Raw genomic sequence first — 112,762 nt, 5'->3', positions numbered from 1 at the left:
ACCGGCGGGCACCAGATCCTTCTTGACCATGTTGCGGTAAACATCGACCGCCTTGCGCATTTCCGGCGTATCGAGCGTCGCCGTCTTGCTGTCTGGCGACAGGATGTCGGCGCCGGAGCCCCAGACAAGCGGGGTGAACGTGAAGATCATGCAGCCGCCGCAACCGCCGCCCGAAAAATAGAACCCGTAGATATCGTCACCCAGAGCGCGGATCTTCTCCGCATTGGCGGTGATTTCATCCCAGCTGGTGGGCGCCTTTTCCGGATCGAGGCCGGCTTTCTTGTAGAGATCTTTGTTCCAGGCGAAAACCGAGGTCTCGACCGAGAGCGGCAGGCCGTAGATGCGGCCGTTATAGGTGCCGAGCTTGACGTGCGATGGTGAAAGCGAATTGAAATAGGGCAGGGATTTCGCCCAATCCGTCAGGTCTTCCAGTTGGCCGGCCGCCGCAAAGGCGGGATTGTAGATGAGGTCCATCGAAAGCGCATCCGGGGCCTGCCCGCCCGCGATCGCAGTCGCGTATTTCTGCACCAGTTCGGAGAACGGCACTTCGGTCATCGAGACCTGGTTCTCGTGGCTTGAATTGTAGGATTCGACCGCCTTCTTGAACGCATCGCCGATGCCGGTGCGAACCCACATTTCGACTTTTTCGGCAGCCGATGCACCGGATACCAGGCACAGCGTAGCGATGCTGGTTGCTGCCAGTAGACGCTTGATCATGACACTCCTCCCAATATGGCGCTTCTCCTCGCGCCGTTTGCTTCAAGCCCCGGGCTTGTCACCCCCGCACGACTGCCGGACGACCAGTCGGCATGGCAATTTCCTCACTCCCGGTTCGACGGGCCGTCCTTCCGCTAGCGCAAGCATGGTCAACCCCGCCTGCCGCCCGAGTTCTTTCAATTCCATGTCCACCGTCGTCAGCGGCGGCCGCGTCTGGGCCGCAACAATCTCCCAATTGTCGAACCCGATGACGGAAACATCCTGCGGTACCTTGATGCCACGCTCTCGCAGCGCATCGACGGCGCCACGGGCGATCTGGTCGTTGCCGCAGAAGAGCGCATCCGGTTTTTCGCCCGGCCTCTGCCAGATTTCTTCGATCGCGTCATGGCCCCAGCTTTCGGACCAGATGCCGTACATCACGGGCTCTGCGTCGCCGGCGACTTCACTGTACGCCTCGGCACGCTCCCGCACAGAGAAAAACTCCATTGGCCCGGTGACATGCAGGATGCGGCGGCGCCCGATCTTCAAAAGCCATTCCACTGCTAACCGCGCCCCTTGTGCGTCGTCCGAGCGGAAGGTTACGCTGTTCGGTGTGCCCTCGGTGAAGGCGTAGACCACCGGAACCGGCAGGTTGGAGAGATCGACCGGCAGACGCCTGTCGAGCCGCTTGCCCGTCGCGATAATGCCGTCCACCTGCTTATCGAGCATCGCCTCCACATGAATCTGCCCGAGCGCCGGATCATCCTCGATGGCACAGAGGAAGACCGAAACGCCATGATCGACGAGGGCCTCCGATACGCCGGCCATCACCGGCAGGGTGAAGCGGCCATAGGTATCGTTTGTCAGAAGCCCGATGGTGAAGCTGCGCTTGCTGAGCAGTCCTCGGGCAAGGGCATTCGGGCGAAAGCCGATCTCGCTTGCCACCCGCTTCACGCGTTCGCGTGTCTCGTCGCCCATGCGTCCGGTGTTGTTGAGCGCTTTCGACGCGGTCGAAATGCTGACGCCCGCCGCCGCCGCAACGTCATGAATCGTGATGCGCTTTTTGGATGGGATTGTATCCAGCGCTCCCTCCCTCTGTTAGGATGAGAAAACCTTTTACCAAGGCGGATGTCAAGCGAGAAAAGGTTTTCTCAGCGTTTTTGCGGATGCCCATTCCCAGGTGAATGGAACCACGTCTGGCAAACGTGGCCTAGCTCCGCGCGGGGCTTCGCCGGCATCTGAAGTACAGCCCGCAACTACTCCTGAATGAGAAAGGCAACGGCGAAGCCGCGGAGGACGTCTGCAATGGGAAGGTGGGGTCGCGGCTCGACGATCGAACCCTTGGCCAGGTTTCGCAATCGCTTGAGATCGCCGCCCTCGGGCCACACCAGATAGGTGTCCTGCCATAGGCCGGCCGTGATGGACAGCCTGTCTCTCTCCATGTGGCCGAAGACGAGGCGCGGGACCACCGTGATCGAAAGCTCGCCCTCCGTGCGCCGCATAAACGCCACTGCGTGGCGGGAGCCTGGGCCTTGAACATCCAAGGGCAGATATTCACCTCTCGTCAGCAGATCCGAGCCCTCGTTTCGATGATAGCCCAGGCAGATCCCGATCAGCGATTGCTTGCAATCTTCAAAGTCGCTGATCGTCGGCGTCCGCGGCAGCTTGGACGGTGAGGGCAGCGGTGAAAAGCTGCGGCGATTGTCCGGATCGACCAGACTGAGATTGAGACGCTCGCTGCCCTGATAAACATCCGGAATTCCCGGCCCGGTCAGTTTCACCAAGGTTTGCGAGAGGCTGTTGATCAGGCCGGCCTGAATGAAGGGCACGGCCGTTTTCTCGAAGTCGCCGAGAAAGGCTCGGTTCCGCAGATCGAGAAGATCAGCCAGAAACGTTGTGACAGCTGTTTCGTATTGCTCATCGGGTGAGTCCCAACTCGTCCGCAGCTTTGCTTCGCGCAACGCCTTGACGGCAAAGCTCACAATGCGCTCGCGCAGTGAGGGAATATCCTCGTCGCGCAGGCGCTTGATCGGCCAGGTGCCGAGCAGGCTCTGATAAAGGTATTGCTCCACGGAGGCTTCCGGCGCATCGCCGCCGGCGAGATGACGAATGCGCTCCGCATTCATGTCGTGCCAGCGTGCGACCGCGGCTGCCCAGACGTCCGGCGCCTCGCTGATGACGTAGAGCCGGGCGCGTGCATCCTCCCCGCGCTTGGTGTCATGCGTAGAGGTCGCCGACAGGCCGTGCGGCGTGTCGGTCGCGCGAGCCCGCATCATCTCATGGAATCGGTCGACGCCGCCCGGCCTCCAGCATGGAGCGGCACCCACCTCATTCGCCGCGAGATAATCGCCCCTTCGATAGAAGAAGGTATCTTCGACGGCCTTGGCCATGACCGCGCCGCTCAATTGTTGAAAGCGCGTCCGGAACTCCGACTGCCGTTGCTGATCCGCCGAACCGCTCCGCCTCAGCGCGGCAAGAATGGTGGCTATCTCGGCGCCGGCAGCGGGTGCAGCGGCCAACGCTTTCGATCCGATCTCATCGAGGATCTGGCTGTCGCGCTCGGATGCACCGCGGTCGCTGACATAGGTCCGGTAGACAGGTAGCGCTGCGACCAGCTGGCGAATGGCTTCGGCTAGGCGGTCGCTCCCCAGCGGCGGATGGTCATTGCCCCCAAGGCGAGCTGCAAGTCTGCCGAGCCGCATGACTTCAGTGTTGAAACTATGACTCAGCACCTGCAGCTTGCATTCGATGACCGCTTTTTCCGTCGCGCGTGCCTCACTCCAAAGTCCGGAAGAGGACGACTCGTCGGTCAGGAGCTCGGCCAGCGCCGATATGAACTCGTACCCCGTGGTACCGTCGATCGGCCAATCCCGCGGCAGCGCTTCGTTCGACTCCAGTATTTTCTCCACGATGACGTAGATGCGGTCGCCGGCGCGTTGCCGCAGCCGATGAAGATAGCTTTCGGGGTCAGCAAGACCATCGATGTGATCGACCCGGAGCCCATCGATCAGACCTTCCTCCACGAGATCGAAAACAAGTCGATGGGTGTCCGCGAAGACGGACGGATTTTCGACGCGGATGCCGACGAGACCGGTTATCTCGAAGAACCGGCGATAGGTGAGATGGTCTCGCGCGGTTTTCCAGCTTGTGAGCCGCCACGGTTGCATCTGATGCAGCCGATGCAGATGCTGCTCGTTGGCGGAGAGCTTTTCGAGACCTTCGTCGAGCTCCGCGGCAGCCGAGGGCGTCTCGACCACCGACGCGATCTCGGAATGAAAACGGGCGGCGTCTCCAGGTGCGGCTGCTCTGGCAATGGCAGCAATCGTTTCAAGAGCGGGATTTGCGTCCTCGAGAACTGCCGGGTAGGAAGCCGGAGTAAGCGGATACAGCGCTTCATAATATTTGAGTGCCAAGCAGTTGCGCTCGCGGTCGAAAGCGAGCCGCACATTGCCGGTCGCGACCTCTTCCTCAAAAGACTGGCCCAGGAAGGGCAGGGTGAGAGGCTGCTGCCAGTCGATATCGAAATGGCCGGCGTATTCGCTGGCGCGGCCCCATTCGATCACGCTGTGCCACCATTCGTTCTCGAGATTTGCGGCCATATGGTTCGGCACGATGTCCAGGATGACCCCAAGCCCGTTGGCTCTTAGTGCGCGGACAAGACCGCAAAATCCATCTCGACCGCCCAAAACAGGGTCGATTTCGTTGCAGTCGACGACGTCGTAGCCATGCGTAGAGCCACGCACGGCGGTGAATATAGGCGAGGCGTAAAGGTGAGATATGCCGAGCCGGACGAGATAGGGGATCAACTCCACAGCTTTTGCGAAGTCCATCCCGTTTCGAAATTGCAGCCGGTAGGTTGCGGTGGGCAGGCGCATGGCGGATCGGTTTTGAGGTTCAGTTGCCTCAACCCCATTGGACCGGGCTTTGTTCCGCAGCCACGCCGAGGGGAACAAATATCGATTGAAATCGGTTTTTTAGTCGCCACCACAGGGATAAGAAGCTTGGTCTGGAAGAGCGTCTTTGCCGAAAACCTGCCTAAGAGACGGCGCCGGGCACGCCCGCGGATTATCAAAGAAGCCCAGAATGTCTGGCGCAGCGCCCTTGCTGAGCGCGTGTCCTTCCTCATTGATGCCGCCGCCTACTATGGCTGTTTGGAGCGGACGCTCGATAGGGCGGAAGAGCAGATCTGGATCACCGGCTGGGATTTTGATCCACGCATCAAGCTGCGTCCGGACCGTCCGGACGCAGAGGCGCTAGGCACCAAGCTGGAGCGCTTGGCCGCGCAAAAGCCAAACCTGAAGATTCGCATTCTCATATGGGCGATGGGACCGATCTATTCGGGAAAATCATTACGGCTGTTTCGCAAACAGAAATGGGCTTCGCATCCGCAGATCGAACTTCGCTTTGCGAACCATCGCGCCCTTCGCGGCTCTCATCACCAAAAGCTCGTCTCGATCGACGACCGTATTGCTTTCGTCGGCGGCACCGACCTGACTGCCCGACGCTGGGACACGCCGGACCATTCGGCCGAAAATAACCTGCGCCGCGATCCGGACGGGAATCCTTATGATCCGGTGCATGATATCCAGGTGGTACTGGAGGGGGAGGCCAGCCGAGCTATAGGAGACCTCTGCCGCTCCCGCTGGAAGTCCTCGGTCGGCGAAAAAGTAGGACCGCCCCGTTCAGCGACCGTTGAATGGCCTGCGGATGTGGTAGCCGACTTGAAGAATTGCCAAATTGCGATCGCGCGCACCGAACCGGGGTTCGGCAAGAAAAGAGGGCATCAAGAGGCGCTGCGGCTTACCCTCGACGCCTTGCGGAGCGCGCGCCGCTATATCTATATCGAGAACCAGTATTTTGCCTCGCGAATGGTAAGCAAGCTGCTTTGCAAACGGCTGCAGGAGGCCGACGGGCCTGAGGTGGTGGTGATCACCACTCGCAGTTCACACGGCCTTCTGGAAAGACTCGTGATGGGGGAAAATCGTGACCGCCTCATTCGGGGGCTGAAGCAGACCGACCGTTACGGCAGGCTGCGTGTCGCCTATCCTGTCGTTCCCAAGGTGGACGGAACCGAACAGGAGGTCATCATCCATTCGAAGGTGGTCGTTATCGACGACCGGTTCCTGCGTGTCGGCTCATCGAACTTCAATCACCGGTCGGAAGGGTTCGATACGGAATGCGACGTCGCCGTGGAAGCAGCGAGCGACGAGCAGGCTGCGGCAATCGCCAAAATTCGCAACGGGCTGTTGGCAGAACATCTCGATGCCGAACCGAGCGAACTCGAGAGCACGTTGCGGAAAACAGGCTCTCTTGTCGCGGTCGTTGACACGCTGAACACGAGACAGCGCGGCTTGCGCCCGTTCGACGGTATCGACGGCAAAGGTGCAACCGCACTGGTCTGGGGGACGGGCTTTGTGGATCCGCAAAGGCCGGTTAGGCCTTTCTATCGAATACGCGCACTGCTGCGGCGCTGGAGCGGTCAGGTTTTGGCCCTGCTCGCGAGGCTTTTTGCAGCGTCCGTACGGAGAAACTCGGCGATCGAGAGCGAGACCAAGCCAAGCGGCAACGGCAGGAAGAAATAGATGGTCCGAAAGGCGATCAATGCACCGATGGTCGCCGAGCGGCCGAGGAGAAATGCAATCGTTGCTTCAAGCACGCCGATGCCGCCAGGGATATGGGTGACAATAGCAGTCAAATTGGCGCTCACATAGGCCGTTGCTGTTTCGAAGAAGCCCGAGCTTCCGAGCGCCAGTACTAGCTGATGCAGACACGCGCTGACGCAGAGGAAATTGGCCGTGCCGACAATCACTTGACCGGCTGCAATTGGCAGCGACGGCATTTCGAAAGTCCATCTGAACACCCGCAGAGAACCCCGTAGTAGACCCGCCAGGATCACATAGCCGGCCGAGGCGGCAAGACAGGCGCCGCCGAGAAATATGGCGGCCGTTTCTGAAAACCCGATAACCCGTGCGGCGCTTTCCGGTCTGATCAGAAAACAAAGGGCAGCCAATGTGACAAGGCCCAAACCGACGGTCACGCCGCAGAAGAGGATCACTTTGGCTACGTCTTCGACGCTGAGTCCCCAACGCGAATAGAACCGGTATCGGATGGCTCCACTGCTTAAGGCCGCGACGCCTATATTGTGGCCGATCGAGAGGCTGGTGAAGGAGGCGATCGCCACCTGCGGGTAGGCAAGCTTGTGCCCAACGTAACGAACGGCAAGCGTGTCGAAGAGCGTCAGGCAGAAATAGGAGAGGAAGACGAAACCGATGCCTGCCAGCAGGTGCCCAACGGGAATTTGCATGATCGAGCGGGCGATTTCATCGAACGTATAGTGGCTAAGCGTACCGTAAATCAGCCAGGCGGCGACACCAATGGCGGCAAATATAAATAGTCTGACAATGATTCTCTTTGGCATCAGCTCGTTCCTGCGCACGCCTATCGGGAACGAAAAGCAGGTCCCGCGTGTTCCCGACCAGAGACCATTCTCAAAACACGATCATGCGGCGACCGGTACGTTTCCTCACCTACAATGTTCACAGTTGCTTCGGAACCGACCGAAAGCTCGATCCTGCGCGTATCGCCGAGGTCATCATGGAATGCCGGCCCGACATTATTGCGCTGCAGGAAGTCGACGTCGGTCGCATGCGCAGCGGGGGAATGGACCAGGCGCATATGATCGCCACGCATCTGCGCATGGAGTCGCATTTTCACCCGGCCCTCCACCTCAAGGACGAGAAGTACGGAGACGCGGTGCTGACGGCTTTGCCGATGCGCCTAGTCAAGGCGGCTGTTCTGCCGTCCTTAGGAGAGCCGCGCGGTGCGCTTTGGGTCGAGGTGGACCTCGCCGCCGTCAAGCTTCAGGTTCTCGTCACGCATCTTGGCCTTCGCGGGTCCGAGCGTGTGCGTCAGGCAACGGCATTGCTGGGGCCCGGCTGGCTTGGGGGAATAGCGCAGGCGGAATCGCGCGTGATCCTGGCGGGCGACCTGAATGCGATTGCACGTTCGGCCACCTACAAACTCCTGGCCGGACATCTCAAGGATGCGCAGCTCCAATCGAATGCCAAGCCGCGGCCGACCTTTCCATCCCGATTGCCGCTCTTGCGAATCGATCACGTGTTCGTGGGCGATGGGATAGATGTGAGGGACTGCAGAGTGCACAGCAGCGCGTTGGCGCGGGTCGCTTCCGATCATCTCCCGATTCTGGTTGAGCTCGAAATCGAGCCCAATACCAAAGGGCTGCAGAAAGAGACCCAACCAAGTTATGGCATCGGTTTCCAGAACCGGTAAAAAGCTGAAACGCCCGATGTCATGCCGCGTCTGCCGTTTCTCTGTTCTTGGTTGCCTTGCACAGATCGCGGCCGATGGCGTGGGCTACATTCAGATGAGAAGTCGGGTCCTGCGTTTCCGATTCAAGGAGGAGTTCGGATGTCACGACGCGTGCGCCACAGTAGTCGAAGATTCCATGATCGATCTGGGTCTTCATGGCGCCGAAGTAGCCGTGTCGCGCGTAGGTTCGCACTCCTGCGCCTCCGATCGCGATTAGATGAACCGGAAGATGGCGCAGCTTCTTCACCAACTTCGTGTCCGGCCCTTCGTCGTAAGCCCAGCCGTTGGCGAATACGCGATCGATCCAGCCCTTGAGAAGGCCCGGCATCGACCACCAGTAGACGGGATAGACGAGCACAAGCGCATCTGCGCGATCAATCCGCGCCTGCTCCGCGGCAACATCTGCTGGGGGCGGCACCTCCCTGCGGTGGACGGCGAGATCAACCGCAGTAAATCTCGGATCGAAAGCTTCCGCCGCGAGATCTGCAATCTCGAAGGAGTTGGCAGGGTCGGACAGCAACACACCCTCGGCGACATGGGCCGCGACGCTGTGGCTGAGGGACTTGGGATCGGGATGAGCGACAACGATGAGCGTGTGCATGTCGAAACTCCTATTGATGATTGCCCACAAACGGCAAACGCTATATACTATTAGTAAGTTACTTTTGGTATATAAGCATGTCAAGCGTCATAACGAAACAAGAAGCTTCCCCAGGGAAACCGCGCCGCCGGTTATCGAGGGAGGATCGACATCGCCAGCTTCTCGACGTCGCCTGGCGGCTGATTCGAGAGGGGGGAACGGAAGCCCTGACGCTTGGACGGCTCGCCGAGCATGCGGGCGTTACGAAGCCGGTCGTTTACGACCATTTCGCCGCGCGGCCAGAGCTGCTGGCGGCGCTTTATCGGGAGTTCGATTCCCGCCAGACAGAGCTCATGGACTCAGCGCTTCAAGCGAGCGAGCCGACCTTGGAGAGCAGAGCCGCGGTGATCGCGTCGTCCTACGTCGATTGCGTGCTCCTTCAGGGCCGCGAGATCCCTGGCGTGATAGCGGCGCTGGCTGGTTCACCGGAACTCGAAAAGATAAAGCGCGAGTACGAGGTAGCGTTTATCGAGAAGTGCCGGGTCGTTCTCAGTCCGTTTGCCGGAGCTGATGCAATCGCATCGCCCGGTCTTTGGGGCATGCTCGGCGCAGCCGAAGCCCTATCCCATGCCGCGGCGACTGGGGAAATCACGGCGGCACAGGCGCAGCACGAACTCTTCCAAACGATCCTTGCGATGGTTGCTAGAAGTAAATGCGGCGGCCACTGACGCAATGGCTAACGGTGCTCGTATCGAACACGCGCGAGCATCAGCAGACGTCGACGCCGTTGTCGAAGGCGACGAAAAAACTGCGGGAACTTATGAAGCAACACATGTCATCGACCCGGTAACGCAATGAAACAGCCCGCGAAAACGGCACTCATCGTTTATGACGGAGATTGCATCTTCTGTCAGAGCTATGTCCGGTTCATGCGTTTGCGGGAGACCATAGGCCCCGTCGAACTGCTCGATGCGCGTTCGGGAGATCCGCGTGTGGCCGGATTCCAGCGACAAGGATTCGACCTCAACGAGGGAATGCTCTTTGTTTTCGACGACCGCGTCTATCATGGCGACGAGGCCGTCAACCTGCTGGCTATACTCAGTTCCTCGTCCTCGATTTTAGGCTGGCTCAACCGCGCGATCCTGTCGAACAGTACGGCCGCGCGGGTAATCTATCCCGTGCTCAAGTTCGGGCGCCGTATCACGCTGCGTCTCCGCGGCCGATCGCTTATTCCTGCCGATTTCGAATTGCCGAATTCAGGCAAGCGGTAGCGGGTTCACACCGCGGGGCCGGCGGCGGCTCTCCAGACAACTACACGATCAGCCGGTCCCAACTGCCGTAGTGCTCTTCGCTGCGCTTGCCGCGCGGTAGGCTGAGCCCGATCAGCAACAGGCCGGCGAAGACGTCGCCTGCGGTTCCAATGCTCGTTGCGCCCTGGAGCACGAACGGCGATGCGGCGATCCATGCGCCGAGCACCACGTTCAGGAAACGCACCGGGCGGGCGACTTCCGCCATGGCGGTGACGGCGACCAGGATCACCAGACAGCCGAGGACATGGTCGCTGAAGTAGAGCGGTGGCGCCGTGCCGAAGACAAGCGGCGAAAACATCAGGAATGCGCCGAGGGCGGTGCTGGCGACGAGCGTCCAGGGGAAGTTGACGCCGCCGGTAACGAACTCGCGCAGGATGGCCGAGGCGGGACGGTCGAGATCTGGTTTGGGCGTCTGGTCCTCCGACAGGGACGGGCCACCGCGCCAGAAGGTCCGCCAGAATGGCTCTCCCGCGCGTTTTGCGCCATAGAGGTATTGGCAACTCGCCAGCACCTCGTCAACCGAATAGGGCACGAGTACGACGGTGACCGCCGCCTGGACGATACACAGCGTACACAACGCGCCGATCAGTGGCGGCTGGATGATGATGAAACTGACGCTGACCAATCCCAGCGGGATGATCAGCAAACCGAAAAGCAGCACCATCCACGGCATGGTGCGCCAGCGGCGGCGATCGCCGATCGCGCCCGCCAGAATATCGAGGACGTAAGCGAACGCGCCCAATCCCGCGTCCGCTATAGGGAATCCCTTCGACACCCATGAGGTCACCACCGCCTCGCTGCCATTCTTCATCGGAGACGCGCCCGGCCCAAAAAAAGGATCCCACAAACCATCGATATGGCCGAGCTGAAAGGCGGCGAGATAGCGCGACACGAAAAGCCCGACAAAAGCCAACGCGATGATCGGTATGCGTTGGGTGAAGGTTGACGGCGAGTAGCTCCACCCCAGCGGCAAGTCGTCGTCGGCCGCCAGGGCGCGCCGGCTGATTCCCGGCGTCGGCGGAACCATGACGGCAAAGGCGACGACCAGCATGCCGATCAAGGTATCGGCCCCGTACGCGGCCGCGCTCGTCGTCCAGAAAGCGAGCGGCGCAAACAGCACCCAGACGCCCACCGCGGCCGTCAGCCACTGGGCCCAGCGCCAGCGTCGGTACATTCCCCAGAGAGCGAACACTATGATGAGAAGGCCCGAAACGATCTCGCTTACGCCCATCCACGCGTCGCGAATTGCGGGTGCAGCGATCTCGTGACCGAGTGCCGGAGGAACCGGCGCGGCGACCGGATCGAACAGGCCGTAGGCAAACGGCGAAACTATCAGCCAAAGTCCGAGAACCGCGTTGGTGAGCGGCGCCCATAGCGTGAACGACCGATGCCGCTCCAGAGCCGCGTCGACCTCCTCTTTGCTGCGTTCCAGCGGACCGCGAAGCCGCTTCTCCGCCGCTTCAAGTTCCGGTTCCGAGGCGGCAACAGCCGATGGCTCAAGCTTGTTCCTGGCGTACCAGGCGGTCGGATCGGCCTTCAACCTGCCTATCATCTCAGGCAAGGTGCCGCTCAAGCTGTGCCGCGGCTTCCAGCCGAGCAATGTCCGCGCGCGCGAAATGTCGAGCTCGTAATGATCATCAGAATTCTCGACCATCCAGGAACGGATATCGGCGTCTGCGCCCAAAACCTCGTCCTGAACCCATGTGCCGAGTTTGACGATCCCTTTCGGCAGCGAGAGCGTACGCCAGGTCTCCCCATGGACCAGTTTGCCGATATGCTCCTGCAGCTCCTGATAGGAGGCAGTCTCCTCCTCACCAATCAAAAAGGTCGTTTCGTCAGGGAGCTCCGCGCGGCGGTCCACGACCCGGACGACCGCGTCGACGAGATCGCCGAGGTGCAGATAAGGCTGGCCGTGAGTGATGTCGCCGGTAAACAGATATGCGGTCGGCAGGCGTTCGAAGATGCGGGCGATCTGCTGGGCTATGAATACCGCCCGGCAGTCCTCGTCGTAGACGCCGGCCAGGCGCAGTATCACCGTCTTGATGCCGCCCCGCCGCTCTGCGATCAGCGCTTCCGTCTCCGCCTTCGACCTGGGATAGGCCCAGGGCGGGTCGAGCGGCCAATCCTCGTTGATCTTGACGCCCTTTTCCGGGCTTGGGGCGTGCACCAGCAAAGTACTAGAGAAGACGAACTGCTCGGTTTCGAACGTCCTCAAGGCATCGAGTAGCCGACGCGTGCCCTGTACCGTCACCGCGTCGTATTTCGGATTGTCTTCCCCCGTTGTGTCGTAGTAAGCGGCGAGATGGATCACCGATGCAATGCGGTCGCCGGTACGCGCGCGGATCTTCTCCATTGTCTGGACGACGCTGTCGTCGGAGGTGAGGTCGATTTCGAGCGTATCCATGCCCTCGATCGCACTTTTCGGCTGCGCTACATCGAGACCGATGACGCGATAACGACCGAGCAGGCCGCGCGCGATCGCCTGCCCAAGAAAGCCGCTGCTGCCGGTAATGAGAACGGTCGGAAGACTTCTGGTCTGCATCGAGGCCCTTTAGGGTTGATTCCCTTCTGCAAACTCCTGCTGGCGCGACAAGGTTCCTGATTGGCGAGAACTAAACGGCGCAAAAAAAGGACCCGCGAATGGCCAATGCCGGAGCCAGAACCCCCTGTGCGCGAGAATGCTGGCGGCGCTACCCGACTTTGCGCGCCGCCTCCAATGCGAAACGAGAGGCTGTCGGACGTAGGGAGCGCCAGAAAAAACCGGAACACAGGGCTGACCACGAGGTTTGACGACTTCGTAGCGGAGGGAGGCCTATGCGCTCTGTCTATATCGTCAGCACCATCGTCATCCTCCTCGTCGTCGCGATGTTCCTCTTCGCAATGTTTGCGCTTTGGTATTGAACGACACGACCGAAGCGACCATTCAGCCTAATCAGCACTTGCCGTGCGTGCCACCTCACTGCTGAAGCGTCCAACCGTGTAGAAAGCTCCGGCAATAAGAGGTCAGCTGAGGAACCGGAACATTTGCATTCCGCTGCGGTTTTTGATGAAGACCGATCGGAGATGACGACATGACCGGAACTTGGGAGCGGCTAGCGCTGATCGGAGCCGCCATCATCATAATAGCCAGCGCAATATTCTATATTTATGTCGACCGGCTCCCCTCGGCCAATTCGACCCGGATTGAGGACACGAATGTCAATGCCGATGGCGTAAACACGATCGACGAAAATCCGCCGAGCGCCACAGGCGACAAGAAAAATCCTTCCTAAGCATACCGAAGCATCCTTTTCCAGTTACCGCGAAAGCCATGTTCGCGCTGAGGTACCGAACGGGTCCGATGTTTCCTCCGCTGCGGAACAATGTTAGCGCCTTATGAATTAATAAGCGTCGCTTATCCATCCGGAGCGGCAATCACGTTCCCCGATCTGTGACAGGCAGTGTCCGCAAACTGGCGGGCACTGCCGATTGGTAGCCATGGCAATGTCGTTAGTACGCAATGGCAGAGCCCGTCTGGCACTGGCCCTGCCACATCATCGAGAACAGCTTCGCATCGTTAAATCCCTCGAACTGGACGCGCTTTTCGAGGCCTATGCGATTGCCGCGATGACGCTTGAAAACCTGCGAAAAGAAAATCCACCTCGGGAAGATGTAATGCTCGAATACCAGGGCTTGTGCCTGGATATGCAAGCCGAGGCGGTCCAGCTACTCGAACGGCATGGGCGCGAGCGCAAATGAGATTTTCAGAACCGTCTCCGACGAAAAGGCCATTGGGGGCGCCGCCCACCACGCTGAAAAGAGGAGCCCGGGTGGCAAGCGCTCCACCACCTTCGACCCGAACGATCTTACCAATGTCGCGGTCCCACAGCGCGTGCGGCCTTTCTGACGCACAAAGATCGCTGTAGCACTTTGAAGTGCTGCCTGTTGTTACTCTTAAAGCTCCGATTTAAGGAACATGCAGTAGCCCGTTTGGGTCAGTTCCGATCGCTCTAAAGCTGCATTACTATGCGTCTACAATTGAATACCGACGTTGCGGGGGTGGTAATGCGTCGAACGCACGAACTTGACTGGGCCGCGACCTTGCGCGAGCAAAGCGATGCGGCAAATATATTCGCCCGACGGCTTTCGGCTGTTGTCGGTGCGCCCGATTTCACAGTCCAGCAGGCACAGTCTCTTTATCGGACTGCGGAGCAACTCGCTTCCGCAGTCGATCGCATGGCTTCAGAAATGAAACTTGCCGATGTCGACTGCGATTTGTTGGCGGTGAGCGAAGCGTTGCAGGACCTGTGGGCAGAACTCTGCCTCACCTCGTTCGGTGCAATGCGCGAGGCGCAAAGGCGGACGACGGTTGTACCTTCCTGACCGCGCGGGATCTTGCGGCCTTCCCGGCTTCGTTTGCCCGCCCTCCGCTTTGATGTTATATTAGCTATGTTCGATCGAGGATGCCGGCATCCCGCCGTAGATCGGTCGCCTAGCGCGCTTGGCCCAAACAAGCGCGCTTTCGCGTTTCTGGCGTATGCCCCGGCTGGAGCGGGTACCCGTCTTTTCGTCGCTCAAGTCTCGCGCACGGCCCCATCGAGGCAGCGATCAAAATCGTTCCCGGCGGCGACGGCAAGCCTCCAAGCGCTCCTTATTCCTGCGGCGCAGCCGGCACCTCAGCCCGGAAGCAAGGTCACGATCATTATTGCCGACACTATGGCGAGCGCGGCTATGACCGCGATCAGTTCGATCATCATGAAACGCTGCATATCGCGACGCATAGCGTCTTCCTCCAACGACCAACTGTTGTGAGGCAGTGCAGGAAAACGTTTCGACACGGCGAATGTTCACGCTGGCGGGCAATCTACTGCATGTTTCCTTAGACCGGAGCCGATCCAGAGACAAAAACATGCAGCAATTCTACAGCGGCTTTTGTGCGTCTGAAAAGGCGCATGGCGCTGTAGCGGCGGTTGGCGTCTGAACCGTGGCCAATGCGCGGCAACTAGCCAAGAGTGATCGTGTTGCCATTTCGCGGGCGAATGAAGAAGTGCTGGTCATATTCATAGGCGCCACCTCCGGTGAAGCTTTCAAATAGACCGGAGAACATCGTGTCCAACTTGTATCGGACGCGGGTGACAACCATCTGCACGCCCTCTTCTCGCAATTCCTTCGGTATATCCACGGACGAGGCCTGCCCCGCGGCAAGAGCCGTGGTGCCATAGGCGGCCGACCAATTGACAGTTGCCGACCCTTTCTTATCGATCTCGACGACGCATAAGACGATCGCCAGGTCGCCGGAAACATATGGTTCGAGGATCGACTTTACCCCCGCCAGGATCGTAGTGACGCTCGCATCGTTCCAGTTGCTTTGCATGGCGATGATCTCGCTGGTGGTGGAGGCGATCTGACTGATCTTCCTTCGCACGGTGAGGCCCTGTCCGAGATCAACCAGCCCGGCAAGCAACAGCAGCATGAGCGGCAACAGAAAGGCGAACTCGATCGCGGACGCTCCGTCGCGGTTCCTGCCGAAGCGTCGCAACTGTGCGGCAATAGCTGTCATCCGAGCGGATATCATGCCGCCTCCTCAAAACGGTTCGTTGCGAAACAATACGGAGGCGCCGAGCAGATAGCTGCCGTCGGCGAGCGTGTGGCTTGACAGCGAGTAAAGGCTGACGATCGGCGACCACGGAAGAAAGGCCTGAACAATGACGTAGTCGCTGCCGTGGCCGATATCGAAATTTTCGTTGATCGAGACGGTTCCGCTGCTGCCGATGGCTCTCATGGCTCCTGAGGAAGAGGCGTCGGTGAGCGTGCTGGCGGCCACCAGCAAGTTTTCCCTGCAATCAAGAAGATAGAGCAGATTCCCGCAGATCTCCGTCTTGAACTGGGCCAGTCCCATTTTGCCCTTTGCCGCCTGGCCGGTCCTGATCAGGCGCGAGGCCTTGTGGACAGAGGCATCCAGCGCTGAATCGATGAAGAACATTGCGGCAACTTCGAGAATGCCGAAGATAAGGATGAACAGCGGCAGCGCCAGGAGAGCGAATTCGATCGCGGCAACGCCGGTCCTGTCGCGCAGCAGCCGACGCAGAAGCGTCACGGTCGGGTGGCTCCTCATTGGGTGAGCCGGACCGAAGTCAGATATTGATTGAAGAGGGTGGAAAGCCCGGCTGTGATCTCGTCTTCCGAAGCGGCGGAGATGAAGAGGTCGGATGAGGAGGCGCAGTCCTGCAGCGCGATCGGGATATAGTCGTGTCTGCTAATAGAATTGCTGACGCCGGTTTGTAACGTGCCGCGCCAAGTCGAAGCCCACTTGCTGTTTTTCATGCTGTCGGCGAGGGTCGCGTTATAGCCCCAATCGAGCGGAATGGAGAGGTACTCGGTGTACAATACTGCGACTGTCGCGTCCTTGTCCTTGAGATAGCCGCACCAATCCGGGTTGAGCGGTGTAACTCGGCCCCAGTATGGCCCGAATTTGCGTCGGATGCATTTATCCTTGTAGGTTTCGGTGCACGCCCAGTCGACCCCGTCGAGGACCCAACCGCGCTCCGACTGAACGCCGTCCGTCAGCAGCAGGACGAGCTTGAGCGGATCGCTCGCAGAGGTGCCCTTGCCGGCTTGCCCTATTTGATTCCTTAGCGCTTTTAGCGCCGTGTCGAAGCGTGTCGACGCCATAGAGGTCGCGCTCGTAAGCCCGCTGCTGTCGTCGCTTAGTTTTTTTCTCGCGGTGCTGGTTGAGGTCGTTGGTGTGAGGACTTCCGAGACTGTCTCGCCAAGGGTGTAGAGGCCGACCTTGATCCGCGAATGGTTCTCATCGGCCTCGTCGATCATGTCGAGGACCTCTTCGACGGCCTCCAGAGCGACATCGGTTCGAAGCTTGACCCCCAGATTCTTGATGTAGTCGTAGTAGGTTGGTGCCAGGATAGCTTTCGCGCTGTCTCTGTCCTTGTGCACCGGATCTATCGTATCATGGCAGGCGAATTCACAGCCTATATTCCTGTCGGCGCGCAACATCTCCTGCCCTTCGCTTGTCGCCGCGAGCAGCATCGACGGCGATTTGTCGATGACGATGTAGACGTTGAGGTATGAAGTCGCCGGCCCCTCGATGGCGCTGACGACGCCGACCGGAACCGACTTGATATCCGCCAAGGTCATCAGCGTTGTCGGCACCGTTCCGCTGGCAGAGGCCCGGATCGTATGCCCGGCCTTGTCGACCTTGATTTCCGTCAGGTCGTAGCTGGAATCCAGTCGTTCAGCCTGGGCATCGAACCAATCCTTTATTTTTGCGGCAAGCTTCTCTTCGTCGTAGTCGTCTATCTGCTTGATGGCGGCGACGAGCGCGGCGTCTAGATCCGACTGCATCTTATTCTGGATATTGTAGGCGCGGGTGTAGTCGAGGCCTGCACCGACGCCGAGTATCATCGGCACGATGCAGAGCGCCACCGTGAGGGCAACATTGCCGCCGCGGTCGGCGATCATGGCTGTCACTCGCCTGGCGATCTGCCTCCGGACAAACCCGAAAATGAGACACATGATTTTGATAACCACTTCCAGTTCTCGACACTTATCTTCGCTCCGCCGCGGAGGTCTCGATCGGCTTGAAACCTTCGGAGGTCGAATTGCCGCTGACAGCTAGCCTGCCGCTGGTTAACGTTTTTCTTATTTAGCGAATAAGAGGATGAGAGCGTGCGTGTTTCGGATATTATCCGCGGGCAACGGATAGATACGATGGGATTGCAAGTCAGATTATTGTCTGATGGCCGCCCGTTTGTCCCGCATCGGGACATCGGTTCATAGGCGCTGCACGGCTCAGGGCTTTTCATCGACCGGTTTGGGGGTGCGCTCACTTCCCGAAGCGCCGCGCCGTGCGTCTTTTCAGACGCACAAAGGTCGCTGTAGCGCTTTGAATTGCTGCATGGGTTTATGCTTCAATCGCAACCAATTTAACGAACTAGGCAGTGGCCGGTCACGGCCAGTGGGACGTGCCACCGGGGCTTCACCGGTGGCACGCTCCCTGGGGCGTTTGCCCCAGGCTGCACTACACCCACGGGCGAATGATACGCGGCCTTGAGCGCACAAGACACTATATAACGAGGCGGCTCTATCCGATTTGCGCTATCATTGTGAAAATCGCGTAGCAAACTTCATGCGGGCGGCGCCGAACTCAATTTTCAGTCCTTCTTCTGGTGGTCGAACCTGCTTTGCCGCAATGAAGTTTGACTGTCTCGGATGGCGTTTCTCCGAAGGCGTTATAGTAAACTGCGGAAAATCGCCCCAGATGGGAGAACCCCCAGTTCCGTGCCACCTCTGCGATCGGCAGCGAATTGGCGCCGTCCGACAGGGCCTTGCGTACGCCGTCAAGGCGCATTTGGCGCAGGTAGGTCAAGGGCGTGGTCTCCTTGAACTGCTGAAAGGCGGTCTGCAATGAGCGTACGCTCGTGCCCGCTTCCCGGGCTATGTCGCTGACGGTCAGCGGCTGCGACATGTGAGCCACCATATATTCGATCGCTCTCTTGAGGTTGCGCGGCATGGCTGGCGAAGCCGAGCGTTTCAGGCGCGAAGTATAATTGTGAGGCACCGATTCCAGGATCATGATCACCATCGCCTCGAAAAGTCGTTCGATCGCGGCCGGGGGCACGTTATCACCATCCTCAGCCTCCAGGCAGTTCCACAGGAAAGTTGCGACTGATGCGACGCGAGCGCCAATTCCCGAATTCGTCCCGATGGTCGTAAAGAGATCGATTCTGTCGAGCACCGGAAAATCGAGCAGCTCGCTCAGATGGCTCACCATCGCGGCCTTGTCGAAGGCCACGCCGATGTGGCTGCGATCTGCATGGAGCGTCAACTTTTCAAAACGTGATATGTCGCCCACCACGCCTGTACCAGGGGTGGACAACAGTTGTGTGCGGCCAGCAGCGATCTCCATCGCACCCGAGACCGGAAGGTAGAAGGCGTAGGCGTCGGGCCGCTCGGAGAAAGCCACCTTCATTCCGGAGTGGCACTTGCCGCTCCATATGCTGAAGCGTCCTGCAGCATAATGCTTGTCCTCGACGGAGATGCGGTCACCCAACCGCAGTGGCTCGACCTTGGCGGGAGACAATGTCTTTGCGTAATGCTCGGACATTTGATCCGCGTCGGCTTCGACGATGCTGAATTTGGAGCGGCGAGTGACGTACCTCATTCATGCTCCAAGGCAAACCGCGGTGCTGGCTCTGGCGTGTTGAGCGCGAAACTGGCGGACACAATCATCGACGTCGTGCACTTCATCCTTAACGGCCCGGAGCTCTAATTATCATACAATTAATCGTACATTAGCTCCGACGTAAACAGATGTCGCTTACGAAATATCCGAAATACCGATGAATCGGCGAAATGAGCATCGTTGTTGACCGGCCGGAAGGCCCGATACAGTGTGACCGCTACTCAAAGTCGCACCATGCCAGAAGGGGATCCGACCTCGGCAACTATGCTTTGCCGAGGTCGTGCAATCAGCCGCACGGAGCTACTGCATGTCTCCTTAAATCAGAGCGATTTAAGGATAAAAACATGCAGCGATTCAAAGTGTTACAGCGAAACTTGTGCGTCTGAAAAGACGCACAGCGCTGTAGGACATCCATGCTTTCTCGCTTCAGCTGGAGCTCAGGATGTAGCGGCGATTTGAAACGAGGGCGGGACGCGCATTCATCGAATAGAGCGCAGTGAACCTCTCGATATCGGCCGCGTCCACCTCGATCGGGTCCTGCGCTACCGTCCAGTCGACGATCTCGCTGCAGGGTGGTGTGGTGAGCGACCCCTCATAGGCCCAATATTTGAGCGACGCCGGCAGCAAACCGCTCGGATCGACATCGGGGAGGGCAGTCTCCTCACCGGCCTTTTGCGGGAAAGCCGCCGCCAAGCTGGCGAACGTCGCATTGGCGGCGCCTGGCACAAGGAAAACGCCCAGTACGCCGAGCGCACCCGTTTCGGCGTGCTTATGGACGAAATGCACCTCCATCGGGAAGCTCTTGCCCTCAACGAGATGTTCGCTCGGCGCATGGAAATGGTACTGCACCAGCTCATAGGGCTTGTCGCCTCGGCGGAGCGTGCCGCCGGGCGCCGCTTTCACCTGGATCGTGTGCCCATTGTTGAGGATCGTGCCGCCACTTTTCCAGTTTAACGCCAGGTCCGGGATATCGGCCTTGATCGCGCCCCTGATGTCGAGCGGCGATTGCTGCGAACCGGACGAACAGGCACTGTTCTCATTGCTCAAAGACCCCCAGTGCTCGGGACCCGCTTCGCCTTCATAGCTCCAATGCACGCCTTCCGCTGCGTAAGCGGTCTTGACGCAAAGCGGGCAAGCAGCAAGCAAGGCCAGACGTTTGATGAAGTCACGCCTTTCCATATTCATTCCCTTTTGGATGAGACGAGCAAATAGCGCTCGCCGCGCGGCATCCTTTTGACCGGAATTTACCTGTCAATTTGCTGTCAATTTGGAGAGAAATGTTCGGTGAAGGAAAAGGCTGCGCGAATGGATACTGGCCGCACGAAATCGCAGTGCTGCAGGGAGGTTGCCATACCGTCCGTATTCGCGCCCGAAAATCGAGTGTGGTGACGTCCACGAAGCCAACGTGAGCGTACCTGCGGTAAGCTCAAAAATAAGAATCCGAAAAACGCGGTGAACGAAAGTAGGGGGTGCCGGAGCGAAAGTAGGGAGGTCGGGAACCGACGTTAAGCGCTATCGGATGACGGACACGTGCCGAGGATCACGTGGCTACTATCCAGTCATCGCGGGAGGAAAGCGTGATACGTCTATTGCTATTGGCGCCCTATGTCGGGCTGCTGTGGGTCCCTTTCTACAATTTTCAGGAACCGGAACTCTTCGGCTTTCCCTTCTTCTATTGGTATCAGCTCGCCTGGGTGCCGCTGACGTCGCTGCTGACCTATGTCGTTTATAGGAGCGTGCGTCATGACGGCTAATATCGACATGTCGGCGCTCGCCGTCTTCATCTTCTTCTTCCTGCTCGTTACTTTGATGGGCTTCTTCGCCGCCCGCTGGCGCAGGCCGGAGTCGCTCGATCACCTGGACGAGTGGGGACTTGGCGGCCGCAAGTTCGGCACCTGGATCACTTGGTTCCTGGTCGGCGGCGACTTCTACACCGCCTATACGGTCATTGCCGTACCGGCGCTCGTCTACGCGATCGGCGCTTACGGTTTCTTCGCGCTGCCTTACACGATCGTCGTCTATCCGCTGGTTTTTGCCGTCATGCCGCTCCTGTGGAAGGCAGCAAAGAGCCGGGGCTACGTGACTGCCGGCGATGTCGTCAGGGGCGCCTACGGATCGCGTGCTCTGGAGCTCGCGGTCGCCTCCACCGGCGTGATCGCGACCATGCCCTATATCGCCCTCCAGCTCATCGGCATGGAGGTGGCGATCAAGGCCCTGGGACTTACCGGCGAGATGCCGATCATTCTCGCCTTCCTCGTGCTCGCGCTCTACACCTATTCCTCCGGCCTGCGTGCGCCGGCGCTCATCGCCTTCGTCAAGGACATCATGATCTACATCGTGGTGCTTGCGGCGATCGTCATCGTCCCATCCAAGCTCGGCGGCTATGGCGCAGTGTTCGCCGCTGCGGACGCTGCCTTTCAGGCGAAAGGAAAAGGCGGGATCCTGTTCGATGCGACGCAGCTCGTTCCTATGTGACGCTTGCCCTGGGCTCGGCGCTGGCGGCCTTCATGTATCCGCACACGCTGACCGGCATCTTTGCATCGGCAGGGCCGAACACGATCCGCAAAAATGCCGTACTGCTGCCTGCCTATACGCTGCTGCTCGGTCTTCTTGCGCTTCTCGGCTACATGGGCCACGCCGCAGGTCTGGAGCTCCAAAGCAACAATGATGTCGTCCCGACGCTGCTTTGCGAACGTCTGTTGTCGACGAGCGTGTGAGCCGTTTTCTTGCGTTCAGCCCTAATCGTCGGCCGAAACCACTTCCGCTACTCGCTCCTCCGCCCGGTGAACACTAAGCCGCTCCGATAGGCCCGCGGTCAGGACCTGCATGAGATCGGGTGTCTCGCGGTCAAGTCCATAGACGAAACCCGGAAAATCCAGCGGCTTCTGCAATGCCCAGATCGCCTCGTGACGATCCGGCGGCAGGATCTCGGCTGGATCACCAACGGCAATCCAGCCTATCGGCACCGTAGCGCCCGCCTCGATGCGACTGCGCAAATGCACGGTGCCGTTGATCCGGACTTCCGCCCCTTTGCCAATGACCGCGCCGTGGAAGATCGCCGCCCCGGTGGCGACGAAAACCTCGTCACCGATCTCGGCGCCGACCACATGGCAGTTTGGCCCGATGAGGCAATGGTCGCCGATCGTGCATGGATGCCGGGAGGTGGCGCGAATAACCGCGTTTTCGAGCACGATGCAGTTGCGACCGATCCGGATCGATCCACCAGCCTCGGCGACGACGCGGGCTCCATGCATGATCCGAGCGCCCGCACCGATCGTCACGTCACCGCAGACCGTGGCATCCGGTGCGATCCACGCTTGGGGATCAATGCGGGGTTTGTGTTCACCATACGTGGTGATCATCATCTGTCTCCTTGATGGTTATCTGCCTCTGCTTCCCGCCGCTCGAGTTCGCTTGCCCGCCCGCCGATGGGGCAGACATCGGGGCCGCACAGATCATGTTCGCAAAGGCGGCAGGTCACGCGCGCAAATGCGCGAGAGGTGGTGGTCCCCGCCAGAATCCGATCGAGCGCCTGTTCGAACCGGCGGCGCTCCTCCGGCACAAGCGGCGACAGCAACGTATCGAGTGTCTCAAGCCGACGTTGCTGCAGGAGGATGGCCCGAGCGCGCCCCGCCTCCGTCAGCAAGAGTGGCGTCACGCGGCCGGTCGGTTTTCCCCGGACGACGAGCTGTTGCCGTTCTAATCCGTCAATGAGGCGCACGGCCGTGGGCTGGCTTACCCCGGCGATCTTGGCCAGCCTGCTCGCCGTCAAGCCGGGCTTGAAATGCAGCATCGAGAGCAACGCCGCAGCACTTGGGGATAGCCCTTCCAGCGCCACGTCGAGGCGGTCGGAGATGAGCGTGCCGAGAGCACCAAGCTTGTTTGCATCCAACATATGCATAGCCTATGCATTAATGATGCCGATGCAAGGGCAAAAGCGCCTATCAAGTATTTCGTCTGCGGTTTGCGACGGTGGGATATGCCTTTGTGCGTCTGAAAAAGACGCACGGCGCTGTGGTATGGGATCGCGCAAATGCCCGGCCTACTCGACCCTCTGCCCGAACTGATCGACCTTAAGAAGCCGCTGCACGGTACCGGGGCCTCGCCGCAGTTCAGGTAACGGCATGGACGATATGGCGAGGCGAACTGCGGGAGGGGCGTGGCCAGGCTTTACGGCGAAGGTGCTGCCGTGGGTGATGGCGATGCCGCTGATGGCCGCGGCAGCGGCGAATGTATCGGCGCGCCATGGTTCCGGCAGTTCCAGGCAATCGGCATGGTATTGAAAGCCATCGAGCGCCGCGGCGACGATTGACTGCCGTTCCCGCGCCTCTTCGGCATGCTCCTGCCAGGGCGTCTGTGCCGCGTCGCGGGAGGTCGCACATAAGTCCCGAGACCGATCTCGCCCGTCACCACTCCGCGCCGGGCAAGTTTGGAATAGACCCGCGCGGCCGTGGCATTGGCGATGCCACGCCGGTAGGCGAACTCGCGCTGCGGCGGTAGGCGCGCGCCAGCAGCAGGATCGCCGGTCAGAATCTCCCGGCTCACCTCATCGGCAATCTTCGGTCACCGCCAGAATTGTTCCAAGGTCAATATATTGATTGCACCAATCCACCGCATGGCCAAATTGATGCAAACTCTCGATGAAGGAGCATCTTCAATGGCCTTGGCCGGATCCAACGCAAAACTCTTGCCAACCTATGCAGACATAGAGGAGGCCGAGCGGCGTATCGCCGGGATCACTATCGTGACGCCTCTACTGGAGTCGCCCTGGCTGAACCGCGAGCTTGGCGGCCGACTGCTGGTAAAGGCGGAGAACCTGCAGGTGACGGGCTCGTTCAAGCTCCGGGGAGCGGCGAACCGGCTGAGGGCGCTGAACGGCGACGAGCGCCAGCGCGGCGTCGTTGCGAGATCCTCCGGCAATCATGGGCTGGCGATCGCCTATTGTGCGAGCCTGATGGGAATATCGGCTGTGGTCGTCGCCCCTGAAACCGCTCCAGCGGCAAAGATCGAAGGAATAAGAGCCTATGGCGCGACGGTCCTTCAGGCGCCGATCCATAAGATCGCCGAGGTGGCGGCCGAGATCACCAATCGTGAAAGACGCGTCTTCGTTGATCCCGCCGATGATCCGTGGGTTGTCGCGGGTCAGGGCACAGTCGGCCTTGAGATCGCAAAGCAGGCCGAGGCGCTGGGTGCGGGGATCGATGACCTCCTCGTCTGCTGCTCCGGCGGTGGGCTGATGGCAGGCTGTGTTCTTGCGCTTGAGCAGAAGTCGCCCTCAACCAGGATACACGGGGTGGAAGCCGCAGGCTTCGAGAAGATGGCGAACTCGCTTGCGGCGGGCCGCCGGATCAATCTTTCGCCCGGCGGGCAATCGATCTGCGACGCGATCACCGGCCCCTATATGGCCGAGATCCCCTTCGATATCCTAAAGAACAAGCTGGCCGGAACCTTCGCCGCCTCCGACGAGGAAGCGATGATGGCGATCCGCGTCGCCTTCAGCGAATTCGGTTTCGCTGTCGAACCCGGTGGGGCAGTGGCGCTCGCGGCTGTCCTCACCCGCAAGATGCCGATCGACGGAAAGACCGTCGTCGTCGCGATCACCGGGCGCAACGTCAACCTCCCTCTCGCCGCCACGGCGCTTCAGGCGGAGCATACCGGGTTTGGAAGGGGTTCGTCAGTATGACGATGTTCAGCCATGTCACCGTCGGCTGCACTGATCTCCATCGGACGATACGCTTTTTTGAGCCCCTGCTGCTGCCCCTCCGCGTCCTGTGCAGGCCTGTGACGCCCGATGGCGGACCGCCTGCCGCTTGCTGGATCACGCCCGCTCATCCCCTTCCGCGCTTTTGCGTCTACCATTCCTTCGACGGGAAGCCGATGAGCGCCGGCAACGGCACCATGGGCGCGTTTTTGGCTGCCGATCCATCGGCGGTAGATCACTCCTACGCCGAAGCGCTGGCCCACGGCGGGAAAGATGATGGGCCGCCTCGCCCAAGACCGCACTATGGGGAGGGCTATTATGGCGCCTACCTCCGTGATCCTGACGGCAACAAGATCCACATCGTGCATCGGGGCGACATGGAGGACCAGGCATGGAAATAACCGGCATTCCTTTTGGAACCACGGATTGGTCGGAAATTGAAACGACGGAGCACAAGGGCGAAACGGGCGTCGCGTATTGGCGGACGCGTCAGTTCGGCTCGCTTCGGGTTCGGGTGGTTGAGTATACTCCCGGCTACGTTGCCGACCATTGGTGCTCCAAGGGCCACATCCTTTTCTGTCTCGAAGGTGAGCTGCATACGGAATTGCTGGATGGGCGGCGTTTTGTTCTCGGTCCCGGCATGAGTTATCAGGTTGCCGACAACGCCGAGCCGCATCGCTCATTCACGCCGCTGGGCGCAAAGCTCTTCATCGTGGACTGAATGCCGCGCCGGTAATCAGTCAGCCCCGAGCGTTGCTCGAAAGAGAACGATGTTTCTTCCCGTTCACCATTCGATGGCGGGCCGTGTGATCATGAGCCAGAAAATCGCAAGAACCGCACCAAAGGCCGGAAAGCCGAAGGCAAACCACAGATGAAACAGCTGGTGGTAGCGCTTTGGCAGAGGCTGGCCGCCTTTGCTCGCCGCTTCTGCAAGCCTACCCATTTCCATCTGCATCCACACGACCGGAAGCCAGAATGCACCCGTAACCACGTACAGAAGGATTGACAGCAGGATCCATCCTTCCGTCAGGGAGTAGCCGACATTCCAAGCGAGTGCGATCCCCGTTATCGGCTGCAAAACGACGGCGGTGGCAGTGAATAGAAAGTCTGCGACGACGACGATACGGGCGACGGCAGCAATCGTCTCTGCGCGGCCGGTCCGGTGTGCCAGAAGCATGAAGAACGCGATTCCCGCTCCTGTGCCAAACAGGACTGATGCGCCGATGACATGCAGAAACTTAAGGATGAAATAGAGCATTATCGCTCCTCCAGGATCGCCAACGCGGCAAAGTGCAGTACCAGGATTGGCCAGATCTTCAGGAGCGGCCCGAGCGGTTCGTTCCACAATTCGGGGAGCAGGATCGTTCCGGCGATTGCATAGAAAAGCGATAGGACAGCGGCGCCATAGAGCCCGATGCGACTGGTTCGACGAATCGCAATTGCAACCCCGATGACAATATCTGCAAGCGCTCCGGCGACGACGCTCGGCCCGGCGAGCAATCGAGCGCCCGCGCGCTGCATTAGATCAACGCCGATGTCGTATCCGGATGTGAGTGAGATGGCGCCCGTACCGATCCAAAACAGAGATAGGACGACAAAGATAACGGGCTTGAGAAGGTAGAGGTTCGCGAACCACCGTTCCTGGACGGAAACCGGTGTTCTGGCGAGGGCTTCGGAGAGCGCTATTGGTTGTATTTGCGTTTTCTCGACCCAAGTTCGAATGTCGCCAACGGCGCCGCGTGTGATCTCCTTTTGCGCCGTGCTCCGTGTCGGCGGACGCCACCCCAGTGATCCGGCAAGATCGCCGAGCTTGTAGATAAGGCTCGCCAGGGGTGCAGGTATGCTGACGGAGCGCGCAGCGGGCCAGCCAAACCAGCGGCGGTAGGCGCTTACGACATCCTCAAAAGACAAGGCTTCTGGGCCTGCGACCTCCAAGATGAGGCGCGCAGGAGCAGTCGGACTGATGAAGATCTCGACGGTGCGCACGACGTCTTCAAGGCGCACAACCTGGAGCCGTCCGGTATTCGGCATCAGCGGCAGAAACGGCAGCGCGGCCAAACCCCTGAAAAGTGCGCTGGCTCCAAAAGCTCCCGGGCCGAGCACCACGGAGGGACGTAGAATGACCCAGTCCAGATCACGAGCCATCAGTGCCTTGTCACCTTCGAGCTTCGTCCGCGAAAACGAGGAGGGCTGCTCCTTTTCGACCCCCATTGCGGAGAAATGGATAACGCGGCGCACGCCCGCCTGTTCACAAGCTTGAAACAGTGCCGAAGGACCGCGGACGTGGACGCCGGACGTATCCTCGCCTGGCCCGTCCTGAAGCGTGCCTGCGCAATTTACGACAGCAGCGACGCCCGACAGATGGGGCAACCAGTCTTCAGGCCCGACCGCTCGCGTAAGGTCGAGTTCCACAACGTCGCCGATACTCCCAGCCCGGGACAAGCCGGGCCGGATCACGCGGATTACTTCCGTCCCACCTTCGGAAAGCTTCGCGCAGACCGCGGAGCCGATCAGGCCGGAAGCGCCTAACACGAGCACTCTCATCGTTGATCCTCTCGATCTTCGGCAGGAGTCCGGCACTTTGCCGGCATTGCTTCTGGTATCTTGTAGGCGTCTTGCAGTCGCCTGAGAACTGCGCGGTCTCCAACGACCGTCAAGCGGGGAATGTTCCTTCGCATCTTTAGGGGAATGGAAATCAGTTCAAGCCTTGCTGAGACCTTCGAGATGGTGATCTCCTGCCATTCTCGGCATCGCATCGGAATACCGCCAGAAAGTATCGAGGCGCGCGCTTCGCGGAACAAGACCGTAGCGAGATCGTTTGAGCTTGAGATTGTCCTGTCGAGAATATGTGACGATCGATCTCGTCCCGCGAGGAAACGGTGAAACGACCAAAAGAAAAACAAGCCAAGTCCGACCCCGATGGTGGATCTGCCACCGCACCTGATGTCGCTGGGCTAGCAAAGATGCGCAATATCAGACCGGTTGACCTCTCGATGCATGGCGACGCCATCAGTGATTGGCAAGATGAACCGCGCGGTTCTCGCAAGAAGTCTCCTCCCGAAAAGTCCGGAAGCCGGTCCCGATCTACGCGGTCCAAGAGCAAAGATCGCTGAGGGCAGTTGAGGGACCGCAGTGTTTTGCGGGCGGACATCCGACCTCGCGCCGGCGTCCGAAGACTTTGCCGCTTCTATTGAATAGCCCCAGGACAGAGTGCGGCGAGCGAAGTCATGTCGACAGTTCGTCCCAGACGGGAGGAACCATTCCGCCGGCTGCCGGTTATGTCCGCGTCGCCGAAGCGACGTTCATGCATGAAACGACCGGCCATCGCCAACAGCCGGTGAAAACAGCAATGCCCGCCGCTCTCCTCCCCCGGCGGGCATTGCTTCGGCGGGCATTGCTTCAGCGTTTCACACAGTTCCGAATGCGCACGCACGCTGCTATGCGTCCAAGCGTCTTCCGTTTTGTGCCTCTGCTGATCACGGCGAGGTAAGCGATTGCACCTGGATCAGATGCATTCTCAAAGTCGGGTAAGTGGCCTCGGCGAAGGCCTTTAGCGCGCCGGCTTGTCCATGTTCCGCATAATACCCGAAGAGTTCGACGGCGGTCTCATGCGCGGTCACTTGCGATGAAAGGTAGGCCGGATCGAACTCGCCGCCTTTAAGCGCATTCAGTGCGGTTAGTTTCTCTTCGCCCGCTTTGTCGAGGGTATTGGCCAACTCGACGCCTTCCTTGCGCGCAGCTTCAGCTAGATCCTTTCCGGCCCTGGAGTGATCCGTCTTCATCCGGTCGGCGAATTCCAGGACCTGTTCCGCCTTGCCACGCTGCCGCGCCAGGTCAGCGGCCTTTAGCTCGAAGAGATTTGACATGGCTGCCTGCCGTGCGAACTCTTGGGGTTCGACTGGCGTCATCGATTGCTGTGCCAAGGCGGGTTGCCAAAGATCGAGGGAGATAACTGCAACGGCAAGACTGAAATTGGCAGATTTCATGATCGCACCTCCGGACGGCGCCTAACCAGCGGTGCCGGCTATAGTTCCGGGAGCGCGGGCGAAACGCCCTGGATGTCTTTTCGGTATGGAAATTCGAGCCACCTCTCGCTCTGCGGGAAGCGGACGACTACGTTCTTCACACAATTGGGCTCGCTCATTTTAGCAACATCTAATCCTTGACTGTGGCCCGCATTGTGCGAGCTTCTAATCGGGAGGAGCTTAATGTTTGAACGGCTCTCGGCGAAGGCAGGAAATCAGAAGGATGGAAACATCACTCGAGCACAGGACAAAGCGTCGTGTGATGCAGAGATACGGAGTGATCACCCCTGGCGTCCCAAGATCGGCTCTGCAGGTACTTCCTCTCCTTTGATGGGAGGTTCTTATGTATGGCAAAAAGGATTGGCAAGCTCAGGAAGGTCATGGTTCTTCCGCTTTTCCGGTTGGTGTCTTGCTCCTGGCGGTATGCGGCATCGTCGCGTACTTGGTCGTGGAGGGCAGCGTCCTGAAGGACGATAGGACCTACACCAAGGTCTATACGCCGCTTCCGCACAATACGATCGCACCGCTTTAATCTCGCGCAGAAAGCACCGCCGAGCGCCTGCAGGCGACAGGTATCGGCCCAACGCTCGAGCGACCAACGTACGTGCTCGATGGCTGCTCCGCCGACGCAGGTGACTTGTGTAGAAAGCAGAGCAAAAAAAGCCCCTCCGAGCGCTCGTGGAGGGGCAAATTTGCAAGTGTGCGGGCCCCTAAGATATCGCGCGAAATGCGATTACTCCAGCGGCAACCATTGTTCGTGCGCTCTCGGACACAGCCGGTTTTGAGATGGGCCACGTTAAGACGGCCGCTGCCTTCCTAATTCAGAGGAATGCCGAGTAACTCGGCGCCGCCCCGTGAAATTTGATCCGTCAGATGAGCGTCACCACGCGCACGCTTCCTCTTCGCTCAAGCACATCGATCATGACCCGAGACCCGGAGCGGTATGCCGCAACGTCAACGGAACCCAAGCCGATCCCCAGATTCTTGATCTCGAGCTCGTCGAGGAAGTCAGGCAAAAAGGGTGTGTCGAACGTAATCTGCATCGACTTTGTCTGGAATTCTATTCCGAGGCAGGACTGGATCAGAGAGACAGGCGCCGCCGCTGCCCATGCCTGGGGAATGCACGCCACCGGATAGAAGGTCGGGCCTTGGGCACGCTGGCGCGGGAATCCGCAAAAGAGCTCAGGCAGACGGCGCAGATCGATGTAGGTCGACGCTGCAAACAATCCCTCGAAAATACGGGCGGCTTCTTGACGATACCCGTACCGCGCCATGCCAAGCGCGATCAGTGCGTTGTCGTGAGGCCACACCGAGCCGTTATGATAACTCATTGGATTATAACGGCTTTCTGTGGTGGGCACCGTGCGTATTCCCCAGCCCGAATAGGACGAGCCGCCCATGAGTGTTTTTATGACGGTGCCGGCACGCTCGGGGAAGGCCAGTCCGGTGAGAAGAGCGTGGCCGGCGTTGGAGGAGCGGACGCGGCAAGGCTTCTTGTCACGGTCCAGCGCCAGAACGTAGGACCCAAGCTCTTCATCGAAGAAAACCTGATCGAAGCGGTATCGCAAGTCGTCCGTGCGCTGCGTGAACTCCAGCGCCCGGTCCTCCTGACCGAGGACCCGCAGCATCAGTGCTGCCGCTTCCCAGGCACCGTATACATATGCTTGAACCTCCGCGATCGCGATCGGGCCTTTGGCGAGGGTGCCGTCGGCATGGAAGACGGAATCGTGACTGTCTTTCCAGCCTTGATTGATAAGGCCGTCCTCGGTCCGGCGCCCGTATTCCAGAAAACCATCGCCGTCGCGGTCGCCATGATCATCGATCCACTTCAGCGCGGCCTCGATGTTGGGCCAAATCTTCCGGATTGTTGCGAGGTCGCCCGTGCGCTGCAAGTACTTGCCGGCGAGCATCACGAAAAGCGGTGTCGAGTCGACGCTGCCATAGTACCGGCGGAAGGGCACTTCGCGCAATTCGGCCATTTCGCCGAAGCGGACCTCGTGCAGGATCTTGCCTGGCTCGGCGTCGGAAAGGGGATCGAAATCCTTGGCCTGATTGGCGGCCAGATGCGCCAGCACGCCACGTGCGATCTCCGCATCAAGCCACAAGGTTTCGAGCGCCGTAATCAGGGCGTCGCGACCAAACGCCGTGCTGAACCAGGGTATGCCGGCGTAGGGATAGGGGCCTTCATTCGTGTCGGTGATGAGCATATAGAGATCCGATATGCTGCGCCGCGCGACTTCGTTGAAAACTTCGTTCGAAGTCATGATCGATGCTGCACGGCCCGAGGATGCGCGCAAGGCACGGCGCGCATCCCTCAGCGCGAAGAAGAAAGACCTATGACCAATCGGGACCACGGGCTCTCGCTGGCAATTGATCTCGAAGAAAAGCGATCGACTTTCGCCCGGTGCCAACACGATCTCGTATACAGCCGACGTGTCCGTCAAGCGCGAGGGCACTGGATCGAAACCAATGCGTGTCGTCCGCTCCAGCGCATCAAGGCCGGTATAACGAAGACGAACTTCATGTCGTGTCGTTTCGGCCGGATGCAACTGGCCCCGGTGCTTTCGGACCTTCCCGCGAACCTCGAACAAATCCGCAAAATCGGCCGCAAAGGCAATGCTGATTTCTACGCGTTGCGGCTTTTCGTGGAAGCTGCGCACCAGAAGGCGCTCGTAGCAACTGCCGTTCCAAAGAAAGCGCGATCGCCGAAGATGAATCGAGTCATGTGGCAGTATGAGCGCGCCGTTTGCGTTCAGGATGTCGGGATTCGTCAGATCGCAGGTTAAGGTGGCGTTATCATCCCTGAGCGTCGAGGACAGGAGCATTGGCCGAGCGGAGTTGATCGTCACCGAAAGATGCGAGAGGTGGCGTGTATCGCGGTGAAACAGCCCCTCGGGGCTGCCCGGTCCCGAATAGGCATCGCCATTGTGATCGAAGACAGCGAATGTGTCGCCATGCTTCAAGGTATTGGGCCGCCGTTCCTGAAGAGAGTTGGCTGCCGGAATGAAATATTCAGGTGCGCCGGAGACCGGAGCGTCGGCGATCGCAGAAGACATGAGCAGACATCCTTTATGCGACGTGAAGATCGATTCTTTCTCCGACCGCCCTGCGGGCAGCGGCCGCTTGCGTGCGAACTCCAGGCAGGTCCCGATAGATTTCCAGGTAATCCCGCATCATGCGTTCGGCGGTGAAACGCCGTTCGAAAGCTTCTCGGACCTTCCGTCTGTCGAGCTTGAGGGCCCATTCAAGCTTCTCGACAGCTTCTGTCATCGTATCGACCAAGACTCCCGAGACACCGTCCTCGATAACCTCGGGCGCTGAACCACACCGAAAAGCAAGCACCGGCGTGCCACATGCCATCGCTTCAATCATCACGAGGCCGAATGGTTCGGGCCAGTCGATTGGAAAGAGCAGCGCGGCTGCGTCGCCAAGGAAGTCGGCTTTCTCGCGCTCATCTATCTCGCCTATGAATTCGACGTTCGGATGGCTCGCCACCATGGGTTCGATCACGGTTTCCCAGTAGGCCTTATCCGCTGCGTCGACTTTCGCCGCGATCTTCAGCGGCATGCCCACCTGACTGGCGATCTCGATGGCGCGGTCGGGTCTTTTCTCCGGTGAAACGCGCCCAAGGAACGCGAGATAACCGCGAATGGGCTCCGCACGGAATGCCAGCACGTTTTTATCCAATCCGTGGTAGACCGTCCCTCTCCAATTGACTGGTGGCATCGGCCGGCGTTGGTCATTCGAAATCGAGACGACGGGCACATCGGGGAAGATGCGATAGAAGGGCTGAAGGTCAGGCAGATCGAGGCGACCGTGAAGCGTCGTGACGGTGCGGTCGGCGAAGTCGCGTATCAGGGGGAAATGGATCAGATCGATGTGGAAATGCAGGACATCGAACTCGTGTGCGCGGCGGCGGACTTCTTCCAGCATGATAATCTGATGAGGGATATGATCGCTTACCGTCGCGTTGAGCCTCAGCGCAATGCTGGAACAGGGCACCAGTTTGGCCTTCGTGACCGAGTCGCCGCTGGCAAATAGGGTTACATCATGACCTTGCCGGACCAACTCCTCGGTGAGATAGGAAACAATCCGTTCAGTTCCTCCGTAAAGCTTGGGTGGAACACTCTCTGCAAGTGGCGCTATCTGAGCGATCTTCATCGATAAAACCTCCTCCGATGAGCCAAGCATTGACGGACCAATAGGCTTCCGCCCCGTCGGCAAGCACGAGTTCAGTTACAAAAAGTCGAGAGCGGTTTGCTGGTCCTCCTGTCGTTAACTGCCATTCGAAAGCATCTGAAACAATCTTCAGATGGCCCCCTATGGGTGCGGCATGTAGCGGCTGTCGTGAACGTCGTAACAGGCCCTTCGTTGCATACCCCGTTTCAGGAAATGGCCTTCGTGCAAGTCCGAAGCAAAAAAGCGAGGAGCGCCCGCTTTTCCCCTTGCGATAGGGAAGGAGAACGAAGCACCTCTTTTGGGTGATCGAAGAACAGCACTTGTCTCAGCAGCTCATGATTAACCGCGGCTGCGAAATCCCGCCTGTTGTTTCCGTCCGTTCTCATACCCGACTCCAACCGGTTGAAAGCTCCACCAATCGTCATCAGTTCTGACTGCACCATTGATTTAGGACGGGTGTCATAGCATGCAAGATCTAATCGGCCGATGCGGGCAGCTCACCGCAAGCAGGGGTATTGAACGCGAATTCGCGCAAATCATCTATTTTTGGCGCCGTGTTGCGCACGCTTTGGTCAAGCTTCATCCGTCGAGGTTGTCATGAACTTGGTTCACAGCAAAGGGCGGTCCGCTTAGATAAGCGCGCGTTCTGTTGGCGGGAGTGGCCGGTCCTTAAAAGGTTTGGCCAGTGCTCGCAAAGTGGCCTCATTTCGTACGCCTGCCTGATAAATCGCGATCAATCTGGCCGCCATGGTCTCCGCCTGAACGCTCCCAGCAGGTATTCTGCTCTCTTCCAACATTTGCTTGAACACCTTGCGCAGAAAGGCAAGTTCGTCAGGAAGGATCGGTTCGGATGCGCATTTCGCCGATGGATGCACAAACAATCCTCCCGCTCTGAAATAGAATGATGACCTCCCAGTCACCGCGCCCCGTTTGTCAGCCAGGACGGCGACATTGTACGCCATCGTGTTCACCGGGCGAGTCTTATGGTGCGGAATGCTGCCCTTGGTACCAAACCGGACAAAGCGGCCGGTGGCCGATGCCGCCGTCAGCGGTCAGACCCGTTTGTCGGCCCAAGCATCACAAATCCTCTGCCGTCCATTCTGCCCCGCGGCCGGGAGTGAGGGTTATAAGTTGGTGGCTGCCCCGCCGTTCGGTTTTGGCGTAGAATACTCAACGAGAGTGCTATTCCGCACGTAGGTGACGAGCTTCACTTCGGAACCAATCCTATGCGTGGGGAAAAGAGACCGAAATGTTCGATCCTCGCGAGAAAATCGCGCTTTTCATTGACGGTGCTAATCTCTACGCCGCATCGAAGAGCCTCGGTTTCGACATCGACTACCGCAAGCTGCTCAATGCGTTTCAAAAACGCGGCTATCTGCTGAGGGCCTACTACTATACGGCACTGATCGAAGATCAGGAATTTTCCTCGATCCGCCCGCTGATCGATTGGCTCGACTATAACGGCTACCAAGTCGTCACCAAGCCAGCGAGGGAATTCACCGACTCGCTCGGGCGACGCAAGATCAAGGGCAACATGGATATCGAATTGGCAATCGACGCCATGGAACAGTCCGAGACCGTCGATCATTTGGTGATCTTTTCAGGCGACGGCAACTTCACGACGCTCGTCGGAGCGCTGCAGCGCAAGGGCCGCAAGGTATCGGTGGTCTCGACCATGTCGACGCAGCCGCCGATGATTGCCGACGACCTGCGCCGCCAGGCCGATCACTTCATCGATCTGGTCGCGCTTCGCGGCGAAATAAGCCGGGAACACTCCGAACGTGCGGCAAACGGGACCGAACCCAGGCCGCAAGACGTCGACACGTGAGGGCGACGCCAAGCTGCCGCGCAGACTATTGACACCGAATCCCCCCGAAATCGCCCTTACGGCATGACAAAGGGCCTTGGTCCTATCCCTGCTTGCTACCACCGAGCGATGCGGAGCGCGCCAAGGGCGCCGATAAGCGCCAGAATTGCGATGGCGATCGTATACCAGGCTGCCAGGAACAACGGTGAATCGTCCGTGCAATGGGCGGCATAGAAGGTGGCCGCGATACCGCCGGCCGTAAGCCCCGCCACTGCGCCGGCAAGCGCCGGGCGAGAAGGGGCGCCGTGACGCAGCGCGAGCAACAGGAGCAACAGCGGGCCGATCCCGAGCAGCGGAATGAACGTGAGGCAGACGACGCTGTTCGTCCCGATAAGGCGCGCCGGCCACGTGCCGGCAGGCAGTACGGCAAGCTCGATCGCGACGCCTGCCACTACCAATGCTGGCGCGATGGCGAGATACGACGGCAATCGGCCTGTTGCGGTTTCCGGACGCGACAACACGCGGAGGAGGCCAAAAGCGCTTGCAGCAAGGGCGATTGTCACTACGAACTTGAACAGGAAACGGAGCGTTTGCGCGGCGCTGGCGAAATCCGGCCGCGGACCGAGCAGAGCAAAGAAAGCGGCCGCGGCAATGGCCACGGCGATCACGGTCGCGGCCGACCAGGCGACGCTCATCGGCATGCCGGGGCGACGGGTGTCTGCTGCGAGCGCTTTTATGAGTTCGTGCGTCTGCATATCATTCCCGTCCAAATCGCTTTGCGATGGCAGCAAGGCCGCGGTGAAGGGCGACGCGAACCGCGGTCTCGTTCATGTCGAGGCTTCTTGCCGCCTCGGCTATCGTGCGCCCTTCGACCGATATGGCTGTGACGACCGAGCGCTGTCCCGGCGTGAGCGTTTCGAGCGCGCGGCCGATCTCCCAATCCCGAGCCGTTTCAGTATCCTGCACAGCGAGCCGGTCTTCCATCTCGCTGATGTCAACGCAGGCATGACGGCCCTGCCTCCGCCAAGCGTCGACAAGCTTGTGCCTCGCAACCGCGTAGAGCCATGGCATCACCGGACCGTCGCTCCGCCACGTGTGGCGCTTCAGATGGAGCGCCAGCAGCGTTTCTTGGACGACGTCTTCCGGATCCAGGCCGCCGAATGCAATCCTTCGCCGCGCCCAGGCGCGCACAAGGTTCGCGGCTTCGTTCAGGAAGTCGCCATAGGCCCGCTCATCGCCTTCGAGCGCTGCGCGTAAGAGGCGGGCGAGGTCCTGGTCGTCCACACCATCCAAGTGCGCCTTCCTCCCAATTCGCCAGTTTTCGCCGCTTGTTACAATCCGCTCCGCAATTCTTTTTGCCAGCGAGCATCATGGAAGAGCGGAAGCTTCCGCTTTCCGCTTCACCTGCAACGATGGATCACGTCTATTCCCGGCTCGAGTCAATCCAAAATCATCGTGATCTCGCACCGGCTGTGCTCACGAAAGCGTGTAACGGACAAATGTAACATATCTCCTGTTGGCGACGAACGAGGCTTTGTGTGCCGGGAACTCGGGCGCACAGACCATCAACATGGAGAGATATCATGTCTACGAAATCCACCATCAACGCGGCCTTCCTTGCGGGTGCCGTGGCGGCAGCGATGTCGTCGCTCGCGATGGCCGCGCCCCTGTCCGAAGCCGAGGTGAAGGCCGCGATGGACGCGGGCAAGGAGAAATGCTTCGGCGTCGCCCTCAAGGGACAGAACGACTGCGCGGCCGGTCCGGGCACGACTTGCCAGGCGACTTCGACGGTCGACTATCAGGGCAACGCCTGGAAATTCGTCGATGGCGGCACCTGCACGACGATGCAATTGCCGGGCGGCCGCAAGGGCTCGGCAGAACCGCTGACGCGCGACGTTCCCTCTTAAGCGACCCCTGAATCCAAGCCGGAAAGCGGAGGCAATGATGGCCAAACTGGCAAATCACGCGGATCGTGGCGCGTCGGGAGACTTGCGCTTTCCGGCGCACCGGATCGACGGGCTGGCGGGCACCAGCTTCAAACATCAGCATCTGCCGGCCATCCTGGCGGAGGAAGAGCCGGATGGCGGTTTCTTCGAGGTTCATGCGGAAAATTACATGGGGCCTGGCGGCCCTCCGCATGCCGCGCTCACGCGAATACGTCAGGATTATCCGGTCTCGCTTCATGGCGTCTGCATGTCGATCGGTGGCCCGCAGCCGCTGGACGAGACCCATCTCGGCCGCTTCGCGGGGCTGGTCGAACGATACGAGCCCGCGCTCGTCTCGGAGCACCTGGCCTGGTCGACGCACGGCACCACCTACTATAACGACCTGTTGCCGCTGCCCTATACGGACGCCACCGTTCGGCGCGTCGCCGAACACATCGACCAGGTTCAGGAAGCGATTCGGCGGCCGCTGCTGCTCGAAAACCCCTCCACCTACGTGATGTTCAAGGAATCGACGATGAGCGAGACCGCGTTCATTCGGGAGATCGTGAGACGCACTGGCTGCGGTCTTCTGCTCGACGTCAACAACGTCTTCGTGTCGGCGACGAATCATGGATTCTCCGCCCTCGACTATCTGGCGGACTATCCGCTCGAACATGTCGGCGAGATCCATTTGGCCGGGCATGCCGAGCAGGAGGACGACGAGGGCGATCGTCTTCTGATCGACAGCCACGACGGGCCGGTCGCCGACGCGGTCTGGAAACTCTTCGACCTCGTGATCGGCCGGTGCGGTCCGCTCCCAACGCTTGTCGAATGGGACAGCGCCATTCCCGAATGGCCGGTGCTGCAGGCGGAGGCGAGGGCGGCGCAGGCGATCCTTGATCGGCAGGCGGCCGGTTTCCAGCGGGAGAGGACGCATGCGCGCGGCTAAGGCACATTCACGCGAGTTTGCCGACGGGCTAGGCTACCCGGCCGGTTTCGCGCCGGCGCTGCTCGATCCCGGCGGCGCCACACCCGCGCTTGTCTCCGGTCCGAACGGCAAGGCTGCCGACAAGCGCTTCAATGTCTATCGCAACAATGTGATTGTCAGCCTGATCGACGCGCTTGCTGCCGCATTCCCCGCGACCCTGCGCATCACTGGAGAAACCTTCTTTCGCGCTATGGCCCGGTTTCATATCCGTGAAACGCCGCCGACGTCGCCGCTTCTCTTCGAATACGGCAGGGATTTTCCCGAATTCATCGAGTATTACGAGTATGCCCAATCCATGCCGTGGCTGGCGGATGTCGCGCGCATCGAGCGGGCCTGGCTCGATGCTTATCATGCGGCCGATGCGGCTGTCCTGCAGCCGGGTGCCCTGACATCGATTCCGCCGGAAAAGCTCGGCGACCTCGTCTTCGAGGCACATCCGGCAACCCGCATCGTCCGCTCAGCCTATCCGGCGGTGACGATCTTTTCAGCGAACCGGTCGAGCGATCCGGTCGGCCGGATCGATGCCACCGCGCCGGAGAGCGCGCTCGTTACGAGGCCGGCGCTCGAAGTCGAGATCCGCCGGCTTCCGCCAGGCGCCGACACTTTTCTCGGCCTTCTGCTGGCCGAAAAAACCCTCAGTCAGGCAGCGACAGCGGCCGGCGCCTGTTGTCCCGAATTCAACCTGACGGCTGGCCTTCTGGTACTCCTCGAGGCCGGTGCATTCGCAGCGATCCGCCATGGAGGATGAGACAGTGCTTCCGGTACGAAAATTCTTTGGCAGAACCGACAGGCTGGGAAGGGGAAACTGGCTCACTTGGATTGATGACCTCATTGCCGCCGCAGCGCCGCCAGTCCTTGCCCAGCTTGCCTTGCGCTTCGCCCTTGCCGTGCCTTTCTGGCGCTCGGGTATGAGCAAGTGGGATGGCTTTTTACAACTGAACGATGTCGCCATCCTCCTTTTCACATCCGAGTTCCGACTGCATCTCCCAGGTGGGCCTTATCCCTTCCCGGCCCCAGCAGTGGTGGCGTTCGCGGTCGCTTCGGCAGAAATTCTGTTGCCGATCTTCCTCGTATTGGGGCTGGCGACGCGCCTTGCAGCGCTCGGCCTTCTCGCCATGACGATCGTCGTACAGCTCACGGTGCCTGACGGCTGGCCGGTTCATCTGACCTGGGCGGCAATGGCGCTTGCCATCGTCACTTGGGGGGCGGGAAGGTTGTCGCTAGACGGGTGGCTCACCTCAGGGACCAGAGGCTCTTGAATTCATCCATTCTGTTCAGGTCCATGGGGTTTGGGCAAGACAACACCCGTTGGCAGCAATTCAAAGTGCGACAGCGATCTTTGTGCGTCTGAAAAGACGCACGGCGCTGTAGAGGAGGGCGACCGCGGCTTCCTTACCGACGGCAAATAGGATGGATCGCCGCGCGATTTCGCTTTACTGCATCAGCCGCTCCCGCTCCCGCTCATAATAGCGTTCAAGCGAGGGGAGTGCCGCCTTGAGTTCGTCGAACATGCCGTCGTCGACCGCGATGGCGCCGCGATACTTTGCGGTGACATAAGCGCGGTGGCGCTTGAGCTCTGGCTCGGAGGCGCCGTCGGCCACCGTGAAGATCGGCGAAACCTCGCTTCGCCCCTTGACGGTGATCCGATCGAGTTCGGCGATCGGAAATTTCGCGGCCGCCAAGGCTGCCGTTCGTTCGCCGAGGAGCAGGGAAATGGCGTATTCCTTCGACGCTCCCTCCAGACGGGAGGCGAGGTTGACCGCGTCGCCGAGCGCCGAATAGTCGAAGCGCCGGGCCGAGCCCATATTGCCGACGATGCATTCGCCGGTGTTGATGCCGATGCCGATCCGTAGCGTCTTCGGCGAGCGTCCTGCCACCTTGGCCTCGGCTTCCAGTTCTGCGTTCAAGCGGTCAAGCGCGGCGAGCATATCCTGCGCCGCCTGCACCGCATGGACGGCATGATCGGGATCGTCGAGCGGGGCATTCCAGAAGGCCATCAAGCAGTCGCCGATATATTTATCGATCGTGCCGCCTCGGTTGAGCACCGCCTCCGACAACGGCGTCAGCAGCCGGTTGATAAGCGCCGTCAGCCCCTCCGGGTCGTGCTTCATGTCTTCCGAAATCGTCGTAAAGCCGCGAACGTCGCAGAAGAGGATCGTCAGCGTGCGCCGCTCGCCGCCGAGCTTCAACTGCGACGGATCCTGCGCGAGCCGCTCAACGAGCGCCGGCGAGAGATATTGCGAGAAGGCGCGGGTGATCTCACGGCGCCGGCGGCGCTCCTCGGCATAGTCGAACCCGGCCTGTCCGACCGCAACGCCGAGGAAGGCTAGCGCCGGGCCGAGCGGCGAAACGTATAGATGACCGAGACGCATCAGTCCGTAGCTTGCAAGGAAGATGAGAATCAGGGCGCCGGCGCCGTAGCCGAGCGTTCTCCAACTCGTCGATTTCAAGACGACAAGAGCCGCCGCCAGGCTGGCGAGAAGTGTGGCTGGTATGAAGATGGCCGTCCCCGCCCTCTTGATAAAAAGCCCGTGCACGAGATTGTCATAGATGGTCGCCTGGATCTCGGCGCCGGCGACGAGGCCGCGCGAAAAGATGGTGTCGGAAGTGGCGAAGGCGTCGGCGCCGCCATCGGCGATCGACGGCGCATTCTGCAAGCTGAGGCCCACGATGACGACGCGATCGCGGAAGGTGCCTTCCGGCAGGAAGTTTTCCGGATCCAACGCCTGGTAATAGGAGACGGTCGGATAGGTGCGTGCCGGGCCGAAGGTCTGGATCAAAGCTCTCCTCGGCGACGGCACCGGCTCTGCTCCGGCGACGGTCGCGAACGTCAGGGCGAAACCGTCCGGATAGGGAGGGATCTGCCGTAAGATGCCGTCGCCGCTGAGATTGACGGAGGCGATGCCCACTTTTGCGCCCCTCTCGGTGAAGAGGGGGAGCGGTTCGGTGCGGACGAACTGGTCGGCCTGCGGCGTTTCGATATGCGTCTGGTCGCCGGCAAGGACCACATCCGGCCCGAGAACCGCGGCCAGTGCCATATCGTTTTCCGGAGCAGCAGCCGGCTCGGCGAAGATGACGTCGAGCGCGATCGCCCGCGCCCCAGCCTTTCTCAGCGCCTCGATCAGCCGGGCATGCAGGGCGCGCGGCCAGGGCCACTGGCTGCCGATCTCGGCCATCGACGGTTCATCGATCGCGACGATAACAGGGCCACCCTCGGGCAGCGCGGGTCGGCCGATGATCGAGAGGTAGTCGTAGGCGCGCAGGTCGGCGAGCGACCAGCTGCCGGTCAACGAGACAAGCGAGACGAGGGTAGCGACGAAGACGGTCAGGGCCGCAAGCTTTGCTCGCCGTGGCGAGAGGCGAATGCGATCGACTGCTGCGGCTGCGCGTTGACGGGCGAGCGCTGGATGGGGACCGTTCATCAGAACCGCACTTTGACCGTGCCCTTGGCGGTCGGTCCCCAGCCGGGAAGACCGCTACGAACCTCGAATTCTTCATCGAGCAGGTTGTAGCCGGCCAGTTCGACTTCGAACCGTTTGTCGAAGGGCTCCCATTGGAGCGCGGCGTCGAGCGTCCAGAAGTCGTCGAGCGTGGCAGTGCTGTCCGTTCGTTCGCCAACGTAGTTTGCAGCCACCGTCGTCTTGACGTTTGCAGTGCTCACCCAGGTCAAAGCCACCTGGCCCGAATTCTCCGGCAAGAAAGGAAGGTCGCCGCTGCTGCCTGTCGAAAGGTTCTCGCTTTCGATGCGGGCCACGGTCGCCGAGAGACCGAGCCCGTGGCCGAGCGCCAGGTTGGCGGTCAATGCGACGCGGTCGACCCTGGCCTTGTCGAAATTCAAGGCCTCTACTAAAAATGGAATATCGATCGAGCCGTCGCGTATTTCCTGATGCTGGTAGTCGACTGCCGTGAAGAGCCAGTCGCTCCATTCGGTGTCCCATCGCAGTGCCAGCGTGTCGGCGTAACCTTCCTCACCGATCAGAAGCTGATTGGGCTGCAGCCCGACGATCCCGACCGGTGCGAGCGTGGCAGTGCCGAAGTTGTAGCCTTCGCGCTGGATGGCGGCTCGCAGCCAATGGCCTTCGGCCGGTGCCCAGGCGACACCAAGTTTCGGCTCGAGCCGGATACTATTGTTGTCGACGTCCTCGATGTAGCGGGCAAATAGTGCGCCTTCGACCTTGAGGTCAGGCGTAATCTCGTAAAGGCCATCGACGTAGGCCTTCGCCACCGCCTGCGTAGAGGACTGAAAGACGGTCGCTATTTCCGGAGGATCGGGCGGTTCGAGGAACCTGAACTGCGTCCTTGTATCCGAACGGATCTTGCCGGCCTCAGCGCCATAACGCCATGTCAGATCTCCGTCGCCGTATGTGTGGCTCAAGGCAGCGATGTAGCTGCGATCTTTCCTATCGACGTCTACGCTGCCTTCGCTCCCTTCGAAGCGCTGTGTTTCATTATCATCCGTGCGAAATTCATCGAAAAACAGAGCGGCGTTTCCGACATTGCGGTAACCGAATGTGTGGCTCCACGCGAGGCCTGAAAGTATGGTGGAAGCGTTGTCCCCTATTTCAACGTCCGGCGGGCTGGGCAGAAGTTCCTGGAAATCGTCGACATTCGAATAATTTGCGAAGGCGACGAAGCGGTCGTCAGGAGTCGGGTTGGCCGTGATGAAGCCATTGCCTCTGATAATCCGCAAATCTCGTTCTAGGCGCGCGCCTCCGGATTCGATCGTGTCCTTCGGCTCCTCCCATTGGAACGTGCTGAATAAGCTGATCGGGAACGGGGATGCCGAAAATCCGCGAACTCCCGCTTCTCCTACCCACCCGGTATGATCGTCATTGGCAATGATCCCACCGCCAAGCTCGGTTTCAACGAACGGCGATTGCACCAGATTGGCCGTACGCTCGCGGCTGGCGAGCATGTGCGGCTCGATCAGAAGCGCCTGGATGAGAGCAGAGTAGCTGGTTGAACTGAGCGTGTTGGTGATTGCGTTCGCGTCGAAATCGTAATTGTTGAAGAAGGGATCGACGCTGCCGCGCACCGCCTGGTCCACGTAGCTCGCGCCGGTGAAGGGATCGAACACAGCATCGCCGTAATACTGCCCCCAGGCGTCGAGGCCTTGCAGGCGGAACGCGTCGTTGAGCGTCGAGCCGGCCGTCTGATTGGCTCCGAGCGCAGCCGTGTCGCCGCCTTTTGCCCGATTGCGCCGCATGAACTCCTGAGCGTTGCGGATGGCCGCATCCGCATCATAGGCATCAATGGCGATTGCCGTGCGCAACTGCGAGACGACTGGGTCATTCGGATCTAGCCTGTCAGCGTTATCCAGCGCCTGGGCCGCCGCAACGCGGTCGCCGTTCTCATAGTGTGCCGCCGCAAGAAGCATCTGCGCGCCAGCATGACCTGGATTTGCCGTCGAGCCGGCGAGCAGGTCTTCGACGGCTTTTTCCAGGTCTCCATTCTGCATCTGATACTGGCCGCGTGCGACGAGCATCATGTCGAAGGACGAATCTATAGAGAGCGCCGCATCGATCTCGCGCTTTGCCTCGGCGAGCCGCGACTCGCCCAGGTACTGGATCGCGAGGTTCGCGTGAGGGAGCGGGTCCGCGGGATCGAGCTCTATCGCCTTCTTGAAAGCCTTCTCGGCAGCACGGTTGTCGCCACGGTCGCCCTGGACGATGCCGATCGAGTTCCAGAGGGTCGGAGAGCCCGGCGAGGTCTTCAAGGCCCGTTCGAGATCGCCGAGCGCGCCTTCCTTATCGTTGTCGATGTTGAAGCGGTAAATGGCGCGCGCTTCGAGCGCGTTCGGATCATCGGGATCGATCGCCAGCGCCTTTTCGGTGCCGTCGCGCACTTCATTGCGATCATCAAGCAGCATTGCAAAGTGAGCGCGGAAGGCGGGCAGGCTCGGATCGTCTGGATGTTGCCGTTCTGCTTTCCTGATCGTTTCGATAGCCGTTCGGATATCGGTTCGGAAGCCCGCGGTCCAGGCTTCAGCAATCGCGCCGTAGGCACCTGCCGGCTGACGAGGTGGGTTCAAGACCCGTTCAGGGTTGGCGAGCGCACGGGCAAAATATCCGCCATAGACGGAGACGGAACGACGTCTTGCGTCCAGCCCCTTCTCGGCGCGGGCGAAGAGCTCTGCGGCATCGGCATAGCGGCTCTCGGAGCCAGCGAATAGTGCTTCGATGAGGGTTGCGCGTGCCTTTTGTGACCGGTCCAAATCCCTCCGCCGCGCCTGCTGAAGAGCGGCCCGTGCCTTTTGCCTGCCGTCGAGCGGCAGGTAGACTTCTGCTAGCGTCAGCCAATCCTCCGCCGAACGCGAGGCCTCCGCTCGAGCTTCGATCCGCTCCCGCTCGCGCCGCATGTCGGGTAATTTGAGCGGCGACGGCGGCATCCACACGAACGCGTCCCGCAGCGACAGATGGAACAGCATCTGCTCGCGGTCTTTCGGCGTTACGATGATAATCTTGGTGGGCGCGCTGCCGATTGCGGCCACGGCACCTTCGCCCTGGTTCACCGTCACGCTGCCATAGGTATTCTTAAGCTCGACCACGCCTTCGAGGACGGTCAGCGAGGTCTTGCCGTCGGCGCCGACGGTCATTGTCCAGTCGGTGCCTCGGATGGCGGCCGCTGCGGCCGACGTGTCGATCACCAGGCCCTCACCGCCGCGCTCGGCGCGGGCCCAGATCGACCCCGATTGAAGTTCGAGGTTCGTGTCGCCTCCGCCGATCTGTTTGACCCGCAAGGCGGTGTTCCGCCCGAGGCGGATCTGCGTATGGTCCCTGAAGAGCACCGCGAGCGCGCCGGTGGCGTTGGTTCGCAGGATATCGCCGGGGAGCAGATCCTGGGCGAGGTTGACGATGCGCCAATTCGAGACTTCGACGAATCGTACCTCTTCGCCGGATTTGCGTGCGATGACTGCGCCGGCAGCGGGAGCCGGACGCGGAAGTGGTTCGGCAAGCGTGGGCCACGGCGCAAGGAGCGCCATTACGCTGAGCAATGCCCCCGTGAGTCTTCTCCGCATCTCGCGATATGCCCCGTCGTTGCAGTGAATCCAGTGGATTTCCGGGGGTGAAAAGTCAAGTGCCCAGTTTTGGGCGGATGTTATTGTCCCGCCGGTGTAGTAATGAGGCGAGGAGAGGCATGGGGGAAACGCATGGACGCTGGGGCAAACCTTTACACACTGGATCCGCCAAGTGAAGGGAAGGGGCAGGGCGCCCCGTCGACCGCTTATTACGAACACATCCGCAAGATCAACGACGTGTTCTATGATCAGATCAAGATGTCCGATCAGAAGGCAGCCTATATCTTCACTTTCATGTTTGCCTTTCTTGTTAGCTCGGAAGAAGGCAGGAGCGTATTTACCTGGAGTCGCTATACTGAAGGCGAAATGCTCCCGGTGATACTATCCGCCGCCTTGGCGCTCGCCTCGATGTTCTCGCTCGTGTGTGCAATCCTGGTGGTCCTGCCGCGAAAGAGCGCCACGTCGACGACGCTCTTCTGGGGTGCTTGGTCCGTTCACCGCGATTCCTTCTCGAAGGCGGCGGACCATGGGGACGTGTCCTATCTGTTCCGGCAATATTTCGAGAATGCGGATGCCCTCTCGGCAATCGCATGCAGCAAGTACCATTTCGTCAATCTCGCGTTCCGCGGCTTGCTTGTGACGGTGCTCGCCTTTGTCGGTCTCCTGGCGGTGACCTGACGGCGGCAAGTTTACCGGAGCGTAGAAAGAGGGCAGAGCGGTCTTCGGCATGCGCGCCCTGAGCTCGTCAAACCGAGTCGCGCACCCGCTCCCAGGCATTCATCAAATGCCTTCCCAGCACCTCGGAAAGCTTAGCCTTGTCGCCCGCCTCCAGAGCCGCGATCATCTCTTCGTGTTCCGCGACTGCCGCAGCCCATTTTTCCGAGCCTTCATGGCCGATGAAGCGGATGCGCTTCAGGCGGGTCTGGAGCACGTTATGCATGTCGGCGAGGGCAGCATTGCCGGAGAGCTGGGCGATCGCCGTGTGGATCTGCTGGTTGAGCTTGTAATATTGCAGACGGTCGCCGGCCCTGTAGCGGTTGACCATCTCGTCGTGCAGCGCCCGCACCTCCGCTATTCCCGCGTCGCTTGCGGCTTCGCAGGCGAGTCGTCCCGCCAGTTCTTCGAGCGTCTGCAAGACGGTCAACATATCGTGCACGTCCTTGGCGCTGAACCGTTTGACGACGGCTCCGCGGCTGGGAACGAGCTCGACCAGGCCCTCACTCGCGAGATATTTGATTGCCTCGCGCAGCGGCGTCCGTGACACGCCGAGCTGTTCGCCGAGCTGGCCTTCATGCAGGCGCGTGCCCGGCGGCAGGTCGCCCTCGATGATCATGTCGCGCAGATGAGTGACCAGCGTGTCGTGCAGCGCCGTGCGCCGGATCGGCCCCGGGCCGCCTTCGGGCCGCCGCTCCAATGAGGTGATTTCGTTCATTTTTTCTCGTTCTGCCTCCACCGGCACGCCGGCGATTGGTCCCGAGCGCGGCCGATTGAATCAGCGGCGCCTTATTCAAGCATGGAGACTGCATCTCACGCCGTCAACAGAAAATGCTGCATACAGAATGCAAAACACTTGATACAGCATTCTGAATAACGTATCACGGCGTCCGAGGCATGAAGCGGAGGACATCTCGTATGACGACCAATGATGCGACCGGAACGAAGGGAACGCGTCCTGTCATCGCGCTCGCCATGGGTGATCCGGCGGGGATCAGTCCGGAGCTGACGGCGGGGCTGCTCGCGCTTCCCGACATTCGCGAGGCGGCGCACATCATCGCCATCGGCGATCGCCGTATTCTCGATGAGGGCGCTAAGGTTGCCGGCGTGACGCTCGATCTGGAGGCGTCATCACTCGATGCGCTCGACGGCGTCGGAACGTCTCGCCATGTCTTCATCGACCTCGCTCATCTCGACCCGGCCGACGTCGCGCGCGGCGAAGCGACACTTGCCGGCGGCACCTTTGCGACCCGCAATTTTCGCACCGCGCTGGAACTGGCGCATGTCGGCAATGCCGACGCCGTCTGCTTCACGCCCTTCAACAAGCAGGCGATGCGCTTTGCCTATCCGGGCTATGACGACGAGATCCGCTTCGTCGCCGACGTCCTTTCCTTCACCGGCAAGGTTCGCGAGTTCAACGTGCTCGAAAAGGTCTGGAATGCGCGCGTCACCTCGCACATTCCGCTGGCGGAAGTGGCGTCCAGTCTCTCGATGGAAGGCATCCTGGCCGAACTCGAGCTGACGCGGGCCTGCCTCAAAAATGCCGGCTATGACGAGGCGAAGATCGCGGTTGCGGGTCTCAATCCGCATGCCGGCGATGGCGGCAGCTTCGGCATGGAGGAGATCGAGATCATCGAGCCGGCCGTCGAAAGGGCCAAGGCGCTCGGCTTCAACGTCGAGGGGCCGTTTCCGGCCGACACGGTCTTCATCCGGGCGCTGAAGGAAGGCTTCAATGCCGTCCTGACCATGTATCACGACCAGGGCCAGATCGCCATGAAGCTGATGGGCTTCGACAAGGGCGTGACGATGATGGGCGGTTTGCCGTTTCCGCTCTGCACGCCCGCGCACGGCACCGCCTATGACATTGCCGGCAAGGGCATCGCCGATGTCGGCGCCAGCCGCGAGGCGATCCTGCTTGCGGCCCGCATGGCGAAGAAAACAGCAGCGCTTTCCGCGGCTGCCTGAATTCGCACGTTTTCAAGCAATACCGGCGTCACGGGAGGTCTTGCGCCGGATCCAACTCAACGGGAGGACTAGACATGAAGAAATCCGTCTCCATCGCATGCATTATGGCCGCCGCTTTCGGCGTTGCCGCCCCGGCTTCGGCCTTCGAGCCGGACCGTCCGGTTGAGTTCGTCGTCACCGCCGGTCCCGGCGGCGGCACCGATATCTTCGCCCGCACCATTCAGGCGATCATCGGCAAGTACGAGCTGATGAAGGCACCAGTCGTCGTCACCAACAAGGGCAGCGCCGGCGGGGCGGAAGGCTTCGTCTACACCGCCGGTTATAAGGGCGACGCCTACAAGCTCGCATTCGGCACCAACAACGCCTACCTGCTGCCGGTACGCGCCAAGGTTCCCTACAAGGCTGACGACCTGACGCCCGTTGCGGCACTTGCGTCCGACGAGTTCATTCTCTGGGTGAGCGGCAAGGCCGATTACGCGACGGCCGCCGATTTCGCCGTCAAGGCGAAGGAAGGCGGACTGAAGATCGGCGGCAGCCAGTCCAAGGATGTCGACCAAATCCTGACGTCGATGATCAACGACGCGACCGGCGCGCAAATCGGCTACATCCCGTTCAAGAGCGGCGGCGAAGCAGCGGTCCAGCTCGCCGGCGAACACATCGATGCCAATGTGAACAATCCAAGCGAAAATCTCGGCCAGTGGCAGGCAGGCATGGTCAAGCCGCTTTGCGTCTTCAAGAGCGTAAAGCTTTCGAGCGAGACCAAGGTCGCCGGCGACAAGGGCTGGAGCGACATTCCGACCTGCAAGGAGTCGGGTATTTCCATCGATAGTTATTCCATGCCCCGAACCGTCTGGCTGCCGGCTGGCGTTGACCAGGATGTCGTCGAATTCTACGCGAATGTTCTGCGCAAGGTCTCCGAAACACCGGAATGGGCGAAGTACCTCGCCGACACCTCGCAATCCCCATCCTATCTCAGCGGCGACGAATTCAAGTCGGCGATCGAAATGGATGGTGCAGCGGTCAGCGACGTGCTGAAGCGGGAAGGCTGGCTTGCCAACTAAAGCCGTTTTTGTAGAACGGGCGCCCTAACGGACGGAGAAGCAGATGCGGGCAGAATACCGCGCCATCCTTTCTCCCACGCATTCGGCGCCCGTCACTCGATCTGAAAGGTCACGACCATGACTGAGCGCAGTGCGAATGGGCTCACCCGCTTCGCGGTCGAGCTTGGCGTTGCCGTTCTGACCGGCGCTTTCGGCGCCGCGGTCTGTTACGGCTCGCTCGAAATCGGCGCGGGCTGGACCGACATGGGTCCGGATGCGGGTTATTTCCCATTCTACATCGGTCTGCTCATCATCTTCGGCAGCGTCGTTAACCTGGTTCAGGCGTTCCGCAAGCATCGCGGAACGGGTGAGATCTTTCTCGACGGCGCCCGCGCCAAGGTGGTTGCCTCCTTCCTGCTGCCGCTCGTGGCCTTTGCCGCGGTTTCCGCCTGGCTCGGGCTCTATGTCGGGACGGCGCTTTATATCGCTGCCACGATGCTCTTTCAGGGTCGTTACAAGTGGTGGATCGCCCTGCCGGCGGGCCTCGGCGTTTCGCTCTTTTTCTTCATCGTTTTCGAGATCGGCTTCCAGGTTCCGCTGCTGAAGGGACCGGTCGAGGCCTGGTTCGGGATCTACTGACCCGTCCGGATGCACCGCTTGCGGGAGGAATGACATTGGAAAATATCGGTCTGCTGATCGATGGCTTCGGCCACATCCTCAGCTGGAGCCACATCCTGCTGATGATGGTGGGGGTGACGCTTGGCATCCTTGTCGGCGTGCTGCCAGGCCTCGGCGCGCCTAACGGCGTATCGCTTCTGCTGCCGCTCACCTTCTCCATGGATCCGATCTCGGCGATCATCCTCTTGTCCTGCATGTATTGGGGCGCACTGTTCGGCGGTTCGACGACGTCGATCCTGTTCAACATTCCGGGCGAACCCTCGTCGGTCGCGACCACCTTCGACGGCTATCCGATGGCGAAGGCCGGACAGGCGAGCCGGGCGTTGACGCTTGCCTTCGTCTCCGCAGGGCTGGGAGCGCTCGCCGGCGTCATCATGATCACGCTGCTTTCGGGCTGGGTCGCGAACTTCGCACTGCGGTTCTCCTCGCCCGAATATTTCGCCGTCTATTTCCTGGCGTTTGCGAGCTTCATCTCGATGGGCGCGCAATCACCCTTCAAGACGCTTGTTTCGATGATGCTCGGTTTCGCGCTCGCCTCGATCGGCATGGACACGATTTCCGGGAACCTGCGCCTTACCTTCGACATTCCCGAGCTCATCAAGGGCGTCAGCTTTCTGATCGCCGTCATGGGCCTCTTCGGCATCGGCGAGTTGCTGTTGACGACGGAAGAAGGACTGCGTTTCGAGGGCATCAAGGCGCGCGTCAAGCTTGCCGAGATTGGCCGGACGCTGATCGAGATTCCGCGCTACTGGCTGACGATCGCCCGTTCGACCATCATTGGCATCTGGATGGGGATCACGCCTGCCGGACCGACCGCGGCTTCCTTCATGAGCTATGGCGTCGCCCGGCGTTCCGCTCGCGACAAGTCGTTGTTCGGCAAGGGCGATCCGCGCGGCGTCGTGGCGCCCGAGACCGCCGACCATTCGGCCGGCACCTCCGCGCTCCTGCCGATGCTGGCACTTGGCGTGCCCGGGTCGGCGACCGCGGCGGTGATGATGGGCGGCCTGATGATCTGGGGGCTGACGCCAGGCCCGATGCTCTTTACCGATCGCCCGGATTTCGTCTGGGGCCTGATCGCCTCGATGTATCTCGGCAACATTGTCGCCGTCTTCCTGGTGATTGCGACTGTGCCGCTCTATGCCTCGATCCTGCGCGTGCCGTTCTCGATCATCGGGCCGATCATTGTGGCGGTGATCTTCTCAGGCGCTTATCAGGTTGCCAATTCGGTCTCCGATATTCTTCTCGTCATCGGCTTCGGCCTGCTTGGCTATATCTTCAAGAAGCTCGACTATCCGCTTGCACCGCTGGTTCTTGCCATGGTGCTCGGCGACAAGGCGGAAGACGCTTTCCGTCAATCGATGCTGATGTCCGGTGGCAGCCTGAACATCTTCTGGTCGAACGGGCTCGTTTCCGCGCTCATGGCGGTCGGTCTTGTGCTGCTGCTCTCACCCCTCGTCTTTTGGCTGATCGGCACGCTGCGCGGGCGCAAGCCGGAGGTCACAACGCCTCATAAAGACGGCAGCGCGGCGGCCTGACCGGCCGCCGCCGACAACCTTCCAATCTTCAAGGAGTTTTGCCATGGCCCCACGCAAATGGAACCGTGACAACTGGCCGATTGCGGCCGCAATGGTCCAGTATCCGAATACCCTGCCGAACGGGCGCTCCGTCCAGGACCAGTCAGTGGAAGAATGGGCGGCAACGCTCGACGATGTGGTGGACGCCGGGTTCACCGAACTCGATCCGACGGACAGCTGGATACGGCTTGCCGATCTGTCTCATGATCGTCTCGAAGCATTCGTCGCGTTGACACGCTCCCTCGGGCTCGCGATCCCGGCTATCTCGACCTCAAGGCGCAGCCTCATCGATCCTGAACATGGTGAGACATATCTTGCCTATGGACACCGGGTCATCGAGACAGCCGCCGCAGTAGGCGCAGGTTCGGTATCTTTCGGCTTCTTCGGTCCGTTAACGGAGACGCAGAAGAAAGTGCTCTGGTTCTGGACCGTCGATGGCGAGAAGAACCCAGACGATGCTGCGACCTGGCAGAAGGCGGTCTCCCGCGTTCGTGAACTCGGCCGGCATGCGGAAGATCTGGGCATCGAGGTCGCGCTCGAGATGTACGAGGATACCTATCTCGGCACGGCCGGCAGCTCCGTCCGCTTCGTCAACGAAGTGGGCCTTGCCAATGTCGGCATCAACGCCGACCTCGGCAATCTCATCCGCCTGCACCGGCCGGTCGAACACTGGCAGGAAATGATGGCGAAGGTTGCGCCTTTCGCGAAATACTGGCACGTCAAGAATTACAACCGCACGGAGGATGCGGCATCGGGCCTAATCGTTACCCACCCGGCTCCGCTCGAATTCGGCGTCATCAACTACCGTGCGGCAATCCGCATGGCCCTGGCGCACGGATTTGAGAGCCCCTTCCTCTGCGAGCACTACGGCGGTGACGGTCTTTCCATCAGCGCCGCGAACCGCGATTATCTGAGACGCATTCTGCCTCGCGAACAGGGACTTTGAAGCGATGACGACCATCTTTGACGCTCCGGAAGACTTCGCCACCACCGCTCTCGCCGGTTTCTATGCCATCCACGCGCGTAACGCCCGCCTCGTGAAGGGTGGCGTCGTGCGCTCGACCAAGGTGCCCAGGGGCAAGGTCGCCGTGGTTATCGGCGGCGGTTCCGGCCATTATCCCGCGTTTGCCGGCTATGTCGGGCCGGGACTTGCGGATGCGGCAGTTGCCGGCGATGTCTTCGCCTCGCCCTCGACGGCGGCGGTTGCCCGCGTTTGCCGCCACGCGGATCAGGGTGGCGGCGTGCTGCTCGGCTTCGGCAACTATGCCGGCGACGTGCTGAACTTCGGTCTTGCAGCCGAGCGCCTCCGTGGCGAGGGCATCGACGTGCGCGTGCTGCCGGTGGCGGACGATGTCGCAAGCGCTCCGGTCGAAACGCCCGACAGGCGCCGCGGTATTGCCGGTGACCTCGTGGTCTTCAAGATCGCCGGGGCGGCGGCCGAGGCCGGCAAGTCGCTCGATGAGGTGGAGCGGTTGGCGCGCCTTGCTAACGAGCGGACGGTTTCGTTCGGCGTCGCCTTTGGGGGTTGCACGCTGCCGGGTGCGGCCGGGCCGCTTTTCACCGTTCCGAAGGGCCAGATGGCGCTTGGTCTCGGCATTCATGGCGAGCCGGGTATCAGCGAAGAGAAGATCGCGACGGCAGGCGAGCTCGCGAAGCTCCTCACCGGCAAGCTGCTGGCGGAACGGCTGGCCGGCACCAGCAAAGTCGCGGCGGTGCTGAACGGTCTCGGCTCGACAAAGTACGAAGAACTCTTCGTGCTTTGGACCAAGGTCGCGAAGGAATTGGCAGAGGCAGGTCTTGAAGTTGTCGATCCTGAGTGCGGCGAGTTCGTCACCAGTCTCGATATGCAGGGCTGCTCTCTATCGCTTCTTTGGCTCGATGAAGAGCTGGAAGCGCTCTGGCGCGCGCCCTGCGATGCACCGGTGCTTCGCAAGGGTATGATCATTGCCGCTGAACCGGCGACCGAGGAAATCATCGAAGCCGAGGGCCGGCAGTCCTTCAGCCCGGCATCTTCGGCTTCGCGAGACAGCGGCCAATGCATTGCCCGGCTGATCGGCAGGATCGCCGATGCACTCAAGGATGCAGAAGAGGAACTCGGTCGCATCGATGCGATCGCCGGCGACGGCGATCATGGCCAGGGCATGCGCCGCGGTTCGGCAGCAGCGTTCGATGCGGCGAACGCGGCGGTTGCCGCAGGCGCGGGGGCGGCAAGCGTATTGGCGGCAGCGGGCGACGCCTGGGCGGACCGCGCCGGCGGCACTTCGGGCGCGATCTGGGGTCTTGCGCTCCGCTCCTGGAGCAATGCCTTCAGCGACGACGAGAGGGCGAGCGATGCGGCGATCATCAAGGGTGCGCGTCTGGCACTTGATGGGGTTACACGTCTCGGCCGGGCCCGTATCGGTGACAAGACGCTCGTCGACGCGCTGGTACCGTTCGTCGAGACTCTTGAGGAGCAGGCAGCTTCCGGCAAGCCGCTCAGCGAAGCATGGAACCTCGCGGCGAAAGCGGCGAAGGAAGCAGCCGATGCCACGTCGAGCCTGACGCCCAAGCTCGGCCGCGCGCGGCCGCTCGCCGAAAGGAGCATCGGTCATCCGGACGCGGGGGCGATCTCACTGGCACTGACGGCCCGAGTTGCCGCCGAATTCCTGAAGGAAGCCGACGCCTGAGGGGCCGAGTAGTCGGCCTGACGCTCGTAGCGGGATTCCTCATAGAAAGGGCGCGGACCTCCCACCGCGCCTTTTCGCCTTTCAGGCTCCATCAGCCGTGCCGCATCAGGAACTCCTCGGCGCTCAGGTGCCGAAAGTCATCAAGCGCATGGCGCAGCTTATTGTGGTCCCAGTCCCACCAGGCGAGGCGATCCATGCCTTTGCCCACCTCGGCCGTGAAGCGCTCGCGGATGAGCTTGGCTGGCACCCCGCCGACAATCGTGTAGGGCGCAACGTCCCTGGAGACGACGGCGCCGGCGCCGATCACTGCGCCATTGCCCACGCTAACGCCGGGCAGGATCGTCGCGCCATGACCGATCCAGACGTCATGGCCGATCTTCACGCGGTTCTGCCGGCGCCAGGCGAAGAGATCGTGATCGGGTTCGGCATCCTCCCAATACATCGGCGCGCGATAGGTGAAATGGTGCAGTGTCGCGCGCCAAGTCGGATGGTTGGTGGCATTGATGCGAACGGCGGCGGCGATGTTCACGAACTTGCCGATCGTGGCGCACCAGATCGAGCCGTCCTGCATAACGTAGGAATAGTCACCGAACTCGACCTCGTCGAGCCGAGAGCGTTCGTGGACCTCCGTGTAGCGGCCGAGCGTCGAGTTCGTGACGCTGGCGGTCGGATGAATGACGGCTTCCAGCCCAAGTTTCTGGCTCATGCGGCGTGCTTCCTCGGCGAGAACTCCGAAACGTCGATGATGCGATCGGCGACCGCATCACGGATTTCCTCGTCGTGGAAAATCCCGACCAGCGCCGTTCCGGCGGCTTTCTTCGCGGCAATCATCTCGACGACGACGGCACGGTTCTTCGCGTCAAGGGACGCGGTCGGCTCGTCGAGGAGCAGGATTCTATGGTCAGTGATGAAGCCGCGGGCGATGTTGACGCGCTGCTGCTCGCCGCCAGAGAAGGTGGCGGGCGGCAGGGACCATAGTTCTTTCGGGAGGTTCAGCTTTGAAAGCAGCTCGGCCGCTCGTCCGCGCGCCTCCGCTGCAGCCACGCCGCGGGCCTGAAGCGGCTCGGCGACGATATCGAGCGCGGAAACGCGCGGCACGACGCGCAGGAACTGGCTGACATAGCCGAGCGTGGTGCGACGTACCTCCAGCACCATGCGCGGCTCGGCATCCGCAAGGTTCACGAGGCGGCCGTGATGCTCCATCAGGATCTGGCCTTCATCGACGCCGTAATTGCCGTATAGCATTTTCAGGATCGAGCTCTTGCCGACACCGGAGGGGCCGCCGAGCACCACGCATTCGCCAGCTTTCACCGAGAAGGAGACATTGGCGACGACAGGCAGGCGGACACTGTCGCGCAAATGCATGGTGAAGCTCTTGGCGACTTCTGAAACGACAAGGGGAGTAGCCATTGGTCACACCTGGAGGATGGAGGAAACGAGGAGTTGGGTATAGGGCTCGCGTGGGTCGTCCAGCACGCGATCGGTTAGCCCCTGTTCGATGACGGCGCCATCCTTCATCACCATCATCCGGTGCGAAAGGAGCCGCGCCACTGCGAGGTCGTGCGTGACGATGATCGCCGCAAGCCCGAGATCGTGCACGAGCCCGCGCACGAGATCGAGGAGGCGCGCTTGCACGGAGACGTCGAGACCGCCGGTCGGCTCGTCCATGAAGACGAGGCGCGGAGAGGTCACGAGATTGCGGGCGATCTGCAGTCGCTGGCGCATGCCGCCGGAAAAAGCGCGCGGCTGGTCGTCGATCCGGTCCTCGCCGATCTCGACACGGGTGAGCCAGTCCATCGCGGCGGCGCGGATGTTCCCATAGTGGCGATCTCCGATAGCCATCAGCCGCTCGCCGACATTGGCGCCGGCGGAAACCGTCATACGCAACCCATCGGCCGGATTCTGGTGCACGAAACCCCAGTCTGTGCGCATAAGAAAGCGCCGTTCGGCCTCACCCATGCGGGAAAGATCGCGGTATTGGCCGTCGCGCATATGGTATTCGACGATACCGGAGGTCGGCATCAGCCGGGTCGAAAGGCAGGAAAGCAGCGTGGTCTTGCCAGAGCCGGACTCGCCGACAACGGCGAGCACCTCGCCCGGATAAAGCTCGAAGGAGACATTGCGGCATCCGATGCGGCTTCCGTAGAACCTTGAGACGTCGTTCACTTTCAGAAGCGGTACGGCACTCATTCTGCGGCCTCCTGGCGGGCGAGCATCGGGCCGGCATGGCCGTGCGCCCGTCGGTCTTCGCAATGGTCGGTATCCGAACAGACGAACATGCGTCCGCCCTTGTCGTCGAGCACAACTTCGTCGAGATAGACGTCCTCGGCACCGCAGAGCGCGCAGGGCCTGTCGAATTTTTGAATCTCGAAGGGATGGTCTTCGAAGTCGAGGCTGACGACCTCGGTATAGGGCGGCACGGCGTAAATCCGCTTCTCGCGTCCGGCGCCGAAGAGCTGCAGCGCTTCCGACATGTGCATCTTCGGATTGTCGAACTTCGGCGTCGGTGAGGGGTCCATCACATAGCGAGCCTCGACCTTCACCGGATAGGCATAGGTCGTGGCGATATGGCCGTTGCGGGCGATGTCCTCGTAGAGCTTCACATGCATGAGGCCGTATTCTTCGAGCGCATGCATCTTGCGCGTCTCAGTCTCGCGCGGCTCCAGAAAACGCAGGGGTTCGGGGATCGGCACTTGATAGACCAGCGTCTGGCCTTCCTTCAGCGGCTCCTCGGGAATGCGATGCCGCGTCTGGATGATCGTCGCCTCCTTTGTCTTCGTAGTGATGGCCACATTGGCGACCTTTTGGAAGAAGGCGCGGATCGAGACCGCGTTGGTCGTGTCGTCGGCCCCCTGATCGATGACCTTCAGCACGTCGTCCGGCCCGAGGATCGAGGCGGTGACCTGCACGCCGCCGGTGCCCCAGCCATAGGGCATCGGCATTTCGCGCGAGGCAAAGGGCACTTGGTAGCCGGGAATCGCAATGGCTTTGAGGATCGCCCGCCGGATCATCCGCTTCGTCTGTTCGTCGAGATAGGCAAAATTGTAGGTGGCAAGGTCGTTCATTCGGCGGCCTCCTTCATGCCGTCCTCACCGCCGGCGCGGGCGGCCTCATAGTCGCGGCGCATGCGTCGCACTAGGTCGAGTTCGGCCTGGAAATCGACGTAGTGGGGCAGCTTCAGGTGCTCGACGAAGCCAGTCGCCTGAACGCTGTCGGCGTGCGAGATGACGAATTCCTGGTCCTGGGCGGGCGCGACGATGTCCTCGTTGAACTCGTCGGTCCTGAGCGCCCGGTCGACAAGCGACATCGACATCGCCTTGCGCTCGCTCTGGCCGAAGACGAGGCCGTAGCCGCGAGTGAATTGGGGCGGCTGCTTGGCGGAACCCTTGAACTGGTTGACCATCTGGCATTCGGTGACGCGGATGACGCCGAGCGACACTGCAAACCCGAGTTCCGGCAGATCCAGCTCGACCTCGACCTCGCCGATCCTGACCTCGCCGACGAAGGGATGGGTGCGGCCATAACCGCGCTGGGTGGAATAGGCGAGTGCCAGCAGGAAGCCCTCGTCGCCGCGGGCAAGCGCCTGCAATCGAAGATCGCGCGGCATCGGGAACTCCATCGGCTCACGCGTGAGATCACCCATCACATGGCCTTCAGGCATCTCGCCGTCGCCTTCGATCAGGCCCTCCCCACCGAGGATGTCGGAAACGCGCATCACCTGCTCGCCCGGCTCCTTGACCGCCGGCTCGGCGACGGGTTCGTCGTTGATCAGCGACGGATCGAGCAGGCGATGGGTGTAGTCGAAGGTGGGGCCGAGAAGCTGGCCGCCCGGCAGGTCCTTATAGGTCGCCGAGACGCGGCGCTCGACCTTCATGTTCGCGGTGTCGATCGGCTCGGAATAGCCGAAGCGGGGCAGGGTGGTGCGGTAGGCGCGCAGGATGAAGATCGCTTCGATCATGTCGCCGCGGGACTGACGTACCGCCAGTGCGGCAAGCGAGCGATCGTAGAGCGAGGCCTCCGCCATAACCCGGTCGACCGCAAGACCAAGCTGTGCGACGACCTGTTCGATGGTGATCGACGGCAGAGAACGGTCGCCGCGACGGCGGTCGGCGAGGAGGCGGTGGGCATTGGCGATGGCGGCTTCTCCGCCTTTGACGGCTACATACATGGATCACGCCTCCTCCGGAGCGGGATGAGGAAAAGTGTGAAGCGGCTTTCCGCCCGGATCCCGCTCACTTCGATCAAATGAGAGTCTCGTCGTGCGCGGCAGGCAGAGCACCGCGTCCTCCGCTGTGAGCACGAGGTCGATGCCGCGCGGGAAAACGGCGCGGTTGGCGGTCCAGAAATCGAGGAAGACATCCGGCAGCCCCAACGGCGCTACCTCGATCTCATCCTTGATCCCTGGCCCCCGCGCGATCAGCGGCTGGCCGCTCGTCAGCGCTTCGACTTCGACGACCAGCGTCGTCGAGCGGTCGGGAAATTCCTGCGTGCCGAGGGCGAACTGATCGAAGCCCGGCACGCTGCCGCCCTTCTCGATGAAGGCAAAGCGGGCCTCGCCCTTGTCCTCGGTCAGGCTCGCGCCGGTGTGGAAGGCGATCCATCGCGGCACGGCGGACTTGGCAAGCGCTGGCGAAAGCCAGACAGGTGTGTCGTGATCGCAGAGCGTCAGGGCAACGGCGCCGCTCGCTCGGCAGAGCGGGGACGGCGGCGTCGCCAATGCGGAGATGCGGCCAACGGTGCCCGGCTGGGCGAAACTATCCATGAAGGCGCGGAACACCGATTGCGCCTCGAAGACCGGATCGGCGAAGGCGCCGGCGTAGATTTGCGATGCCATCAGTCGTCTCCCCGCACCATGGTGAAGAAATCAACGCGGGTCGCGGCTGTTTCCGCCGCCTTGCGGCGGTCCTCGGCCCCGATGCGCGCCGCAATCCGCCGGTGCAGCGCGTCGACGGCCGGTCGATGCGCCTCATTCTGCAAAAGCGCGTCGAAGATCGCCGCAAAGCGGGCGCGCTCCTTGTCGGTGCCGAGCAATTGCCCGTGGCCGATCTCGCCGGTCGAGAGCCGGACGGTGGCGCGGGACACAGTTGCTTCGCCAAGGTTGAAAGGATCCCCGCCGCCGCCGATGCGGCCGCGCACCATGACCAGTCCTGTTTCGGGACCCCGTACGAGCGCGACTTCCGGCTTGTCGGCGATCGCCTCCCAAGCGGTCGAGAGTTCGCTAAGAGTAGCGCGTGCGAGAAGCCGCATGCCTTCCCTGCGTTCGGCGGCCTCGGGCAGGGCCTCATGTTTTTTTGTTGCGTCCATCATCGTACCTCGAAATGTCTATTGATCTAGACAACTATACATCTTATACTCTTTCTTAGCGCTCGCAAATGACAGGCTTGTGACATCAATGGCGAAAATGGCAGTGAGAAAAATGGTCGAGCGGCAGACAGGCGTGGCGCTCTGGCGGCAGATCGCCGATCGTATCCGGCTGGCGATCAGCAATGGCGATTACGACGCGACCGGCATGGTTCCGCCGGAGATGGCACTGGCGCGGGAATTCGGCGTCAACCGCCACACGGTGCGCAGTGCCTTGGCAGCGCTTGCGGAGGAGGGGCTTGTGCGCGCCGTGCAGGGGCGCGGCACGCTCATTGAGCGCAAGGAGCGGGTGACGTACCCGATCTCTCGCCGCACCCGCTTCTCGCAGGGGCTCGGGCGGCAGGTAAAGGAAATCGGCTCCAAGCTGCTTGATCATAGAGAGGTACCGGCGAGCCACGAGACCGCGGCGCCGCTCGGCCTTTCGCCGGGCGCGCCGCTCATCGAGCTGCGTACCGTCAGCAGCGGCGACGGTCGCCCGCTGTCAGTAGCCGTCGGCTATTTTCCGGCCGACCGCTTCCCGAAAATGGCCGAGGAATATGCCCGTCTCGGTTCCGTCACCAAGGCCTTCGCGGCCCAGGGGCTCGACGACTACGTCCGCGTTTCGACGGAGATCGTCGCGCGGCATGCCGATACGGACGAGCTCGCCCTCCTCAAGCTGTCGCCCGGCGCGATCATCCTGGAGGCGCAAGCGGTCAATGCCGATCTCGAAGGCCGGCCCGTCGAATATTCACGCACCCGCTTTGCCGCCGACCGCATGAAGCTTCGGATAGAGACCTAGTCTAGGTGCGGTTCAGGGTCAGTTCGATCCGGACGGATTGTCCCGTGGCCAGATTTTCCTTCCGGCGTACTCCCGATTTGACCGGCAGGAGAAACGACTGCGATGCCTTGTCAGGAAAGATCGACGTCGTCCATTCGGTGTTGCCTGCCCGTGCGATCACGGGTTCACTACGCCATCCCCGCGTTTTTGGTTCGGCCAGGAATTTGATCTGCCGCGCAATGTCCTTCGGCAGCGTGACGAAATCCCAGCCGCCTTTTCCCGGATAGAGCCAAAGCTCCGCATCAAACTCGAATTCTTTCATCTGCTCCTCTAATCTAGCTTCGTACCATTTTTCCTCGGCGCGATTTCGAATTCAATCGCCGCCGTGCTGCCGGCGATTGGCCTGACACTTATATCCACACAGCGCGCGTGCGCCCCCAAATAAGGCGAGCGCGCCGCATTTCCGACGTCTTCTTGCCGCATCTACTAAGCTTGCATCAGGATCCACGCATTGTCTTCTCTGGGGGAGAATGGAAATGACGACGTGGCGACCCGATCCTTCCTTCTATCCATCTCCGCGCATGGCTGCGAAGGCTCCGAAAGAGACGATCGCCTACGTGGCGGCCTTTGATCCCGACCGGCAACGGCCGGACGCGATCGCCGTCATCGATGTCGATCCGGCATCTGCGAGCTATTCCCAAATCGTCGGGCAGGTGGACATGCCGAATGTCGGCGACGAGCTCCATCATTTCGGCTGGAACGCCTGTTCGTCCTGCCTGTGTCCGAACGCGCCGCATCCGCATGTGGAGCGCCGCTACCTCGTCGTGCCCGGGCTGAGGTCGTCGCGGCTGCACATCGTCGATACGAAACCCGATCCCAGGAACCCGCGGATCGTCCGCGTCATCGGGCCTTCGGAAATCGCCGATAGGGCAAACTATTCCCGATTGCACACGATTCATTGCGGACCCGAGGGAATCTACGTCAACGCGCTTGCGGACCGCGACGGCAATGCGCCGGGCGGCATCTTCCTGCTGGACCATGATAGTTTCGACGTGCTCGGCCAATGGGAGATGGATCGCGGACCGCAAAGGCTCGCCTATGACTTCTGGTGGCATCTCGGTCACGACACGATGATCACCAGCGAATGGGGTACGCCCGATACTTTCGAAAATGGTCTTGTTCCGGAAGTGCTTCTCGGCTCAAACTATGGACGCAAGCTGCATTTCTGGGACCTGCACAAGCGCAAGCACCTCCAGGAAATCGACTTCGGCGAGGAACATCAACTCGTCTTCGAATTGCGTCCTGCCCATGATCCGACCAAGGCCTACGGCTTCGTCGGCTGCGTCATCAGCCTCAAGGATCTCTCCGCATCGATCTGGACCTGGTATCGCGACGGCGATCAGTGGGCGGCGAAGAAAGTGATCGAAATTCCGGCGGAGCCGGCCGATCCGGATCTGTTGCCGCCCGTGCTCAAGGACTTCAAGGCAGTCGCGCCGCTCGTCACCGATATCGATCTCTCGATGGATGATCGTTTCCTCTATGTTTCCTGCTGGGGCACGGGCGACATGATCCAGTATGATGTTTCCGATCCCCTCGCGCCCAAAGAGACGGGGCGGATTCGGATCGGCGGGATCGTTTCCCGCGCGACGCATCCGAAGGCCGCAAACGGCGCGCTCAACGGTGGTCCGCAGATGGTGGAAATCAGCCGTGACGGCAAACGAATCTATTTCACCAACTCACTCTACGGCGCGATCGATCCACAATTCTACCCGGACGGCATTGATGGCTGGATGGTGAAGCTGGACGCCGGCGACAATGGCGGGATTTCCTTCGACGAGAATTTCTTCGTCGACTGGCCGAAGGGCCACCGCCCGCATCAGGTTCGGCTCGAAGGCGGCGATTGCTCTTCGGATTCCTACTGCTATCCATGAGGGATGTGGGGCGGCGTCCCACCGTTGCGAATGACGGATTTCTGGCCCTGGATATCGTTGGCGGGCCTTGGAGCGTTTCACGGCGCCAACCCCGCGATGGGCTGGCTCTTCGCCGTGGCGCTCGGTCTCCACCGGCAAAGTGTGCGCGTCGTCTGGCTGTCCCTGGTTCCGATCGCCATCGGCCATGCCGCCTCCATCGCGATGGTGTTGATCATGCTGGCCGCATTCGGAGCGGTCGTGGATTTGCGTAACCTACAGTTCGTTACCGCCCTCGCCATTCTCGGTGTGGCCGGATATCTCGGCTTTTACGGACATCGCCACCGCGTCAGGGTCGGCATGCGCACCGGCATGACGGGCCTCGCGCTATGGTCCTTCCTCGTGGCGACGAGCCATGGGGCGGGACTGATGCTGGTGCCTGCGGTCCTGAACCTCTGCCTCGCGGATCACGCCGGGATCGTCGGCATGACCAACTCGCTTCCAGTCTCGCTTGCCGCCATTAGCGTGCATACCGTCGCGATGCTCGCCGTCACTGCGGCGGTCGCACTCATCGTCTTCGGCTGGCTCGGTCTTCAGGCTCTGCGCTCGGCGTGGATCAACTTCGACCGCCTCTGGACGATTGCACTCGGCGCGACCGGCCTCATTCTCCTCATCGGATGAGTTCGCTCGCCGCTGATCCTACTGCCTCTGCGACTTCACAAAATCGATATAGGACCGGACGTCTGCGGCGGGTTCGGCGTAAGCGTTGCCGAGCGATGTCTCCATATTTGCCATGTAGGTTTTCGCCCAATCCGGCAGGGGGTAGTCGATCACCGCTAGAAACTCGAGCGTTGCAGCAAGCCTTATGTCGGCGATCGACGGCTTGGCTCCGCCGATGAACGGCTTATCGCCCATATAGAACATGTGGAAGACCTCGAGCGGTTCGGCGATCGCCTCCACGGCTGCCTTGCGCGCTCGCTCCTTGGTTTCCGCATCGGCGTCGCTATGGCCGACCTCGCCCGGATATTGCGGGAAATTGAGCGCCGGGTAGGTGGCTCGTGCGAGATAGGGATAGAACGTGCCGATCAGGTAGAACATCGCGCTGTCGATCATCGCGCGCGTCTCGGGATCCTTCGGATAAAAGCCATCGAGCCCATGCTTGTTGCAGAGATATTGCATGATCGCACAGCTTTCCCAGAGCGCGCCCTTGGGGAGATCCGCCGTTTCGATCATCGGCGTCAGATGCGAGGGCGCCCGCGCCAGATATTCGGCGGAGCGCGTCTGCCCGTAGACGTCATGTTCGCTGAAATCGAGTTTTGCCGCCCTCAGGAACACGCGAACCGTCATGTTGTTGACGCTGGGCTTGATGACATTGAGCTTTATCGCGGCCATGTCCGATCCTCCCTCTTGCTCTCTTCTATTGTAACGATCTTCGCCGGACCATCATGAAGGGTATGGGTTCTTCGCTGCGCGGTCCGCCGACAGCGTCGGCCGCGCGCGTTCGATCAGCGCCTCGATTGCGTCGGCGAGATGCACTTCGGCGATGTTGTAGTCGCCGCGCGCGGTCCTGATCCTATGTGCCTCCATCAGCACGTCGGCATGGGTATGCCCGGGCGGCGGCTCGAAGCGATAGGATGCAAGTTCTATCAGGAGGCCGAGCGGGTCCTCGAAATAGATCGAATCCATAAAGCCGCGATCTTTCACGCCGCTGTGCCTGATGCTCCGTTCGGTGAGACGCTCGACCGCCTGCTGGAACGTCGCACGCGAAACGGCGAAGGCGATGTGATGGACGCAGCCGGTATCCGTCGATGTACGTTTCGGATCGGGCTTGCGAGTCTCATCCGTGAAGACGGTGATGAGGCGACCGTCCCCCGGATCGAAATAGAGATGGCTCTCCGAGGCCCTGTCGAGGTTCGGCTGTTCGAAGATGAAGGGCATGCCGAGAATGCCCTCCCAGAAGTCGATCGATGTCTGCCGGTCCGCGCCGACGAGCGTGATGTGATGGACTCCTTGCGCCTGAAGCTTTCGCATTGCCGTCCTCCCTGGCGATCCGCGCATTGCACTTTTCTAATCCGTTTGGGCGCGGCACCATCCAATTGTCCCCCGTGCCGAAGAGAAGGCAAGGGCCATTCCGCTTTCACGCAAACGTCAGACGTTCCGCCGCTTGCCTTCGATGAGATCGAGCAGCGCGCGGGCGGCATCGAGCACATGCGTGCCAGGGCCGAAGACGGCGGAGACGCCGTTCTCCATCAGATATTGATAATCCTGTCGTGGGATGACGCCGCCGCAGACGACGATGATGTCTTCGCCGCCGCGCTTCTTCAGCGCTTCGGCGAGCTGCGGCATCAGCGTCTTGTGACCGGCCGCAAGCGAGGACACACCGACGACAGTAACCTCTTCGGCCAGTGCCAGTTCTGCGGCCTCCTCCGGCGTCTGGAAAAGCGGGCCCGCAACGACATCGAAGCCGATGTCGCCGAAGGCCGAGGCGATCAGCTTGGCGCCGCGGTCGTGCCCGTCCTGGCCGAGTTTGGCGACCATGATCTTCGGCTTGTGACCGAGCCGCTTGGTGACTTCGCCGAGCCGCCCGGCGAGCACGCCGAGTTCCGGGTCGCCCTCAAAGGCCTTGCCGTAGATGTCGGTAACGACTTCCGGGATCGCGGTATGGTCGCCGAAGGCTTGCCGCATCGCGTCCGAGATTTCGCCGACGGTCGCGCGCGCCCGTGCAGCTTCGACGGCGGCCGCGAGCAGATTGCCCTTGCCGCTCCTTGCCACCTCGGCCAGCGCCTCAATCGATTCCTTCACCTTTTGTGAGTCCCGGCGCCGTTTCGTCTCTTCGATACGCCTGATCTGTGCTGCGCGGACAGCCGAGTTGTCGATCTGGAGAATGTCGAGCGGCTCCTCGTTTTCGAGCCGGTGTTTGTTGACGCCGACGATGACTTCCTCGCCCTTATCGACCGCCGCCTGGCGGCGCGTCGCGGCCTCTTCGATCAACCGCTTCGGCAGGCCGGCATCGACCGCCTTGGTCATGCCGCCGACCGCTTCCACTTCCTCGATCAAGGCCCAGGCCTTTTCCGCAAGCTCGTTCGTCAGGCTCTCGACATAATAGGAGCCGGCGAGCGGATCGACGACCTTCGTCACGCCCGCCTCGTGCTGCAGGATGAGCTGTGTGTTGCGGGCGATCCGGGCGGAAAAATCCGTTGGCAGCGCCATCGCCTCGTCGAAGGAGTTGGTGTGCAGCGACTGCGTACCGCCCAGCACCGCCGACATCGCCTCAAAGGCGGTGCGGATGATATTGTTGTAGGGATCCTGCTCGGCAAGGGACACGCCGGATGTCTGGCAGTGGGTCCTCAGCATCAGCGAGGATGCGTTCTTCGGCTCGAACTCCTTCATGATCCGCGTCCACAGGAAGCGCGCCGCACGGAGCTTCGCGGCCTCCATGAAGAAATTCATGCCGATGGCGAAGAAGAAGGAAAGCCGGCCGGCGAAATCGTCGACATTCAGCCCCTTGGCAAGCGCCGCGCGCACATATTCGCGCCCGTCGGCAAGGGTGAAGGCAAGCTCCTGCACCAGCGTCGCTCCGGCCTCCTGCATGTGATAGCCGGAGATCGAGATCGAATTGAACTTCGGCATCTCCTTCGCCGTGAACTCGATGATGTCGGCGACGATCCGCATCGAGGGTTCGGGCGGATAGATATAGGTGTTGCGGACCATGAACTCCTTGAGGATGTCGTTCTGGATGGTCCCGGAGAGCTTGTCGCGGGAGACCCCCTGTTCCTCGCCGGCGACGATGAAATTGGCGAGGATCGGGATGACCGCGCCGTTCATCGTCATCGAGACCGAGATCTTGTCGAGCGGAATGCCGTCGAAGAGGATCTTCATGTCCTCGACCGAGTCGATGGCGACCCCCGCCTTGCCGACGTCGCCGACGACGCGCGGATGGTCGCTGTCATAGCCGCGATGGGTGGCAAGGTCGAAGGCGACCGACACGCCCTGCTGCCCGGCGGCGAGGTTCCGCCGATAGAAGGCATTGGAAGCCTCTGCGGTGGAGAAGCCGGCATATTGCCGGATAGTCCAGGGCCGGCCAGCATACATCGTCGCGCGCGGTCCACGCACGAAGGGCTCGAAGCCGGGCAGCGAATCGAGGTGCCCAATGCCGGCAAGATCCTCGCGCGTATAGAGCGGCTTGACGTCGATGCCCTCCGGCGTGTGCCAGGTGAGGCTTTCCGGCGAGGCGTTCAGCTCGCGCACGGCGAGAGTTTCCCAGTCTTTGAGTGTCTTGTCAGTCATCGGCGCCACTCCATTCAAAGCGGACTCGCTCGCTGTGCGGGGCACCCCCCTCGGCGCTGCCGGGCATCTCCCCAACAAGGGGGGATATAGAGGAGGCACCGTTTTGCGCCACTTCGACCTCATGCAGCGCGGCCAAGGCTTTCGTACAGAGGAAGCGGCGAGCCCGCCCCTTGCCAATCTCCCCCCTTGTGGGGGAGATGCCCGGCAGGGCAGAGGGGGGTGTCAACGCCTCCCCTGGAAGTCCCGCTTCCATCACTCGAACTCCATGATGAGTTCATCGACAGCGAGACTCGCGCCGGCGCCGATCGCCACGCGCTTGACCGTCGCCCGCTTTTCCGCCCGTAATATGTTTTCCATCTTCATCGCCTCCACGACCGCGATCGCCTGCCCGGCCTCGACCGTATCGCCGGCTTTGACCGCAATCGAGGTTACGACGCCGGGCATCGGGCAAAGCAGCATCTTCGACGTGTCCGGCGGTAGCTTCTTCGGCATCAACCGGGCGAGTTCGGCAACCCGTGGGGTCCTGACGCGGGCGACCACATCGACCCCGCGCCAGCGCAGCCGGATGCCAGTTCCGGCAAGCTCGACCTTCACGGCCATCGGCTGATTGTCGATGTTGAAGGTGGCAAGCGTGCGGCCGGGCACCCAGTCGGTAGCGACCGAAACAGCACGATCGTCGGCAAAACGGACATAGGCACCGTCGGCGGACGCTCGGCAGGTGATCCGGAACTCGCGCTCGCCAAGGCGTGCCACCCAGTCATGGCCGATGACGCGTCGGTGGTTGCCGATCGTTCCGGAAATCTGACCGGCGCGCTCCTGCAGCGCCTGATTGACCGTCACCGCGACGGCGGCGAGCCTGCGCGCGGACCCTTCATCAGGCTCGACGCCCTGGAAGCCGTCGGCGAATTCTTCCGCGATATAGGCCGTGGTCAGCCGTCCCTCGCGAAACCGCTGCTGCTGCATCACCGCTGAGAGAAAGGGCAGGTTGTGGCCGATGCCTTCGACCTCGAACTCATCGAGCGCATCCGCCATCGCATCAACTGCGGTTGTCCGGTCCGGCCCCCAGGTGCAGAGCTTGGCGATCATCGGGTCGTAATACATCGAGATCTCGCCGCCGTCGAAGACGCCGGTATCGTTGCGGATGACGGTGCCGTCGTCCTGCCGGCCCTCCTGGGGCGGGCGATAGCGCGTCAGTCGGCCGATCGACGGCAGGAAGTTGCGGTAAGGATCTTCCGCATAGAGCCGGCTTTCGATCGCCCAGCCGTCAAGCTTCACGTCGTCCTGGCCGAACGTGAGTTTCTCGCCGGCGGCGACCCTTATCATCTGCTCAACGAGATCGAGGCCGGTGACGAGTTCGGTCACCGGATGTTCCACCTGAAGACGGGTGTTCATCTCAAGAAAATAGAAGTTGCGTTTTGCATCGACGATGAACTCGACCGTACCGGCGGAATGGTAGCCGACCGCTTTGGCAAGCGCTACCGCCTGCTCGCCCATGGCGCGCCGTGTCTTGTCGTCGATGAACGGCGATGGCGCCTCTTCGATGACCTTCTGGTTTCGACGCTGGATCGAGCATTCGCGCTCGCCAAGATAGAGCGTGTTGCCATGCTTGTCGCCGATCACCTGGATTTCGATATGGCGAGGTTCGGTCACGAATTTTTCGATGAAGATGCGGTCATCGCCGAAGGAGCTTTTCGCCTCGTTCTTCGACGATTGGAAGCCCTCGCGCGCCTCCCTCTCGTTCCAGGCGATGCGCATGCCCTTGCCGCCGCCGCCGGCCGACGCTTTGATCATTACGGGAAAGCCGATGGAGGACGCGATCCGAACGGCCTCGTCCGCGTCCTCGATCAGCCCCATATGGCCGGGAACAGTGGAAACGCCCGCTTGTGCCGCGATCTTTTTCGAGGTGATCTTGTCTCCCATCGCCTGGATCGCCCGAACCGGCGGCCCGATGAACGTGACGCCCTCCTTCTCCAGCGCCTCGGCGAAGGCGGCATTTTCCGAAAGGAAGCCGTAGCCCGGATGAACGGCGTCGGCGCCAGTCTTGCGGATGGCGTCCAACATCTTATCGATGACGATGTAGGACTGGCTCGAAGGCGACGGCCCGATATGGACGGCCTCGTCCGCCATACGCACATGCATGGCGTCGCGGTCGGCGTCGGAATAGACGGCGACGGTCGGAATGCCGAGCTTCTTGGCGGTGCGGATGACGCGGCAGGCGATTTCGCCACGATTGGCGATAAGGATTTTTTTAAACATGCGTTTCTCTTTGAATCCCTTCTGTCGCATCAGCGCGTGAACTTTCGCCGGTAACGCAGCAAGGCGACGGAGGAAGCGGCCGCCGCGCCGCCAAAAAGGAGGGTGAAGGGGATAGCCACCGTAACGACAGCAAGGAAGGGATTGGTTGCCCGCGCAATATGGGTTGCAACGGCGCCGATATTCAGCCAGATCAGCGCGCCTGCTACAGCTGCGCCGACGAGCATGCCGCAAAGTGCACTCACCGCCACCCAGTACAGCGTCTGCCGAAGGTCGCGGCCGGCCGCTTCAGGCGTCATGACGGGTCGATGCTCCGGTTTCATCGCAAACTTCCATCAGAGCGGTATCGTGTCGTGCTTGCGCCAGCGCGTCTCCACCTGCTTGTTGCGCAGTGAGGCGAAAGCCCGCGCGATGCGGCGGCGTGATGAATGGGGCATGATCACCTCGTCGATGAAGCCGCGTTCGGCGGCGACGAAAGGATTGGCGAAGCGCTCCTCGTATTCCCTCGTCCGTGCGGCGATCTTTTCCGGATCGCCGAGCTCGGAGCGATAGAGGATCTCGGTCGCTCCCTTAGCGCCCATCACGGCGATCTCGGCTGTCGGCCAGGCATAGTTGACATCGGCGCCGATGTGCTTCGACGCCATAACGTCGTAGGCGCCGCCATAGGCCTTGCGGGTAATCAGCGTCACCATCGGCACGGTCGCCTGGCTGTAGGCGAAGAGCAACTTGGCGCCGTGCTTGATGACGCCGCCATATTCCTGGGCGGTGCCGGGGAGGAATCCGGGAACGTCGACGAGCGTCAGGATCGGGATTGAGAAGGCATCGCAGAAGCGCACGAAACGAGCGGCCTTGCGCGAGGAGTCGATGTCGAGGCAGCCGGCAAGCACCATCGGCTGGTTTGCGACGACCCCAACCGTCTGGCCTTCGATCCGAATGAAGCCGATGACGATGTTGCGGGCGAAATTCGCCTGCAGCTCGAAGAAATCACCTTCGTCAGCAACGGCGAGGATCAGTTCCTTCATGTCGTAGGGTTTGGCGGCGCTGTCCGGGATCAGACTGTCGAGTCGCATTTCGAGGCGTCCCGGATCGTCGTGGAACGGGCGCACCGGCGGCTTCTCGCGATTGTTCAGCGGCAGGAAATCGAAGAGCAGCCGGACATGCTCGAGCGCTTCGATATCATTCTCATAGGCGCCGTCGGCGACGGACGACCTCGTCGTATGCGTACGCGCGCCGCCGAGTTCCTCCGCCGTGACGATCTCATTGGTGACCGTCTTCACGACATCGGGGCCGGTCACGAACATGTAGGACGAGTCACGCACCATGAAGATGAAATCCGTCATCGCCGGGGAATAAACGGCACCGCCGGCGCAGGGTCCCATGATGACCGAAATTTGCGGAATGACGCCGGAGACTTCGGCATTGCGGCGGAAAACCTCGGCGTAGCCGGCAAGCGACGCGACACCCTCCTGGATACGGGCGCCGCCGGAGTCATTGAGGCCGATGACCGGCGCGCCATTGCGGGCAGCCATATCCATGATCTTGCAAATCTTCTGCGCATGGGTCTCGGAGAGCGAACCCCCAAGGACGGTGAAATCCTGCGAGAAGACATAGACCTGCCGGCCGTTGATCGTGCCCCAGCCGGTGACGACGCCGTCGCCCGCCACCTTCTGGCTCTCCATGCCGAAATCGACGCAGCGGTGCGTCACATACATGTCGTATTCTTCGAAAGACCCCTCGTCGAGCAGCACATCGATGCGTTCGCGCGCCGTGAGCTTGCCCTTGCCGTGCTGCGCAATGACGCGGCGCTCGCCGCCGCCGGCCCTTGCCTGCGCCCGGCGGCCCTCGACCTGTTCAAGTATGGCGCGCATTGCTCTCCTCCCATTTTTTGCTGATTGTGCAGAGGCTTCGCAAGGATCGCAATAGCGTCGAAGGTCGCCTGGCAAAACTGCCGATCATGTGCAAATGTGGAACATAGAACATTGTAAAACGTAAATTGCAAAGTTGCGAACATGGCGATCGGCAAGCTTTACATCGGCCGCAAGGTTCGGGAACTGCGCGAAGCAAACCGCGCGACGCAGGGGCAGTTCGCCGAGCGCATCGGCATCTCGACGAGCTATCTGAACCAGATCGAGAACAATCAGCGGCCGGTCTCGGCCGCGGTGCTTCTTGCGCTTGCGGAAAAATTCCAGATCGATATCGCCGAGCTTTCCTCTGGCGAGGGCGACAGACTGCTATCTGCTCTCTCGGAGGCGCTGAGCGATCCGCTGTTCGAGACCTATTCGCCGAGCCTTCAGGAACTGAAGCTCGTCGCCCAGAATGCGCCTGGGCTGGCGCATGCGCTGATCAAGTGCCATCAGGCCTATAGGCGCAACAGCGAACAACTCGCGAGCATCGACGATACGATCGGCCGCGGCGCCTCCTTCGTCGAGACGACTCCCTACGAGGAGGTGCGCGACTTCTTCCACTTCGTTGACAACTATATTCACGAGGTCGACTCTCTCGCCGAGAAGCTTGCCGGCGAACTCGGTCTCGGGGAGGGTGACAATCACGCCGCGCTCGCGACCTATCTCGAACAGCGGCACGGTGTGCGCGTCGTCCGCGGCGTTGCCGGCGACGAGCGATCCGCCGCTTCGACCCGCGCGCCCGCATCCTGACCGTGAACCCTTACGCGCCGGCGGCCACGCGTGACTTCCAACTCGCGCTGCAGATCGCCCAGCTTCATGCCCGCGAGGAGATCGATCGGATCGCCGGCAGTGCCGGCTTCCGCACTGAAGAGGCCTATGAGATCTGTCGCATCGGCCTGCAGAATTATTTCGCCGGCGCCCTGATCCTGCCCTACCAGTCCTTTCTCAAGGCAGCCCGCGACTTGAGGCATGACATGGAACTGCTCGCCGCCCGGTTCGGCGCATCGCTCGAGCAGGTCTGCCACCGGCTTTCGACCCTGCAACGGCCGGGACAGAAGGGTATTCCGATCTTCTTCGCCCGCATCGACCGGGCAGGCAACATTACCAAGCGTCACAGCGCGGCCAAGCTGCAATTCGCCCGGTTCGGTGCGGCCTGTCCCCTCTGGAACGTGCATCAGGCTTTCGAGACGCCGGGCAGAATCATCCGCCAGCTCGCCGAGACGCCGGACGGCGTGCGTTATCTCTGTCTCGCCACCCAGATCACCAAGGGTGGGGGCGGCTACCGCGCCGCCCATCCGCGCTACGCCTTGGCACTCGGCTGCGAGATCTCCTACGCCGACGCCTTCGTCTATGCCGACGACATGGACCTCGGCAACCGCGCCGCCTTCGATCCGATCGGCATCTCCTGCCGCATCTGCGAGCGCACCAAATGCGCAAGCCGCGCCGTGCCGCCGCTGAAGCGCAAGCTGGTCGTCGACCATGACATGCGCGGCGCTCTGCCGTATCGTCTAAGCGAGAGCTGAGCCTCATCTCTGTTCGTTTCTGAACAGACGCTGTGTGAATTTGCGTCTGTGCCTGTACGAAGTTTGGTGTAGTAGGGGCAGAAGCAGTCAATGTGCGGTCAGGGAGGACATGCATATGGATTTTCGCCTGTCGGAGGAGCAGGAGGCCATCCGCGCGATGGCGCTCGATTTTGCCCGGGACGAATTGGCGCCCCATGCCGTCGACTGGGACCAGCAGAAACACTTTCCGGTAGAGACGCTGCGCGCTGCGGCGGCGCTCGGCATGGCCGGCATCTATATCCGCGACGATATCGGCGGCACCGGGCTCACGCGTCTCGATGCGGCGATGATTATCGAGGCACTCGCCACCGGCTGCCCCTCGATCGCCTCCTTCGTCTCCATCCACAACATGTGCGCCGGCATGATCGATCGCTACGGTACGGACGAGCAGCGCCAGCGGCTGCTGCCGCCGCTCCTGACGATGGAGACGCTGGCGAGCTATTGCCTGACCGAGCCCGGCTCCGGTTCGGACGCGGCGGCCTTGAAAACCAAAGCGGTGCGCGAAGGTGACGCCTATGTGCTGACAGGCCAGAAGCAGTTCATCTCCGGCGCCGGCGAATCCGGCCTCTACATCGTCATGGCTCGCACCGGCGAGGAGGGACCGAAGGGCATTTCCGCCTTCGTCGTTGAGAAGGACACGCCGGGGCTGACCTTCGGCGCCAATGAGAAGAAGATGGGCTGGCACGCCCAGCCGACGCGGGCGGTGATGCTGGACAATGTCCGCGTCGCGACCGAGAACCGATTGGGTGCCGAAGGCGAAGGCTTCAAGATCGCCATGGCCGGTCTCGACGGCGGCCGGCTGAACATCGCCGCAGCCTCGCTCGGCGGCGCACAAGCCGCCTTCGACAAGGCGCTCGCCTATGTCCAGGAGCGGCGCGCTTTCGGGCGTGCGATTGGCGAGTTCCAGGCGCTGCAGTTCCGCCTGGCGGATATGGCGACCGATCTCGAAATCGCCCGCACCTTCCTCTGGCGGGCGGCCGCGGCGCTCGACGCGGGGGATCCGGAGGCGACCAAGCTCTGCGCCATGGCCAAGCGCTTCGTCACCGACCGCTGCTTTACTGTGGCCAACGACGCGCTGCAATTGCACGGCGGCTATGGCTATCTCGCCGATTATGGCGTCGAGAAGATTGTCAGGGACCTGAGGGTGCACCAGATACTCGAAGGTACCAACGAGATCATGCGGCTGATCGTGTCGCGGGCGATCATGGGACGGAAATAGGAAGGACACTCCATGGAGATGCAGACCGCATTGCCGGAAGTCATCGTCGAGCGCGACGGCGCGATCGGCAGGCTCCGGCTCAACCGGCCGCGCGCGCTGAACAGCCTTAACCTGGCGATGATCCGCGCTATCGACAAGGCGCTTACCGATTTCGAGCACGATCCGGCGATTGCCGCCGTTCTCGTGACGGGCGAGGGCGAGCGCGGCCTTTGCGCCGGCGGCGATATCCGCATGATCTACGAGAGCGGCCGCGAACGGCCGCATGAGGGCGCGCAATTTTGGCGCGAGGAGTTCATCGTCAACAGCCGCATTTCGGCCTATGCCAAGCCCTATATCGCGATCATGAACGGCATCGTCATGGGCGGCGGAGTCGGCATTTCCTCCCATGGCAGCCACCGGGTCGTCACCGAGAGCACGCGGCTCGCCATGCCGGAGACGGGAATCGGCTATTTCACCGATATCGGCGCGACCTGGCTCTTGCCGCGCGCTCCCGGCGAGTTCGGCACCTATCTGGGCTTGACCGGGCGCGATATCGGTGCGGCGGCGGCGATCTATGCGCGGCTCGCCGACAGCTTCGTTCCGTCGGAGAGGATCGAACAGCTTGTCGTGTCGCTCGGCAGGCTCCCCTCGTCGGCCACTGCCGAGGATATTTCTGCGGCGATCCGTGCCGTCTCCGGCGAGCCGCCGGCCTCCGCACTTCTCGATCATGTTTCGCTCATCGACCGTTGCTTCGCCTTCGACACAGTCGAGCAAATTCTCGAGGCGCTGGAAGAGGACGGCTCGGATTTCGCGCGCGAGACGCTGCAGCTCTTGAAGAGCCGCTCGGCGATCAGCCTCAAGCTCACGCTCTCGTTGCTCAGAGCCGGGCGGGCCAGCACCACACTCAACGAGTGCCTGGAGCGGGAATATGCAGCGACCATCGGCATGCTCGGCAATGGGGACTTCTATGAAGGCGTGCGGGCCGCGGTGATCGACAAGGATCGCAATCCTAAATGGGCGATCGGGTTTGAGGAGGTGACGCCGCAAGTGCTTGCTCGTTTCGAGCGACATGATGGTGCGCCACTGTTTGCCGCCGAGTGAGGCGATAGCGGGGCAGCGCGCGCGAGAGGCGCCGTTGGATGTGGATTTGAGGAGGAGAGGCATATGACGAAGATCGCCTTTATCGGGCTTGGCAATATGGGCGGCCCGATGGCCGCCAATCTGGTGAAGGCGGGCCATGCGGTCACCGGCTTCGACCTTTCGGAGGCTTCGCGCAATGCGGCCGCGAAGACCGGCGTTTCGATTGCTGGATCGATTTCCCAGGCGGTCCGCGAGACCGAATGCGTCATCACCATGCTGCCGGCGAGTTCACATGTTCTCTACGTCTGGGACGAGTTGCTCGGATTTGTCGATCCCGGCACGCTGCTCATCGACAGCTCGACCATCGATGTCGAAAGCGCGCGCAAGGTCCATGGTTTCGCCGACAATGCCGGCTGCCCCTCGCTCGACGCGCCCGTGTCCGGCGGCACCGCGGGAGCGGCGGCCGGCACGCTCACTTTCATGGTCGGCGGCAGCGAGGGGGCATTTTCTCGCGGCAAGCACATACTGGAAGCGATGGGCAAGAGGATCGTTCACTGCGGCGATGCCGGTGCCGGCCAAGCGGCGAAGATCTGCAACAACATGATTCTTGGCGTTTCCATGGCAGCCGTATGCGAAGCCTTCGTGCTCGCCGAACGGCTGGGCCTCTCGCATCAGGCGCTTTTCGACGTCGCCTCCACCTCATCCGGTCAATGCTGGTCGCTGACAACCTACTGCCCGGTACCTGGTCCCGTTCCGACTTCGCCAGCCAATAGCGGTTACAAGCCCGGGTTTACGGCAAGCCTGATGCTCAAGGATCTAAAGCTTGCGCAGCAGGCTGCGAGCGCGAGCGGTGCAACGACGCCAATGGGCGCGCAGGCTGCTCAGCTCTACAGCCTCTTCGAGAAGCTAGGTCACGGCGGCGAGGATTTCTCCGCCCTCATCCGTCTGCTGCGTGGCAAAGAGGAGGGGAAGGCCGGATAACGGCCTTACATCTGCACGGTCATGCCGCCGTCGACAGTCAGGGTGATGCCGTTGACGAAGCTTGCTGCCGGCGAGGCAAGGAAAACGGCAGCCGGGGCGATCTCTTCCGGTCGCCCCCAACGTTTCAGCGGGATACGGACATCGACAAAGGCTTGGAGCGCCGTATCCGATGCCAAGGCTGCGTTTGTCTCGGTTGCGAACCAGCCCGGGGCGATGGCGTTGACCGTCAGATTGTCGGCGCCGAGCTCGACCGCAAGTGAACGCGTCAGCGCCGAAAGCCCGCCCTTGGCTGCCGTATAGGCAGGGTCGCCGGCCCGCGCCGCAAAAGCGGCGATCGACGTCACGAAGATCAATCGTCCCGCCGCGGAACGTTGGAGATAGGGAAGTGCAGCCTTTGCCACGGCATAGGCCGCGGTAAGATCGGTGTTGAGCAGCGTTGCGAACTCATGCGGCTCCATCGCCTCCGTGCCGCGCCGATCCCGCTCGCCGACCGCGTGGATCAGAATGTCGAGTTGGCCGGTTTTCTCGGTTGCGCCGGCAAGGATGATTTCGATATCCCGCGTGATATCGCCCGGAGCGATTCCGACGGCGATGCCATCGTCGGCAAGCTGCGTGCGCGCATTCTCGAGTCCTTGCCGGTTGCGACCATTGATCACCGTCCACGCGCCGGCTTTCGCCAGCGCCCTTGCCATTTCGAGGCCGAGCCCACGTCCGCCGCCCGTGACCAGCGCTGTCTTGCCGCTGAGATCAAACATCGGTTTCCCTCGTTCGCCGCTTGAGCCTCGAGTGGCCCATCATCTCCACTGCATGGTTCGTCAAATCGGAAGCGATTTGAGGATAGGATCATCATGTGGCAGTTCAAATTGTTACAGCGACCGTCGCGCGTCTGAAAGGACGCACGGCGCTGCAACGGAGAGAGATTCGCAGCGAACGGCGCTCTCCGCAACCTATCGGGACGAGTTCTTGCAACTTTCAGGATGGTCGGCGGAGGTGAAGGCCAGCCGCTGCAGCCGCAAGGGCTGGCTCTCACAATCTGCGCTGGTTTACTTCATCGTATAGACGTCGATGGTGAAGTACCTGTCGTTGATCTTCTTGTAGGTGCCGTCGGCGCGGATCTCTTCAAACGCCTTGTTCAGCTTTTCACGCAGGTCGCTGTCCTCCTGACGGACCGCGATGCCAACCCCGTCGCCAACGAATTTCTTATCGGTGATCGGCTCTCCGACGAGCTCGCAGCAGTCCTTGCCATCGTCGTTCTTCGTGATCCAGTCGAGCATCGGCAGCATGTCGCCGACCTGCAGATCCAGGCGGCCATTCGCCATGTCGAGATTGGCCTCGTCTTGGGTCGGGTAGAGTTTTATCTCCGCGTCCGGATAGACGGCGGCGATGTAGTCGGCCTGGGTCGTGCCGGACTGCGCGCCGATCACCTTGCCCTTGAGGGTCGCATTGCTGAAATCCGTCAGGCCGGCGCCTTTGGGTGCGACATGCGTCATCGCGGCGAGGTAATAGGGGTTGGTGAAAGCCACCTGCTTCTTGCGCTCCTCGGTGATGAACATCGAGGCAATGATCAGGTCGTATTTCTTCGCAAGCAGGCCGGGAATGATGCCGTCCCAGTCCTGGGCCACGACTTCGCATTCGACCTTCATCCGCTTACATAGCGCTAGGCCGATTTCGACGTCGAAGCCGCCGATCTTGCCGGTCGAGTCAACGAAGTTGAAGGGCGGGTAAGCGCCTTCGGTGCCGATTCTTAATTTTTCCGCGGCCTGCGCCGTCGATGCGACAAGCGCGGCGCAGACGAATGCCAGTTGCAGAACCCGGTTTCTCATGTTCGTTCCCCTGTGCTGCGCCATTTTATGGCGCTTCAGCGAAACTCTATGCCGGGACCGCACATAAGCGAAATAGATAGGGGCGATGTTCGATATTGCCTCCGTTGATGCCGCGCCGTATTTGAATCGGCCGTGGCGGCGCAATACTCGATCTTATATCCGTCGGGACCGGTGCGACGAAGAACGCGCGCGAGCAATGCTCGGTCCCGGTTGAACGTGGCTTTTCCGGCCATCTCCATTAAAACGGCTTTACATCGGCGGCGCCGTTTGGTTTGTCAGGTGCAGTCATTCGTCACGATCGCTTGGAGGAGCAGAATGAAGTTGTTGCGTTACGGCCCCGAAGGGGCGGAGAAGCCGGGCATATTGGACGGCGACGGCAGAATTCGCGATCTCTCCGGCGTCATCGCCGATGTTGCCGGTGCCGCAATTGCCGACTTCGGCTGGGCGAACGGGCTCGACCTGGAAAACCTGCCGCTGGTCGACGGGACGCCGCGGCTCGGCGCCTGCGTTGCCGGCACGGGCAAGTTCATCTGCATCGGTCTGAACTATGCCGACCACGCTGCCGAATCCGGCCTGCCCGTTCCGCCCGAGCCGGTGGTTTTCATGAAGGCGACCTCGGCGATCGTCGGCCCGAACGACAACATCCTCATTCCGCGCGGTTCGGTTGCGACCGACTGGGAGGTCGAACTCGGCATCGTCATCGGCAAAACGGCGAAGTACGTATCGAAGGAAGAGGCGCTCGGACACGTCGCCGGCTACTGCGTCATCAACGATGTTTCGGAGCGCGACTTTCAGACGAAGCGATCTGGGCAATGGACCAAAGGCAAGTCCTGCGATTCCTTCGGCCCGACCGGCCCATGGCTCGTGACCCGCGACGAGATCGCCAATCCGCAGAATCTGAGGATGTGGCTGACGGTCAATGGCGAAACCAAGCAGGACGGGTCGACCGAGACCATGGTCTACGGCGTCGCCTATCTCGTAAGCTATCTTTCGCAGTTCATGACATTGCATCCGGGCGACATCATCTCGACCGGCACGCCTCCAGGCGTCGGGATGGGCTTCAAGCCTCCACAGTACCTGAAAGCCGGCGACGTGGTCGAACTCGGCATCGAAGGCCTCGGCATGCAGAAGCAGAAGGTCGTCGCAGACCTTTGAACCTGGTGATCTAACGGAGCGAGGGAATTGATCCCGGCCGCTCATCGGGAATCGCCTCTCACCCTAGCCCTCTCCCCGCCGGCGGGGAGAGGGACTTTGAACTTTGCCGCACGCGTGTCCCTCGCCACGTTCACGGGTGGGAGGCAGTTTCATCGCCGCCTAGACTTTGAGCCGTCCTTGCCGTTTGAGCTGCTGCTCGCGGAAGAAGATGAAAAGGCCGGACGCGACGATAAGCCCCGCGCCCAGCACCATCGAGAGGCGCGGCGTGTCGCCGAAAATCAGCCAGCCGAAGATGATCGCCCAGAAGAGAAGCGTATATTGCAGCGGCGCGACCGTCGCGGTCTCGGCGAGCTTCAGCGCTCGATTGACGAGCACATGAGCGAGCATGGCGACAACCCCGAGCAGGCCGAGCAGTGCCGTGTCGAGCGGCTTCAGCGGCGTCCAGTCGAAGGGCGCCCATGCGAGACCGGCGAGCGCAGCGCCGACGATCTGCCAGAAGGCCAGCGTCGTATCGGGCGTGCCGCGCAACGAACGTCCAGAAATCATCATGAACGCGAAGAACATGCTGCCGAGAACCGAGATGAGCGCGGGAAGCGTGAGCGCTTGCGACGAGGGTTCGAGCGCGATTACGACGCCGGCGAAGCCTGTGGCGATCGCCGTCCAGCGCCGCCAGCCGACATGTTCTTTCAGCACGAACGGCGAAACGGCCGCGACGTAGATCGGGGCAGCCAGCCAGTAGGTCATGACATCGGCGAGCGGCAGGTAGACCACGGCGAAATAGAAGGCGAAAACCTCCGCCGTCGAGGCGACGACGCGAGCAAGCTGAAGGCCGGGCCGCTCGATTGCGATCAGCTTCCGGGGGCCGTTGATCCAGAGGAAAGGCGCCAGCAGAATGGCAGCGGCGAGGCTGCGGATCAGCACCACTTGGCCGACCGAATAGGTCGCTACCAGCCACTTGCCCATGACGTCGTTCAGCGAAAACATCAGCATGCCGAGGAGCATGATCAAGACACCGGCGCGGGCGGTGCCGGCCGCGTGCGCGATCGGGGCGGGGGCAGTATCGACGGTCATGGGGCGCACCTTCCTTTATCGCGCCGCACGTCTGTTGGACGGGCAAACGTTGGCGGTATCACTTGAATTATCCAGTAGCATGGGAGGGGCCTCTCTCCCGCATCTCGCTTCATCGTCAGTCGATCACGGTGACGACTGGTTGTTACCATCCAAGCTCATCGCGATCTTGCGCCAGCCATTCGCATATTCCAGCGGCGCAATCCATGCACCGTTTTTGATCAAATCATCATCATTGCGAATGGGCGGCCCGGCCCTACGTCGGCCGATCGGGCTGCTGAATCGGCCGAGCGCGATGGCACAAAGAGGTCTCGCGTAGGTGACGCGTGAATGCGCGCTTTGATTATGGGCAGAGCGGCAGCGAGCTGATTCCGACTTCCGGCGTTATTTCTATCCGGCCAAGCGTATATCGGTGGCCAGCACCTCTTCGTAGAGCTCTGCATATGTCGCCGCACTGCGGTGCCACGAGCAGTCCGTCTTCATGCCTTGTCTGCGCAGGCGCTCCCAAACACGGTGGCGCCGGAAAAGCTTGAAGGCTCGACGCAGCGCGTGACGCAGTCCGCTCGCATCGCCAGGTGAAAACTGAATTCCGGTCGCAGCATGCGCATGAAGGGCGGCTTCATTGGCATCGATGATCGTTTCCGACAGTCCGCCGGTTCGCGCGACGATGGGCACGCAGCCATAGCGCAATGCATAGAGCTGCGTCAGGCCGCAGGGTTCGAAGCGCGAGGGAACGAGCATCGCATCGGCACCGGCATGAATGCGGTGAGCGAGCGGTTCGTCGTAGCCGATCTTCACCGCGACGCTTTGCGGGAAGCGCCGTGCCACCTCCATGAAAGCGTGCTCTATGTCGGGCTCGCCTTGCCCGAGCACAATCAGTTTGCCGCCGCCCGCGACGATCTCGTCGGCCGTGCCCGCCAGAAGATCCATGCCCTTTTGCCACGTCAGCCTGTTGACGCTGGCGAAAACCGGCCCGCTCGTGTTCGGCAGACCGACGAGATCGAGCAGCGCGCATCTGTTCAGCAAGCGGCGCATTGGCGTTCTCGCCGAATAATGGTGGTCGATGTGAGGATCCGTCGAAGGATCCCAAACTTCCATGTCTATGCCGTTGACGATACCGACGATGTCGTCGTGGCGTGCATTCATCAGGCCTTCAAGGCCCATTCCGAAGGCCGGCGTCATGATTTCCCGCGCGTAGGTGGGACTGACGACCGTGATAACGTCCGCCGCCTGCAAGCCGCCCTTGAGGTAGCCAATGTCGCCGTAATATTCCACGCCATCGATCGAATAGGCTTCGTCCGGAAGCCCGAGCTCGGAAAAATGGTGGGCTGCGAATTGCCCCTGGAAAGCTAGGTTGTGCACCGTCAGAATCCGGGGAATTGCAGGCCTGGAAGAGAACTTGAGATAAACCAGGCTCAACGCCGAGTGCCAGTCATGAGCATGGATGATATCCGGCCGCCAGTTGGGTATCAAACCGTGGGCGATTTGCGAGGCCGCGAAGGCGAAGGCCGCAAAACGCTTCCAGTTATCCGGAAAGTCGTGTCCGTGCCCGTCGGTATAGGGGCCTCCCGGCCTGTTGAAGAAGCCGGGCGCATCGAGCACGAAGAGATCCAATCCGGCGGCCTGTCCTGCCACGATGGTGGCGGGCTCTCCGAACAGGGAATCATACCGCGCGATCGGCGAGGTCTCACCAAGCGCCTCCATCACACCCGGATATCCCGGAACGATACTATGCGTCTGAATGCCATAGGATTTGAGCGCCTTGGGCAGCGATCCGGTAACGTCCGCGAGACCGCCGGTCTTCACCAGAGGATAAATCTCGGCCGCAACGGATAAAATATTCATTGATCATGTTCCGGAGATTAAGTTGATTGCTGAGGACCGCTTGATGCCGGCCTGCCACCCTTCAACACGATCATGACCCTCAAAGTTCCGGGCTCATAGCGAAATTTTGAGGAGGTGCCACCTACGCTCGAGTATGTCGCGGTCGCAGTGACGCCGGATCGAAGACAAAGCCGGAAAGGGGTTGCCGCCTTAGGGGTTTTAGAACAGTCAGCATCAACGCTCCCACGTCCAGTTGCGGATCTCGGGCATGTCCTCGCCGTGTTCGCGCACGTAGCGGCCATGCTCGTCGAGCTTGGCCCGGAGCGCTTCGACGACGTGCGCCGCCTTCAGTCCGGAAACGCGCCTGATGGCTTCGATCGCCAGATGGTAACGGTCGAGTTCGTTGAGCACCGTCATGTCGAAGGGCGTGGTCGTCGTTCCCTCCTCGATGAAGCCGCGCACATGGAAGTTCTCGTGATTGGTGCGCTTGTAGGTCAGCCGATGGATTAGGTATGGGTAGCCGTGATAGGCGAAGACGACCGGGCGATCGACGGTGAAAATCCGGTCGAAGGCTTCGTCCGTTAGGCCATGAGGGTGCTGCTCGCGCGATTGCAGCGCCAAAAGGTCCACGACATTGACGACGCGGACTTTCAGATCGGGAATGTGCGTGCGCAGCAGATCGACGGCGGCAAGCGTTTCCATGGTCGGAACATCGCCCGCGCAGGCCATGACCACATCCGGCCCGGTCGAGCCGTCTTTGTTGCCCGCCCATTTCCAGATGCCGATGCCCTCTTGGCAATGCTGGACGGCTTCTTCCATGCTGAGCCATTGCGGTTCCCGCTGCTTGCCGGCAACGATCACGTTGACCCGGTCATAGGTTCTCAGGCAATGATCCGCCACCCATAGCAAGCTGTTGGCATCCGGGGGCAGGTAGATGCGGACGATATCGGCCTTTTTGTTGGCGACGAGGTCGATGAAGCCCGGATCTTGATGACTGAAGCCGTTGTGATCCTGCCGCCAGACATGCGAGGTCAGTAGATAGTTCAGCGACGAAATCGGTTTTCGCCAAGGCAGTTCGCGCGAGACCTTCAGCCATTTCGCATGCTGGTTGAACATGGAGTCGACGATATGGATGAACGCCTCGTAGCAGGAAAAGAAACCATGCCGTCCGGTGAGCAGATAGCCTTCCAGCCATCCCTGGCAGAGGTGCTCGCTCAGAATCTCCATCACACGGCCCGTCGGCGAAAGCTGCACGTCATAAGGACGGATTTCCGCCATCCACGTCCGATCCGTCACCTCGAAAACGCTGCTGAGCCGGTTCGATTCCGTTTCGTCCGGGCCGAAGATGCGGAAGTTTGCCTGTGCCTGGTTGAGAGAAAGCGTATCGCGCAGATAATGCCCGAGGATCTTGGTCGATTGCTCCATCGTCGCCCCGGGCCTCGGGACCGCCACCGCATAGCGGCCGATATCCGGCGCTATGAGTTCGCGTCGCCGCAGGCCGCCGTTCGCATGCGGGTTCGCGCCCATACGTCGTGCGCCCGAGGGCGCAAGCGCCCGCAGCTCGGGCTCCAGTCGGCCGTCGGCATCGAACAGCTTCTCCGGCTCATAGCTCCGCATCCACTCTTCCAGGATCTTCAGATGGTTTGCGTCCTCGCGGCAATTGGCGACCGGCACCTGGTGCGCGCGCCAGAAATTCTCGACCATCTGGCCGTCGACCTGCTTCGGCCCGGTCCAGCCCTTGGGGCTTCTGAGAATGATCATCGGCCAGTGCGGGCAGGCGTTCTCGGTTTCGCCGTTTCGCCATCGCCGCTGGACAGCGCCAATTCCGTCGAGCGCCCGCTCGAGCGTTGACGCCATCTGCCTGTGCATGTCCCTGGGCTCGCTGCCCTCGACGAAGAGCGGCTCGTAGCCATGGCCCATGAAAAGGCTTCTGAGGTCGGCATCGCCCATGCGCGCAAGCACCGTCGGACCGGCGATCTTGTAGCCGTTTAGATGCAGGATCGGCAGGACGGCGCCGTCCCGCGCGGGGTTTAAAAACTTGTTCGAATGCCAGCTTGCCGCCAATGGACCGGTCTCGGCTTCGCCGTCGCCGACGACGCAGGCGACGATGAGATCGGGGTTGTCAAATGCGGCACCGAACGCGTGCGTGAGTGCATAGCCGAGCTCGCCGCCCTCGTGGATCGAGCCGGGCGTTTCCGGCGCTGCATGGCTCGGAATGCCTCCCGGAAAGGAGAACTGGCGAAAGAGCTTCCGCATGCCCGCGAGATCCTCGGTCACGTCGGGATATATCTCGCTGTAGGAACCTTCGAGATAGGTGTTGGCGACCATGCCGGGTCCACCATGGCCAGGCCCGCAGATATAGATCACATCGAGATCGCGGGCACGGATGACCCTGTTGAGGTGCGCATAGATGAAATTGAGCCCCGGCGTCGTGCCCCAGTGGCCGAGCAGGCGCGGCTTAATGTGCTCCGGCTTCAAAGGCTCGCGCAGTAACGGATTGTCGAGAAGATAGATCTGCCCGACGGAGAGATAGTTCGCGGCGCGCCAATAGCGGTCGAGGAGGCTGAGTTCGGCGTCGTCGAACGCGTGCTTTTCCGCTGTCGAAGAAGATTTCCGCATCTGACCTCTCCCTGGTTGATCTGTTGGCGCCCGGGCCGAGCCATTCCTGACTGCTTGTCTCTTTGCTCGGAATGACATCGATCATATCTCTTCGATCAGGACTGACAGCGCTTCCTCCGCGATGACCTGTTCCTCGTCCGTGGGGATGACGAAGGCCGCGACACGGCTCTCGGGGCGGCTGATGAGACGTGCATTGGCGGCGTTGGCCGGTTCGTCGATCAGTAGCCCCATCCAATTCAGCCGTTTGGCGACGGCGGCACGGATTTGTGGCTGGTGCTCGCCGATACCTCCGGTGAAGACGACTGCATCGAGGCCGCCGAGCGTCATGCTCAGGCGGCCGATCTCGCCGGCGATGCGCAGCACGAACAAATCGATGGCTTGCCGAGCTTCCGGTCCACCGTCCGAGAGCAGCTCGCGCGTGTCGGCGCTGATGGCGGAAACGCCGAGCAGTCCGCTCTGATGATAGAGCATGTCTTCGACGTCCTTGAGGCTTTGCCGCCGCTCGCCAATCAGATGCAGCACGACGCCCGGATCGAGCCAGCCGGGGCGGGTCGCCATCGGAACCCCGTCAAGCGTCGAGAATCCCATGCTGCAGTCGCGGCTGACGCCGTTTTCGAGTGCGCAGAGACTGGCGCCGCTGCCGAGATGGGCGGCCACGACCATGCCGGCCGCGACTTCTGGCGCTCGGCGGCGAAGCTCCGCGGCGATGAACTTGTACGAGAGGCCGTGGAATCCGTAGCGCTTGATCCCCTGATCGTGCAGGGCGCGCGGTATTGCCAGGCGCCGGACGAGGTCATCCTGGCTTGCATGAAAGGCGGTATCGAAGGAAGCCGTCTGCAGGAGGCTCGGCCGCAGATGCCGGACCGCGTGGACGAAGCGAAGCGCCTGGTTCTGGTGAAGCGGCGCCAAGGGAGCCAAAGCCGTAATGGCTTCGATGCGCTGATCGTCCAAAAGGGTCGGTGCGGTGAACACACCTCCGCCATGAACGACGCGGTGGCCGATGACATTGACAGCCTGCAGACGGAAATGCGCCGATAGTGTTTCGAAGACCTCATCAATGAGATCGTTCAGTGCTTCCACCTTGCTTTTCATTTGCCGCGTCAGTGCCAGCGGGCCTTCCACGAGGTGAAGGGTGGGCGGTTCGTCGTGCAGATCGATCAAGACCCTGCCAACCCTCGTGGCGGAAGGTGGAGAAACGAATTCCGCTCTTCCGTCTGTATTTCGCGCTGACCGGTCAATCTCGAAGAGCCCAAGCTTCAGTGTCGAGGAGCCGGCGTTGAAGGTGATTGCCATTTCCTTGCTTGTCATGGCTGCTAACTCCGGCTGGAGTGACGAATGATCTGGTGCGCCACCTGATCGATTTCATTCGCTATAAGGAAGGACGCCTGTTCGGCTCCTCCCGGAAAGTCCGAATCAGCAGGGCGAGAGAGCAAGGTTGAGGTCAGAATTTGTCTGCAACCGTGGAACCATTGTTGACCAAACGAGGTTTGATGATCGGATCGCACGGAGCGCATTTTTCTGATCTCACCTAGCCTAGGCTCCTCGGCGGTCACTCCTATGCTGGTTCGTCTTCTTAGCCTCGCTGCGGCGAGGCTTTTTTTGGACCTTTCACACCGGATGCCGGCCTTGGCGAGAATCTTCCGCAGCCAGGGAACTAGGCCGCGAAAGGCGAATGTCCAGGATATCATCCCCAATGATGACTTCGGGAACAGAAGCGCCGGCCTGAGGTTTTGCCGCTGTTGGCCGCATGATCCCGTTCGAGACCGAACAACTCTCAGAATGCCGAACACGGGTCGTGCACATCGTTCGATGTGGCCAGCATGAAAGGAGGCAGCTAATGACTTTCAGTTTGATCAGTCCCGCATTCGCCGACGGCCAGCCGATTCCCCAAAAATACACCCGTATCGGCGAGAATCTGTTCCCGCCGCTGAAGTGGACTGGCACGCCGGAAGGAACGCAGAGCTTTGCACTGGTCGTCGAGGATCCGGATGCCGTGAGCGGCTTGTTTCGCCATTGCGCCATCATCAACATTCCCGGCCACTGGACAGAGCTTCCGCAAGCCGTCGACACAGCGCCGGATCATAGCATCAAGTTCATCAAGAACGATTTCGGAAACGCCCGCTATGACGGGCCGCAGCCGCCGGCCGGAACCGGGGTGCACCATTATCGGTTCCGGCTTGCGGCCTTGGACGCCGGCAATCTCTCGATCCCGGAAGAGGTCGGCGCTGCGGAGGCCTGGAAGCGCGCGCGCAAGCATATGATCGACGAAGCGGTGATCGTCGGCACTTACGAGCGCTAAGCTCCTCGGCACCGCTTGGTCCGGCGGTGAAGGGAAGTCACGAATGGACGAGCGGTGCTCACACATTGCTCGTCTCGTTGGAAATTTTTGCGTTCCGGGAACTATCAGGTTCCGTGGCGGTTCGTGCCCGCGAGCCGGCATTGCCGATGCCCTCGACGAGGGAACGATCCAGCTCACCAACGCCAGGAGTGTCTCTTCCTTCGTCGAGGAACTCGGCAATCTTCGCGTTTGGGGGAGGGAACCTTCGGTAAAGTTGAAGTAGCTGGCGGCCGGCCTGCCAATCGCAACGGAGTAGACGATGCGGCCACCCGGAGAGAGAAAAGATCCCGGGCCGCGCCCGGCACGAAAGGCAGCGGCGCCAAAGGAAACGCTCGGCGTCCCCGGCACTTTTGTCCTGCCGATCAGTACCGCACCGATGGAAGCCCGCTCCGCCCAAGACCTTCCGGCTGATGGCGAATGGCAGTATGAGCCGAAGTGGGATGGATTTCGCTGCCTTGCCTTCAAATCCGGACAAAACGTCGATCTGAGAGCGAAATCGGGAAAGCCCCTCGGGCGTTTCTTCCCGGAAGTCATCGTCCTATTGCGGGATTTGGCCGCCGCACAATTTGTCGTCGACGGCGAATTGGTGATCGAGATCGGGGGGCGCCTGTCTTTCGACGCTCTACAAATGCGCTTGCATCCGGCGGCAAGCCGCGTCGAAAAACTCTCGAAGGAAACGCCTGCCCGTCTCATGCTGTTCGACATGCTCGTCGATACGGACGGCACCGTGCTAACGGGCGAACCACTTTCAGCCCGGCGGGTCGCGCTCGAAGCCTTTGCTGCGAAAGCGGCTCTTCCGGGACAACTCGAGCTTTCACCCTTTACCCGCGACCGTCGTGAGGCCGAGAAATGGCTGACTTCGTGGGAGCCAGGCGCCACGGACGGCGTCGTCGCGAAGCGGTGGGACGGCGCCTACGAGTGCGGAGAGCGGGCGATGGTCAAAGTCAAGCGCCTGAAGACCGCCGACTGTGTCGTTGGCGGCTTCCGTTACGAAAGCAATGGTGCCCAAGTCGGCTCGCTCTTGCTCGGCCTTTACGATAAGGACGGAACGCTCAACCATGTCGGATTCACCGCGACGATTTTCGATGAGGAGCGGACGGCTTTAACGCGCCGGCTGGAAGCGATACGCGAGCCGCCCGGTTTCACAGCTAAAGCCCCCGGTGGACCGAGCCGCTGGAGCACGGAACGGAGCGGTGAATGGGAGCCGGTCCGCCCTGAACTTGTCGTCGAGGTAAGATTCGACCACGTCAGCAACCGGCGCTTTCGCCACGGCACCAAGCTGATGCGATGGCGACCCGACAAAGACCCGCGCCAATGCACCTACGAGCAGATAGAGCCCTTCTGAGGCCACACATGGGTCTCGTGGCGTCTAGAGCGTCCCGCTTTCAAGCGGAACCGCTGGAATCGGACAAGATGCTCTAGAATCTAGAGTGCTAGAGCGTCCTTTGTGCGTTCACTTGAACGCACGGCGCTCTAGAATTTTCGACTTAGGAAAGGCGAGTTCGCCAGTCCAAAACGCCAGGGCTGTTCGACCGCCTTGCTGATGCCCACGCGGGTACCGGCGGAAATCGGCGGCCGGCCGGCAGGCAAGCGCAGACTGAAGGGCTTTTGCCAGAGAGGCAAACCGTCCTGCTCCTTGTTTACCGCCAGAGCCTGGCCGACGCGGCCGGGTCCGGAACACAGAAGCCTCTCCTGAATAACACCTCTCCGCTTCTGCATAGCCTCGATACCCCACTTCGGTTCAAGGGCGCGAATGAGCACGGCACTTCCGGGGAGGCAGACGAAATTCAGACACCAGTGAAGACCGTAGGAGAGGTAGATATAAGCATGGGCCGGTGAACCGAACATCGATCGATTGCGGTTCGTGGTCCCTGCGAAGCTGTGCGAGGCCGCGTCGTCAGGCAGATAGGCTTCGGTTTCAACGATAATGCCGCCAACGCCGGAGACCTCGAATTCCGCGCCGATCAGATCGGCGGCCACTTCAACGGCTTCGCGTGCAAAAAAACCTGCATTCCACGTCAATCGATGATCCCACGGTTCGGGTTGCCAACCTATGTAAGAGCTTTCGTGCGTGGCACCAATATCGTGACCAATCCGATCTGCCGATCGCCGACGAAAGCTTTCGGCGATGTTCGAAAAAATGGTAGCCTAGCGGCGGAAAACGAAAGACGGAAAGACGATGGCGCAAAGAGCGGGCAACGCGGATCTTCCGCTTCATGGTGGGCGGGTTCCGAAATGGCTCGGGGATCGCATGACACGGCTCGGTACCGTCATCACGGAAGCGATCGTTCAGCATTATGGCCGCGATGAGTTTCTGAGACGCCTGGCGCATCCGTTCTGGTTTCAGTCCTTCGGCGCCGTCATGGGGATGGACTGGCATTCATCGGGCATCACCACCAGCGTCATCGGGGCACTGAAGCGCGGCTTGACACCGCTTTCCGGTGAACTCGGCATTCACATTTGCGGCGGTCGCGGCCAACATTCCCGTAAGACGCCAGGCGAGCTGGTCCTGATCGGCGACCATGTAGGCTTCGACGGCAGCGCGCTGGCCGAGGCAAGCCGGCTCGTCGCAAAGGTCGACAGCGCCGCAGTGCAAGACGGCTTCGATCTCTATCTGCACGGCTTCATCGTCACCGACGACGCCAAGTGGGTGGTCGTGCAGCAGGGAATGAATGGCGATCGGCGGCAGGCGAGGCGCTATCATTGGCTATCGGAAGGGCTGACAAGCTTCATCGATTCCCCGCATGCGGCGATCGAAGGGAGAGATCAGGGCGAAATCATCAATCTCGCCGACCGGCGCGCCGCCGCCTCGCGGGCAGGGCAGCTCGATCTATTGAACTCACTCGGACCCGACCGTCTCATCGGCGAAGTCGCATCGATCGAATCTCGCGGCGCCGCCACGACCATGGCCGCGCAGCCGCTTCTGCCGCATCTTATCATGCCGACCCACCATGATGTCCGCGCAACCGACGTCAATCTGCGGCGACTGCACGGCAATTTCGCTGCCGCCGCCGACCGGGGACCTAAGGATTTCGAGGAGTTGCTCCTGGTGCCGGGCGTCGGTGCCCGAACGGTCAAAGCTTTGGCGTTGGTCGCCGAGGTAGTGCACGGCGCGCCATGCCGCTTCGCCGACCCCGCGCGCTTCTCGCTCGCCCACGGGGGCAAGGACCGGCATCCCTTCCCGGTGCCGCTGAAGGTCTACGACGAGACCATCAATGTCATGAAATCCGCCGTCAGAAACGGCAGATTGGGGCGAGACGAAGAACTCTCGGCGCTGAAGCGCCTCGACGACCAGTCTCGCCGGCTGGAGCGCTACGCAACCGGTCCGGATCTCAAGGAGATCGTAGCGGGCGAATTCAAGGACTCGGCGCAATTCGGCGGGCGCAGCGTCTTCGGCTGGGAGCCGAACCGCGAAGAAGACGGCAAGGCGGAGGTTGCACCGGTGCCGAACGGTCGAGCGCGGCGCTGACGGCCGCGGAACAATCATCGCAGCGCTGGATTAGAGGCCCAGGCAGTTACAACGATGGAGCTTCCGATGAGCGCTTCGAGAACCACGATCGACCATGATACAATCCGCAGTTGGGCGGAGGCTCGCAACGGCCGGCCGGCGCGCGTCAAAGGTGCATCGAATGGCGGTATCCTGCGCATTGACTTCGGCGAGCCTGAAGAGCGGCTGGAGGAGATTCCATGGGATGAGTTCTTTCGGATCTTCGAGGAAAGCAACCTGGCCTTCCTTCACCAGGAGCAAACCGAGGACGGAACAACCAGCCGCTTTTTCAAGTTCATCCACCGCCATTGAAAGCAGTCTCAGACCCGCCCTGCAATTGCGTCGGCTGCAGCCCCACGGAACTCGTCCGCTGGTAGCGAGTTTCCTCCTTGTCAGCATGAAAGGATTTCGCGGTGCTTATCATCAGAAAGCCGGACGCTGAGGAGGAGATTGAAAAGCGCGTCAAGACCGCCCCGGACCCAAGGCCGGAGGCGGCGAAAATCAGGAAGAAGCGCCCCGAGGATGAACGCGAGGACCTCAACCGACCCGACTCGCTCTTTTGGCGCGGAGTGTGGATGACCGTCTTTTAGCGCGCACGCCGGAAGTTCGTCGCTCACTCCTGAGCACCGTGCGTTCAAGTGAACGCACAAAGGACGCTCTAGTACTCTAGATTCTAGAGCATCTTGTCCGCTTCCAGCGGTTCCGCTTGAAGCGGGATGCTCTAGCGATCACCCTTCCCCGATTGCTCGATCTCCTGCAGCCGCGATTTCAGGCGCTGAATCTCATCCCGCTTCTCGGCGACCACATCCTTTGCCGTCTCGATCCTGTCGGCGCCAGGCACCGTTCCAACAGCGGTATGGGCCTCCGTCGCAATGGCATCGATCTCGGTTTCGAGCTGGGCGATGCGCTCGCGCAACTCTTCGAGCTCGTTCCGCACTCCCGATCGCGAGCGCTCCCATGCGTCGATCGGCTCATCGATACCCGGCGGATCGACCGGTCGCGCATCGTTCCCTTTTGATGACCGTGACTTTCCGTGTGTCTTCATAGGTTGATCTCCCGTAGCAGCTTCCAACTCCCGATCCCTGCTGATGTTCCGCTTGCACGGATGCTGTCTGCAAAGCTTTTTTCGCGCCGATCGGAACTTTCGGCTGCTGCGATCGTTTTAAAAAGCCGGAAGTGGGAGGCTTTTCCATGCATTCCGAAGAACACCTGCAACTTCATTTCGATCTGTTGAGCCGGCGGGCTCTGCTTTCGTGCGGTGACAAGGACTACGTGCTGCCGGATATTTATCCGACAAAGGAAATGGCGCGGGCCGCCGCACAAAAGTTCGCCTGGGAAACGCTCGGCTTGAGGGAGCGGGCCCGGGAATGCAGGCAGGCCTCCGATCTGCCTGTGTGGCTGCGCTGACCTCTGACTTTTTGGCGGCCTCGCCGGGTGGATTACCATGAGGTGGAGACTTCTTTCGAAAGAGGCGTCCGAGAAGATATTTCTTCTTGTCCTCGACCCCGGGGAGGAAGCCTTCACCGCCATCTCCGATTTCGCATCCGCAAACCACATATCCGCCGCTTCCCTCATCGCGATCGGTGCTTTCGAAAAAGCGGTCGTAGGTTGGTACGATTTCGACAAGCGCGACTATCGCCGTATTCCGGTCGAGGAACAATGCGAAGTGCTAAGTCTCATCGGTGATATTGCCTCGGGCGAGGACGGAAAGGCCAGTCTGCACGCCCATGTGGTATTGGGGCTTAGCGATGGAACCACGCGCGGCGGGCATTTTCTCGAAGGCACGGTGAAGCCAACGCTCGAAGTGACCCTGTCTGAAACGCCTGCCCATCTCCGGCGAAAACCCCGTCCGGATCTCGGAATAGCGTTGATCGACCCTTAAGCGTCAGCCTTGCGCGGAAGGCGCAGCGTGCTGCCAGGCCGTGACGACGGGACCTTCTTTGCCGAGGACAGGATCGAGGCGAGGCAGATCTACCGCAGCGATTGCGTCGCGGTCTGCGTTCGTTGCAGGGCCGCGCTGAACGTCGGGCTCTTGTCCGGGAGGATAGGCGCCGACGACCAGGAAATCGCCACTCGCGGCGATCCGGCGATGGCCGGTTCCAGCAGGCAGCACGATCACATCTCCGGCGAGGACCTCCAGCGCCCTGCCTTCGGGGCCGCCAATCAGAAGCTTTGCACTGCCCCTGGCGACAGCCAGAACTTCGTGTGCCTTGGTGTGGTAATGCTGGAAATCGAAGACGCCGTTTCGCCAGAGGCCTCCCCAGCCATTGGCACGAAAGAGCCGCTCGATAGCCGCCGCACCGTCATTCGCCAGATCGATCGCCTGATGATAGAAGAGGGCGGGCAGGCGCGGATTGTTCGGTATACGTTCGCTTTCGCCAAACATGAGCTCATCGATTTTCATCGGTCTCCTCCTTGCATTTCGAAACGGTCTTGCGGTCCCCTCATGAAGACGGGAACGATTTCCGTCTGCTTCCGTTGGAGATAGGTCCGAGCGCTCCGGGGAAAAGTGTCCCTGCTCGGTTTGATTATCGGAGTCGACCACGTTTCCGGTCTTGGATTGCTCGATCCGGGATTATCGCGGTCGAAGGGAGAAACGGCCATGAGCAAAAAGAGCAAACAGAAAAAGAAGTGGTCACAGGAGGTGACAGAGAAGAGCGATGCGCTGGACCTGGAGCCGGGAATTTTCAAATCGGAGGATCCGGAAAAAATCGCGCACTCGCTGAAGCAGTCGGCGGAGAGGAGCGATCGCCGCAAATCCAGTGCATTTCGCTCCGCCATGTCGATGCTGACGTTCTACATCAACAGGGCCGGTGCGGGATTGGCCCGAAAGCAGAGGGCGGTCCTCGAGAAAGCCAAGAACGAACTGCGAAAAGATTTCGGGCGCGAGCCGAAGTAAGTATTCAGCGAGGGGACGACCCATGCCTTACAAACTCTACTACTGGGACGGCATTCCCGGCCGCGGCGAATTCGTTCGTCTCGCGCTGGAGGAGGCCGGCGCGGATTATGTCGACGTCGCCCGCGAGCCAAAGGGCACAAGTGCGATGCTGAAGCTCATGGAGGATGCTGCTGGCGCAACCATTCCTTTCGCGCCGCCGTTTCTGATGGATGGCGAGCTCCTCATTTCCCATGTCGCCAACATCCTTTTTTATCTCGGCCCGAAGCTCGGGCTGGCGCCTGACGAAGAGGGGCTTCGCTTCGTCGCCAACGGCTTGCAACTGACGATCACGGACTTCGTCGCGGAGATCCATGACACGCACCACCCGATCGGCGTGTCGCTCTATTACGAGGAACAGAAGCCCGAATCTCTGCGGAGGTCGGCTGATTTCCTATCCGAGCGCCTTCCAAAGTTCCTCGGCTATTTCGAGCGCGTTCTTAACCAGAACCCGATGGGGCGCGGTCATGCCGTCGGCGGCCGGCCGAGCTATGTCGATCTTTCGCTCTTTCAGGTGATCGAAGGGCTCCGCTATTCGTTTCCAAGGGCGATGGATAGCTATGAAGCGCGCATCCCCGCATTGATCGCTCTGCACGATGCGGTTGCATCGCGACCGAGAATTCGCAAGTATCTCACGTCCGATCGGCGGCTTTCTTTCAACGAATCCTGTGTCTTCCGCCATTATCCGGAACTCGACCGGCAGTCTTGAACCGTCAGCGGAGGTGGGTCGCGATCTTCGCCAGATCGTTGACGAAACGGCCGCGTTCGACGGCCGCATCCTCCCTGTCTCGGATCCGCAGAAGATAGGAGGGATGGATCGTCACCAGAACCGGGTAACCGCCGGGGGTGGCGATGAGATCGCCACGGTTTTTCGTCACCGCGACACTTCGCCCAAGCAGTGCCATCAGCGCCGTCGCGCCGAGCGCGACGACGAGATCGGGGTGAAGATGGTCTAGCTCGGCCCCCAGCCACCAGGCGCAGCGCTGGATCTCGCCTGCATTGGGCCGAGAATGCATGCGTCGCTTGCCGCGCTGCTCAAACTTGAAGTGCTTGACCGCATTGGTGAGATAGCAGCTCGAACGGTCGATACCGGCTTCATGGAGGCATTCGTTCAGGATTCGTCCGGCCGGGCCGACGAAGGGGCGGCCGGCGAGATCCTCGCGGTCGCCCGGCTGTTCGCCAACAAGGACGACGCGGGCGTCGGCTGGTCCCTCGCTGAACACGAGCTGTGTTGCGTTCTTGTAGAGATCGCAGCGCTCGCAGCCTTCTGCTTGCCGCCGCAGCGCGGCAATGGATGGCGCTTCGGCGTGCTCACCGGAGAGTGCAGGACCTATTTTGGCCAGTTTCTGCGGCATCTGTCGCCGAGGACCATTCCTCGTTCCCATGAATTTTTTGTCGCCGCGTTTCTAACCATGAGACCGGTGGCATGTTCCGCGATGCCGGAAGCATTCCTCTATCCCCTTCTGACGGCGGCAATGATAGCCGGACCCGGCAGTTCGTCTGGCACCGTCTCGCCTGGTGATATCCCACTCATGAATATCGGCCGACCGTGTATCGCCGGAATAGGGCCTGGTTCCGTCGAAAGATTGATCCGGAGTTCCAGGGAAGCATCCCCGAACAACCAGTCTGCCGCGACAATGCCGTCCTGCGTCGGAAATACACGGTAGCCGGACAGGCCGGGATCGATCAGAAGGGGCACGATATGCTGCTGTCGGACATCAACAAGGTCGCGCATGAAGGCGATGTGCCGTTTGCCCGCCGCGCTCGCTGCACGTTGCCACCGCAGTTTCGAATCGAAAAACGCCTGCACGTGGAGCGGGTCGGGCAAATCCTCCACTGTTTTGCCTTGCGGAATGCCGCCGAAATTCTCCGCCTCCTCCCGACGCCCCAAGCGGATAGCCTTGCCGATCTCGCCCCGAAAATCGGAGAAAAAAAGAAATGGTTGGCTCTCGCCGTATTCATCACCCATGAAGATGAGCGGGATCTGCGGAACGAGCATCAGCATTGCCGTCATCACCCGCATTGTCGCCTCATCGACAAGCGTGGCGAGGCGATCGCCGAAAGCGCGGTTTCCCACCTGGTCGTGGTTTTGCAGGAAGTTGACGCGCGCCTGCGGAGAAACGCGAGCATTGGTCCGCAGCGGTAAGATTTCCATGCCCCTTGCCGGCGAGGCAAAACCTTTCGTCATCGCGTCGCGGAGCTTTCGCCATGGATCGTCGGCGAAAGGGCGATAGTGGCCATTGATTTCTCCGGTTGCAACGACGTGCAGCGCGTTGTGGAAATCATCGTTCCATCCCGCCGTGAAGAGTTCGGCTTTCCCGGTTGCGCTGCGTCCAACCAGGCTCCTGCGGCGGTCGGCATCTTCGACGACCAGATGGATTTCGCGGCCAGCAAAGGTCTCCCGCAATTCGCGCGCCAGTGCGATGAGAAAGTGCGGGTGTGTGCTATCCCTGATCTGTTCGGTCGCATCGAAGCGCAGCCCGTCAAACCGGAAGTCGCCTAGCCAGCAGAGCGCGTTCTCAATGAAATAACGCCGCACCGCGTGCTGCTCGAAGGCGATTGAAGCCCCCCATGGGGTCGGCCGATCTTTATTGAAAAAGCCGGCTGCATAGCGGGGCAGGGCATTTCCCTCCGGCCCGAAGTGATTGTAGACGACGTCGAGCAGCACCATGATGCCGAGAGCATGCGCCGTATCCACGAGCGCTTTGAGATCGTCCGGCGTTCCGTAGATCTGATGCGGCGCATAGTGCAGCACGCCGTCATACCCCCAGCCACGGGAACCATGAAATTGCGCGACCGGCATGATCTCGATAGCGGTTATCCCGGCATCCGCGAGATGAGGCAGGCGCTCGACCGCGGCGCGAAACGTGCCTTCCGGTGTGAAGGTTCCGACATGCAACTCGTAGATGACCGCTTCCTCCCATGGGCGACCGCGCCAGGAGGTTGTTTTCCACCGATAGGCCGATTGATCGACGATAATCGAGGGCCCGTCGACATCACCCTCCTGAGCGCAGGACGCGGGGTCGGCGACCGCCGTCCCGTCGGAAAGCTGAAACCAATAACGATCCCCGGCCCGTGCCTCGGCCGTAACTTCAAACCACCCGCCTTCAAGCCGCCGCATCTCGTGCGCGGCCCCATTGAGGATGACGCGAACGATCTTTTCGTCGGGCGCCCACAAACGGAACTCGGCGGCGGCGGCGGACGTCAGATGGGCTCCCCAGCTCTTCCTGAAACGTTCGGGCATTTGTCTTCCTTGCATCTTGTCCTCGACCTCGGCGTGAGAGACGGGAACTTGCTGGTCGCCCGGAAAGTTCCGCGGCTTGTTCCTCGCCCAAAGCGGTCGGCAGGAACAAATTGCCGCCTTTCTGCGTTGCACCATCGCTTTCAACCCGGAATGTCTACGGAGGAAAGCAGTCTCCGCAAGCATACGGATTGACGTCCAACGATTGCCGGAGACGGGGGCCCCAAGGAAAGCACCGCCCTTTAGCAAACGCCCTGGCGGGGTCGTGGCCCTCCCCGTAAGGGCGGCAGGAGGCGTAACGACAAGGATGAACGTTTCTTTCTCGGAACTGGATTTTCTGAAACCCGAACTCGGCGCGGGATATACCGGGCAGGGCACGCATTTCGCCGTCTTCTCGGCGCATGCCGAGAAGATCGAGCTATGCCTTTTCTCCGAAGATGGCAGCAAGGAAACGGCCCGCCTGCCGCTGCCGAAGCGCGAGGGCGACATCTGGTCCGGGTACATCGAAGGCTTAGGGCCCGGCACCGTCTACGGCTATCGCGCCTACGGCCCCTATGACCCGCATAACGGGCATCGGTTCAATCCGAACAAGCTTCTGCTAGATCCATATGCAAAACAGGTCGCCGGAGAAATTCTCTGGGACGATGCGCTGTTCGGCTACACCATAGGTCGCCCAGACGGCGATCTTTCCTTCGACGAGCGCGACAGCGCACCCTTCATGGTCAAGGGCGTTATTCAGGATCCCGCTTTCGACTGGGATGGCGAGGAGGCGATCCGCCGTCCCTGGACGGAAACGATCATCTACGAAACCCATGTCCGCGGCATGACCATGACCCATCCAGCGGTGCCTGACGAATTGCGCGGGACGTTACTAGGCATGGCCAGCGACCCGATCATCGATCACCTTGTGAAGCTTGGCATTTCCGCGATAGAGCTGCTGCCGATCCAGTATTTCGTCGACGACCGCTATTTGGTCGAGCGAAATCTCAGGAACTATTGGGGCTATCAGACACTTGGCTTCTTCGCGCCGCAATCGCGCTATCTGAAAAACGGCGGCATCACCGAGTTCAAGACGATGGTCAAGAGGTTCCATGCCGCCGGCATCGAGGTTCTGATGGACGTCGTCTACAACCATACGGCCGAAGGCTCCGAGCGGGGGCCGACCTTGAGCTTCCGCGGTCTCGACAATCTCAGCTACTACCGCCAGTCACCCGAAAAGCCGCGCCACACCTACGACACGACAGGCACCGGAAACACGCTCAACGTTGCCCATCCCATGGTGTTGCGCATGGTGCTTGACAGTCTCCGTTATTGGGTGGGTGTGATGCATATCGACGGGTTCCGCTTCGATCTCGCAAGCACGCTCGGTCGCGAATACATGGAGTTCGACCGGGAAGGCGGTTTCTTTGACGCGATCCGACAAGATCCCGTCCTTGCCGGGGTCAAACTCATCGCCGAACCCTGGGATATCGGCGAAGGCGGATATCAGCTCGGCGGCTTCCCACCCCCGTTCCGCGAATGGAACGACCAGTTTCGTGACGATGTCCGCCGTTTCTGGAAGAGGGACGGCGGCATGGTCCCGACGCTTACCGAGCGGCTCGTCGGCTCTCCGGTGCAGTTCAATCATTCGGACCGGGCCGCAACCTCATCGATCAATCTCGTGAGTGCGCATGACGGGTTCACGCTGATGGATACCGTCTCCTACAACGAGAAGCACAACGAGGCGAATGGTGAGGACAATCGCGACGGGCACCCGGAAAACCATTCCGACAATATGGGTGCCGAGGGTGCGACCGACAGCGCGGATATCAACAGCGCCCGCACGCGCCGACGCTGCGCTCTGTTCGCCACCCTGATGGTAAGCCAGGGCGTGCCGATGATTCTCGGCGGTGACGAGCTGGGCAACAGCCAGACGGGCAACAACAATGCCTATTGCCAGGATAACGAGATCGGCTGGCTCGATTGGGGCAGCGCGAGCGATGCTTTCCTGGATTTCTGCCGGAAGATGATCGCCTTCCGGAAGGAGCATCCCGCCCTGCGCCAGGAAAGATTTCTCAGCGGCGAGCCTGATGAGAGCGGCCGCGCCGAGATTGCCTGGTACAAGCCGGACGGCAGCCGCATGGACGACAATGCCTGGAGTAATGGCGAGCTGCGCCTTATAGGGGCCCACATTTGCCGGATTGCGCCTACGGGCGCTATGCCTGAGAGCGAGATGTTTCTCGTCCTTAACGCCGGCGAGGAGTGCGAAGTCGCGCTTCCAACTGGGACGGGACCATGGCAATGCGTGCTCAATACGGCGCAGGACGATGCCTTCCTCGCACGTCCCGCCAGAGATCGGGAAATGATCGCCGCCCAGAGCGTGGTGGCCTTCATTCCGCAAGGGCCGGGCGATGGTTAGCGGCACGCTCGGTCATTCGCTCGTCCGCGATATCGAGAGATCGCAGACGATAGCGGTGACCGATGTTCCGCTTGCGGAAAAGGGGCTCGTCTATGTTAGCGATACCGAGCCGGGCATCCGCCGCCAGCGCAGGGGCAAGGGTTTCATCTACCGCATGCCAGACGGCTCGATACTTACCGACCCCGCGGTAAAGGCCCGCATAGCGTCGCTGGGCCTGCCGCCAGCCTATGAGAATGTCTGGATCTGCCTGGACGAGAACGGCCACCTGCAGGCGACCGGCTACGATGCGCGAGGCCGAAAGCAATATCGCTACCACAGGGAATGGCAGGCGCTGCGAAGCGGCGACAAATTCGTTCAGTTGGTGGAATTCGGCAAGGCACTGCCGAAGATCCGCCGCACCGTACGACGCCATATGCAGGGCGATGCCGATCATATCCAGACAGTGCTCGCGGCTCTCGTGGCCTTGCTGGATGAAGCGCATTTGCGTACCGGCAGTCCGGCCTACGTTCAGGCAAATGCAAGCTATGGCGCGACGACCTTGCTCAAACGCCACCTCAAGTTGAGGGACGGCTGCATCGAACTCAAGTTTACCGGCAAGGGAGGCAAGCGCGTGCAGCGCCGCCTTCGGCACCCGAAATTGCAACAGCTGCTCGAGGAAATTGCCGATCTGCCCGGCCGACAGCTTTTCGTCTGGAAAGATGAAAGCGACACATTGCGGCCCATCGATTCAGGCCGGCTCAATCGTTATCTCGCAGAGATCGCCGGTTCTGCCATTTCCGCAAAGACATTCCGGACCTGGGCGGGCAGTGTCGCGGCCTTCACGGTTGCGCGTGCGGCGCTGGAAAAGAACGAGCGGCCGACGATCAAACAGATGTCCGAGGCGGCCGCTTCCGTCCTCCACAATACTCCGGCGATTTCCCGCGGGAGCTATATCCATCCGGATATCATCGCACTCGCCGGCGATTGCACCGTTTCGGTCAGGCAATTGCGGGCGCCCGGCTCCGCGCGCCGGGAGCTGCGTGCGGAGGAAGCGCGCATGCTCAACTTTCTTGAGCGCACGGCGCGCTTGCGAAAACGGAAGCAATGAGCGGCCGTTCCGCTTTGCGAACGAGATTGCCGAGCCGCGATGCCGCGGCCCGGCTGTCTTACAGCGCCGTGCATCTTTTCAGATGCACAAAGGGCGCTGTAACGCTTTGAATCGCCGCATGGTTTTGTCCTTAAATCGGTTCCGGTTTAAGGAACCATGCAGTAGATCAGAAGATGCGCTCTGTGCCCGTGGCGCCGGCTGTCCGGACCCGAATGTTGTTTTGCACATGGGTGACGCCGGAGACACCCTCCACGCAATCCTCGGCGCGGCGTTTGGCCCATTTCGAATCGACGAAGCCGCTGAGCTGGACCTCGCCGTTCACGACGGAGACCTCTATGTCGGAAGCATCGAGGGCGCCCTCGTCGCTGAGGCGGTCGCTGACGTCTTCCTGGATACGGCTATCGGAGCGTGTGTAGCCCTTCGGACCCTTGCCGCGAAATTGATCCATGTTGCGCCTGCGCTCGGCCTCCTCGTCACCGAACCAGGAGGCAACTTCATCGCCGGCACGTTCAAGGAAACCGCGTTCCCGCCCATAGCCTCTGGGGTAATCGCGATAGGGGTGTTGTCCACTGTAACCATAGCCGGAGCCATAGTAATCGCCGCCGGTGCGTTCGCGGTTCCAGCGGTCATAGTCATCTTCCGCTCCGCCGTACCACTCCGAGCGGCGAGGTCCTGCCGGATACATGGAACTTTCGTAGTCGGCGCCGCGCGGCTCGACGTCTTCGCCGAACCGCTGGCGACCCCGCCGCCTTTCGGATTCATAGTCATAGGGTGCGCCATACCGTTCCCGTTCGCGGGACCGGTCGTAGATTTCGTTGCGGCCAAAGCCCTTATGTCTTGGCATCGCTTCCTCCCTGGTTCCGTTTGTTCGCGTTGATCTTCGTCCAACTGCGGAGCAGCCGATCGGTTCCAGGCTTCACTCTTATCGTCCGAACCAGCGAGTTGCTCGGTGCCGGCGAAGCGGTGAAGAGGGATACGATCGGGTCTGTCCGGAACAATCCCGATCGGTCGGGATTGTCCATGCGTGCATGCCGTCCGCGTGAAATGGAGGCGAAAATGCCAAACCCCCGTCAACCGGACCCGACTCCGCAACCGCCACCGGAGCCGCCGCCCTGGTTCCCCGAACCCCCAATCGGGGAGCCGGAGCCGGACCGACTGCCGGACGAAATACCGGTTCCGAACCCCGACGAAAATCCCGAGCCGCCGAAACATGCGAGAGCGGTTCAAGGAGCAGAAATGGCCGCCGCAACCGTGGAACAAATAGGCAGTGGCCCCGTTTGAACTTTGCCATTTCGGTGTTCAGCGGCGAGGTAAGGGACATGGACAACGACAAGGAAGAGCTCATCAGGCGCAGGGCCTACGCGATCTGGGAACAGGAAGGCCGACCGGAGGGTCAGCACGCGCGACACTGGGAACAGGCGTCGCGGGAAATGCAGGGAGAAAACAATTCAGCTTCCGACAATTCAGCTTCCGATCGCGGCGAGAATATCGAGAGCGAGGGGGCAACACATGCAACCTCCATTCCCGTAACGCCTGCTTCGGAAAGAAAGCCGTAAAGCCGGATCGGGTCGATGAGCTCTGAACATGGCGAGCTGGCAAGCGCCAACTCGCTGAAACGTCCATCGGGACGCTGGCGTACGGCGGCAAGAATGCCGATCGATCAGCGGTTCGCATCATCTACGAAGGAGCAAGACAATGCATGTATCGGAGATTATGACGAGAGACGTTCATCTCGTCAGCCCCAATGACACCATCGCAGCGGTTGCGCGGGAGATGGCAGACAACGACATCGGTTTCCTGCCGGTTGGAGACCATGACCGCCTCGTCGGCATGATTACTGACAGGGACATCGTGGTTCGCGGCGTTGCTGGCGGTCTCGATCCGCAGGCAAGGGTGTCAGACATCATGACAACCGATGTCAAATACTGCTTCGAGGACGAAGAAGTGGACGACGTAGCGCGCAATATGGGCGATGTGCAGGTTCGGCGCCTGCCAGTCGTCAATCGCGACAAGCGCTTGGTCGGCGTCGTGTCACTGGCGGACGCCGCACGCGAACAGCCAGCGGTTGCCGGCGTCGGTCTCAAGGGCATCACCACTCCAGGCGGTTCACATAATCAGACCGAAGAGAATGACTGACGCGCCTAGAAACGGAGCTATCCGTCGTCCCATCGGACCTGCTGCACGTTTCCCTAAGTCGGAACCGATTTAAGGGTAAAAACAGCAGCAATTCAAAGTGCTACAGCGACCGTTGTGCGTCTGAAAAGACGCACGGCGCTGTAGTGTCAGATGGGACGATGTACTCTGTTAAGGTTGGTCGGGGGAGGGGAGAATGAATTCGCGCGAGGCTCTGACCAGAGCCATCCAAATCGCCTCGGTTGCGCATCGCGATCAGACCGACAAGACTGGCTTACCTTTTATCCGACACTGTGAACGGGTTGCCGGAGGGGTTGAAGGCGACGCAGGAAAGACACTCGCCTACCTTCATGACGTGGTGGAAAAGGCGCCCGATTGGAGCTTGTCCCGGCTGGCCGAAGAAGGGTTCTCCGCCGGCATCGTGGCCGCGGTCGAGGCGATGACACGTCGTGAAGGCGAGGACGATAGCGGCTTTGTTCGCCGTGCTGCGTCCAATCAGCTCGCCCGACTGGTAAAGCGCGCTGACCTTGAAGACAATCTACACCAACTGCAAAGCGTGGGCGGGGACGCTTCGAAGTACCGGCGCGGACTCGACATCCTTCGGGATGAATTTGGCTGCGCCTAATCCCACCGCATCGAGTCTGCCCTTCGCTCCCCTTGCGAAAGCGGAACAAAAGGTTCCGCCGTACCGTTTTCAAAAAGCGAGTGTTTCAGGAGAAAGCTGCCGCGTCTCGGTGCGGCAAGGAGTGCGAAAAATGCAACAGAAACAAGGCACTGGAACTCCACAAGAAGACGGCCGCAGGCCGGGAGAGGCTGCTGTGCCGACGCGCAAATCGCCGGCGTCCGATCGCTCTGAAAGGCCGCAACAAGCCTGGAGGGCTGCCGAGCTCGGCTTGCCCGAAGAGGAAGACAAAGCGTCGCTCGGGGATCACGTCGCCGATGCGTCGGATGCGGGCGCAGCGGCGGCGGATATTGGCCCGGCAAGCGAAGCATCGGCGGATCCCGCGCAACCGCCGCCTCAGGATTATGGTCGGAGCCGCGAGAAGTTCGAGGCTGGACGCGCGCCCGCAGCCGGCAGCTCCGTCCATGGAATGGCCGAGGACAGTGATCTCTCCGATGACGGGACGGGCGGCGAAATGTGGAACCGCGCCCTTGGCGAAAACACCAACGCCGGCATGCTTCGCTTTCTCGGGGCAATAGCGCTTTTCATTCTCGTCGCGGCGTCGCTGTTTTGGTTTATCGCCGGCTGATCCAAATTTCCGATTTCGCGACGATCGAAGTTGAGTGAGACGGTCAGTCGCAGCCAACAAGCGGAGAAGGCCAAATGTCGTTCCTGCGAGATAACGGATTGTCTATTACGCTTTCTTTGATGACCGCCGCTACGATTGCGGGCATGCTCGTCGCCGGCGTGGAAACCTTCAATCACGAAGCATCATTGCATAATGGTTCCCCCGTAACCCTCGTCGATTACGTCTTTTCCGGCCATTTCCTTTCGGCTCTCTTTGAAAACTGGGAAAGCGAGTTCCTGCAGATGACTGCGTACGTCTGCCTGACGGCGTTCCTCTATCAGCGCGGCTCCGCCGAATCGAAGGACCCCGACGCCGGCGATACGGAAGTCGACGAAGGCCCGCGCCACCGGAAGGAAGACCCCGCGGTGCCGTGGCCGATCCGCCGAGGTCGCCTGGTGCGGACGCTCTATTCCTATTCGTTGGCCATCGTCCTTGCCGCTCTTTTCGTTTTATCTTTCGTTCTGCATCTTTATGGAAGTGCCGCTGCGGCCAACCTTGAAGCCATGCGCCACGGCGAGCCGTCCTTCGACATCTGGACACGACTGGCAGATTCGGAATTCTGGTTCGAATGCTTCCAGAACTGGCAGTCGGAATTTCTCTCGACCTTGGTGCTTGTCGTACTTTCCATTTTCCTGCGCTTCCGCGGATCACCGGAGTCAAAGCCGGTTGCTGCTCCTACCGCGCAAACCGGAAAGTAGTCGGGTTCAACAGGTATTCGCCACGACTGTGGCAAGGGCAGCTTTAAGGGCCGCGGGAGCTGCCAAAGATCTCTTCCCGCGGCCTGGACGCTACCGTACGTTGCCGCAGTCTGTTCTCCCGACGGCCGTCGGCTCCATGGGAACAGCGCGCCCGAATATCGCTATTCCTTTTTGATCCCTATTGCTTCGCTCCTGGATCGTCGTTTGCCTCTTTTCTCCGCAAACCGCGACCCGCAGCTTCGCGCTGTCCCGGCCGCATCGATGCAAAATCGGCAAAACGGAATGCAAGGCCAGAAAACACGAGCTCTCGCCAGTGAGCCAGCGTGCCGGCAATCGAACGCATCTGCATCTCCTTGCGTTTGCGAGCCTCACGCGAGATAGGCCAGTCCTATGCCGACGCCGGTGACGAGAGTTCCGACGATGCGAAGTGCCGCCGTGGCGACGCCGCTATATCGAAGCAGAGCCCATCGTGCGGCAATGCCGATCGCGTGCAGGATCGCCGTACCGCAGACGAAACCGAGGACATAGCCGAATGGGGCGGCTGCCGACCCCTCGACCCCGTGGGCAAAGCCATGAAAGAAGGCGAAGGCGGCGGTTCCAGCGACGACAAGGGTGACAGGCACATTCGCGTTCACGATCAGGGTTGCGCCAAAAGCGATGACTGAAGCGAGAATAGCCGTTTCGGTCAGTGGCATGTTCATGCCGGTCTTGGCCATTACAGCGCCGAACACCATGGCGGAGACGAAAGCAAGCGGCAGCCGCCAGAGCGCGGGGCCACCCAGGCGCGCGGCAATCAGCCCGACGGCCACCATGGCGACGAGGTGATCAAGGCCGGAGAAGGGGTGGAGGAAGCCGCTTGCCGCTCCGTGGACATGGTCGCCGCCGGTATGCGCCAGAGCCTGGCCGGGAACGGTGGCGACAACGGCTGCAAGCGTGGTGAGATTTCTGAGGTTCATGATGTGGCCCCTTCTGGGAAAGAGAATTCATTCGGTTGGTTCGATGTCGAAATGCGAGGCGTCGGTTCGGTCCTCCAGCTTGCGAGCCTCGGCGAAGGAAAGCCGGAGGGTCGAGCGGCCGTCATGATAGAGGAAGCCGAGGTCGTGGCGCCGCGAGGTCATGCGTGAGGGAAGCGGATCGTAGCGGACGCCCGTTCCGCCCAGCAGCGGCACGACCGCGCCGACGTCCGTGCGATCTGCGACTTCGACGCACAGCAGGTGCAGCGCTTTCCCCGAGCCATCAAGGCCGACAAAGGGGATGCCCGAGAGCCGCAGGAAACTGGTCCTGTCGGTCGCGCGGGCGAAGTTCTCGACGAAGCTCGCTTCGACAAGGTCGAGATCGCGTTGAAGCGGCAGCGACAAGTCCTCGCTTTCCGGTCGGTGCGGCACCTGCCATTGCAGTGTGCCGCGCTGCCGGTTATGGCCGGGACCGCCGTGTTGGTGGTGGTCATGATCGTCGCCGTGATCGTGATCATGACGAGAGTGATGGTTGTGATGATGTCCGCCGTGCATCGCCGCCTCCTCAGAAGCTTACCGGCTTATCGATAAGGTGCTTGTGCGCGCCGAGCTTGCCGTGCGCCACCATGGAACCGAGCGCCTCCACCACGACGCGCACGCCGAAAAGCGCGGTGATGTCCGAGGTGTCGTAGGGGGGGCTCACTTCCACCACTTCGAGCCCGCAGAGCCCCTCCGCCGCGACCAAACCCAGGATCTTCAGCGCCTCGCGCGGCAGGAAGCCGCCCGGTTCCGGCCAGCCAGTGCCGGGAACGAAGCCGCAATCGATGCTGTCGACGTCGAAGGAAATATAGACGGCGTCAGCATCCTTCCAGGCGAGTTCCAGTGCGATCTCCGCGGTCTTCTCCGGCCCCAGTTTCTCGATGTCGTCGATCGTCAGCACATTGGTGCCGCGCTCGCGCGCCACCTTCACGCCGTCGCGCGGCACCTGCCAGCCGCCGATGCCGAGCTGGACGAGATTCTTCGGCGAGACATTCGGCAGGTTCGTCGCCCAGAACCAGGGCGTGGTGTGCATGCGCTCATCGAGATCCCTTTCCTGGATGTCGATATGGCGGTCGAAATGAATAATGCCGATGCGCTTCGAGGTGCATTCGGCAATGCCGCGCACGCAGGGAAAGCCGATGGAATGGTCGCCGCCGAGCATGATCGGCAGCGCCCCGGAAGAAAAGACGTGGCTGACGCCGCGGGTGATCTGATCGAAGCTTTTTTCGAGATTGGCCGGAATGGTGAAGACATCGCCGGCATCGCAAAGCGTCATCTGCTCGCGCAGGTCGACGCCCATTTCGTAGTTGTAGGGCGTGTAGAGCGCTGAAATGCGGCGGATGCCCTGCGGCCCGAAGCGCGTCCCCGGACGATAGGTGGTACCGCTGTCGAAGGGGATGCCGAGGACGGCCGCGTCATATTTGCCGACGTCGCGGACATTTTCGACATAGGGGGCCTTAAGGAAGGTGTTGATGCCGGCGAAATGCGGCAACTCGCCACGCGCGAAGGTCGGGATCGACTTATCCGTCAGGCTCTCCGATCCCGGCAGTCCCATGTCCAGAGCCCATTTCTTCTCCCGGCCCCAACCCTTGCCGGAGAGCTTCTCCTCCGCCTCGAGCGCTTTCCAGCCCTGGCTGTCGAGCATGTTGAAATCCGGGTGGTGACATTGCCCGCGAACGGGTGTGCGGATCGGGCCGGCGCGGCGGGATTGGCGGATTGGCGGTTCACGCATGGGGGCTGCTCCTTCTATCTTCCTTAGGAGGTTCTCTAGCTTTCATCGGCCTCGAAAATCCGAGTACGGGGACCGGGCCGTCGCGGCTGAGATCGAGGTCGTAAATGATGCGGGCGCCGTAGCGCTCAGGCGCCTGCGGGTCGATGCGTGGCTTATCGAAGGCGAGAAGACGCGTGCCGAGGCCGAAGGCTTCCTTGAGATCGTGGGTGATCATGATCACGGTCATGCCGAGCTCACGCCAGAGCGGCTTGATCAGCGCATGCATCTGAGCCCGTGTTCCGGGATCGAGCGCGCCGAACGGCTCGTCGAGCAGCAGCACCTTGGGCTTCCTCGCCAGTGCCTGGGCGATCGCCAGGCGCTGCTGCTGCCCTCCGGACAGGGCGCTCGGAAATTTCTGCGCATGTTCGCCGAGCCCAACTGCCTCGACGAGCGCCTGCGCCTTTTCGACGGCCGCCTTCTTCCGCGTTCCAAACAGCTTGGCGGTGATCGGGCTTTCGGCGAACTCAAAGGCGATCAGCACGTTCTGGAGCACGTTCAGGTGCGGAAAGACGGAATAACGCTGGAAGACGACGCCGCGATCCGGACCCGGCTCGTGCGGAAGTGCCGCTCCATCGAGCGTGATGGTGCCGCGTGTCGGCCGTTCCTGCCCAAGGATCATCCGGAGAAAGGTGGATTTGCCGCAGCCCGAAGGCCCGACTACGGAGACGAAGGCGCCGGAAGCGATGTCGAGGGCGATGTTTTCGAGCACGATCTGATCGCCATATTCCATCCAGACGTTGTGGACGCGGATGTCACTCATCAGCGTGCCTCCTGACCATAGGCCCAGGGAAAACCGCGGCGGGCGATCCGAGCCAGCAGCCAGTCGAACAGGTAGGCGAGGAGGGTAATCCAGGCGACGTATGGCAGGATCACATCCATCGCGAGGTAGCGTCGGACGAGGAAAATGCGGTAGCCAAGGCCGCTTTCGGCAGCGATCGCTTCCGCTGAAATGAGGAAGAGGAAGGCCGGACCGAGCGAGAGCCTCAGCGCTTCGATGAGCCGCGGCATGGTCTGCGGCAGCGCCACGCGCAGCATTATTTGCCATGTGGAAGCGCCAAGCGTTTGCGCCTTGACCATCTGCTCTCGCGGGATGGCAGCGACGGTCATGGCGAGGTCGCGGACAAGAAAAGGCGTGATGCCGATCACGATCAGCACGACCTTGGAGAGTTCGCCCAATCCGAAGACAATGAAAAGGACCGGCAGGATTGCCATCGGCGGTATCATCGAGACGACGGCAACGAGCGGCGATAGTCCGGCACTTGCCATAGGCAGCAAGCCGAGCGCCAGTCCGAGCACAAGGCCGATGCTGGCGGCAGCGCCGAGCCCCATAGCCAATCTCCGGAGGCTGGCCGCCGTGTCCGACCAGAGGGTCAGGTTGCCGGATCGCCGATCAGGTTCGCTCGCGAGCCGGCTGACACTTGTCGCCATCTGGGCGATCGGCGGCAAAAGCTTGTCGCCCGGATTGGCAGCCTGGCGCTCCGCCGAGGCGACGACATAAAGGCAGGCGATCAACAGAAAGGGCAGAAAGGCGAGCAGGATACGCGTTCCCGATCCCGGGACGATGTTGATGGCGCGTCGCATGAGCCAGTTCCCAATCTTGGAGAGAAACCTCGGGCGAAGATCAGGCGAGGCAGCACCAGTTGTGCGCCCCGCGACTGAAAGATCAGAGCGAGCCTTCGGCGGCAAGCCTCATGTACCTGGCGTCGAAGCGCAACTTCACATTGTCGGCGGAGCCCAGCACCCGTTCGCCCGGAAAAGCGATGCCGACGACGTCCTTGTCCGCCGCCCCGTCGCCAAGCAGACCGTGATCGAAGGAGAAGGTCCGCACGAGATCCATGGTCTTGACGAGATCCTCGCTCTCGGTGAAGGCGACGGCCTCCTGTGGCGTCGAAAACAGCTTCGTGGCCGCAAGCTGGGCGTCGAAACCGGCGAGGTCGGTGCCTGACATCGAGCCCATGGCGGCACGCGCCGTTTTGCCTTTTTCGCCCGGATCCATCAGGACCGACATGGTCTCGTACCAGATGCCGGCAATGGCCTTGCCGAAGTCGGGATTGTCCGACAGCACCTCAGTGTTGACCATCAAGGTGTCGATGATCTCTCCGGGAATTTTAGTGGAGTCGAACAGCGGAACGGAACCGGGTTCCGCATTGACTTCGGCCAATAGCGGGTTCCAGGTCACCACGGTCGAAGTCTCCGGAGATTTGAAAGCGGCGACGATGTCGGCATCGGACGTATTGACGATCGTCACGTCCTTTTCCGCCAGACCGACGCTATCGAGCGCCCGGGCGAGCAGGTAATGCGAGACGGACAGTTCGACGAGATTGATCGTCTGGCCCTTCAGCTCCGCAGCCGTCTTTGCCGTCTTGGAAACAATGCCGTCATTACCGTTCGAAAAGTCACCGACGATCAGAATTGTCGTGTCGACGCCGCCCGCTGCGGGGATGGTCAGGCCATCCATGTTCGTCGCCGTCACCCCGTCGAAGCTGCCGGCGGTGTATTGATTGATCGACTCGACGTAGTCATTGATCTGTTTGACGTTGATGGTGATGCCGTATTTATCGGCCCATTTCTTGACGATGCCGGCATCCGCGGCATAGGGCCACGGCATCCAGCCGACATAAATCGTCCAGGCGATATTGAATTCTTTCTTCGGCTCCGCCTGTGCTCGGTCCGCCAGAATCGAGAGTGAACATAGAAGACCGAGAGCCGCTGCCGACAGGGCACGAATACCGAATTTGCCATTTCCAAAACGCATCGTCTGTTCCCCTTGTTAAATTGGGGCTCACGCTGCGCTCTTAGTTCGGAAATCACGGGACGGGATTCCCAAAGCAACGATGTCGCTGCATGAGCCTCCCGGGCTTTTATCCCGCCGTGGGCCCGGTGGATGTCTCCCCACCGGGGGTCTCTCTCGGTCCAGTCATGCCCGATCCGGCATCGGAACCCTAGAAACAGGAAAAGCATACTGCGCTTTCACAGAATTATAAAGCGCAAAAGCAAAGTATAACTGCCTATTTATTATAATTTTGTGGCTATAGTTTAGTCATACTGCACGTTTATTGGTCTTTTGATTGCTTCTGGTCCGTGGCTTGAAATGTCTCAGATACGATCAACCGGGCAGGCGCGGTCGCCCTTAGAGTCCGTGCCGAAACTCCTTATTGATGGCGGGCGCCGTCTGACGAGGATCATGACGGCTGCGGCGTATAGGAAGGCCGTGGCAACTGGCCAATTTCGGCAATTTGGGTTGCGGAGTGTCGGATTCCATTTTCACCCACTCGTCTTAGCACTGAGAATGCAAAATGGCCGCTCACCCCTCAGATGAAGGAGGCTGCAGATGTCGCGAAAGATCGTAGTCACCGAATATATTTCACTGGACGGTGTCATCGAAGACCCCGTGGGAATGGAAAAATCCGGACTGGGGGACTGGACAGGTCCGTTCAACCGCGGACCGGAAGGCGACAAATTCAAGCACGACGAACTTTCTGCAAGCGATGCGATCCTTCTCGGTCGGGTAACCTACGACGCGTTCGCAGCGGTGTGGCCTGCCGTGAAGGATGACACCGGCTTTGCGGACCGCATGAATAGCCTGCCCAAATTCGTGGTCTCCAACACGCTCAAACAGGCCGAATGGGACAACACGACGATTCTCTCGGACAACCCCACCGAACAGATCAGGCATCTGAAAGAGCACTCGGGCGGTGATATCCTTGTCTATGGCAGCGCCGCACTCGTCCATTCCTTGATGCCGCATGGCCTGATCGACGAGTACAACCTAATGGTTTATCCCACTGTCCTTGGTCGAGGTAAGCGGCTGTTCCCCGATGGATATGTGTCAAAGCTGACGCTCGTGGAATGCAGACCTCTGGGCTCCGGCATTGTCCTGCTCCGATATGGATCGGAGGGCTGATCGTGAGCGGCGAAGCGCAAGGTGCTCGTCTACCAGCTGATGACTGCCAACGAGCGGTCCGGGAGATGGACGCCTAGCTCCCTCCCCCGATACATGGAACCGGAAAGATCGACCCGTTGCGGACCCCGTGGCACTTAGCGTCCGTGCTACTCAACCGTTTCGAGACGGGCTCTCAGTCCTTCCCTTCGGTTGCGCTTGATGGCGCCACTCACGATGGCGTGGAACCGGTGCGCGCGTCTTTAAGCAGCCGCCTCGAACGTTTATTTCGAGGACGCGGGTCCTCATGGAACAAAAATTCAGGATCATCGGGACCGGAGACTCACTGGTATCTATAAAATCCATAGGTTACAAGTACTATATCCCGGTTGCTTCAGGATACGAGCGGCCGGCGGGCAGGTACCGCCACCGACAAGTATTTGCCAGGAGAAGGGCGGGCCTATGATTATGCGCAGACAAACCCTCGGACTTATCGGCACGGCAGCAGCGGCGCTTGCCATGCCGAATGTTCGGACAGCCCACGCAGCCGCCACCATCCTCCGGATAGGCTGGCAGAAAAACGGCGTCCTGGCACTTGCCAAGCGCACGGGCGCAATCGAGAAACGACTAGCGGCTCGAGGCGTCTCCGTCACTTGGGCGGAGTTCACCTCGGGTCCGCCGCTGCTTGAGGCGCTTGGTCTTGGCGCTGTCGATTTCGGACCGACGGGCGACGTGCCGCCGCTCTTTGCCCAGGCTGCCGGTCGCAATCTCTTGTATGTCGGCGCCTACAGAGGTCCGTCATCCGGCTCGGCGATCCTCGTTCGAAGGGACAGCCCGATCCGTTTGCTCGAAGACCTGAAAGGCAAGCGCGTTGCCTTCAAGCGCGGTTCGAGCGCCCATAATTTCATCGTCAAGGCGCTGCGCAAGGCCGGCCTCGCCATCACGGATGTGGAAGCTGCCGATCTGCCGCCACCAGATGCCGCCGCTGCGTTCAAGACCGGGAGCATCGATGCCTGGGCGATCTGGGATCCCTACTATGCGGTCGCCGAAGCGGATCCTGAGGCTCGTGTGCTGACGACGGCGGAAGGCATCGTCGATAGCTGGAGCTTCTATTTCGGCAATGGCGCCTTCACCACCGAAAACCCGGAGATCATAGCCGACGTCGTTGACGAATTGGCGAAGACCGGGGCGCGGGCGCAGTCGCATCTCGACGAGACTATCGCTGCCCTCTCGGAGATCACCGGCGTTCCCATGGAGATTACGAAGACGATTCTCACCCGCAAGGGCGCCGATCTTGGCCGGGTCTATCCTGTGAGCGACGAAGCGGTGACCTATCAACAGGCGCTTGCCGACGAATTCTTCGGGCTCGAAATCGTGCCCAAGAAGTTGACGATCGCCGACGTCGTCTGGCGCACGAAGGCGAGTTGACCCGAGTTGCAGAAAGGACGCCATGATGACCGCAGCAAAGAACCCCATCGACTTTCTCTGGTTTATTCCGACCGCCGGCGATGGCATTTATCTCGGCTCGAATGAGCTGACGCGGGCGCCGGATCACCGCTATCTTCGCGAGATCGCCAGTGCGGTCGACCGGCTTGGCTATTCGGGCGTGCTGCTGCCCACGGGGGTTGCTTGCGAGGAATCCTTCGTGACGGCCGCGGCCCTCGCCACCCATACGGAGAGCCTGAAGTTCCTGGTGGCGATCCGGCCGGGAACCGCTTCGCCGGCTTATTATGCCCGCCTCGCGACCGCGCTCGATCGGGTTTCCGACGGCCGATTGCTTCTGAACATCGTGGTCGGAGGCAGCCCGAGCGAGCTTGCCGGCGACGGCATCTTCCTGCCGCATGACGAACGCTACGATCACGCAGAAGAATTCTTCACCGTTTGGGAGGACCTGCTTTCGAAAGGGCAGGCTGATCTTAACGGCAAGCATATCCGCGCGAAGAACGCACGCCTCGGCTTTCGGCCCACGCAATGGCCGCGCCCGCCGCTCTATTTCGGTGGCTCGTCCGATGCTGCAATCGAATTTGCGGCTGGGCGGGTCGATAAATATCTCACCTGGGGAGAGCCGCCGGCGCAGGCGAAGGAGAAAATCGATGCTGTTCGTGCCGCCGCGGCGCGAAAGGGCAGAGAGCTGTCTTTTGGCATTCGCCTGCATTTCATCGTGCGTGAGACCGACGAAGAGGCCTGGGCTGCCGCAGACAGGCTCATTTCCAGACTTTCGGACGAGACGATCCGCGAGACGCAGGCCCGCTTCGCGACCGAGTCGGACTCCGTCGGCCAGCGGCGTATGGCGGCGCTGCACAACGGGCGGCGCGATAAGCTGGAGGTCTCGCCTAATCTTTGGGCCGGGGTCGGGCTCGTGCGCGCCGGAGCAGGAACGGCACTCGTCGGTTCGCCGGAAACGGTGGCGGCGCGGTTGAGGGAATATCAGCAAATCGGCATCGAGACCGTCATCGGTTCCGGCTATCCGCACCTCGAAGAAGCATATCGGATCGCCGAGCTGCTGTTTCCGAAACTCGGTCTTGGAAAGGCCGCTAAAAACGAAAATGAACGCAGCGAATTTGGCGATTCTGCCGTTTTCGCAGGGGGCGGTCATTCCGGAGGCTTTCGCGCCGCCTCTGGCTCCTGACGTGAATATAGAAGCGAACGACGCTCGATCAGAGCTCGATCAGACGGTGTCCGTTTTTGCGGACACCGTCCACGGATTCAGAGTGCTCGGGCGACCTTAGTGCGTCTGAAAAGACGCACGGCACTGTCGCCCGATGAGCGCGACTATTGCTGCGCCGGCGCCGGGCCCTGAAGTTTTTCCTGAACTTTCTTGGCCAACGCCGGATCGTTCTGTGCGGCCTTCAGGATTGTCGTATATTCTTCGATCGATATATCCGGCGAGGCCTGCACGGCCTCGACCATTTCCTTGCTGGCTTCGGTCTGCAGCTTTTCTTTCGCTGCGGCGTCGGCCGTCGCCTGTATTTTGGCGGAATATTCCTGCCTTACCTTGTCGACCTGGAGGTAGGCCACTGCGAAGGCTTCGATCTTCTGGTCGCTGATGGCAGTGTTTGCCCCCTGGGCGTCCGGTTGCGTCTGCGTCGGCTGTGCTTCTTGCGCTTGGGCAACTTCCAGGGCGGAGGCCGGGCTGAGAGCCATCAAGCTGAAGACTGCAGCGGTCAGCGATGCAACGGTTGTATAGCGAGTGATCATATTCATTCCTCTGTGACGTGCATGACGTGATCGGCAGCAATAGCGCCTTGCTCAATCGCTCCGCCGTCGAGAGCCGCGACGGAGCAGACGTTGAGCATGTAACCCTCAGAAGTGCCTGGTGCGGCGGTAACGGGGCAATTTGCTGACCATTGAGCGGCAGCTT

106 protein-coding genes, 5 pseudogenes and 1 riboswitch (1 of these 112 cut by a window edge) are annotated in these 112,762 nt (G+C 61.0%); of the genes and pseudogenes, 53 read left to right on the top strand and 58 right to left on the bottom strand.

Features of this window, described 5'->3' with window-relative positions:
* From PYH37_RS06260 to PYH37_RS06250, 3 genes and pseudogenes are all read right to left on the bottom strand, one after another.
* Positions 1-717 (bottom strand): annotated as a pseudogene (locus PYH37_RS06260) (ABC transporter substrate-binding protein); it reaches 518 nt to the left of the window's first position.
* Between the two features lie 42 nt (positions 718-759).
* Positions 760-1,746 (bottom strand): LacI family DNA-binding transcriptional regulator, encoded by a 987-nt coding sequence (locus PYH37_RS06255; RefSeq protein ID WP_342394640.1) that lies wholly within the window; start codon positions 1,744-1,746, stop codon positions 760-762.
* Between the two features lie 206 nt (positions 1,747-1,952).
* A complete protein-coding gene (locus PYH37_RS06250) occupies positions 1,953-4,571 on the bottom strand; it encodes a malto-oligosyltrehalose synthase (protein ID WP_280730580.1) in 2,619 nt (872 codons plus the stop codon).
* Positions 4,572-4,697: 126 nt separating this feature from the next.
* On the opposite strand from PYH37_RS06250, the gene PYH37_RS06245 reads away from it, so the two are divergent.
* Positions 4,698-6,278 carry a phospholipase D-like domain-containing protein gene (locus PYH37_RS06245; RefSeq protein ID WP_280730579.1) on the top strand — a complete coding sequence of 527 codons (1,581 nt, stop codon included), beginning with the start codon at positions 4,698-4,700 and terminating at the stop codon, positions 6,276-6,278.
* Here PYH37_RS06245 and PYH37_RS06240 read toward each other — a convergent pair.
* Positions 6,176-7,114 carry a putative bifunctional lysylphosphatidylglycerol flippase/synthetase gene (locus PYH37_RS06240; protein WP_280730578.1) on the bottom strand — a complete coding sequence of 313 codons (939 nt, stop codon included), beginning with the start codon at positions 7,112-7,114 and terminating at the stop codon, positions 6,176-6,178. The genes PYH37_RS06245 and PYH37_RS06240 overlap by 103 nt on opposite strands.
* 83 nt (positions 7,115-7,197) lie before the next feature.
* Here PYH37_RS06240 and PYH37_RS06235 point away from each other — a divergent pair, with 83 nt between their 5' ends.
* Complete coding sequence (locus tag PYH37_RS06235) at positions 7,198-7,986, top strand: endonuclease/exonuclease/phosphatase family protein (RefSeq protein WP_280732422.1); 789 nt, start codon at positions 7,198-7,200, stop codon at positions 7,984-7,986.
* 19 nt (positions 7,987-8,005) lie between these two features.
* Here PYH37_RS06235 and PYH37_RS06230 read toward each other — a convergent pair whose 3' ends face one another.
* Complete coding sequence (locus PYH37_RS06230; RefSeq protein WP_280730577.1) at positions 8,006-8,626, bottom strand: NAD(P)H-dependent oxidoreductase; 621 nt, start codon at positions 8,624-8,626, stop codon at positions 8,006-8,008.
* Positions 8,627-8,703: 77 nt separating this feature from the next.
* Here PYH37_RS06230 and PYH37_RS06225 point away from each other — a divergent pair, with 77 nt between their 5' ends.
* Entirely contained in the window at positions 8,704-9,333 is a 630-nt protein-coding gene (locus tag PYH37_RS06225) for a TetR/AcrR family transcriptional regulator (RefSeq protein ID WP_280730576.1), read from the top strand.
* A gap of 126 nt (positions 9,334-9,459) precedes the next feature.
* Positions 9,460-9,876, top strand: coding sequence for a DCC1-like thiol-disulfide oxidoreductase family protein (locus tag PYH37_RS06220; protein WP_280730575.1), 417 nt, complete (start codon positions 9,460-9,462; stop codon positions 9,874-9,876).
* 40 nt (positions 9,877-9,916) lie between these two features.
* Here the strand turns inward: PYH37_RS06220 and PYH37_RS06215 are convergent, their stop codons facing one another.
* Positions 9,917-12,457 (bottom strand): NAD-dependent epimerase/dehydratase family protein, encoded by a 2,541-nt coding sequence (locus PYH37_RS06215; protein ID WP_280730574.1) that lies wholly within the window; start codon positions 12,455-12,457, stop codon positions 9,917-9,919.
* Positions 12,458-12,986: 529 nt separating this feature from the next.
* Between PYH37_RS06215 and PYH37_RS06210 the strand changes: the two genes are divergently transcribed.
* The 3 genes from PYH37_RS06210 to PYH37_RS06200 all read left to right on the top strand — a co-directional run bounded on the left by PYH37_RS06210 (position 12,987) and on the right by PYH37_RS06200 (position 14,277).
* Positions 12,987-13,187, top strand: a complete 201-nt coding sequence (locus PYH37_RS06210; protein ID WP_280730573.1) for a hypothetical protein — start codon at positions 12,987-12,989, stop codon at positions 13,185-13,187.
* Between the two features lie 205 nt (positions 13,188-13,392).
* Complete coding sequence (locus PYH37_RS06205) at positions 13,393-13,653, top strand: hypothetical protein (protein WP_280730572.1); 261 nt, start codon at positions 13,393-13,395, stop codon at positions 13,651-13,653.
* A 306-nt stretch (positions 13,654-13,959) separates the two neighbouring features.
* Complete coding sequence (locus PYH37_RS06200; protein ID WP_280730571.1) at positions 13,960-14,277, top strand: hypothetical protein; 318 nt, start codon at positions 13,960-13,962, stop codon at positions 14,275-14,277.
* A 619-nt stretch (positions 14,278-14,896) separates the two neighbouring features.
* On the opposite strand, the gene PYH37_RS06195 is transcribed toward PYH37_RS06200, so the two are convergent.
* The 5 genes from PYH37_RS06195 to PYH37_RS06175 form a co-directional block, all read right to left on the bottom strand.
* A complete protein-coding gene (locus PYH37_RS06195; RefSeq protein WP_280730570.1) occupies positions 14,897-15,469 on the bottom strand; it encodes a TadE/TadG family type IV pilus assembly protein in 573 nt (190 codons plus the stop codon).
* 9 nt (positions 15,470-15,478) lie between these two features.
* Complete coding sequence (locus PYH37_RS06190) at positions 15,479-16,009, bottom strand: TadE/TadG family type IV pilus assembly protein (RefSeq protein ID WP_280730569.1); 531 nt, start codon at positions 16,007-16,009, stop codon at positions 15,479-15,481.
* Positions 16,006-17,370, bottom strand: a complete 1,365-nt coding sequence (locus PYH37_RS06185; RefSeq protein ID WP_342394617.1) for a TadE/TadG family type IV pilus assembly protein — start codon at positions 17,368-17,370, stop codon at positions 16,006-16,008. The genes PYH37_RS06190 and PYH37_RS06185 overlap by 4 nt, the downstream gene beginning before the upstream one ends.
* A 685-nt stretch (positions 17,371-18,055) precedes the next feature.
* Positions 18,056-19,072, bottom strand: coding sequence for an AraC family transcriptional regulator (locus PYH37_RS06180; RefSeq protein ID WP_280730568.1), 1,017 nt, complete (start codon positions 19,070-19,072; stop codon positions 18,056-18,058).
* A gap of 447 nt (positions 19,073-19,519) precedes the next feature.
* Positions 19,520-20,272: a carbonic anhydrase gene (locus tag PYH37_RS06175; protein WP_280730567.1), complete on the bottom strand. Its 753-nt coding sequence runs from the start codon at positions 20,270-20,272 to the stop codon at positions 19,520-19,522.
* Between the two features lie 398 nt (positions 20,273-20,670).
* Here PYH37_RS06175 and PYH37_RS06170 point away from each other — a divergent pair, with 398 nt between their 5' ends.
* Both PYH37_RS06170 and PYH37_RS06165 read left to right on the top strand, forming a co-directional pair.
* Complete coding sequence (locus PYH37_RS06170; RefSeq protein WP_280730566.1) at positions 20,671-20,847, top strand: DUF3311 domain-containing protein; 177 nt, start codon at positions 20,671-20,673, stop codon at positions 20,845-20,847.
* Positions 20,837-21,777: pseudogene (locus PYH37_RS06165) on the top strand (sodium:solute symporter family protein); the annotation flags it as partial. The gene PYH37_RS06170 and the pseudogene PYH37_RS06165, both read left to right, overlap by 11 nt.
* Before the next feature lie 54 nt (positions 21,778-21,831).
* Here PYH37_RS06165 and PYH37_RS06160 read toward each other — a convergent pair.
* Positions 21,832-22,458 (bottom strand): gamma carbonic anhydrase family protein, encoded by a 627-nt coding sequence (locus PYH37_RS06160; protein WP_280730565.1) that lies wholly within the window; start codon positions 22,456-22,458, stop codon positions 21,832-21,834.
* Entirely contained in the window at positions 22,455-22,988 is a 534-nt protein-coding gene (locus tag PYH37_RS06155) for a MarR family winged helix-turn-helix transcriptional regulator (protein ID WP_280730564.1), read from the bottom strand. The genes PYH37_RS06160 and PYH37_RS06155 overlap by 4 nt, the downstream gene beginning before the upstream one ends.
* Positions 22,989-23,252: 264 nt before the next feature.
* On the opposite strand from PYH37_RS06155, the gene PYH37_RS06150 reads away from it, so the two are divergent.
* Positions 23,253-23,405 carry a hypothetical protein gene (locus tag PYH37_RS06150; protein WP_280732541.1) on the top strand — a complete coding sequence of 51 codons (153 nt, stop codon included), beginning with the start codon at positions 23,253-23,255 and terminating at the stop codon, positions 23,403-23,405.
* A gap of 77 nt (positions 23,406-23,482) precedes the next feature.
* Here PYH37_RS06150 and PYH37_RS06145 read toward each other — a convergent pair.
* Positions 23,483-23,650: pseudogene (locus tag PYH37_RS06145) on the bottom strand (GntR family transcriptional regulator); the annotation flags it as partial.
* Between the two features lie 100 nt (positions 23,651-23,750).
* Here PYH37_RS06145 and PYH37_RS06140 point away from each other — a divergent pair.
* From PYH37_RS06140 to PYH37_RS06130, 3 genes are read left to right on the top strand one after another with little or no spacing between them, the layout of a single operon-like run.
* Entirely contained in the window at positions 23,751-24,776 is a 1,026-nt protein-coding gene (locus PYH37_RS06140) for a threonine ammonia-lyase (protein WP_280730563.1), read from the top strand.
* A complete protein-coding gene (locus PYH37_RS06135; RefSeq protein WP_342394616.1) occupies positions 24,773-25,195 on the top strand; it encodes a VOC family protein in 423 nt (140 codons plus the stop codon). The genes PYH37_RS06140 and PYH37_RS06135 overlap by 4 nt, the downstream gene beginning before the upstream one ends.
* Positions 25,186-25,515 (top strand): DHCW motif cupin fold protein, encoded by a 330-nt coding sequence (locus PYH37_RS06130; RefSeq protein WP_280730562.1) that lies wholly within the window; start codon positions 25,186-25,188, stop codon positions 25,513-25,515. Before PYH37_RS06135 ends, PYH37_RS06130 begins: the two co-directional genes overlap by 10 nt.
* Positions 25,516-25,578: 63 nt before the next feature.
* Here the strand turns inward: PYH37_RS06130 and PYH37_RS06125 are convergent, their stop codons facing one another.
* From PYH37_RS06125 to PYH37_RS06115, 3 genes are all read right to left on the bottom strand, one after another.
* Entirely contained in the window at positions 25,579-26,052 is a 474-nt protein-coding gene (locus PYH37_RS06125; RefSeq protein ID WP_280730561.1) for a DUF2269 family protein, read from the bottom strand.
* Positions 26,052-27,338 (bottom strand): SDR family oxidoreductase, encoded by a 1,287-nt coding sequence (locus PYH37_RS06120; protein ID WP_280730560.1) that lies wholly within the window; start codon positions 27,336-27,338, stop codon positions 26,052-26,054. The genes PYH37_RS06125 and PYH37_RS06120 overlap by 1 nt, the downstream gene beginning before the upstream one ends.
* A 932-nt stretch (positions 27,339-28,270) precedes the next feature.
* The gene (locus tag PYH37_RS06115; RefSeq protein ID WP_280730559.1) at positions 28,271-28,780 is read right to left on the bottom strand and encodes a DUF4142 domain-containing protein; all 510 of its coding nucleotides are present in this window, start codon (positions 28,778-28,780) and stop codon (positions 28,271-28,273) included.
* Positions 28,781-29,162: 382 nt separating this feature from the next.
* Between PYH37_RS06115 and PYH37_RS06110 the strand changes: the two genes are divergently transcribed.
* Entirely contained in the window at positions 29,163-29,351 is a 189-nt protein-coding gene (locus PYH37_RS06110; protein WP_280730558.1) for a hypothetical protein, read from the top strand.
* 337 nt (positions 29,352-29,688) lie between these two features.
* Here the strand turns inward: PYH37_RS06110 and PYH37_RS06105 are convergent, their stop codons facing one another.
* The 3 genes from PYH37_RS06105 to PYH37_RS06095 all read right to left on the bottom strand — a co-directional run bounded on the left by PYH37_RS06105 (position 29,689) and on the right by PYH37_RS06095 (position 33,960).
* On the bottom strand, positions 29,689-31,875 hold the full coding sequence (locus PYH37_RS06105; RefSeq protein ID WP_280730557.1) for an amylo-alpha-1,6-glucosidase: 2,187 nt from the start codon (positions 31,873-31,875) through the stop codon (positions 29,689-29,691).
* Positions 31,876-31,888: 13 nt separating this feature from the next.
* Positions 31,889-32,980, bottom strand: coding sequence for a glycosyltransferase family 4 protein (locus PYH37_RS06100; RefSeq protein WP_280730556.1), 1,092 nt, complete (start codon positions 32,978-32,980; stop codon positions 31,889-31,891).
* A gap of 647 nt (positions 32,981-33,627) precedes the next feature.
* Positions 33,628-33,960, bottom strand: coding sequence for a hypothetical protein (locus PYH37_RS06095; protein ID WP_280730555.1), 333 nt, complete (start codon positions 33,958-33,960; stop codon positions 33,628-33,630).
* Between the two features lie 287 nt (positions 33,961-34,247).
* Between PYH37_RS06095 and PYH37_RS06090 the strand changes: the two genes are divergently transcribed.
* Positions 34,248-34,826, top strand: a complete 579-nt coding sequence (locus tag PYH37_RS06090) for a LabA-like NYN domain-containing protein (RefSeq protein WP_280730554.1) — start codon at positions 34,248-34,250, stop codon at positions 34,824-34,826.
* A 95-nt stretch (positions 34,827-34,921) separates the two neighbouring features.
* On the opposite strand, the gene PYH37_RS06085 is transcribed toward PYH37_RS06090, so the two are convergent.
* Together PYH37_RS06085 and PYH37_RS06080 are read right to left on the bottom strand one after the other, a co-directional pair.
* On the bottom strand, positions 34,922-35,560 hold the full coding sequence (locus tag PYH37_RS06085) for an NrsF family protein (RefSeq protein WP_280730553.1): 639 nt from the start codon (positions 35,558-35,560) through the stop codon (positions 34,922-34,924).
* Position 35,561: 1 nt separating this feature from the next.
* A complete protein-coding gene (locus tag PYH37_RS06080) occupies positions 35,562-36,098 on the bottom strand; it encodes a sigma-70 family RNA polymerase sigma factor (protein ID WP_280730552.1) in 537 nt (178 codons plus the stop codon).
* 290 nt (positions 36,099-36,388) lie between these two features.
* On the opposite strand from PYH37_RS06080, the gene PYH37_RS06075 reads away from it, so the two are divergent.
* From PYH37_RS06075 to PYH37_RS06060, 4 genes are read left to right on the top strand one after another with little or no spacing between them, the layout of a single operon-like run.
* Positions 36,389-36,712 (top strand): BufA1 family periplasmic bufferin-type metallophore, encoded by a 324-nt coding sequence (locus PYH37_RS06075; RefSeq protein ID WP_280730551.1) that lies wholly within the window; start codon positions 36,389-36,391, stop codon positions 36,710-36,712.
* Between the two features lie 37 nt (positions 36,713-36,749).
* Positions 36,750-37,679: an MNIO family bufferin maturase gene (gene bufB, locus PYH37_RS06070; RefSeq protein ID WP_280732419.1), complete on the top strand. Its 930-nt coding sequence runs from the start codon at positions 36,750-36,752 to the stop codon at positions 37,677-37,679.
* A complete protein-coding gene (locus PYH37_RS06065) occupies positions 37,666-38,466 on the top strand; it encodes an HvfC/BufC N-terminal domain-containing protein (protein WP_280730550.1) in 801 nt (266 codons plus the stop codon). Before bufB ends, PYH37_RS06065 begins: the two co-directional genes overlap by 14 nt.
* The gene (locus tag PYH37_RS06060) at positions 38,456-38,977 is read left to right on the top strand and encodes a DoxX family protein (protein ID WP_280730549.1); all 522 of its coding nucleotides are present in this window, start codon (positions 38,456-38,458) and stop codon (positions 38,975-38,977) included. The genes PYH37_RS06065 and PYH37_RS06060 overlap by 11 nt, the downstream gene beginning before the upstream one ends.
* Before the next feature lie 174 nt (positions 38,978-39,151).
* On the opposite strand, the gene PYH37_RS06055 is transcribed toward PYH37_RS06060, so the two are convergent.
* Both PYH37_RS06055 and PYH37_RS06050 read right to left on the bottom strand, forming a co-directional pair.
* Complete coding sequence (locus tag PYH37_RS06055) at positions 39,152-41,140, bottom strand: CHASE2 domain-containing protein (RefSeq protein WP_280730548.1); 1,989 nt, start codon at positions 41,138-41,140, stop codon at positions 39,152-39,154.
* Complete coding sequence (locus PYH37_RS06050; RefSeq protein WP_280730547.1) at positions 41,140-44,736, bottom strand: FecR domain-containing protein; 3,597 nt, start codon at positions 44,734-44,736, stop codon at positions 41,140-41,142. Before PYH37_RS06050 ends, PYH37_RS06055 begins: the two co-directional genes overlap by 1 nt.
* A 132-nt stretch (positions 44,737-44,868) precedes the next feature.
* Here PYH37_RS06050 and PYH37_RS06045 point away from each other — a divergent pair, with 132 nt between their 5' ends.
* Entirely contained in the window at positions 44,869-45,414 is a 546-nt protein-coding gene (locus tag PYH37_RS06045; protein WP_280730546.1) for a Pycsar system effector family protein, read from the top strand.
* 67 nt (positions 45,415-45,481) lie between these two features.
* Here PYH37_RS06045 and PYH37_RS06040 read toward each other — a convergent pair whose 3' ends face one another.
* Entirely contained in the window at positions 45,482-46,168 is a 687-nt protein-coding gene (locus PYH37_RS06040) for a GntR family transcriptional regulator (RefSeq protein WP_280730545.1), read from the bottom strand.
* A gap of 200 nt (positions 46,169-46,368) precedes the next feature.
* Here PYH37_RS06040 and PYH37_RS06035 point away from each other — a divergent pair, with 200 nt between their 5' ends.
* The 6 genes from PYH37_RS06035 (at position 46,369) to PYH37_RS06010 (ending at position 53,373) form a co-directional block, all read left to right on the top strand.
* Positions 46,369-47,415: a 4-hydroxythreonine-4-phosphate dehydrogenase PdxA gene (locus PYH37_RS06035; RefSeq protein ID WP_280730544.1), complete on the top strand. Its 1,047-nt coding sequence runs from the start codon at positions 46,369-46,371 to the stop codon at positions 47,413-47,415.
* 74 nt (positions 47,416-47,489) lie between these two features.
* Positions 47,490-48,476 carry a tripartite tricarboxylate transporter substrate binding protein gene (locus PYH37_RS06030; RefSeq protein WP_280730543.1) on the top strand — a complete coding sequence of 329 codons (987 nt, stop codon included), beginning with the start codon at positions 47,490-47,492 and terminating at the stop codon, positions 48,474-48,476.
* Between the two features lie 117 nt (positions 48,477-48,593).
* Positions 48,594-49,094: a tripartite tricarboxylate transporter TctB family protein gene (locus PYH37_RS06025; RefSeq protein WP_280730542.1), complete on the top strand. Its 501-nt coding sequence runs from the start codon at positions 48,594-48,596 to the stop codon at positions 49,092-49,094.
* 35 nt (positions 49,095-49,129) lie between these two features.
* Positions 49,130-50,668: a tripartite tricarboxylate transporter permease gene (locus tag PYH37_RS06020; RefSeq protein WP_280732418.1), complete on the top strand. Its 1,539-nt coding sequence runs from the start codon at positions 49,130-49,132 to the stop codon at positions 50,666-50,668.
* 43 nt (positions 50,669-50,711) lie between these two features.
* Entirely contained in the window at positions 50,712-51,653 is a 942-nt protein-coding gene (locus tag PYH37_RS06015; protein ID WP_280730541.1) for a sugar phosphate isomerase/epimerase family protein, read from the top strand.
* A gap of 4 nt (positions 51,654-51,657) precedes the next feature.
* Positions 51,658-53,373, top strand: coding sequence for a dihydroxyacetone kinase family protein (locus tag PYH37_RS06010; protein WP_280730540.1), 1,716 nt, complete (start codon positions 51,658-51,660; stop codon positions 53,371-53,373).
* A gap of 91 nt (positions 53,374-53,464) precedes the next feature.
* Here PYH37_RS06010 and PYH37_RS06005 read toward each other — a convergent pair whose 3' ends face one another.
* The 7 genes and pseudogenes from PYH37_RS06005 to phnG all read right to left on the bottom strand — a co-directional run bounded on the left by PYH37_RS06005 (position 53,465) and on the right by phnG (position 58,677).
* Positions 53,465-54,079 carry a DapH/DapD/GlmU-related protein gene (locus tag PYH37_RS06005; protein WP_280730539.1) on the bottom strand — a complete coding sequence of 205 codons (615 nt, stop codon included), beginning with the start codon at positions 54,077-54,079 and terminating at the stop codon, positions 53,465-53,467.
* Positions 54,076-54,783, bottom strand: a complete 708-nt coding sequence (gene phnL / locus PYH37_RS06000) for a phosphonate C-P lyase system protein PhnL (RefSeq protein ID WP_280730538.1) — start codon at positions 54,781-54,783, stop codon at positions 54,076-54,078. The genes PYH37_RS06005 and phnL overlap by 4 nt, the downstream gene beginning before the upstream one ends.
* A gap of 3 nt (positions 54,784-54,786) precedes the next feature.
* Positions 54,787-55,563: a phosphonate C-P lyase system protein PhnK gene (phnK, locus tag PYH37_RS05995; RefSeq protein ID WP_280730537.1), complete on the bottom strand. Its 777-nt coding sequence runs from the start codon at positions 55,561-55,563 to the stop codon at positions 54,787-54,789.
* Positions 55,560-56,438, bottom strand: a complete 879-nt coding sequence (locus PYH37_RS05990) for an alpha-D-ribose 1-methylphosphonate 5-phosphate C-P-lyase PhnJ (RefSeq protein WP_280730536.1) — start codon at positions 56,436-56,438, stop codon at positions 55,560-55,562. The genes phnK and PYH37_RS05990 overlap by 4 nt, the downstream gene beginning before the upstream one ends.
* Positions 56,435-57,541 carry a carbon-phosphorus lyase complex subunit gene (locus PYH37_RS05985; RefSeq protein WP_280730535.1) on the bottom strand — a complete coding sequence of 369 codons (1,107 nt, stop codon included), beginning with the start codon at positions 57,539-57,541 and terminating at the stop codon, positions 56,435-56,437. Before PYH37_RS05985 ends, PYH37_RS05990 begins: the two co-directional genes overlap by 4 nt.
* A gap of 81 nt (positions 57,542-57,622) precedes the next feature.
* Positions 57,623-58,207, bottom strand: a pseudogene (phnH, locus tag PYH37_RS05980) (phosphonate C-P lyase system protein PhnH); the annotation flags it as partial.
* Positions 58,207-58,677, bottom strand: a complete 471-nt coding sequence (gene phnG, locus PYH37_RS05975; protein WP_280732417.1) for a phosphonate C-P lyase system protein PhnG — start codon at positions 58,675-58,677, stop codon at positions 58,207-58,209. The pseudogene phnH and the gene phnG, both read right to left, overlap by 1 nt.
* A gap of 97 nt (positions 58,678-58,774) precedes the next feature.
* Here phnG and phnF point away from each other — a divergent pair, with 97 nt between their 5' ends.
* Positions 58,775-59,512 carry a phosphonate metabolism transcriptional regulator PhnF gene (phnF, locus tag PYH37_RS05970; RefSeq protein ID WP_342394615.1) on the top strand — a complete coding sequence of 246 codons (738 nt, stop codon included), beginning with the start codon at positions 58,775-58,777 and terminating at the stop codon, positions 59,510-59,512.
* A 1-nt stretch (position 59,513) separates the two neighbouring features.
* Here the strand turns inward: phnF and PYH37_RS05965 are convergent, their stop codons facing one another.
* Positions 59,514-59,813, bottom strand: a complete 300-nt coding sequence (locus tag PYH37_RS05965) for a DUF1905 domain-containing protein (protein ID WP_280730533.1) — start codon at positions 59,811-59,813, stop codon at positions 59,514-59,516.
* Between the two features lie 214 nt (positions 59,814-60,027).
* Between PYH37_RS05965 and PYH37_RS05960 the strand changes: the two genes are divergently transcribed.
* Complete coding sequence (locus PYH37_RS05960) at positions 60,028-61,422, top strand: selenium-binding family protein (RefSeq protein ID WP_280730532.1); 1,395 nt, start codon at positions 60,028-60,030, stop codon at positions 61,420-61,422.
* Positions 61,423-61,452: 30 nt separating this feature from the next.
* Positions 61,453-62,079 carry a hypothetical protein gene (locus PYH37_RS05955; RefSeq protein WP_280730531.1) on the top strand — a complete coding sequence of 209 codons (627 nt, stop codon included), beginning with the start codon at positions 61,453-61,455 and terminating at the stop codon, positions 62,077-62,079.
* An 18-nt stretch (positions 62,080-62,097) separates the two neighbouring features.
* On the opposite strand, the gene PYH37_RS05950 is transcribed toward PYH37_RS05955, so the two are convergent.
* From PYH37_RS05950 to PYH37_RS05925, 6 genes are all read right to left on the bottom strand, one after another.
* A complete protein-coding gene (locus tag PYH37_RS05950; protein ID WP_280730530.1) occupies positions 62,098-62,790 on the bottom strand; it encodes a glutathione S-transferase family protein in 693 nt (230 codons plus the stop codon).
* 51 nt (positions 62,791-62,841) lie between these two features.
* On the bottom strand, positions 62,842-63,429 hold the full coding sequence (locus PYH37_RS05945; protein WP_280730529.1) for a VOC family protein: 588 nt from the start codon (positions 63,427-63,429) through the stop codon (positions 62,842-62,844).
* 117 nt (positions 63,430-63,546) lie between these two features.
* Positions 63,547-65,685 (bottom strand): methylmalonyl-CoA mutase, encoded by a 2,139-nt coding sequence (gene scpA / locus PYH37_RS05940; RefSeq protein WP_280730528.1) that lies wholly within the window; start codon positions 65,683-65,685, stop codon positions 63,547-63,549.
* Between the two features lie 252 nt (positions 65,686-65,937).
* Positions 65,938-67,941 carry an acetyl-CoA carboxylase biotin carboxylase subunit gene (locus tag PYH37_RS05935; protein WP_280730527.1) on the bottom strand — a complete coding sequence of 668 codons (2,004 nt, stop codon included), beginning with the start codon at positions 67,939-67,941 and terminating at the stop codon, positions 65,938-65,940.
* 29 nt (positions 67,942-67,970) lie between these two features.
* Complete coding sequence (locus PYH37_RS05930; protein WP_280730526.1) at positions 67,971-68,261, bottom strand: hypothetical protein; 291 nt, start codon at positions 68,259-68,261, stop codon at positions 67,971-67,973.
* 12 nt (positions 68,262-68,273) lie between these two features.
* A complete protein-coding gene (locus tag PYH37_RS05925) occupies positions 68,274-69,806 on the bottom strand; it encodes an acyl-CoA carboxylase subunit beta (RefSeq protein WP_280730525.1) in 1,533 nt (510 codons plus the stop codon).
* A gap of 141 nt (positions 69,807-69,947) precedes the next feature.
* Between PYH37_RS05925 and PYH37_RS05920 the strand changes: the two are divergent.
* The 4 genes and pseudogenes from PYH37_RS05920 to mmsB all read left to right on the top strand — a co-directional run bounded on the left by PYH37_RS05920 (position 69,948) and on the right by mmsB (position 74,663).
* A pseudogene (locus PYH37_RS05920) lies at positions 69,948-71,365 on the top strand (helix-turn-helix domain-containing protein).
* Positions 71,366-71,480: 115 nt separating this feature from the next.
* Positions 71,481-72,623 carry an isobutyryl-CoA dehydrogenase gene (locus PYH37_RS05915; protein ID WP_280730524.1) on the top strand — a complete coding sequence of 381 codons (1,143 nt, stop codon included), beginning with the start codon at positions 71,481-71,483 and terminating at the stop codon, positions 72,621-72,623.
* A 12-nt stretch (positions 72,624-72,635) separates the two neighbouring features.
* Entirely contained in the window at positions 72,636-73,703 is a 1,068-nt protein-coding gene (locus PYH37_RS05910; RefSeq protein ID WP_280730523.1) for an enoyl-CoA hydratase/isomerase family protein, read from the top strand.
* A gap of 63 nt (positions 73,704-73,766) precedes the next feature.
* Positions 73,767-74,663: a 3-hydroxyisobutyrate dehydrogenase gene (gene mmsB / locus PYH37_RS05905; protein ID WP_280730522.1), complete on the top strand. Its 897-nt coding sequence runs from the start codon at positions 73,767-73,769 to the stop codon at positions 74,661-74,663.
* A gap of 5 nt (positions 74,664-74,668) precedes the next feature.
* Here the strand turns inward: mmsB and PYH37_RS05900 are convergent, their stop codons facing one another.
* Positions 74,669-75,418, bottom strand: coding sequence for an SDR family oxidoreductase (locus PYH37_RS05900; protein WP_280730521.1), 750 nt, complete (start codon positions 75,416-75,418; stop codon positions 74,669-74,671).
* A gap of 288 nt (positions 75,419-75,706) precedes the next feature.
* Positions 75,707-76,486: an ABC transporter substrate-binding protein gene (locus tag PYH37_RS05895; RefSeq protein WP_280730520.1), complete on the bottom strand. Its 780-nt coding sequence runs from the start codon at positions 76,484-76,486 to the stop codon at positions 75,707-75,709.
* A gap of 315 nt (positions 76,487-76,801) precedes the next feature.
* Here PYH37_RS05895 and PYH37_RS05890 point away from each other — a divergent pair, with 315 nt between their 5' ends.
* Positions 76,802-77,641, top strand: a complete 840-nt coding sequence (locus PYH37_RS05890; protein ID WP_280730519.1) for a fumarylacetoacetate hydrolase family protein — start codon at positions 76,802-76,804, stop codon at positions 77,639-77,641.
* A gap of 159 nt (positions 77,642-77,800) precedes the next feature.
* On the opposite strand, the gene PYH37_RS05885 is transcribed toward PYH37_RS05890, so the two are convergent.
* The 4 genes from PYH37_RS05885 to PYH37_RS05870 all read right to left on the bottom strand — a co-directional run bounded on the left by PYH37_RS05885 (position 77,801) and on the right by PYH37_RS05870 (position 84,460).
* Positions 77,801-78,712 (bottom strand): DMT family transporter, encoded by a 912-nt coding sequence (locus PYH37_RS05885; RefSeq protein ID WP_280730518.1) that lies wholly within the window; start codon positions 78,710-78,712, stop codon positions 77,801-77,803.
* Positions 78,713-79,099: 387 nt separating this feature from the next.
* Entirely contained in the window at positions 79,100-80,554 is a 1,455-nt protein-coding gene (gene glgA / locus PYH37_RS05880; protein ID WP_280730517.1) for a glycogen synthase GlgA, read from the bottom strand.
* A 213-nt stretch (positions 80,555-80,767) separates the two neighbouring features.
* Positions 80,768-83,152, bottom strand: coding sequence for a phosphoketolase family protein (locus PYH37_RS05875; RefSeq protein ID WP_280730516.1), 2,385 nt, complete (start codon positions 83,150-83,152; stop codon positions 80,768-80,770).
* Positions 83,153-83,233: 81 nt separating this feature from the next.
* Positions 83,234-84,460, bottom strand: a complete 1,227-nt coding sequence (locus tag PYH37_RS05870) for an acetate/propionate family kinase (RefSeq protein WP_280730515.1) — start codon at positions 84,458-84,460, stop codon at positions 83,234-83,236.
* Positions 84,461-84,989: 529 nt separating this feature from the next.
* On the opposite strand from PYH37_RS05870, the gene PYH37_RS05865 reads away from it, so the two are divergent.
* Both PYH37_RS05865 and PYH37_RS05860 read left to right on the top strand, forming a co-directional pair.
* Positions 84,990-85,451, top strand: coding sequence for a YbhB/YbcL family Raf kinase inhibitor-like protein (locus PYH37_RS05865; protein ID WP_280730514.1), 462 nt, complete (start codon positions 84,990-84,992; stop codon positions 85,449-85,451).
* A 298-nt stretch (positions 85,452-85,749) separates the two neighbouring features.
* The gene (locus PYH37_RS05860; RefSeq protein ID WP_280736674.1) at positions 85,750-86,835 is read left to right on the top strand and encodes an ATP-dependent DNA ligase; all 1,086 of its coding nucleotides are present in this window, start codon (positions 85,750-85,752) and stop codon (positions 86,833-86,835) included.
* A gap of 128 nt (positions 86,836-86,963) precedes the next feature.
* Here PYH37_RS05860 and PYH37_RS05855 read toward each other — a convergent pair whose 3' ends face one another.
* Positions 86,964-87,512: a DNA-3-methyladenine glycosylase gene (locus PYH37_RS05855; protein ID WP_280730513.1), complete on the bottom strand. Its 549-nt coding sequence runs from the start codon at positions 87,510-87,512 to the stop codon at positions 86,964-86,966.
* A gap of 157 nt (positions 87,513-87,669) precedes the next feature.
* Between PYH37_RS05855 and PYH37_RS05850 the strand changes: the two genes are divergently transcribed.
* The 3 genes from PYH37_RS05850 (at position 87,670) to PYH37_RS05840 (ending at position 89,567) form a co-directional block, all read left to right on the top strand.
* The gene (locus PYH37_RS05850; RefSeq protein ID WP_280730512.1) at positions 87,670-88,959 is read left to right on the top strand and encodes a DUF763 domain-containing protein; all 1,290 of its coding nucleotides are present in this window, start codon (positions 87,670-87,672) and stop codon (positions 88,957-88,959) included.
* A gap of 66 nt (positions 88,960-89,025) precedes the next feature.
* Positions 89,026-89,289: a hypothetical protein gene (locus PYH37_RS05845; protein ID WP_280730511.1), complete on the top strand. Its 264-nt coding sequence runs from the start codon at positions 89,026-89,028 to the stop codon at positions 89,287-89,289.
* A 101-nt stretch (positions 89,290-89,390) separates the two neighbouring features.
* On the top strand, positions 89,391-89,567 hold the full coding sequence (locus PYH37_RS05840; protein WP_280730510.1) for a hypothetical protein: 177 nt from the start codon (positions 89,391-89,393) through the stop codon (positions 89,565-89,567).
* Between the two features lie 131 nt (positions 89,568-89,698).
* On the opposite strand, the gene PYH37_RS05835 is transcribed toward PYH37_RS05840, so the two are convergent.
* A complete protein-coding gene (locus PYH37_RS05835; protein WP_280730509.1) occupies positions 89,699-90,022 on the bottom strand; it encodes a hypothetical protein in 324 nt (107 codons plus the stop codon).
* A gap of 146 nt (positions 90,023-90,168) precedes the next feature.
* Between PYH37_RS05835 and PYH37_RS05830 the strand changes: the two genes are divergently transcribed.
* Together PYH37_RS05830 and PYH37_RS05825 are read left to right on the top strand one after the other, a co-directional pair.
* On the top strand, positions 90,169-90,384 hold the full coding sequence (locus PYH37_RS05830) for a hypothetical protein (RefSeq protein WP_280730508.1): 216 nt from the start codon (positions 90,169-90,171) through the stop codon (positions 90,382-90,384).
* Between the two features lie 37 nt (positions 90,385-90,421).
* Entirely contained in the window at positions 90,422-90,859 is a 438-nt protein-coding gene (locus PYH37_RS05825; RefSeq protein ID WP_280730507.1) for a PPC domain-containing DNA-binding protein, read from the top strand.
* A 3-nt stretch (positions 90,860-90,862) separates the two neighbouring features.
* Here the strand turns inward: PYH37_RS05825 and PYH37_RS05820 are convergent, their stop codons facing one another.
* On the bottom strand, positions 90,863-91,381 hold the full coding sequence (locus PYH37_RS05820) for a cupin domain-containing protein (protein WP_280730506.1): 519 nt from the start codon (positions 91,379-91,381) through the stop codon (positions 90,863-90,865).
* A 198-nt stretch (positions 91,382-91,579) separates the two neighbouring features.
* Here PYH37_RS05820 and PYH37_RS05815 point away from each other — a divergent pair, with 198 nt between their 5' ends.
* Both PYH37_RS05815 and PYH37_RS05810 read left to right on the top strand, forming a co-directional pair.
* The gene (locus PYH37_RS05815) at positions 91,580-91,876 is read left to right on the top strand and encodes a DUF3175 domain-containing protein (RefSeq protein WP_280730505.1); all 297 of its coding nucleotides are present in this window, start codon (positions 91,580-91,582) and stop codon (positions 91,874-91,876) included.
* A gap of 22 nt (positions 91,877-91,898) precedes the next feature.
* Positions 91,899-92,621, top strand: a complete 723-nt coding sequence (locus tag PYH37_RS05810) for a glutathione S-transferase (protein WP_280730504.1) — start codon at positions 91,899-91,901, stop codon at positions 92,619-92,621.
* 4 nt (positions 92,622-92,625) lie between these two features.
* Here the strand turns inward: PYH37_RS05810 and PYH37_RS05805 are convergent, their stop codons facing one another.
* Together PYH37_RS05805 and treZ are read right to left on the bottom strand one after the other, a co-directional pair.
* A complete protein-coding gene (locus PYH37_RS05805; RefSeq protein ID WP_280730503.1) occupies positions 92,626-93,267 on the bottom strand; it encodes a UdgX family uracil-DNA binding protein in 642 nt (213 codons plus the stop codon).
* A gap of 98 nt (positions 93,268-93,365) precedes the next feature.
* The gene (gene treZ / locus PYH37_RS05800) at positions 93,366-95,156 is read right to left on the bottom strand and encodes a malto-oligosyltrehalose trehalohydrolase (protein WP_280730502.1); all 1,791 of its coding nucleotides are present in this window, start codon (positions 95,154-95,156) and stop codon (positions 93,366-93,368) included.
* 304 nt (positions 95,157-95,460) lie between these two features.
* On the opposite strand from treZ, the gene glgX reads away from it, so the two are divergent.
* Both glgX and PYH37_RS05790 read left to right on the top strand, forming a co-directional pair.
* Positions 95,461-97,551, top strand: a complete 2,091-nt coding sequence (gene glgX, locus PYH37_RS05795; protein ID WP_280730501.1) for a glycogen debranching protein GlgX — start codon at positions 95,461-95,463, stop codon at positions 97,549-97,551.
* Entirely contained in the window at positions 97,544-98,638 is a 1,095-nt protein-coding gene (locus PYH37_RS05790; protein WP_280730500.1) for a DNA topoisomerase IB, read from the top strand. The genes glgX and PYH37_RS05790 overlap by 8 nt, the downstream gene beginning before the upstream one ends.
* A 166-nt stretch (positions 98,639-98,804) precedes the next feature.
* Here PYH37_RS05790 and PYH37_RS05785 read toward each other — a convergent pair whose 3' ends face one another.
* A complete protein-coding gene (locus tag PYH37_RS05785; protein WP_280730499.1) occupies positions 98,805-99,482 on the bottom strand; it encodes a BON domain-containing protein in 678 nt (225 codons plus the stop codon).
* 475 nt (positions 99,483-99,957) lie between these two features.
* On the opposite strand from PYH37_RS05785, the gene PYH37_RS05775 reads away from it, so the two are divergent.
* The 5 genes from PYH37_RS05775 (at position 99,958) to PYH37_RS05755 (ending at position 102,758) form a co-directional block, all read left to right on the top strand.
* Positions 99,958-100,194 (top strand): DUF2934 domain-containing protein, encoded by a 237-nt coding sequence (locus tag PYH37_RS05775; protein WP_425336036.1) that lies wholly within the window; start codon positions 99,958-99,960, stop codon positions 100,192-100,194.
* Between the two features lie 139 nt (positions 100,195-100,333).
* Positions 100,334-100,774 carry a CBS domain-containing protein gene (locus PYH37_RS05770; protein WP_280730498.1) on the top strand — a complete coding sequence of 147 codons (441 nt, stop codon included), beginning with the start codon at positions 100,334-100,336 and terminating at the stop codon, positions 100,772-100,774.
* A gap of 193 nt (positions 100,775-100,967) precedes the next feature.
* Positions 100,968-101,396, top strand: coding sequence for a metal-dependent phosphohydrolase (locus PYH37_RS05765; protein ID WP_280730497.1), 429 nt, complete (start codon positions 100,968-100,970; stop codon positions 101,394-101,396).
* Positions 101,397-101,526: 130 nt separating this feature from the next.
* The gene (locus PYH37_RS05760; protein WP_280730496.1) at positions 101,527-102,021 is read left to right on the top strand and encodes a hypothetical protein; all 495 of its coding nucleotides are present in this window, start codon (positions 101,527-101,529) and stop codon (positions 102,019-102,021) included.
* A gap of 74 nt (positions 102,022-102,095) precedes the next feature.
* Positions 102,096-102,758, top strand: a complete 663-nt coding sequence (locus PYH37_RS05755; RefSeq protein WP_280730495.1) for a DUF6766 family protein — start codon at positions 102,096-102,098, stop codon at positions 102,756-102,758.
* 368 nt (positions 102,759-103,126) lie between these two features.
* Here PYH37_RS05755 and PYH37_RS05750 read toward each other — a convergent pair whose 3' ends face one another.
* From PYH37_RS05750 to PYH37_RS05725, 6 genes are all read right to left on the bottom strand, one after another.
* Entirely contained in the window at positions 103,127-103,714 is a 588-nt protein-coding gene (locus tag PYH37_RS05750; RefSeq protein WP_280730494.1) for a HupE/UreJ family protein, read from the bottom strand.
* A 27-nt stretch (positions 103,715-103,741) separates the two neighbouring features.
* Entirely contained in the window at positions 103,742-104,266 is a 525-nt protein-coding gene (locus PYH37_RS05745; RefSeq protein ID WP_280730493.1) for a hypothetical protein, read from the bottom strand.
* 10 nt (positions 104,267-104,276) lie between these two features.
* Positions 104,277-105,482: an agmatinase family protein gene (locus PYH37_RS05740; RefSeq protein ID WP_280730492.1), complete on the bottom strand. Its 1,206-nt coding sequence runs from the start codon at positions 105,480-105,482 to the stop codon at positions 104,277-104,279.
* Positions 105,475-106,281, bottom strand: coding sequence for an ABC transporter ATP-binding protein (locus PYH37_RS05735; RefSeq protein ID WP_280730491.1), 807 nt, complete (start codon positions 106,279-106,281; stop codon positions 105,475-105,477). Before PYH37_RS05735 ends, PYH37_RS05740 begins: the two co-directional genes overlap by 8 nt.
* Complete coding sequence (locus PYH37_RS05730) at positions 106,281-107,102, bottom strand: ABC transporter permease (protein WP_280730490.1); 822 nt, start codon at positions 107,100-107,102, stop codon at positions 106,281-106,283. Before PYH37_RS05730 ends, PYH37_RS05735 begins: the two co-directional genes overlap by 1 nt.
* 82 nt (positions 107,103-107,184) lie before the next feature.
* Positions 107,185-108,276 (bottom strand): putative urea ABC transporter substrate-binding protein, encoded by a 1,092-nt coding sequence (locus PYH37_RS05725; protein WP_280730489.1) that lies wholly within the window; start codon positions 108,274-108,276, stop codon positions 107,185-107,187.
* Between the two features lie 93 nt (positions 108,277-108,369).
* A riboswitch (guanidine-I (ykkC/yxkD leader) is annotated at positions 108,370-108,478 on the bottom strand.
* Positions 108,479-108,852: 374 nt separating this feature from the next.
* On the opposite strand from PYH37_RS05725, the gene PYH37_RS05720 reads away from it, so the two are divergent.
* The 3 genes from PYH37_RS05720 to ssuD all read left to right on the top strand — a co-directional run bounded on the left by PYH37_RS05720 (position 108,853) and on the right by ssuD (position 112,030).
* Positions 108,853-109,425 (top strand): dihydrofolate reductase family protein, encoded by a 573-nt coding sequence (locus PYH37_RS05720; RefSeq protein WP_280730488.1) that lies wholly within the window; start codon positions 108,853-108,855, stop codon positions 109,423-109,425.
* A gap of 438 nt (positions 109,426-109,863) precedes the next feature.
* A complete protein-coding gene (locus PYH37_RS05715; protein ID WP_280730487.1) occupies positions 109,864-110,829 on the top strand; it encodes an aliphatic sulfonate ABC transporter substrate-binding protein in 966 nt (321 codons plus the stop codon).
* 25 nt (positions 110,830-110,854) lie between these two features.
* Positions 110,855-112,030 (top strand): FMNH2-dependent alkanesulfonate monooxygenase, encoded by a 1,176-nt coding sequence (gene ssuD, locus PYH37_RS05710; protein ID WP_280732540.1) that lies wholly within the window; start codon positions 110,855-110,857, stop codon positions 112,028-112,030.
* 143 nt (positions 112,031-112,173) lie between these two features.
* Here ssuD and PYH37_RS05705 read toward each other — a convergent pair whose 3' ends face one another.
* A complete protein-coding gene (locus tag PYH37_RS05705) occupies positions 112,174-112,599 on the bottom strand; it encodes a DUF4168 domain-containing protein (protein WP_280730486.1) in 426 nt (141 codons plus the stop codon).
* Positions 112,600-112,762: the final 163 nt, after the last annotated feature.

The sequence above is a fragment of the Sinorhizobium numidicum genome, assembly GCF_029892045.1.
Classification (GTDB): domain Bacteria; phylum Pseudomonadota; class Alphaproteobacteria; order Rhizobiales; family Rhizobiaceae; genus Sinorhizobium; species Sinorhizobium numidicum.
The sequence above is the reverse complement of the archived record's forward strand: the minus strand, read 5'-3'. Positions and strand labels throughout refer to the sequence as shown.

Coding starts and splice junctions, on each gene's coding strand:
- PYH37_RS06250 (WP_280730580.1), bottom strand. CDS start 4,571: ATGCGCCTGCCCACCGCAACCTACCGGCTGCAATTTCGAAACGGGATG.
- PYH37_RS06240 (WP_280730578.1), bottom strand. CDS start 7,114: ATGCCAAAGAGAATCATTGTCAGACTATTTATATTTGCCGCCATTGGT.
- PYH37_RS06235 (WP_280732422.1), top strand. CDS start 7,198: ATGCGGCGACCGGTACGTTTCCTCACCTACAATGTTCACAGTTGCTTC.
- PYH37_RS06230 (WP_280730577.1), bottom strand. CDS start 8,626: ATGCACACGCTCATCGTTGTCGCTCATCCCGATCCCAAGTCCCTCAGC.
- PYH37_RS06225 (WP_280730576.1), top strand. CDS start 8,704: ATGTCAAGCGTCATAACGAAACAAGAAGCTTCCCCAGGGAAACCGCGC.
- PYH37_RS06220 (WP_280730575.1), top strand. CDS start 9,460: ATGAAACAGCCCGCGAAAACGGCACTCATCGTTTATGACGGAGATTGC.
- PYH37_RS06215 (WP_280730574.1), bottom strand. CDS start 12,457: ATGCAGACCAGAAGTCTTCCGACCGTTCTCATTACCGGCAGCAGCGGC.
- PYH37_RS06210 (WP_280730573.1), top strand. CDS start 12,987: ATGACCGGAACTTGGGAGCGGCTAGCGCTGATCGGAGCCGCCATCATC.
- PYH37_RS06205 (WP_280730572.1), top strand. CDS start 13,393: ATGGCAATGTCGTTAGTACGCAATGGCAGAGCCCGTCTGGCACTGGCC.
- PYH37_RS06200 (WP_280730571.1), top strand. CDS start 13,960: ATGCGTCGAACGCACGAACTTGACTGGGCCGCGACCTTGCGCGAGCAA.
- PYH37_RS06195 (WP_280730570.1), bottom strand. CDS start 15,469: ATGATATCCGCTCGGATGACAGCTATTGCCGCACAGTTGCGACGCTTC.
- PYH37_RS06190 (WP_280730569.1), bottom strand. CDS start 16,009: ATGAGGAGCCACCCGACCGTGACGCTTCTGCGTCGGCTGCTGCGCGAC.
- PYH37_RS06185 (WP_342394617.1), bottom strand. CDS start 17,370: ATGATCGCCGACCGCGGCGGCAATGTTGCCCTCACGGTGGCGCTCTGC.
- PYH37_RS06180 (WP_280730568.1), bottom strand. CDS start 19,072: ATGAGGTACGTCACTCGCCGCTCCAAATTCAGCATCGTCGAAGCCGAC.
- PYH37_RS06175 (WP_280730567.1), bottom strand. CDS start 20,272: ATGGAAAGGCGTGACTTCATCAAACGTCTGGCCTTGCTTGCTGCTTGC.
- PYH37_RS06160 (WP_280730565.1), bottom strand. CDS start 22,458: ATGATGATCACCACGTATGGTGAACACAAACCCCGCATTGATCCCCAA.
- PYH37_RS06155 (WP_280730564.1), bottom strand. CDS start 22,988: ATGTTGGATGCAAACAAGCTTGGTGCTCTCGGCACGCTCATCTCCGAC.
- PYH37_RS06140 (WP_280730563.1), top strand. CDS start 23,751: ATGGCCTTGGCCGGATCCAACGCAAAACTCTTGCCAACCTATGCAGAC.
- PYH37_RS06135 (WP_342394616.1), top strand. CDS start 24,773: ATGACGATGTTCAGCCATGTCACCGTCGGCTGCACTGATCTCCATCGG.
- PYH37_RS06130 (WP_280730562.1), top strand. CDS start 25,186: ATGGAAATAACCGGCATTCCTTTTGGAACCACGGATTGGTCGGAAATT.
- PYH37_RS06125 (WP_280730561.1), bottom strand. CDS start 26,052: ATGCTCTATTTCATCCTTAAGTTTCTGCATGTCATCGGCGCATCAGTC.
- PYH37_RS06120 (WP_280730560.1), bottom strand. CDS start 27,338: ATGAGAGTGCTCGTGTTAGGCGCTTCCGGCCTGATCGGCTCCGCGGTC.
- PYH37_RS06115 (WP_280730559.1), bottom strand. CDS start 28,780: ATGAAATCTGCCAATTTCAGTCTTGCCGTTGCAGTTATCTCCCTCGAT.
- PYH37_RS06110 (WP_280730558.1), top strand. CDS start 29,163: ATGTATGGCAAAAAGGATTGGCAAGCTCAGGAAGGTCATGGTTCTTCC.
- PYH37_RS06105 (WP_280730557.1), bottom strand. CDS start 31,875: ATGTCTTCTGCGATCGCCGACGCTCCGGTCTCCGGCGCACCTGAATAT.
- PYH37_RS06100 (WP_280730556.1), bottom strand. CDS start 32,980: ATGAAGATCGCTCAGATAGCGCCACTTGCAGAGAGTGTTCCACCCAAG.
- PYH37_RS06095 (WP_280730555.1), bottom strand. CDS start 33,960: ATGGCGTACAATGTCGCCGTCCTGGCTGACAAACGGGGCGCGGTGACT.
- PYH37_RS06090 (WP_280730554.1), top strand. CDS start 34,248: ATGTTCGATCCTCGCGAGAAAATCGCGCTTTTCATTGACGGTGCTAAT.
- PYH37_RS06085 (WP_280730553.1), bottom strand. CDS start 35,560: ATGCAGACGCACGAACTCATAAAAGCGCTCGCAGCAGACACCCGTCGC.
- PYH37_RS06075 (WP_280730551.1), top strand. CDS start 36,389: ATGTCTACGAAATCCACCATCAACGCGGCCTTCCTTGCGGGTGCCGTG.
- bufB (WP_280732419.1), top strand. CDS start 36,750: ATGGCCAAACTGGCAAATCACGCGGATCGTGGCGCGTCGGGAGACTTG.
- PYH37_RS06065 (WP_280730550.1), top strand. CDS start 37,666: ATGCGCGCGGCTAAGGCACATTCACGCGAGTTTGCCGACGGGCTAGGC.
- PYH37_RS06060 (WP_280730549.1), top strand. CDS start 38,456: ATGGAGGATGAGACAGTGCTTCCGGTACGAAAATTCTTTGGCAGAACC.
- PYH37_RS06055 (WP_280730548.1), bottom strand. CDS start 41,140: ATGAACGGTCCCCATCCAGCGCTCGCCCGTCAACGCGCAGCCGCAGCA.
- PYH37_RS06050 (WP_280730547.1), bottom strand. CDS start 44,736: ATGCGGAGAAGACTCACGGGGGCATTGCTCAGCGTAATGGCGCTCCTT.
- PYH37_RS06045 (WP_280730546.1), top strand. CDS start 44,869: ATGGACGCTGGGGCAAACCTTTACACACTGGATCCGCCAAGTGAAGGG.
- PYH37_RS06040 (WP_280730545.1), bottom strand. CDS start 46,168: ATGAACGAAATCACCTCATTGGAGCGGCGGCCCGAAGGCGGCCCGGGG.
- PYH37_RS06035 (WP_280730544.1), top strand. CDS start 46,369: ATGACGACCAATGATGCGACCGGAACGAAGGGAACGCGTCCTGTCATC.
- PYH37_RS06030 (WP_280730543.1), top strand. CDS start 47,490: ATGAAGAAATCCGTCTCCATCGCATGCATTATGGCCGCCGCTTTCGGC.
- PYH37_RS06025 (WP_280730542.1), top strand. CDS start 48,594: ATGACTGAGCGCAGTGCGAATGGGCTCACCCGCTTCGCGGTCGAGCTT.
- PYH37_RS06015 (WP_280730541.1), top strand. CDS start 50,712: ATGGCCCCACGCAAATGGAACCGTGACAACTGGCCGATTGCGGCCGCA.
- PYH37_RS06010 (WP_280730540.1), top strand. CDS start 51,658: ATGACGACCATCTTTGACGCTCCGGAAGACTTCGCCACCACCGCTCTC.
- PYH37_RS06005 (WP_280730539.1), bottom strand. CDS start 54,079: ATGAGCCAGAAACTTGGGCTGGAAGCCGTCATTCATCCGACCGCCAGC.
- phnL (WP_280730538.1), bottom strand. CDS start 54,783: ATGGCTACTCCCCTTGTCGTTTCAGAAGTCGCCAAGAGCTTCACCATG.
- phnK (WP_280730537.1), bottom strand. CDS start 55,563: ATGAGTGCCGTACCGCTTCTGAAAGTGAACGACGTCTCAAGGTTCTAC.
- PYH37_RS05990 (WP_280730536.1), bottom strand. CDS start 56,438: ATGAACGACCTTGCCACCTACAATTTTGCCTATCTCGACGAACAGACG.
- PYH37_RS05985 (WP_280730535.1), bottom strand. CDS start 57,541: ATGTATGTAGCCGTCAAAGGCGGAGAAGCCGCCATCGCCAATGCCCAC.
- phnG (WP_280732417.1), bottom strand. CDS start 58,677: ATGGACGCAACAAAAAAACATGAGGCCCTGCCCGAGGCCGCCGAACGC.
- phnF (WP_342394615.1), top strand. CDS start 58,775: ATGGCAGTGAGAAAAATGGTCGAGCGGCAGACAGGCGTGGCGCTCTGG.
- PYH37_RS05965 (WP_280730533.1), bottom strand. CDS start 59,813: ATGAAAGAATTCGAGTTTGATGCGGAGCTTTGGCTCTATCCGGGAAAA.
- PYH37_RS05960 (WP_280730532.1), top strand. CDS start 60,028: ATGACGACGTGGCGACCCGATCCTTCCTTCTATCCATCTCCGCGCATG.
- PYH37_RS05955 (WP_280730531.1), top strand. CDS start 61,453: ATGACGGATTTCTGGCCCTGGATATCGTTGGCGGGCCTTGGAGCGTTT.
- PYH37_RS05950 (WP_280730530.1), bottom strand. CDS start 62,790: ATGGCCGCGATAAAGCTCAATGTCATCAAGCCCAGCGTCAACAACATG.
- PYH37_RS05945 (WP_280730529.1), bottom strand. CDS start 63,429: ATGCGAAAGCTTCAGGCGCAAGGAGTCCATCACATCACGCTCGTCGGC.
- scpA (WP_280730528.1), bottom strand. CDS start 65,685: ATGACTGACAAGACACTCAAAGACTGGGAAACTCTCGCCGTGCGCGAG.
- PYH37_RS05935 (WP_280730527.1), bottom strand. CDS start 67,941: ATGTTTAAAAAAATCCTTATCGCCAATCGTGGCGAAATCGCCTGCCGC.
- PYH37_RS05930 (WP_280730526.1), bottom strand. CDS start 68,261: ATGAAACCGGAGCATCGACCCGTCATGACGCCTGAAGCGGCCGGCCGC.
- PYH37_RS05925 (WP_280730525.1), bottom strand. CDS start 69,806: ATGCGCGCCATACTTGAACAGGTCGAGGGCCGCCGGGCGCAGGCAAGG.
- PYH37_RS05915 (WP_280730524.1), top strand. CDS start 71,481: ATGGATTTTCGCCTGTCGGAGGAGCAGGAGGCCATCCGCGCGATGGCG.
- PYH37_RS05910 (WP_280730523.1), top strand. CDS start 72,636: ATGGAGATGCAGACCGCATTGCCGGAAGTCATCGTCGAGCGCGACGGC.
- mmsB (WP_280730522.1), top strand. CDS start 73,767: ATGACGAAGATCGCCTTTATCGGGCTTGGCAATATGGGCGGCCCGATG.
- PYH37_RS05900 (WP_280730521.1), bottom strand. CDS start 75,418: ATGTTTGATCTCAGCGGCAAGACAGCGCTGGTCACGGGCGGCGGACGT.
- PYH37_RS05895 (WP_280730520.1), bottom strand. CDS start 76,486: ATGAGAAACCGGGTTCTGCAACTGGCATTCGTCTGCGCCGCGCTTGTC.
- PYH37_RS05890 (WP_280730519.1), top strand. CDS start 76,802: ATGAAGTTGTTGCGTTACGGCCCCGAAGGGGCGGAGAAGCCGGGCATA.
- PYH37_RS05885 (WP_280730518.1), bottom strand. CDS start 78,712: ATGACCGTCGATACTGCCCCCGCCCCGATCGCGCACGCGGCCGGCACC.
- glgA (WP_280730517.1), bottom strand. CDS start 80,554: ATGAATATTTTATCCGTTGCGGCCGAGATTTATCCTCTGGTGAAGACC.
- PYH37_RS05875 (WP_280730516.1), bottom strand. CDS start 83,152: ATGCGGAAATCTTCTTCGACAGCGGAAAAGCACGCGTTCGACGACGCC.
- PYH37_RS05870 (WP_280730515.1), bottom strand. CDS start 84,460: ATGACAAGCAAGGAAATGGCAATCACCTTCAACGCCGGCTCCTCGACA.
- PYH37_RS05865 (WP_280730514.1), top strand. CDS start 84,990: ATGACTTTCAGTTTGATCAGTCCCGCATTCGCCGACGGCCAGCCGATT.
- PYH37_RS05860 (WP_280736674.1), top strand. CDS start 85,750: ATGCGGCCACCCGGAGAGAGAAAAGATCCCGGGCCGCGCCCGGCACGA.
- PYH37_RS05850 (WP_280730512.1), top strand. CDS start 87,670: ATGGCGCAAAGAGCGGGCAACGCGGATCTTCCGCTTCATGGTGGGCGG.
- PYH37_RS05845 (WP_280730511.1), top strand. CDS start 89,026: ATGAGCGCTTCGAGAACCACGATCGACCATGATACAATCCGCAGTTGG.
- PYH37_RS05835 (WP_280730509.1), bottom strand. CDS start 90,022: ATGAAGACACACGGAAAGTCACGGTCATCAAAAGGGAACGATGCGCGA.
- PYH37_RS05830 (WP_280730508.1), top strand. CDS start 90,169: ATGCATTCCGAAGAACACCTGCAACTTCATTTCGATCTGTTGAGCCGG.
- PYH37_RS05825 (WP_280730507.1), top strand. CDS start 90,422: ATGAGGTGGAGACTTCTTTCGAAAGAGGCGTCCGAGAAGATATTTCTT.
- PYH37_RS05820 (WP_280730506.1), bottom strand. CDS start 91,381: ATGAAAATCGATGAGCTCATGTTTGGCGAAAGCGAACGTATACCGAAC.
- PYH37_RS05815 (WP_280730505.1), top strand. CDS start 91,580: ATGAGCAAAAAGAGCAAACAGAAAAAGAAGTGGTCACAGGAGGTGACA.
- PYH37_RS05810 (WP_280730504.1), top strand. CDS start 91,899: ATGCCTTACAAACTCTACTACTGGGACGGCATTCCCGGCCGCGGCGAA.
- PYH37_RS05805 (WP_280730503.1), bottom strand. CDS start 93,267: ATGCCGCAGAAACTGGCCAAAATAGGTCCTGCACTCTCCGGTGAGCAC.
- treZ (WP_280730502.1), bottom strand. CDS start 95,156: ATGCCCGAACGTTTCAGGAAGAGCTGGGGAGCCCATCTGACGTCCGCC.
- glgX (WP_280730501.1), top strand. CDS start 95,461: ATGAACGTTTCTTTCTCGGAACTGGATTTTCTGAAACCCGAACTCGGC.
- PYH37_RS05790 (WP_280730500.1), top strand. CDS start 97,544: ATGGTTAGCGGCACGCTCGGTCATTCGCTCGTCCGCGATATCGAGAGA.
- PYH37_RS05785 (WP_280730499.1), bottom strand. CDS start 99,482: ATGCCAAGACATAAGGGCTTTGGCCGCAACGAAATCTACGACCGGTCC.
- PYH37_RS05775 (WP_425336036.1), top strand. CDS start 99,958: ATGGACAACGACAAGGAAGAGCTCATCAGGCGCAGGGCCTACGCGATC.
- PYH37_RS05770 (WP_280730498.1), top strand. CDS start 100,334: ATGCATGTATCGGAGATTATGACGAGAGACGTTCATCTCGTCAGCCCC.
- PYH37_RS05765 (WP_280730497.1), top strand. CDS start 100,968: ATGAATTCGCGCGAGGCTCTGACCAGAGCCATCCAAATCGCCTCGGTT.
- PYH37_RS05760 (WP_280730496.1), top strand. CDS start 101,527: ATGCAACAGAAACAAGGCACTGGAACTCCACAAGAAGACGGCCGCAGG.
- PYH37_RS05755 (WP_280730495.1), top strand. CDS start 102,096: ATGTCGTTCCTGCGAGATAACGGATTGTCTATTACGCTTTCTTTGATG.
- PYH37_RS05750 (WP_280730494.1), bottom strand. CDS start 103,714: ATGAACCTCAGAAATCTCACCACGCTTGCAGCCGTTGTCGCCACCGTT.
- PYH37_RS05745 (WP_280730493.1), bottom strand. CDS start 104,266: ATGCACGGCGGACATCATCACAACCATCACTCTCGTCATGATCACGAT.
- PYH37_RS05740 (WP_280730492.1), bottom strand. CDS start 105,482: ATGCGTGAACCGCCAATCCGCCAATCCCGCCGCGCCGGCCCGATCCGC.
- PYH37_RS05735 (WP_280730491.1), bottom strand. CDS start 106,281: ATGAGTGACATCCGCGTCCACAACGTCTGGATGGAATATGGCGATCAG.
- PYH37_RS05730 (WP_280730490.1), bottom strand. CDS start 107,102: ATGCGACGCGCCATCAACATCGTCCCGGGATCGGGAACGCGTATCCTG.
- PYH37_RS05725 (WP_280730489.1), bottom strand. CDS start 108,276: ATGCGTTTTGGAAATGGCAAATTCGGTATTCGTGCCCTGTCGGCAGCG.
- PYH37_RS05720 (WP_280730488.1), top strand. CDS start 108,853: ATGTCGCGAAAGATCGTAGTCACCGAATATATTTCACTGGACGGTGTC.
- PYH37_RS05715 (WP_280730487.1), top strand. CDS start 109,864: ATGATTATGCGCAGACAAACCCTCGGACTTATCGGCACGGCAGCAGCG.
- ssuD (WP_280732540.1), top strand. CDS start 110,855: ATGACCGCAGCAAAGAACCCCATCGACTTTCTCTGGTTTATTCCGACC.
- PYH37_RS05705 (WP_280730486.1), bottom strand. CDS start 112,599: ATGATCACTCGCTATACAACCGTTGCATCGCTGACCGCTGCAGTCTTC.